Consider the following 115343-nt stretch of genomic DNA (forward strand, 5'->3'; position numbering starts at 1 on the left):
AAAAAAAACTTCAACTGTACAGAGGATACCTGGATCAACCAGATATGAACTCACTGCAAATATAATTAAACAATTAAAGTTGAAGGCTGATAAAGTCGTAATGACGAACGGAACAAAGTACGCAGACGTATTAGTAGGTGCTTCGCTTGCTGCGAAGAAAAACAGCCAAATTTTGTTTGTTAAACAAGATAGTGTTCCTGCAGCAGCTAAAAGCATAACAAAAGAAAAAGCCACATATGCATACGACTTTATTGGAAGCACCAGTTCAATTTCTGCAGAAGTCGAGAATTCACTTGCCGATGAATTTTATTTAGCCGGCGGAAGCAACTATACTCTGAAAATCAACAATGGGAAATTAAATCTCGAAAATATAAAAACATATGGTAACTCTCTGAGGATTAAACCTGAAAAGTACTCGACCTCTAACAGAATGAGTCTTAACGGAAATCAGTATCTTGGAACAGTTAATTTCTCTATTGAATCTACTAAATATATCAGACCGGTTAATGAAAATATTCCATTTGAGGATTATTTAAAAGGGGTTATACCAAATGAAATGCCTGCCAGCTGGTCACTTGAAGCTCTAAAAGCACAGACTGTGGCTGCGAGAACCTACTCCATAACAAAAACGGGAACTACTGTACCTGATACAACAGCTTTTCAAGTTTATGGAGGATATAGTTGGAATTCAAACACAAATAAAGCGGTTGAGCAGACAAAAGGAAAAGTTCTGAAATATAACGGATCTCTTATAACAGCAACTTATTCTTCAAGCAATGGCGGTTATACAGAAGCGAGCAACGAAGTCTGGTCATCAAGTGTACCTTACTTAATTGCGAAGAAAGATTCAAAGGATCCTCAAATAGGCTGGACGCTTACTCTCTCAAAACAACAGCTTGACACGAATTCGCTTGACTTAAATAAGCCGTCTTCTTGGTGGTCTTCAGCAACTGAAACTGATGCTGCGAGGTTATCTGGGGTTAAAAATTGGATCTTGAAAAATAAAGAAACAGGAGCAGCTTCTGTAAAAATTGCGAGTATAGAAGATTTGAGCTTTAGTGGTACAACACAGGGACAACGTGCAAAAACAGCATCTATGAAAGTTAAGTATTTTGTTAAAAGCAATACTGGCTCCTACAACTTAAGTAAAATTACAACCATTACTGTTCCGACAACTCAACTAAGAACGATGATTGGTGCAACTGTTTTTAAAAGTACTTATGTGACTGTAAAAAAAGACACTTCAAAGTACACAATTAGCGGCAAAGGTTACGGGCACGGCATCGGAATGAGTCAATATGGAGCTAAGGCAAGAGCAGAAGCAGGAGATTCATATAGTTCAATTTTGAAATTTTACTATCCTGGGACAACTCTGACAAATTATTAATTATTTTAAGGTGCTAAAGGCCATTTAAGGAGGAAAAGTAATTGCGTTCTTATATAAAAGTCCTAACAATGTGTTTTCTGGGACTCATTCTTTTTGTACCAACAGCATTGGCCGATAATTCGGTTAAAAGAGTCGGAGGAAGTAATAGGTACGGGACTGCAGTTCAAATATCAAAGCAGATGTACTCAACAGCGAGTACAGCGGTTATTGTTGGCGGAAGTTCATACGCAGATGCCATTTCAGCGGCACCTCTTGCTTATCAGAAGAATGCACCGTTGCTTTACACAAATGCTGATAAGCTCTCTTCTGAGACGAAAACAAGGCTAAAAGAAATGCGAACAAAAAATGTGATTATTGTAGGTGGTACACCAGCTGTTTCTTCTAATACTGCCAATCAGATCAAAAGCTTAGGCATTAGTATTAAACGAATTGCAGGAAGCAATCGCTATGATACAGCTGCACGGGTCGCAAGAGCAATGAACGCAACTTCAAAAGCCGTAATTTTAAATGGTTTTTTATATGCTGATGCTCCAGGGATCATCCCTTATGCAGCAAAAAATGGCTATCCTATTCTGTTTACAAACAAAACCTCTATAAATAGTGCGACAACAGCAGCAATTAAAGATAAGAGGATTACAAGTACTGTGGTTGCAGGAGGTACCGGAAGTATTAACAATACGGTATATAACAAGTTGCCTTCTCCTACAAGAATTAGCGGTTCAAACAGGTACGAACTTGCTGCTAATATTGTACAAAAACTAAACTTGTCAACGAGCACAGTATATGTAAGTAATGGTTTTAGTTATCCTGATTCAATCGCAGGAGCTACTCTGGCAGCAAAGAACAAACAATCTCTTATTTTGACTAATGGCGAAAATTTATCGGGCGGCGCACGAAAAATTATCGGCAGCAAAAACATGTCAAACTTTACGATTATCGGAAATACTCCAGCTATAAGCACTAAAGTAGCTAATCAGCTAAAGAATCCTGTTGTAGGTGAAACAATTTTTATTGATCCAGGCCATGGAGATCAAGACTCGGGAGCAGTAGGAAATGGACTGCTTGAGAAAGAGGTAAACCTTGATATAGCGAAAAGAGTCAATACGAAGCTAAATGCTTCTGGTGCTCTTCCAGTAATGTCGAGATCTAATGATACGTTTTATTCTTTACAGGAAAGAGTAAGTAAGGCAGCCTCTGTCCAAGCCGATTTGTTCATCAGTATTCATGCGAATGCCAATGATAGCTCATCTCCAAATGGTAGTGAGACCTATTACGATACAACATATCAAGCAACAAAAAGCAAACGATTAGCAGATCAAATTCAGCCGAAACTTGCAGCTAATCTGGGGACAAGAGACCGTGGAGTCAAGCAAGCCGGATTCTATGTTATCAAATATTCTAAAATGCCAAGTGTTTTAGTTGAGACTGCTTTCATCACCAATGCAGGCGACGCAAGTAAACTGAAACAAGCAGTTTATAAAGATAAAGCCGCCCAAGCTATTCATGATGGTACAGTTTCATATTATAGATAAGAATGAAGAGACAAATCTAAATAACAGGTTTGTCTCTTTTTTTATTGGTAAAATGATTAAAACAGAGGCATGTACATAAAATGATAAAGAACATTAATATAATTTATCAGAAAAAACACCTAATTCACACTTCTTAACAATCCATTTACAACCAATTAACATCCGTCTGCTAAACTGACTGGCATAGGTCATCATAACATCCCAAACAAATCGTGAGGTGTGTGTCAGTGGGTGCAGAAAAAAGCATGAATGTGAGTCGCGAATTATCAGTGCAGCAAGCATCATTTGCATTATCTGAAAAAACGGCTCGTTATTTGGCAGTAAAGCGCGTGATGGATATTTGGTTTGCGCTGATTGGATTGGTGGTTGCGCTGCCAATAATTGCGGTATTTTCAATATTGATTTGTTTGGAGACACCGGGGCCTGCCATCTATACGCAGGAGCGTGTAGGAAAAGGCGGGAAACCTTTTAAGCTTTATAAGCTTCGTTCCATGAAAATAGATGCCGAGAAGTCTGGGGCGGTTTGGGCGCAGAAGCAGGATCCGCGGGTGACACGAATTGGAGCATTTATCAGAAGAACGCGAATTGACGAACTCCCTCAGCTGTTTAATGTGCTGAAAGGCGATATGAGTATGATTGGCCCTCGCCCGGAACGTCCAGTGTTTACGGAAAAGTTCCAGAATGAGATTCCGGGGTTTACACAGCGTCTGGCTGTCAAACCGGGATTGAGCGGCTGGGCGCAGGTGAACGGCGGTTATGACATGACGCCGAAGGAAAAGCTTATATTTGATTTATATTACATTCGCAATCTGACTTTCATGTTGGAATTAAAGATTATGTTAAAAACATGTAAAGTAGTCTTGACAGGTGATGGTGCAAGATAAACGTCTGCATTCGCCATCAAACTGAGCTTAAAAAGAAGTAGGGAATATGATGCCAAGTATTACAAAACAAATCATGAGCGGCGCAAAGTGGACAAGTGTTTCAACAATCTGTATTACAATCATTCAAATCGTTCAGTTTGCCTTGCTTGGAAATATGATGACCTTAACGGAATTTGGACTCGTCGGCATGATCACAACGGTTACAATATTTGCCCAGATCGTGCTTGATATGGGGTTTGGCGCTGCGTTAATTCAAAGAGATGACGCTACGGAGCGCCAGCTGTCAACATTGTATTGGCTGAACATTATGACCGGCATTTTGCTGTTTGTGCTTTTATATGTGAGCAGTCCCGTCATTGCGGGATTTTATCAAAGAGAAGAGCTTGTGTTTCTCATCAGGATTTTGGGGATTATGTTTTTGGTTGCTCCGATTGGACAGCAGTACCAGTATATGCTGCAGAAGGAGCTGCAATTTAATACGTTAAGCAAAATAGAGATTTTTTCAAATGCATTGTCCTTTGGATATTTAGCGATAGCGGTTTTTATGATGGATGCGATTTTGGCATACGTGATCTCTCAGGTGCTGCTGCAGTCCAGCAAAGGGATTTTATTCTGGGCTGTATACCAAAAAAAATGGCGCCCATCCTTTGTTTTTGATCTATGGGGAATGAAGGAGTTCTTCTCCTTTGGAGCCTTTCAGCTTTCATCCCGTCTTGTGAACAGGCTGGGAGCAAACATCGATATGATCTTAATCGGCAGGTTTATCGGTGCTGAAGCGCTGGGCATTTATAATCTTGCCTATCAGATTGTCACCATTCCGGTTTTGAAGATTAATCCGATTGTGACGCGGGTCGCGTTTCCTATTTTCGCCAAAAACAAATACGAAAACAGCGTGATCAGAGAAGGCTTTCTGAATATGACAAAAATGCTTGCGCTTGTATCGTTCCCGCTGTTAATCGGGCTCGTTTCCGTGTCAGACGCCTTTATCGCAGCTGTTTTCGGAGAAAAATGGCTTGCGGCTGTCCCTGTTCTGAATGTTCTTGCCATCGTCGGGATACTCAGGGTGCTGATGAATCCGAATGGTTCTGTGCTCCTTGCCAAAGGAAGAGCAGATTTGGCTTTTTATTGGGACTCCGGCGTTATGCTGCTGTATGGTTTGTCGCTGTTTGCAGCTGTTCAGACGGGTAATCTTCTGACTGTCGCTTGGGTATATGCCGTCATCAGCGTTTTCAATTTTCTAATCGGTCGCTGGCTGCTGGCATATGTCATTAATCTCAATCTTTCAGCTTATTTTAAAGCTGTTATGAAGCCTTTTCTGATCACAGCGGGTATGGCCGTTATCGCGTTCGGCGCGAGTTTAGGAACAGAACGCTTCAGCATGCAGGCGGAGATGAGGCTGGCAATTTCAGTGGCGGCTGGGGCGCTCTGCTATCTCTTTCTTTTAGGAAAAGCGTACCCTCAGATGAAAAGCAAACTACTAAGAAAAGGACGTTTGTCATGAAGATTTTGTGGATCACAAGCGTATATCCAAGCAGTCTGAAACCCGGCGAGGGTGTGTTTCATGAAACACAGGTGCAAGAGCTGCTGAAGCTCGGGCTGGATATCACCGTGATATGCCCAAGACCTTTTCACCCTGCGCCTGTCCGTATGCTGAAAAAGGCATATCGTAAAAAGGATGCCAGACCAGAATATGAGATACGGAAAGGAATACCGGTTTACAGGCCTTTCTATCCCGCTGTTCCCGGCCAGCTGAAATGGGCCCAGCCACACCGGCGCATTGGGGCAGCTGTGGTAAAAACCATTAAACAGCATGACTTGAATCCTGATCTGATCCACGCGCACTTTGCTATGCCGTCGGGCGGGGCTGCGGCAGTCGTGGCAAAGACAATCGGGATACCGTATATTTTGACTTTGCATGGCAGTGATGTGAATGTCTATCCGCACTACAGCAAAGGTGCGTTTAAAGCCTTCAAAACTGCGGTTGGTTCCGCATCCGCAGTTCTTGCAGTCAGCGAAAAGCTTCAGGAAGAAACCAAAAAACTTTCCGGCTTTGACAGTACGGTTTTACCGATAGGTATACAGCTCAGCCGTTTTCAGGAAAATGAGCAGACAAAAGAAGACATCAGAAAAAACCTTGGACTCCCGCTTGACCAGCGCCTTGCTGTCTATGTGGGTAGGCTCGTTAAGGAAAAAGGCATTTTTGAATTATCAGAAGCCATTGAGATGATGGAGGAAGCGCCACGAGCCGTTTATGTCGGAGACGGCCCTGCAAAATCTTTACTGAGGCAAAAGGGGCATATTGTGACAGGCCAAGTGCCGAATCACAGGGTGAGAGATTATTTGCTCGCCTCAGATATGTTCGTGCTCCCTTCTTATAGCGAAGGAATGCCGACAGTTGTAATCGAGGCACTGGCACTGCGGGTTCCTGTCATCTGTACAGATGTCGGAGGAGTGGCATCATTATTCGGCAAACACCGCCATTTGCTGATTGAACCGAAATCAGCTCAAGCCTTAGCAAACACGATCTCTTTATACGCACAGGATCAAATATGGAAGCCGGAAGTGGCGGATGAATTATATCAAATCATTCACACTCAATATGACGCCGGAAAAAATGCCAGGGCGCTGCACGATCAGTATCAGATGGTTTTGAAAACACCTGTTTAATCGTACGTAACTGCGACCAATATAAATAGGAACATGAATTTACAGGAGAGGGATGAGGGCTGTGAAAAAAATTGCTGTCATTGGAACAGGATATGTAGGACTCGTATCTGGCACCTGCTTTGCGGAAATCGGAAATAAAGTGATTTGCTGTGATATCAACGAATCAAAAATCAGAAGTCTGAAAAACGGAGTAATCCCAATCTATGAACCAGGGCTTGCAGATTTAGTTGAAAAAAATGTGTTAGAACAGCGTCTGTCTTTTACTAACGATATTCCGTCTGCCATTCGGACTTCAGACATTATTTATATTGCAGTCGGAACCCCGATGTCTAAAACAGGCGAAGCTGATTTAACATACGTCAAAGCGGCTGCGAAAACGATCGGTGAACATCTCAACGGCTACAAAATCATTGTCAATAAAAGCACAGTCCCAGTCGGTACCGGAAAACTGGTTCAATCTATCGTACAAAAAGCTTCGAAGGGAAGATGCTCCTTTGATGTTGTATCCAACCCTGAATTTCTTCGGGAGGGTTCAGCGATTCATGACACGATGAATATGGAGCGTGCCGTCATCGGGTCAACCAGTCATAAAGCCGCTTCCATCATAGAGGAACTGCATCAGCCTTTTCATGCCCCTGTTATTAAAACGAATTTAGAAAGTGCAGAGATGATTAAATATGCTGCAAATGCATTTTTGGCAACAAAGATTTCGTTTATTAACGATATCGCGAACATTTGCGAGCGAGTCGGCGCGGACGTTTCAAAAGTTGCTGACGGCGTCGGGCTCGACAGCCGGATCGGCAGAAAGTTCTTGAAAGCGGGTATTGGGTTTGGCGGCTCCTGCTTTCCTAAGGATACAACCGCACTGCTTCAAATTGCCAAAACGGCCGGATATCCATTCAAGCTTATAGAAGCTGTCATTGAAACGAATGAAAAGCAGCGTGTTCACATTGTAGATAAGCTCTTAACTGTGATGGGAAGCATAAAAGGGAGAACCATTTCCGTGCTCGGATTGGCCTTCAAACCGAATACAAACGATGTGAGGTCCGCTCCAGCTCTCGATATCATTCCAATGCTGCAGCAGCTGGGCGCACAGGTGAAAGCATATGATCCGATTGCCATTCCGGAGGCATCAGCAGTCCTTGGCGATCAGACCGAGTATTGCACAGATGTGTATGCTGCGATGGAGGGAACCGACGCGTGCCTTATTTTGACCGATTGGCCGGAAGTAAAAGAAATGGAGCTTGTAAAAGCAAAAATGCTTTTAAAACAGCCAATCATCATCGATGGCAGAAATATATTTTCACTCGAAGAAATGCAGGCTGCGGGATACATTTATCACTCTATCGGCCGTCCTGCGGTTCGGGGAACAGAACCTTCCGACCGCTACTTTCCGGCTTTGCCAATGGAAGAATTGGCTAAGGATTTGGGAAGCGTCAATTTATAAAAAGAAAAAGGGTTACTTGTTTGAAGTGCCGGCTGCTTAGGCTCGGCCGCCGGCTCCTGAAACATCAGGAAAGGGGTTAAGCATGTGAGTATCAAACGTTCAGCGGTTCATACGCTTGCGTTACTGGCCGCTGTCATATTGGGGATCGTCCTATTGCTGGGAGCCATCCGCACAGATACAGGTCTTATGCAGATGGCTGCCGTTCTCGCTGTATTGGCAATCGGCCTGTTTGCACTGACGCTTGCAGCATCATTTACAACACAAGAACAGCTTTTTATGGCCGTCATCTATATTTTGATTGCCTGCACTTTTTTAAATAATGCTTTTTTCGCGATTCATCTTGGATTCTTTAGTTTGTTTCTGTATCGGCTTTTACTCATTACAGCAGGCTGCCTCCATCTTGTTGGGGTACTGCGGAGCCGAACACATATTGAAAGGTGGAATGGGCTGCAAGTAAAAGGAATTTTGCTCTTTTTCGCCTTTTGGTTTTTATATGGCCTTGTTTCCTTGCTATGGGCCAAATCAGTTACAGACGGTCTGAAATATTTAGCACTGCTGGCGATGGGGATATTTTTTATTTATCTCATTGTGATGTATGTGCAAAAAATGGAACGCCTGATGATTATTTATTCCATCTGGCTGGTGATGACGGTATTTCTGATGATCATCGGTTTTTACAATCATATCACGCATCATCATCTCCCGAGTTCGACTTTGTACAGTGGACCGGAATATAAGCAGCATTATCCGACCTCAGTCTTTTTTAATCAAAATGATTTTGCGACATTTTTGTCTATCAGTTTCTTTTTTTACATTTCCATGGTGAAAAACATAACGAACGGATACTTAAAGGGAATTGGCCTTTTGATCTCGTTCGGTGCATTGTATTTAATCTTTGCGACGGGTTCTAGGGCCAGTCTGCTGGGCGTTTTTGCGGGAATAGCCATCTACATTTTTATTGTCTTGCCGCCTGTTCTGAAAAAAATCGCCCTTTGGCTGTCGGCAGCTGGAATTGCGGTCTTTGCAGTTCTTTTTGCCAGCCGGATATTCGCAGTGTTTTGGAAGCTGTTTCTGGCTCCTCAGACGTCTCATTCATTCCAAGAAACACTTCCGTCCAACGTGGCCAGGGCCAATCTATTAAAAAACGCATGGCACTTCTTCCTTGACTCATACGGATTCGGAGTGGGCGCAGGAAATGTGTCTTATTATCTAGAGCATCATGCTTTATATGATACTGACAATGTGACAGAGGTGCACAATTGGCTGGTAGAGATTCTGGCAAACTTCGGCTTGCTTATCATGCTCGGCTATCTGGCCATTTATTTATACCTCATGTGGGTGCTTTACAAGTTTTATGAAAGAAAAATGGAAAATCAGTCAAAACTGATCACAGAAGGGCTCATCACGGCTATGGTCAGTTTCCTGGTATCCAGCATCAGCCCAAGCTCTGTCTCAAATTTATTTTTCCATTGGGTATTTCTGGCGCTCGTCATCGCCGCTGTAAACGTCTTAAGACGATCCAGACAGCAGCTTGAGCCCATATACCGGTAAATAGACTACAAAAAAGCAGGGAGACTTATATGAAGGATATAGTGATAAGATTAGCCCGGCGCATAAAGAAAAATATTATCTGGATTATATTAGTGCCGCTTATTTTAGGTGCGGCGGGGTATATACTGCCGTCTCAAATTGCGGATAAAAAGAGTTACACAGCTGAGGTTACTTTAGCTGTGGGGAGCTATGATCATCCGATTTATAACAGTACAGAAGAGATTCCGCTCCTGCTGAGGAGTGATGCTTTTTTGAAGGAGGCGCTTCCTGACGAAAAAGATGAAGATCTTGCGGAGATCAAAGAGAAGCTCACCGTGAAATCAGAGTCTAAGTCATTACTGTCTTTGAGCTATGCCGATCAGGATCAGGAAAGAACCGAATCAGTTTTGAACGCTATTTCCTCCACCTTTCTCAAAAACGACCAAAAGCTGTTTGAAGAAAGAGAAGCCGTCATTCGCCGCAGCATTGACGCGCTGGAAGGTGAAACGGTAAGCGAGGATTCCAAAGTGGATAAAGAAAGATTTTTATATGAGCTGAAAAACACACAGCTTAATCTGAAAGCGGCAAGTGCCGTTGATTCTGAAACCGTAAGTGAGGCATCAGGCGGAGGAATGTCCCCGAAAAAGAAAGCGGTTCTGGGTGTTCTGATCGGCATAACCATTGCCTTTATGTTCGTTGTCATTCCTGAATTTTTCAGAGAGTCCTTTTAAAATCATACGATGGAGATGTGATCATGACCAACTGGAAACCTCTCGTATCTGTCATTACACCTTCTTATAATGCGCGTGACTATATTGAAGACACGATTCAATCAGTGTTAGATCAGAGCCACCCTCATTGGGAAATGATTATCGTGGATGATTGCTCAACGGACGGCACACGCGACATTTTAATGCAGTATGAGAAGATAGATGAAAGAATTCATGTGATATATCTGGAAGAAAACAGCGGAGCCGCGATAGCAAGAAATAAAGCGCTGGAACATGCCCAAGGGCGCTACGTGGCATTTTTGGACAGTGATGACAAATGGAAAAAAGAAAAACTGAAAAAGCAGCTTGATTTTATGATGGAGCGGTCCTGTGCGTTTACCTTCACAGGCTACAGCTTAATGTCACAGGACGGGGTGCCGATGGATAAATTCATTCATGCACCCGAAAGCCTAACATATGATGACGCTCTTAAAAATACCATTATCGGCTGTCTAACGGTGATGATTGACAGGGAACAGACGGGACAGATTCAAATGCCGAATATTAGAACGAGGCAAGACTTGGCAACATGGCTGGCTCTTTTAAAAAAGGGTTTTACAGCTTATGGAATGAATGAGTGTTTAGCTGAATACCGGCTTGTCAATAATTCGATTTCAAGCAACAAATGGAAGGCTGCCAAAAAAACATGGTTTGTTTACAGGGAGATCGAACGGCTCCATTTAATGAAAGCGACATGGTGTTTTGTTCAATATGCAAAAAACGCGGTGAAAAAAAGGCTGTAATCGCAAACAGAGAGAAAAGGTGATGAAGGTGGAAACAAAAGCAATGATTCACGTCATCGTGGCTACTGCTGAATGGGGAAAAGATCAATTGAGGTACAGACGGCACCGATTGGCTGAATTTTTAGCTGCTCAGGAAGAAACAAAGGAAGTCATCTGGGTCTGTCCGGCTCCGCGCACCCAAAGGATCGAATTTCAGCAAGTGCAATCCGGCATCCGTCAATACGCCGTAAAGGACTTGCTGCAAAAGAAAATGTTTCGCTTCGGACGATATACCGATGTGTTTTATAAGCATAAGCTCTCACCTTTATTAGAAGAGCTGAAATCCGCTTCAGCCAGAGGTGAACGCTGCTGCTTATGGTACACGTTTCCCGGATTTCCGCTGCTGTCTTCACTATATCCCTGGGATCAGGTGATTTATGATTGCAGTGACTTGTGGGCGGCGCCGATCAGCGGACGTTCAAATATGCTGTCCGAGTTCAGGCGGAAAGTCATCAAAACCGCGGAGCTGCGAATTATTGAGCGTGCTGATTCCATTACTTGTTCATCGGAATTTCTGCGCAATGAAGTTGATAAAAAACTGACAGCGGGACAAGAAAAGGTTCATACCGTTGAAAACGGTGTTGAATATGACCTGTTTTCAGAACATAAAGCGGCACCTGACCGAAGCATCTTGCAGGGAAGAGAAGGGGCCGTACTGGGGTTTATCGGCGGTATTAAACCAAAGCTGGATTTTAAATTGATTGAAGAAGCGGCTCTGAGAAAACCTGACTGGACCTTTTTATGGGTCGGCCCGGACGCCACCAATGGTGATACAGCGTTTCTAGAGCTTCTGAAGCTTTCCAATGTGATATGGACGGGGCCGGCAGACCCGAAAGAAGTTCCGCATTTTATGGAATTGATTGATATCGGGATTATGCCGTATAAAAAGTCATCCTATAACCAGGCGGTTTTCCCTCTTAAGTTATTTGAATTTTTGGCAGCGGGAAAGCCGGTCGTCGGCTCTAACCTTCCGTCAACTTCTAAAATGCAAAAGCCGTATATTTACGAATATATGGAAGGCAATGACCATAATGATTTTATAGCTGCGTGCGAGAAAGTGCTTGTAAAAAGCGGAGATGAGGCATACAAAGAGATGCGGCGAAACATTGCCCGCACCCAAGATTGGAATGTTTTATTTAAACAAATCATGAAATATACAGGGATTCAAAAACATGCGTAGTCCTTTAATTGGGATGCGCGTTTTTTGATTATACGTGTTTCTTTTTGATGAAGCTTGTTATAATAACTAAGGAGAAGGTATAATGGAAGGAACGGTTCTCTAAAATAAAGACTTCATATAATTCCAAAGGAGACTTCTTTATGCTTGACGAACGCATGATTCGCATTGTTGTTGCGTTTATTGTCTCGCTGCTAACGGTTTTAATCATAACCCCAATCGTAAAAAGGATTGCGATTAAAATAGGTGCAGTTGATCAGCCCGGCAATCGAAAAGTACATGATAAAATCATGCCCCGAATGGGCGGGCTGGCCATATTTATCGGGGTGGTTACAGGCGTGCTTGTATCCGGTATATACACAGAAACAAGAATGACGGCTATCACAGTTGGGGCATTTATCATTATTGTGTTGGGAATCTTAGACGATAAATATCAATTAAGCGCAAAAGTTAAATTTATTATTCAATTAGCCGTGGCTATTATGATTGTTAGCACGGGTTTAAAAATGGACTTTTTCTCAGTACCTTTTTTAGCTGAACGGTTTGAATTAGGCTGGATGGCATATCCGCTGACTGTATTATGGATTGTCGGCATCACAAACGCGATGAACCTGATTGACGGATTAGACGGCCTTGCAGCAGGTCTTTCTGTTATTGGCCTGTCCACGATCGCAGTTATGGCGCTATCCGGCGGAAAAGTACTCATTCTGTCACTTTCATTGGTGGTTATCGCAAGTACACTCGGATTTTTGTTCTACAATTTTCATCCGGCAAAAATCTTTATGGGGGATACGGGATCATTGTTTCTAGGGTATGTGATTTCTATTCTCTCATTGTTAGGGCTGTATAAAAGCGTAACATTGTTCAGTATTGTCATTCCAATTATTATATTAGGCGTGCCGATTTTTGACACAACATTTGCAATCATAAGACGGATACTAAACAAACAGCCGATTTCGGCGCCCGATAAATCACATATCCACCACAGGCTGATGGCCTTTGGCCTTTCACATCGGATGTCGGTCATTGTCATTTACCTAATTGGATTTATTTTCAGCATCAGTGCAATTGTGCTGAAAAGCGCTACAATTTGGCTTTCCCTGTTTATTATCTTTATCTTAATTATATTTATGCAAATAATAGCAGAAGTTACGGGACTCGTGAATGAACGTTTTAAGCCATTTACAAAATTCTATAAACGTCTTGTGAAAAGAAATTAAAAACTCCGGTTCTATGAGCCGGAGTTTTTTCTGCGCAAAAAAGCCCGGTCCGTTAAAGGACGGGCTTTTTTAAATTTAATATGATGAATCAGTAGTTGAATTTGTTGTGCCATTTGAGCTTGTGCTGCTGTCATTTGTGTAGCCGCTTCCGCTCGTATTGCCGTCTGTTGCCGTGCTAGAACTGTCAGAGCTGTCTGATGTTGAGCTATCGGTACTGGAGCTGCCAATGCTTGAACTGCTCGTATCAGGATCATAATCTAAATGCTCTTGAAGGGTTTTTCTTACGTTTTCCAGATTCGCAGCATCCGGTTCAAAATAATATGTTTTATTAGGCCCTAAATACAAGTCGGAACCAGTAACTGACAGTGTGTCGATTTTCTTGCTGGTAAAGCCGCTGTAAATCTGCTGTAGGGCTAGACCTTCAGTAATGCGAATATTGGTTTCAACGTTTTCACTGGCTGTCTCTGCGATTTTATCAATTTTTGCAATATTGCTTGCGCTGGACATCCGATCGATTAACGCGTTTAAAATTTGTTTCTGTCTGTCGTTACGGCCGAAGTCGCCGCGTTTATCCTGTTTTCTCATGCGGGCATACGCCAAGGCTTCTTCACCATTTAAATGCATCTCGCCTTTTTTGAAATAAATCCGTTTGCTTTCGTCCACATCACTTTTCTCATCAAAGTCGAAAGGTACATCTACATCAATACCGCCAACCTCATTAATAACATCTTTAAATCCGTCAAAATCGACTGTTACATATTTATCGATTGGGATTTGCAAGAATTGTTCAACAGTTTCAACAGTCTCATCTTTTCCGCCTTTGCTGTAAGCGGAATTGATCTTTGTTTTGGTGCCGGTTGTGTCATTAGCTAATTGCACTCGTGTATCGCGCGGAATGCTAAGCATTTTCATGGTTTTATTTTTCGGGTCAAGGGTAACTACAATAAGAGAGTCCGATCTCCCTTTTTGCCCTTTTGTCGCGTAATCTTCAATTCCCATAAATAAAATAGAAAATGGTTTTTTCTTCATATCTACAACTTCATTACGTAGATTTGATTTATCTCCGCGGGAAAGTGCATCGTATGAATCATCCGCAGCGTTAATGGTTTTATATAGTTTATATCCTCCGAGCCCTACAACTACCAATAATGCAAGGACGAACAACAACATAATCCTTTTTAAAATTTTTCTGCGTTTGCTCTTTTTCTTTTTGCGCACACGCACTCTAACGCGTTCAGTCATTATTCAGTCTCCTTTATGTGATTGACGGCTTTTTCAAGGTACGTCAACTCTCCCTCTGTAATATCACTTTTTCCATTTGTTAACTCTGTCATCCACTCAGAAAACGATTGTGTTTCTTTTTCTTCTACATATGCTTCGAATTCTACGTTTTCTGCATAATGGATTTCTTTTAATAGAAAAGGCGATTCCCTTAATTCATTTTCAATCTTGCCAAGCCAAGTATAATCTGCGGAAGTATGCATAACCCTCATAAGCTTCCGTTCTACGACACCTATATGGTTTAATCCTTCAGACACTGACTTCCCATAAGCGCGGATTAAACCGCCTGCTCCCAGCTTTATGCCGCCGAAGTAACGCGTGACGACTGCACAAGTATCCTTAAGTCTGCGTTTTTTTAACACCTCGAGCATAGGGACTCCTGCTGTGCCACTCGGCTCTCCGTCATCATTGGCTTTTTGGATATGATCGTTTTCGCCAATAACGTAAGCTGAGCAATTATGAGTTGCATTCCAGTGCTGTTTCTTTATTTTCTGTATAAATTCCTGTGCTTCTTGTTCGGAAGAAACACGGCTTAAATGACAGATAAAACGCGATTTTTCTATAACAATCTCGTGTTCTCCTGCTTCTTTCACAGTGAAATAGCTGTGCAGCATGCTAGCTGACCCCCCGCTAAGCATAAAAGACTGCCTATACAAATTCGTACAGTCTTTAGAATTTTTGTGCGTATTTTGTTATCATAAAGAGTAAGAAGGTACATAAAATTGTTTTTTTCTAGAATATACGCATTCTTTCATTATAATTCGACACAATTTGCAGATCAATTACATTTATAATAAAAATATATGACAACACCGTGACGGAGGGAAATTATGAATAAAATAAAGATGGATTCCAAAGTTCTGGATTCTATTTTGATGAAGATGCTGAAAACCGTTGACGGGAGCAAGGATGAGGTTTTTCAAATCGGGGAGCAGTCGCGCCAGCAGTATGAACAGCTGGTCGAAGAACTGAAACAAATTAAACAGCAGGTTTATGAAGTCATCGAGCTTGGTGATAAACTTGAAGTGCAAACCCGCCATGCACGAAACCGTTTATCCGAGGTCAGCCGCAATTTTCATAGATTCAGTGAAGAAGAAATCCGCAATGCTTATGAAAAAGCCCATAAGCTGCAAGTAGAACTGACGATGATCCAGCAGCGTGAAAAGCAATTGCGCGAACGCCGGGATGATTTGGAACGCAGGCTGTTAGGCCTTCAGGAAATCATTGAACGCTCAGAATCACTAGTGAGCCAGATTACGGTTGTGCTGAACTATCTGAATCAGGATCTTCGCGAGGTTGGGCTGCTTCTTGCCGATGCGCAGGCAAAACAGGATTTTGGCCTGAGAATTATTGAAGCGCAGGAAGAAGAGAGAAAAAGAGTCTCGAGAGAAATTCATGACGGTCCTGCACAAATGTTGGCAAATGTTATGATGAGATCGGAATTAATTGAACGGATATTCCGAGACCGAGGCGCTGAGGACGGATTCCAGGAAATCAAAAATCTCCGCCAAAATGTGAGGAATGCCCTTTACGAAGTGAGACGGATTATATATGATTTAAGACCGATGGCCCTTGATGACCTAGGCCTGATTCCAACTTTGCGGAAATATCTATATACAACCGAAGAATATAACGGTAAGGTGAAAATACACTTTCAGTGCATCGGCGATACGGAGGAAAAACGACTCGCGCCTCAGTTTGAAGTTGCGCTCTTCAGACTCGCACAGGAAGCTGTGTCCAATGCGTTAAAGCATTCTGGATCTGAAGAAATTACAGTCAAAGTTGAGATTACAAAGGATTTTGTGATTTTAATGATAAAAGATAACGGCAAAGGATTTGACCTGAAGGAAGCGAAAGAGAAGAAAAACAAATCATTCGGCTTGCTTGGGATGAAAGAAAGAGTAGATTTATTGGAAGGAACCATAACGATAGATTCAAAAATAGGTCTTGGGACATTTATCATGATTAAGGTTCCGTTATCTCTTTGACTATGATTTGTAAAATAGAGCCAAAAGGCATATTGACCGAATACCAGAGTATATAGAACAATAATACAAGGAGGCGTGGCTTGTGACTAAAGTAAACATTGTTATTATCGACGACCATCAGTTATTTCGTGAAGGTGTGAAGCGGATATTGGATTTCGAACCTACCTTTGAAGTGGTAGCGGAAGGAGACGACGGAGATGAAGCGGCTCGTATCGTTGAGCACTATCATCCTGATGTCGTGATCATGGATATCAATATGCCGAACGTAAATGGCGTGGAAGCTACAAAGCAGCTTGTAGAGCTGTATCCTGAATCTAAAGTAATTATTCTATCGATTCACGATGACGAGAATTATGTAACACATGCCCTGAAAACAGGTGCAAGGGGTTATCTGCTGAAAGAGATGGATGCTGATACACTGATTGAAGCGGTTAAAGTAGTTGCCGAGGGCGGTTCTTACCTTCACCCGAAGGTTACTCACAACCTCGTAAACGAATTCCGCCGTCTTGCAACAAGCGGAGTTTCTGCTCATCCTCAGCATGAGGTCTATCCAGAGATTCGCAGACCATTACATATTTTAACAAGGCGGGAATGTGAAGTGCTGCAAATGCTTGCAGACGGAAAAAGCAACCGCGGAATCGGTGAATCATTGTTTATCAGTGAAAAAACTGTTAAAAACCATGTCAGCAATATCTTACAAAAAATGAATGTAAACGACCGGACGCAGGCCGTGGTGGTCGCCATTAAAAATGGTTGGGTAGAAATGAGATAGCATGAAACTGGACTTGCCTTTTTGAGGCAGGTCTTTTTTTAGGCTTCTGTTTCCCTTACAATAGAGTCATAAAGTGATAAGGCAGGTAACGAAGCTATGAATATTGCAGTAGTAACAGACAGCACGGCATATATTCCAAAAGAAATGCGTGAACAAAATCATATACACATGATTCCTCTCCAGGTTGTTTTTGGAGATGAAACGTATCATGAAGAAACAGAAATGGACTGGGAAAGCTTTTATCAAGAAGTGAAAAAACATACAGAGCTTCCGTCCACTTCTCAGCCTGCGATCGGCGAGCTGGTTGCTTTATATGAAGAGCTCGGCAAGTCATATGATGCGGTGATCAGTATTCATCTTTCTAGCGGAATTAGCGGAACGTTCAGCAGTGCAGCTACAGCGAATACAATGGTCGATAATATTGAAGTGTACCCGTTTGACTCAGAGATCAGCTGTCTGGCTCAAGGTTTTTATGCTCTGAAAGCAGCCGACTTGATCAGAAATGGAGCTTCATCTCCGGAAGATATTATAAAAGAACTGGAAGAAATGAAAAAAACCGTTCGTGCATATTTTATGGTGGATGATTTAACTCATCTTCAGCGAGGCGGACGATTAAGCAGTGCTCAAGCCTTTATTGGGAGTCTTCTAAAGGTAAAGCCTATTCTGCATTTTGACAATAATGTAATTGTGCCTTTTGAGAAGATCCGTACACGCAAAAAAGCAATTTCACGGATTTACGAGCTTTTAAATGAAGACGCGAGTAAGGGTATGCCGATGCAAGCTGCCGTTATTCACGCTAATCGAGAAGAAGAAGCATCGAAAATTATTGAAGAGCTCTCTGCAAAATATCCGCATGTTGAATTTTACAACAGCTACTTTGGTGCTGTTATAGGCACTCATCTTGGTGAAGGTGCAATAGGAATCTGCTGGTGTTTTAAATAAATGATGAAATCTCCGTTTTAGTAGCGGGGATTTTTTTAAATTCTTTTTTTAGCTGTTAGACAGCATATTTTCATTCGGGCATAGTGTCTTGCAAGGAGGCCGTACTATGCAGACTAAGACATCAGAATCGAACAGTCTATTCTCTAAAGAACTGCAGCAGCAGCTCCAGAGCCGTCATCTGCTTAGAACAGAAATCTCATTTTCTGACGAGATCATTGATTGGCATACCGAGCATGGTTATATATCTGCCGAGGAGTCATTATCAAAAAATAAACGGGGATATAGATGCAATAGATGCGGTCAAAATGATCAACAGTATTTTTCATCGTATCATTCATTTGGAAAAGATAAAGTTTACTGCCGCTCTTGTGTCATGATGGGCAGGGTGAGTGAGGATATTTCTTTATATTCTTGGAGTAAGGAGGCGGAGGCAAACTGGAAGCCTATAAAACTGACTTGGGATGGAAAGCTTTCAAGCGGACAGCAAAAGGCCGCTGACGTCTTAATTGAAGCAATTTCGAAGCAAGAAGAGCTCCTTATTTGGGCTGTTTGCGGCGCAGGTAAAACTGAATTATTATTCCCGGGTATAGAATTGGCATTAAATCTAAAACAGCGTGTTTGTATTGCGACCCCGCGCACCGATGTTGTATTAGAGCTTGCTCCGAGGCTGAAGGCTGCATTTCGAGGTGCTGATATTTCAGCTTTATACGGAGGAAGTGAGGACAAAGGGCGTTTATCTCCGCTTATGATTTCCACAACCCATCAGCTTTTGCGTTATAAAGACGCATTCGACGTCATGATCGTTGATGAAGTGGATGCTTTTCCATATTCCGCTGATCAAACCCTTCAATTCGCTGTCCAAAAAGCGAGAAAGAAAAACAGCACTCTTGTTTATCTAAGTGCCACACCTCCTAAAGAATTAAAAAGAAAAACGTATAAAGGTGAGTTGAAGTCCGTTCGCATACCGGCCAGATACCACCGGAAGCCGTTGCCTGAACCGCGCTTTCAATGGTGCGGAAACTGGAAAAAGAAATTAATCCGAAATAAAATCCCAAATTCGGTAAAAAGGTGGATAGAGCAGCATGTAAAAGAAGGAAGGCCTGTTTTTTTATTTGTTCCTTCCATTTCTATTCTGGAAAAGGCTGCTTCTTGTTTTAAAAATATGAGTTATCGAACAGCGTCTGTACATGCGGAAGACAAGCTCAGAAAAGAAAAAGTGCAGCAATTTCGAGACGGTCAGTTTGATCTGTTAATCACAACAACAATATTAGAAAGAGGTGTCACAGTTCCTATGGTCCAAACAGGCATCTTAGGGGCAGAATCGCCCATCTTTACGGAAAGCGCGCTTGTGCAAATCGCGGGAAGGACAGGCCGGCATAAAGAACATGCAGACGGTGATGTCATTTATTTTCACTTCGGAAAAACAAAGAGTATGATAGAGGCAAGAAAACATATCAAAATAATGAATGAATTGGCTTTGGAAAATAAGTTGATAGACTAGTTAATATTTAAAAACATGATACAGTATACTCATATAACTAATGAGGAGCTGTAAAAATGCTTGTCAATTCAAAAGAGATTATGATGCAAGAACTTTTTGACCGATATATGGACCAGCTTCATATGACCTGCACTTGCCAAGTATGCAAAAATGATGTACTGGCACTTTCTTTAAACCAAGTAAGACCAGCTTACGTCACTGATGTAAAAAAGATTGCATATACGAAAGCTGAGCTGGTAGATAAACAAAAAAACACGGCGATGCTTGTGATTTTGGCTGAATCAGCTGCTGTGGTATCGGAGAATCCGAGTGATCAATGCGAAATGAGACAGGAGGAGGCTATAAAAAACTGATCTGTCTATTGTGCGATTCACAATTTTCTCAAGCTGTTTCATGGTGCTCACTATTTTTATTAAAACCTGACGATAGGGTCTGCCAGTCCTGCAGAAATAAATTACAGATCATCAAAGGGGCCATCTGTCCGCTTTGCGGAAGACCTCAAACCGTTCATGAAGTGTGCGCGGATTGTGAGTCATGGAAATCAAGAATAGATGACGGCTTAAGGCTCAGCCAGAACCGTTCTGTTTACTTATATAATGACATGATGAAAGAAACACTTGCCCGTATGAAATTTAGGGGAGATGCAGAGATAATAAGCGCTTTTAAAAATGACTTTTCCTCTGAATTCTCTGCTGTCTATCCAGATAAACGCCTTGTGCTCGTTCCCATTCCGTTAAGTGAAGAACGGAAAGCAGAACGCGGCTTTAACCAGTCACAAATGCTTGCTGAATGCTTAAACCGGCCCATCCTCAATCCTCTCATCCGCCTGAATAATGAAAAGCAGTCTAAGAAAAAGAAAACGGAACGCCTGCTTTCAGAGCATGTTTTTGTAACAAAAAACAGCTCGGTTGAGGGTATGGATATCGTTTTAATCGACGATCTTTATACTACGGGCGCCACTTTGCACTATGCTGCCCGCTGTTTATTGGAGAAAGGCAAAGCTGGTTCTGTGTCATCTTTTACCTTAGTGAGAAGCTAAATGATTCAATTTTTGTGCCGATATAATGTCTAGAAATTACTGCAGGCATATTAATGAATAAGGAGTAAAAATGATGGGTGAACTGGCGAATTGTCCGAAATGCAATGCTTTATTTTTAAAAACAAAGCTGCAAACCGTGTGTCAGGCGTGTATTAAGGAAGAAGAAAAATCATTTGAGACTGTGTATAAATTTTTAAGAAAACAGGAAAACAGGCAATCAACACTGAGCCGCATAACTGAGGAAACAGGTGTGGAGGAAGAGCTGATTTTAAAATTCATCAGGCAAAAGCGAATCCAAATCACTCATCTGCCGAATTTGGCATACCCTTGTGAAAGGTGCGGGACATCGATTAGGGAAGGCAAGTTCTGCAAGGCTTGCCAGTCCGATATAAAGGATCAAATAGATCATCTGAACCAAGAATCCGCATTGAAAACAGAGCGAGAAAATAGTAAAAAAGACACATACTATGCCTATAATACCAAAAACAGCTGATTCCCTAAACTAACTGAAAACGCAGTCGATAAAAGGGTTAAGATTGTTTAAAGACTGCAACGGAAAGCGAGAGGAATCCTATGAAAATCAATCAATTTGGAACACAATCCGTTAATCCATACCAAAAAAATTACGAAAAGCAAGCAGTGCAAAAAAATGCTGCACAGCCTAAAGATAAAATTGAAATTTCATCGCAGGCTAAAGAGCTGCAAAATGCATCCGACGCAGTCACTGGTTCACGCCAGGAAAAAATCGCGCAGCTAAAAGCGCAAATTGAAAACGGGTCATACAAAATAGACGCAAATCATATAGCAAAAAACATGATTAATTTTTATAAAAAGCAGTAAAAAAGGAGAAAGCCATGTCAGCAAAGCCAATTATTGAACAATTGAAGCGACTTTGCGTTCTGCATGAGCATCTGCTCACGCTGTCTGAGGAAAAAACGGAAGCGCTCAAAGCCGGCAAAACAAAAGAGCTTTCTAACATTTTGACAAAAGAACAAAAATACATTCAAGCAATCGAACAGACAGAAGATGACCGGATTAAAGCGGCTTCCGCTTTTCTTGGATACAGCGAAAATAACACTATTTCTGCTTGTATCGCCAAAACGTCAGGCAGTGAAAAGGAAGAGCTTGAACTTTTGTTCGAATCTCTTACTAAAGTTCTCGGGCGTCTAAAAGAAGTGAATAAGCTGAATAGACAGCTGACAAGAGATGCGCTGCAATTCATCTCTATTTCGTACGATATGCTGGTTCCTAAGGATAATAACTTTAATTACAGCAAACAGATTAAAGCTGAGCTTCCGAAGAGCAGCCGGCTGAAACTGTTCGATTCAAAAGCTTAGCGGAAAGGAATTCAGAATATGACATCTACCTTTATGGGGCTTGAAACTGCAAGGAGGGCGTTAAGCGCTCAGCAGGCAGCGTTAAGCACTACTGCAAATAACGTGGCAAATGCAAACACCGATGGTTACACAAGACAGCGGGTGTCATTAGAGGCAACCGATTATTTCCCTGCTGTATCAAAAAATGCAGAAAAAACTGCGGGACAAATGGGAACAGGCGTTCAAGGGAAGTCAGTTGAGAGAATAAGAGATATTTTTCTTGACTACCAATACCGTCTCCAAAACAGCAGTTCCGGATATTATGACACGAAGGCTAAAGCCCTGTCCCAAATGGAAGGGATTATGAATGAGACTGGTGGCAGCGGATTAAACAGTGTGCTAAATTCATTTTGGAATTCTCTGCAAGAACTATCCAATAATGCAAATGAGGACAGTGCGCGTTCTGTTGTCTCTCAAAAAGGACAGGCTGTTGCTGATACGTTTAATCATATTTCTGAGTCCCTTACAAAAGTTCAATCAAATTTAAAAGCAGAACTAGATACTAGTGTACTAGATGTTAATTCACTGCTATCTCAATTAAACAGTCTCAATAAGCAAATTGCACAGGTAGAACCAGTCGGTCTGCTTCCGAATGGTTTATACGATCAACGTGATTTGCTGATTGATAAATTATCTTCAATTGTTGATGTCAAAGTGAGCTACAACAAATCAGGCGGGAATGCGCTTGCTTCTTCGGAAGGAACTGTATCGATCGAAATCCTGGATAAAAATAAACAGTCGCTGGGAACTGTTCTGGACGGAAAAAATTATGAGGTTTCAGAGCTGAAAGCTAACTATGATAATGAAACGGGCTTAGTGACAAGTATTTCAATTGGAGACACTGCGGTTCAAGCTGAGTCGTTCAGCAGCAATGGATCACTGTTAGGATTTATACAGTCTTATGGATATGTCACGGCAGACGGCAAAGAAAAGGGCATATATCCGGAGATGCTTTCAGATCTTGATCATATGGCGCTCGAATTTGCAAAAGCTTTCAATGAAGTACACCGAAATGGTCTGACAGAGAGCGGTGAACAAGGCGGGGACTTTTTTGATTTTACCGGGGGTGAAACTGAGCCGGCAAAAGGCGCAGCAGGTAAGATTAAAGTCACTGACAGCATAAAAGATTCAAAAGGCGCGAATATCGCTTTCTCACTTACTGGAGCAGCAAACGATAATTCAAACGCAACGAATTTAGCAAATGTGTTAACTGGGGACATCATCATTAACGGAAAAGAAACGAGTGTGCTAGATTATTATGCTGGTCTCATTGGCGAGCTGGGGATCAAAGCTCAAGAGGCGAATCGGCTGGCATCTAATACAGAAACACAGCTGAATGATGCAGACATAAACCGTCAGCAAATGAGCGCTGTTTCTTTAGATGAAGAAATGACCAATATGATTCAATTCCAACACGCATACAATGCTGCCGCAAGAATGGTAACGTTACAAGACGAAATACTCGACAAAGTGATCAATGGCATGGGTGTCGGAGGAAGGTAGGTAGATCAAATGAGAGTAACACAAGGGATGATTCAGCAAAACTCATTGAGATATATCGGTTCAAGCTACTCAAAGCTGGATAAACTTCAATCACAGATTTCTTCCGGAAAAAAAATCTCAAAAGCTTCCGATGATCCAGTAGTAGCTATGAAAAGTTTAAAGTACAATACGCAATTATCTCAAGTTCAGCAATACCAAAGTAATGCTTCTCAAGCCTTTACTTGGCTTGAAAACACAGAAACAAACATTACTGAAGGAATTGACATTATGTCAAAGGTCAGAGAGTTAGCTGTTCAAGCTCAGAATGACACAAATGGTGAAGCAGAATTGCAAGCAATTGGTGTAGAAGTAAAACAATTAAAAGAGCAGCTTTTAAATATTGCTAATACACAAGTGAACGGCAGATATATCTTCAATGGCACTAATTCAGATACACCCCCAGTTAAAGACAACGGCGACGGAACTTATACGATTTCTGATACCGCTGACGTTATTGTCAATATATCGGATAATATGTCATTAAAGGTGAACTCAGATCCGAAGGCAGCCTTTGGCGGTACTTCTGGAAGCGGACAAAATGTGTTTGAAATGCTTAATTCATTTGAGACAGCACTTAATTCAGGCTCTTTGGACGATGTGGACAGCGTTTTAGATGATATTGATCAATTTTCTGACGGTATGAGTGCAGAACGATCTGATATTGGAGCGAGATATAATCGTCTTGAACTGATTAATACAAGACTTTCAGCTCAAGAAGAAACAGCTACAAAAGTGTTGTCAGACAATGAAGATGTAGAACTGGAAGAAATAATAACTGAATTTATTGCGCAGCAAAGCGTGCACAGGGCTACTCTGGCTGTAAATGCGCAAATTGTTCAGCCTACATTGATCGACTTTTTAAAGTAAGCGGCTCTCAGGAGTTCGCTTTTTTTATAGTTTAGGAGGTAGAGTGATGCAAATTCCCAGATTGATTATGCATAGTGTTCAAGGGAAAATTGGTTTAACAACGACGCCTGCCAGCTTAAAAATGGAGCAGCCGCAAGCCGACTTGGAAATTGAACAGCCAAGCGCGGAAATGGAAATATCGGTGACCCCGGGAAAACTCACGATTGACCAGACGCAAGCATGGGAAGAATTAGACAGAAAGCATATATCCAAAAGAATCGAAGAAGCTGCCCAACAAGGGCATGAAGATGTAATGGAAGGTATAGCCCGTACCGCAGAAGAAGGAGACGAGCTTATGAGAATTGAAAATAAGGGGAACCCCATCGCTTCACAAGCAAAGAGGAACTCTGAGATGCACCAAATTCAATTAGGCGAACATTATGCCCCTTCTCTATCAAGGGTGAAAATACAATATACTCCGTCACAGCTTAATGTTCAGATTACACCGCGAAAACCTGTTATTCAGGCTGAACCGCATAAGCCGATTGTTGAATATACACCGGGAAACGTTAAGGTTGACATGCTCCAATACCCTGATTTAAATATAGAGGTAGAAAACCTAAAAGAATCACTCGAAAAGTAAAAAGAAAAGGATCGTGAACAATGATCATTCATACTAAATACCATGGCCAAATGAATGTAAAAGAAGAACAAATCATTCTTTTTGAAAACGGGATTCCGGGCTTTTTAGAAGAAAAACAGTTCGTCATTCTTCCGCTTTCAGAAGACTCTCCATTCGTGGCGCTGCAGTCCGTCACTTCAGAGAATCTTGCGTTCATTGTTGTAAGTCCGTTTATCTTTTTTAAGAATTATGAATTTGACCTTGATGAAGCAACTGCTGAACTATTGGATATCGATAATATTGAAGACGTAGAAGTCATGACATTATTGACTATGGCAGACCCGTTCGAAAAAACTACTGCTAATTTATTGGCTCCTATTATTGTGAATCGCAAGAACATGCTGGCTAAGCAAGTCGTTTTACACGACTCCCCATATACGACAAAGCATCCGATTGGAGGAGAATCATGCTAGTTTTATCGCGGAAAATAAACGAAGCGATTCAAATAGGTGCTGATATTGAAGTAAAAGTGATTGCGGTTGAGGGTGACCAAGTGAAAATTGGAATTGAAGCCCCAAAGCATATTGATATTCACAGGAAAGAAATTTACTTGACCATTCAGGAAGAAAATAACCGTGCGGCAGCGTTATCCAGCGATGTGATCTCCGCATTATCCTCACAAAAAAAGTGAGGATTTTTTTTATTTTTGTATTAACAAAATCATAGACAATCCGATATTAATGATGTAGCCGGGAGGAGACGCAAACACTCCGCCAGTTACAAAAAAACAAGGCACAAGGACGTGCCTTAACAACATATTCAGGGAGGAACAAAACAATGAGAATTAACCACAATATCGCAGCACTTAACACACTAAACCGTTTAGGCTCAAACAACGGTGCAGCACAAAAGAACATGGAGAAGCTTTCTTCAGGTCTTCGTATCAACCGTGCGGGAGATGACGCAGCAGGTCTTGCGATCTCTGAAAAAATGAGAGGACAAATCAGAGGTCTTGAAATGGCTTCTAAAAACTCTCAAGACGGAATCTCTCTTATCCAAACAGCTGAGGGTGCATTGACTGAAACTCACTCAATCCTTCAACGTGTTCGTGAACTAGTTGTTCAAGCAGGAAACACTGGTACACAAGACGATACGGATCTTGGTGCAATTCAAGAAGAGATCAGCAACTTAGTTGAAGAAATTGGAAATGGAACTGATAAAAACGGTATCTCTGATCGTACTGAATTCAATGGTAAAAAACTCCTTAATGGAGATTTCAATTCTACTGATGGAAAAAAACTCACTTTCCAAATTGGTGCAAACAAAGCACAAAAATTAGATGTACACATCGAAGCGATGTCATCTGACAAGCTTGGTGCAACTCAAGCTGATGGAACTCTTGTAGCTGGCCAATCGGTTGCTGACATTGATGTAAAACAATTTACTGCTGATACACCATCTCTTACATTTGATCAACAATTAGACATCGTTGATGGTGCTATTAAACAAGTTTCTAACCAACGTTCTAAACTTGGTGCGGTACAAAATCGTCTTGAGCACACAATCAACAACTTAAGCGCTTCTGGTGAAAACCTGACAGCTGCTGAGTCTCGTATCCGTGACGTTGACATGGCTAAAGAGATGAGCGAGTTCACAAAGAACAACATTCTTTCTCAAGCTTCTCAAGCTATGCTTGCTCAAGCGAACCAACAGCCTCAAAACGTACTTCAATTGTTACGTTAATTTTGAAAAAGACCTTGGCGTTTGCCTGGGTCTTTTTTTATATTCCTAACTCCAAATCTTCCCCCTTACTGTCTATAAGTCGTGATATAATAATCGGATTCTCCACTAACCTATAAAAGTATTTCCAAACAAGAATTCTAAAACAGATGAGTTTTTTTCCATAAATATGTGTAATCTTATCTCGACTTAGTCGATATAAACGATAGATTGGGACATAGGGGATGATCAATTGAACATTGAAAGGCTCACTACGTTACAACCCGTTTGGGATCGTTATGATACTCAAATACATAATCAGAAAGATCATGAGAGTGAGGTTCCTGTTCATCAAGTTTCATATACCAATCTTGCTGAAATGGTAGGGGAGATGAACAAGCTTTTGGAACCGTCGCAAGTTCACCTGAAGTTTGAGCTCCATGAGAAGTTAAATGAATACTATGTAAAAGTAATAGAGGACTCTACAAATGAAGTCATCCGCGAAATTCCGCCGAAACAGTGGCTTGATTTTCATGCGGCTATGACTGAATTTCTTGGGTTATTTGTAGATGAAAAAAAGTAGATTAGGAGTGGTTTGTAATGGTCACGAGAATAACAGGTCTGGCGTCAGGAATGGATATAGATGATATCGTATCAAAGCTGATGCAAACAGAAAGAGCGCCGCTTGATAAGCTGACTCAAAAAAAACAGACGCTTGAATGGCAGCGTGACAGCTATCGTGAAGTCAACTCAAAAATAAAAGAATTACAAGATTATATGTCTAAAAATACGTTGACATATCCGAGCACGTATCAGAGCAAAACTGTGACCAGCTCCAATGAGTCTGTGTTAACTGCTACAGGAAGCGCAAGTGCGCCAAACTCTTCTTCTACTGTTGAAGTAGCGAGTTTGGCAACTGCAGCAACGTATAAGGCAAATAATTATACGGGATACACACAAGGCGATTATAATTTGGCATTTAACGTTGTAGCACCTGGTGAGACAACGGCAAAAACAGTGAACATCAGTGTGACGAGCGCCGATACCATTGATAGTGTGATTTCTAAACTTAACAGCTCAGATCTAGGAGTATCAGCATTTAAAGATAAAATATGGAACGGTACAGAGTATGTAGAAACGATTGCGTTTTCTTCTAAAGCAACAGGTGCAGGAGGCAGCATACAGGCAGCAGACTCTGTTACATCCGACTTTATGTCCGGTCAGCTTGGTTTTTCTTTAGACGCTGATAATAAGCTCACTGCTTACAAAGAAGGAACAAATGCAAAGGTCACAATTAATGGCTTTGAAATGGAGAAGTTGACAAACAACTTTACGGTTAATGGCGTTACCTACTCGATCAAAAATACAACTGCAGCCACAGGCCCTGTTACCACATCTGTTTCTACTGATGTTGACGGAATTTATAACCAAATTAAAGAGTTTGTAGATAAATACAATGAATTGGTAGACAGCCTGAATGAAAAGCTGCAAGAAGAGAAGTACAGAGACTATACTCCGCTGACGAGTGAACAAAAAGAAGCAATGTCTGATAAAGAGGTAGAACTCTGGGAGAAGAAAGCAAAAAGCGGTTTGCTGAGAAATGATTCCAGCATCAGCACCGGCACGAACCAAATGCGGACTGATTTTTATTCTCAAGTAAATGCGGATGGAAAAACCTATCAATTGACTGAATTTGGCATCACAACCTCAAGCGCTTACCAATTGAGGGGACATTTAGAGATTAATGAAGATAAACTGAAAGCAAAAATAGAAGAAGATCCGAAAAGTGTTGCCGCCTTATTTACAAACGGAACGAACAGCAGTGCCTATAGTGATAAAGGGATTATGAAACGTATCGGCGACACACTGAAAAGCACAGTGAAAAGCATTGAAGCAAAAGCCGGCAATTCAACAATGGGAGCAAGCGACTATTCAATTGGGAAGAATTTGCGTTCCATCAGTACTGAAATCAGCGATATGCAGGACCGATTGAACACAGTAGAAAACCGTTATTATAAAAAATTCAGTGCAATGGATTCAGCAATTCAAAAAATGAATGAACAAGCGTCCTATTTATCACAGCTTCTTGTACAATAAATGTAATTTGGAGGATGACACATGGCGATCCAAAATCCTTATGCAGCTTATCAGCAAAGTTCAGTGAATACCGCTACGCCCGGTGAACTGACGCTTATGCTGTATAATGGCTGTCTGAAATTTATAAAACTTGCATGCCAGGCCATTGAGAATAATGATATAGAACGTAAAAATGAAAATCTGATTAAAGCGCAAAATATCATTCAGGAATTAAATGGCACGCTTAACCGTAACATAGAGCTTTCCGGTTCAATGGGTGCGATGTACGATTATATTTACCGAAGACTGGTAGAGGCAAATATAAAAAGTGACAAGAGCATACTGGAAGAAGTTGAGGGGTATGTGACAGATTTTCGAGATGCATGGAAGCAGGCCATTCAAATCGAACGAAAGGACCGGCATGGGTCAGGCGGAATTGCATGAAACAAATAGATCAATTATCAATTGAAACGAAAAGTATGCTGTCACATATACAGAACACACCAGAGAGCGATGAACTTTTAAAGCAAATTGAGGACTTTGTGGCAAAACGGAATAAACTCATCGAGGACATCTCTTTGCCGCTCTCGGAAGAAGAAAAGAAGCAAATGAAACTTGTGCTGACATGGGATCAGCTTATTGTGAAGGAAATGGAAAGACTGAAGCAGTCAATCGCAGCAGAACTTCAGCAGGTGAAAAGAAAACGCGCGATGCATACGACGTATTTAAATCCTTATAACAACATCACAATTGACGGCAGATATTATGACAAGCGTAAATAGGTGAGTGCCTTGAAGAGCATTGAAGATTATACGCTTTTATCAGCTTATTATCATCTTCTTTTTACAATTGAGGAAGGGCTGTGCTATTTGATAGAGGCGGAACAGAATTTATCAAAAACAGAAGGGGATCGGATCTACCAAGATCTGATCCAAGCCTTTTTTTATTTGGATTCCACCCATTCAACTCTTCTTTTCGTGATGAACACGCGGTGCGCAGAAGTATGCGTTAAGGCTTTTGACGAGATTTTTGCAGAATTTGATCAATTGGTTTCTTTCTCATTCCCCTCTCATGAATTTTGCGAGTATTTAAAAGGACATTTTCTGAATCATTATAGGAAATGGATGCTGTCCATTCATCGATGTATGGAGCCCTTTGTGATCAATTGACTTTGTGTAAGGCATTTTTTCTTATTATCAGCATATACATATACCTCCCGTCACCATAGGAGCATCAGTATAAATCGGCACAATTCGACAGAGTTCACTGAATTTTCACAAAAGGTTTACGTTTCAGCAGGAATTGTAAAGGGTAAAGGAGAAATAGATACATATCCTTAATAAAAGGGAGGCGTTCTTTGATGAACTATAACATCAGAGGAGAAAATATTGAGGTGACATCCGCGTTAAAGGATCATGTCGAGAAGAAGATCGGCAAGCTGGAGCGTTATTTTGAGCAAAGTGTAAATGCCGATGTGAACGTCAACTTGAAGTTTTACAATGACAAGGAGTCTAAGGTTGAGGTTACGATTCCAATGACAGATCTGGCGCTTCGGTCTGAAGTGCATAACGAGGATATGTACAATGCAATTGATCTCGCTACAAACAAGCTGGAACGTCAAATCCGTAAGCATAAAACAAAAGTAAACCGCAAATTCCGTGAGCAGGGTCTTCCGAAATCTGCATTGGCAAACGGCCTCGGCTCTGATACAGATATAGCGGTTCAGGACGAAACAGAAGAAGATGAAAGCTTAGAAATCGTCCGTCAGAAGCGCTTTAATTTAAAGCCGATGGATAATGAAGAAGCAATCCTACAAATGAATATGCTTGGCCATAATTTCTTTGTTTTCACAAATGCGGAAACAAACCTTACAAACGTCGTGTATCGCAGAAATGACGGGAAATATGGCCTGATTGAACCGACTGAATAATGAAGAGCAGCCTTCCGTGATTTTCGCGGAAGGTTTTTGTTTTTTCTTATTTGCAAATTCTTTGGAAATTAGAGAAGGTATGATATGATAATGAGAGGTATACATGGACTAGTAAATTATTTATACATGCTTGTCAAACAGGCATGTGATGATAGAGGAGCGTTATAAATGCTTGGAATTTTAAATAAAATGTTTGATCCAACAAAACGTACGCTGAATAGATACGAAAAAATAGCTAACGATATTGATGCGATTCGGGGAGACTATGAAAATCTCTCTGATGATGCGCTAAAAAATAAAACAATTGAATTTAAAGAGCGTCTTGAAAAAGGGGCGACAACTGATGATCTTCTTGTTGAAGCATTCGCAGTTGTTCGGGAAGCTTCTCGCCGCGTAACCGGCATGTTCCCGTTTAAAGTCCAGCTTATGGGGGGCGTTGCTCTTCATGACGGAAATATCGCGGAAATGAAAACAGGGGAAGGTAAAACATTAACGTCTACTCTGCCTGTTTATTTAAATGCCTTATCTGGAAAAGGCGTGCACGTCGTGACAGTCAATGAATATTTGGCGAGCCGTGACGCAGAGCAAATGGGGAAAATTTTCGAGTTTCTCGGCTTAACTGTCGGACTGAATTTGAACTCAATGTCAAAAGATGAAAAACGGGAAGCTTATGCGGCTGACATCACTTATTCTACAAACAACGAGCTTGGCTTCGACTATTTGCGTGACAACATGGTTCTTTATAAAGAGCAAATGGTGCAGCGTCCGCTTCATTTTGCGGTAATTGATGAAGTCGATTCTATTTTGATTGATGAAGCGAGAACACCGCTTATCATTTCAGGACAAGCTGCAAAATCGACAAAACTGTACGTACAGGCCAATGCTTTTGTACGCACGTTAAAAGCAGAGAAAGACTATACGTATGATGTGAAAACAAAAGGTGTACAGCTCACTGAAGAAGGAATGACAAAGGCTGAAAAAGCGTTCGGCATCGACAACCTGTTTGATGTGAAAAATGTGGCGCTCAACCACCATATCAACCAGTCCTTAAAAGCGCACGTTGCCATGCAGAAGGATGTTGATTACGTAGTAGAAGACGGTCAGGTTGTCATCGTTGACTCCTTTACGGGACGTTTAATGAAAGGCCGCCGCTACAGCGAAGGGCTTCACCAGGCGATCGAAGCGAAGGAAGGGCTTGAAATTCAAAATGAGAGCATGACCTTGGCGACGATTACGTTCCAAAACTACTTTCGGATGTATGAAAAGCTTGCCGGTATGACGGGGACGGCTAAAACAGAGGAAGAGGAATTCCGTAACATCTACAACATGCAGGTTGTGACGATTCCGACAAACCAGCCGGTTGTTCGTGATGACCGTCCTGATTTAATTTACCGTTCAATGGAAGGGAAGTTTAAAGCAGTCGCAGAAGATGTTGCCCAGCGTTATATGACAGGACAGCCTGTTCTTGTCGGTACAGTTGCGGTCGAAACGTCTGAATTAATTTCAAAGCTGCTCAAAAACAAAGGTATCCCGCATCAGGTATTAAACGCCAAAAACCATGAACGAGAAGCGCAAATCATTGAAGAGGCCGGCCAAAAAGGCGCTGTGACGATTGCGACAAACATGGCGGGCCGCGGAACAGACATTAAGCTTGGCGAAGGAGTAAAAGAGCTTGGCGGACTTGCCGTTGTCGGAACGGAACGCCATGAATCACGCCGGATTGATAATCAGTTGCGAGGACGTTCAGGACGTCAGGGAGACCCGGGGATCACGCAATTTTATCTTTCTATGGAAGATGAATTGATGCGCAGATTTGGTGCTGAGCGGACAATGGCAATGCTTGACCGCTTTGGTATGGATGACTCCACTCCGATTCAAAGCAAAATGGTATCCCGCGCGGTTGAATCATCCCAAAAACGCGTGGAAGGAAATAACTTCGATTCGCGTAAACAGCTTCTCCAATATGATGATGTTCTCCGCCAGCAGCGTGAGGTTATCTATAAGCAGCGTTTCGAAGTCATCGACTCTGAAAACCTGCGTGAAATCGTAGAAAATATGATCAAGTCTTCTCTCGAGCGGGCAATTGCGGCCTATACGCCTAGAGAAGAGCTTCCTGAGGAATGGAAGCTTGACGGTCTTGTTGAGCTTGTTAACACGGCTTACCTTGACGAAGGCGCGCTTGAAAAGAGCGACATCTTCGGCAAAGAGCCGGATGAAATGCTTGAGCTCATTATGGATCGCATCAAGACCAAATATAATGACAAAGAAGAGAAATTCGGCGAAGAACAAATGCGAGAATTCGAGAAAGTAATCGTGCTTCGCGCCGTCGATTCAAAATGGATGGATCATATTGACGCAATGGATCAGCTACGCCAAGGGATTCACCTTCGTGCTTACGCGCAAACAAATCCGCTGCGTGAGTATCAAATGGAAGGCTTTGCGATGTTTGAGCATATGATTGAATCCATCGAAGACGAGGTTGCCAAATTTGTGATGAAGGCTGAGATTGAAAATAATCTGGAGCGTGAAGAGGTTGTACAAGGCCAAACCACGGCTCATCAGCCGCAAGAAGGCGATGAAAACAAAAAAGCAAAGAAAGCGCCGGTTCGTAAAGTGGTTGATATCGGCCGAAATGCGCCATGCCACTGCGGAAGCGGAAAAAAATATAAAAATTGCTGCGGCCGGACTGAATAGTTCGTTCGGGCAAGCTTGCTGACCGCGGCGCCTTGAGCGCCCGCGGATCTTTTAATGAGGTGAATGGAATGGAATTATCAGAAATTAGAGTTGAGCTCGAAAATATGGCTTCTCGTTTAGCGGACTTTAGGGGGTCTCTTTGACCTCGAATCAAAGGAGACCCGCATTGCTGAACTAGATGAGCAAATGGCTGATCCGGAATTTTGGAATGATCAGCAAAAAGCCCAAACGGTCATCAATGAAGCAAATGGTTTAAAGGATTATGTCAATTCCTATAAAAAATTGAATGAATCCCATGAAGAACTGCAAATGACTCATGACCTTCTGAAAGAAGAGCCGGATCAAGATCTCCAGCTTGAGCTTGAGAAAGAGTTAAAAGCATTAACGAAGGAGTTCAATGAGTTTGAGCTTCAGCTTCTTCTCAGTGAGCCGTATGATAAAAACAACGCAATTTTGGAGCTGCATCCGGGTGCAGGCGGTACTGAGTCACAGGATTGGGGCTCTATGCTTCTCAGAATGTACACCAGATGGGCTGAGCGCCGCGGCTTTAAAGTGGAAACGCTCGATTACCTTCCTGGTGATGAAGCCGGTATTAAGTCAGTCACATTACTGATTAAAGGGCACAACGCTTATGGATATATCAAGGCGGAAAAAGGCGTCCATCGTCTCGTGCGGATTTCTCCGTTTGACTCATCAGGCCGCCGTCACACTTCATTTGTATCTTGTGAAGTTATGCCTGAATTCAACGATGAGATCGATATTGATATCCGTACGGAGGATATTAAAGTTGATACGTACCGTGCAAGCGGAGCAGGCGGACAGCACGTCAACACGACAGACTCAGCAGTTCGGATTACTCACTTGCCGACAAACGTGGTTGTGACATGCCAAACAGAACGTTCCCAAATTAAAAACCGTGAAAGAGCAATGAAAATGCTGAAGGCAAAGCTGTATCAGCGCAGGATTGAAGAACAGCAGGCAGAGCTGGATGAAATTCGCGGTGAGCAAAAAGAGATCGGCTGGGGCAGCCAAATCCGCTCTTACGTTTTCCATCCGTATTCCATGGTAAAAGACCATCGGACCAATACAGAAATGGGTAACGTTCAAGCCGTAATGGACGGAGATATTGACGTATTTATTGACGCATACCTGCGTTCTAAACTTTCATAAGCGGGAAACACACCTGGTGTCTGCAGGTGTGTTTTTTTATTGCCTGCATATCCTTGCTTTCGCTGCTGCTTTAGCATATTACCACTGTATTTGGGTGTTATTTACATCTGATCGGGGAAGGATTAAAATGCTATCGGAGAGCATAGGAAGAAACGGAGGAAGGTTGTAATGATGGATGTACGGAATAAAAGTCTTCGGATTATACGGGATTATGTATACATACTGATAGGGGCAGCAATTACAGCAGTGTCCTTTAATGTATTTCTGCTTCCAAACAAAATAGCCGCAGGCGGTGTCAGCGGGATTAGTACCATTTTACAGTCATATGGTTTTGAAGCGGCCTATGTGCAGTGGATCATTAATATTCCCTTATTTATTGCCGGTATCATTTTGCTTGGCGGTAAATTTGGACTCAAGACACTTGCGGGTTCTGTCTTCTTGCCGCTTGTCGTGTTTTTGACGAGAGATATTCAGCCGGCTACACATCATGAGCTTCTGGCGGCGATTTTTGGCGGCGTCGGCATCGGGATTGGAATCGGCATTGTGTACTTAGGCAAAGGATCGACGGGAGGAACGGCATTAGCCGCTCAAATCATTCATAAATACACGGGTCTCTCATTAGGGACGTGTCTCGCGATCATTGACGGTTTGATTGTTGTTACGGCGATGATCGTATTTAATATAGAGCAGGGACTGTATGCCATGCTTGGGGTGTATGTATCAAGTAAAACCATTGATGTCGTCCAAGTCGGCTTCAACCGCTCTAAAATGGCGCTTATCATTACAAAACAAGAACAGGCCGTAAAGGAAGCTGTTTTTAAAAAAATTGACAGAGGCGTTACAAAAATTTCTGCAGTCGGCGGATATACTGACGACGAACGACCAATTTTAATGTGCGTGGTTGGCCAAACTGAATTCACGAAATTGAAACAAATCGTCAAACAGATTGATGAGACTGCTTTTGTGATTGTAGCAGATGCAAGCGAGGTGCTGGGCGAGGGTTTCAAACGCGCTTAAACGAGGTTATAATATGGAAGAGATCGTAAAGGAGTTGTGCTTCTCAACATGAAATCAAAACTATCGATACTAATGCTTGTATTTGCCATTTCAGCCCTGCTGGCTGCCTGCGGTTCTAACGATGCAAAAGAAGAGAAGACAGACAACAGCAGCAAAACAGAAGCCTCTGCTTCTGAAGGGGAAGAATTATATCAGCAGAGCTGTGTAGGCTGCCACGGCAAGGATTTAGAAGGTGTGTCAGGACCTAATCTCCAGGAGGTTGGGGGCAAATACGACGAAGAAAAAATTGAAAGCATTATTAAAAACGGACGGGGCAATATGCCGAAGGGGCTTGTAGATGATAAGGAAGCCGCTTCTATTGCAAAATGGCTCTCAGAGAAAAAGTAATATCAGAAAATCTTTGCCGCGACTTGGGCAAGGATTTTTTTATGCTGAATTAAGATGAATGAAAAGAAACTGTAATAGTATTATGTCTAAATTTGACGTATAATGAAGTGTGTTGAAAATCAAACTTTCAGATTTTTCATCTTTTTACAAATGAATGGGTCATAAACTGTCGAATGCTTTCGAAGAGTATGACCGTGCGACATAAAATGATATAAAAGATTAGGTGATTTCATGATAGAAATGAAAGAAGTATACAAAGCCTATCCGAACGGTGTAAAGGCGCTAAACGGGATTTCAGTTACTATTCATCCCGGAGAGTTTGTTTATGTTGTCGGACCGAGCGGAGCGGGTAAATCTACTTTTATTAAAATGATATACAGAGAAGAAAAGCCGACAAAAGGGCAAATTTTACTCAATCATAAAGATCTCGCTTCGGTTAAAGAAAAAGAGATTCCTTTCGTGCGGCGTAAAATAGGTGTTGTCTTCCAGGACTTCAAGCTTCTCCCAAAACTGACTGTGTTTGAGAATGTGGCTTTTGCCCTTGAAGTGATTGGAGAACAGCCGTCTGTCATTAAAAAACGGGTGCTTGAAGTGCTTGATTTGGTGCAGCTGAAGCATAAAGCGAGACAATTCCCTGACCAGCTTTCAGGCGGGGAGCAGCAGCGTGTCTCTATAGCCAGATCAATTGTGAACAGCCCTGATGTTGTCATTGCTGATGAACCTACGGGAAACCTTGATCCTGATACGTCTTGGGAAGTCATGAAGACGCTGGAGGAGATTAATAACCGCGGAACAACAGTCGTAATGGCGACACATAATAAAGAAATCGTAAACACCATTAAGAAACGTGTCATTGCAATCGAAGATGGTATCATTGTGCGTGATGAGTCAAGAGGGGAGTATGGTTCTTATGATTAAAATTCTCGGGCGCCATTTGCGTGAGAGTTTTAAATCTCTCGGGAGAAACACATGGATGACGTTCGCATCCATTAGTGCAGTAACCGTTACGCTGATTTTAGTCGGCGTGTTTTTAGTAATTATGCTGAATTTAAATAACATGGCTACGAATGCTGAAAAAGAAGTCGAAATCAAGGTATTGGTTGATCTGACTGCAGATAAGAAGGCACAGGACAAGCTGCAGGATGAGATAAAAGGCTTGAACGGCATTCAAAGTGTCACTTTTTCATCTAAAGAAAAAGAGCTTGACCAGTTAGTAGACAGTTTTGGGGACAGCGGAAAATCCCTGACAATGCAGGATCAGGAAAACCCGCTGAATGACGCGTTTGTCGTGAAAACGACCGATCCGCATGATACGCCAAGTGTCGCGAAAAAGATTGAAAAAATGGATCATGTTTATAAAGTTACTTACGGAAAAGAAGAGGTCAGCCGTTTGTTTAAAGTAGTCGGCGTTTCCCGCAACATCGGAATCGCGTTAATTATCGGCCTATTGTTTACGGCGATGTTCTTAATTTCCAACACCATCAAAATTACGATTTTTGCAAGAAGAAAAGAAATTGAAATCATGAAACTTGTTGGTGCGACGAACTGGTTTATCCGCTGGCCGTTTTTCCTTGAAGGATTGCTGCTGGGTGTATTCGGTTCAGTCATTCCGATCGCGCTTGTATTGAGCACTTATCAATATGTTATCGGATGGGTCGTTCCGAAGGTTCAAGGCTCATTTGTCTCTCTTCTTCCATATAATCCGTTTGTATTCCAAGTCTCGCTTGTATTGATTGCAATCGGCGCAGTGATTGGAGTATGGGGAAGCCTGACTTCCATCCGCAAGTTTTTGCGAGTATAAACACAAAAAAGCCATCCCGGTTGCGGGACGGCTTTTTCTTTTGCCTTCTTTTTCTTCTATGATTACATGAAATCCCCATCCTTTACATATACTATCTCTAGGTTTTGCAAAGACAGTCTGGCATACAGGAGGAGTAAAGGATGAATCAAAAAATAATCGCTGTGATAGCGGCTGGGAGCATGCTGTTCGGAGGCGCCGGCGTTTATGCGGGAATGAACCTGCTTGAAGCCGAAAAGCCCGAAGCCGCAGCTGTTGCAGCAACGGCTCAAGCTGACTCTGATCGGGCTGCAGCTATGGATAAAATTGAAAAAGCATATGATTTGATTTCGAATGAATATGTCGAAAAGGTTGATAGAGAAAAGTTGCTTGAAGGAGCCATTCAAGGGATGCTATCTACATTAAACGATCCTTATTCCGTCTATATGGACAAGCAGACAGCAAAGCAATTTTCTGATTCTCTTGATTCCTCTTTCGAAGGCATCGGGGCTGAGGTTGGAGTGGAAGAAGGCAAAATCATTATTGTGTCGCCATTTAAACAATCTCCTGCGGAAAAAGCCGGGCTGAAGCCGAATGATGAAATCATCAGTATTGATGGAGAATCGATGGCGGGCAAGGATTTAAATGACGCTGTCTTAAAAATAAGAGGAAAGAAAGGTTCCAGCGTGTCAATAAAGATTCAGCGGCCAGGGACGAAGAAGCAATTGTCATTCCGCATTAAGAGAGCTGAAATTCCCCTTGAAACAGTGTTTGCTTCAGAGAAAAAAGTGCAGGGGCATTCTGTCGGGTATATCGCCATTTCTACTTTTTCTGAGCATACTGCGGAGGATTTTGCAAAAGCGTTGGGCAAGCTCGAGAAAAAAGGAATTGAAGGCCTCGTGCTGGATGTTCGAGGAAACCCGGGCGGATATCTTCAAAGTGTTGAAGAGATTCTTAAGCATTTCATTACAAAGGATCAGCCTTACATTCAGATTGCTGAACGCAATGGAGATAGAAAACGTTATTTTTCAACATTGACCCATAAAAAAACATACCCCGTCAATGTCATCACAGATAAGGGGAGCGCCTCTGCATCTGAAATTCTTGCAGGCGCATTAAAAGAAGCGGGGCATTATGATGTTGTAGGTGACACGTCTTTCGGAAAGGGAACTGTTCAACAAGCTGTACCGATGGGAGACGGCAGCAATATTAAGTTGACGCTTTACAAGTGGCTGACGCCGAATGGGAACTGGATTCATAAAAAGGGCGTTAAGCCGACCATTGCGATTAAGCAGCCTGATTATTTCTCCGCAGGTCCATTGCAGCTCAAGGAGCCTCTTAAAGCAGATATGAACAATGAAGATGTGAAACATGCACAGGTTTTACTGAAAGGACTCGGTTTTGATCCAAGTCGGGAAGACGGTTATTTCAGCAAAGAAATGAAAAAAGCTGTTTTGGCCTTTCAGGATCAAAATAAGCTCGCTAAAACAGGTGTGATTGACAATCGCACGGCGAAGAAAATAAATCATTTAATTGAAATGAAAAAATCAGATGAAGAAAATGATTTGCAGCTTCAAACAGCGCTTAAATCATTATTTGTTAATTAAAGGAGATGGTGTTCCATCTCCTGTTTCTTTATGCTTAATGAATAAATAATCTAAAAGTCACATAAAAATTGAGTTTTTGACAAGATATTAAAAAATTTTTCACAAATAAACATTTATAAAGGACCGGGATTACCCGATATCAATATATGAGAGAGACTTTCTAACGAGAAAATATGCATTTAAAATGAAACTTTTGCAAGTTGCCTAGTCTTTGTTTACTTCATACAATATAAGAAGGTTCTAAAAAGAACAGTAATCAGGTTTATGGCAGCTGAACTACAGGTATTAAAGAACGTTAGCGAGAATGCTTGTTAGCACTCCAGTACTGCTGCTTATACTGGCCCGTGCTTATCTGTACAAAGAAAATGGGGGTTCACAATTGAAGAGGGCAAGTATTGTGCGTGAAAAAAAATATTATGAATTAGTGGAACAATTAAAAGACAGAACACAAGACGTAACATTTTCAGCTACAAAAGCACTAAGTCTTCTTATGCTGTTTAGCAGGTATCTAGTGAATTACACAAATGTTGAATCGGTCAATGACATTAATGAAGAATGTGCCAAGCATTATTTTAATTACTTAATGAAAAATCATAAACGATTAGGAATTAATCTGACAGATATAAAGAGGTCGATGCACCTGATCAGCGGGTTATTGGACGTGGATGTAAACCATTATTTAAAGGATTTTTCACTATCGAATGTCACGCTGTGGATGACGCAAGAGAGATAAACCCTCCTGAGGATATCCAAGCCATGTAATATTTGATAGAATATGAGTAACATGTTTGGCTTGAGGCGGTGAAAGATAGTGTCTGTTCAATGGGGATTTGAACTGTTAAAAAGTGCGGGCCTGTTCTTTTTGCACCCGCTATTCTGGTTTTTTGTCATTGTAAGTCTGGCTTTCGGATATGTGAGGATCAAACGTGAACGAAAAACCTTTCATACCAGAATAGCAGATATTTATGATGAACTGAAATTTACATATACAAAAGGGTTAATCCCTGGTATCCTTTTGTCTATTGTTTTAGGGGTACTCGGAATTTCAATTCCTCTCGGTATACTTGCAATTATTGCCGTTATGACTGCAGCGGCAGCGCTCACTCTTCGCGCAAACTGGATGTCTGCTGCATATATCGTCAGTGTGAGTATGCTGATAGGTTTTGGACTGCAAGTGAATCAGACTGAACCTTTTCTGGATCGGTTTCCGCAAGGCTTTGCAGTCGTGTGGCCAGCTCTGGCGGTGTTTTTGGGCTTACTGGTTATCGCTGAAGGAGCGGTTGCATATCGTTCCGCCCATGTGAAAACATCACCGGGATTGGTCGTCAGCAGCCGAGGTTTGCCGATCGGTCAGCAGCTTGCAAACCGTATATGGCTTTTGCCGCTGTTTATTCTTGTACCTGGCAATGGATTAGAATCACACCTTAGCTGGTGGCCTGTGTTTTCCGTTCCCGGAGGGTCATTCCATTTTCTATGGATACCTTACTTTGCCGGATTCGGCCAAAGGGTGCAGGGCTCCCTTCCTGAAACCAGTATAAGAATTACAGCGAAGCGAGTCTGTATTCTCGGGCTTATCGTCTCCGCTCTCGGTGCTGCGAGTTTGCTGTGGACGCCGCTTGCGGGTGCAGCTGTCTGTGCGGCTGTATTAGGACGTATTTTTCTGTCCGTGAAGCAAAGGATAAACGACAATGCAGCCCCGTTTTATTTCTCCAAGCGTGATCAAGGCTTAATGGTGCTTGGTATTATACCAAATACACCAGCTGAAGACTTGGAATTAAAAATCGGAGAGATTATTACGAAAGTCAACGGTGTGCCCGTGAAGCACGTATCTGATTTTTATGAAGCGCTCCAGCGCAACCGTGCGTATGTGAAGCTTGAAATTATCGGACTGAACGGGGAGATTCGCTTTGATCAGCGTGCGTCTTACGAGGGAGAACATCATGAATTGGGCATTCTGTTCGTAAAGGATGACCGTGAAGGTGAGGCAGCCGCTTTGCCTGGATCATAAAAAACAGCCCGGCATCACATTTTGTGTGGCGCCGGGCTGTTTTGTTTTACGCTGAATTTTGCTCCATGCGTGCCGTTTCGTCAGATTTGATGCCTAACGAGACAAAAACACCAATGACGGATACCGCGAAAAGAATAATAAATAATGTGTGATACCCAGAAATCAGGCCAATTAAGGCTGACGAAATAATGCTTCCGAAGTAACGGAAGGTCGAGAAAATGCCGGAAGCCACTCCGGACATCGCGGGCTCCACTGTGGCAAGGGATGATACCTGCATGCTGGTCAGTCCGACTCCGGATGCAAGCCCTCCGAGAATAAGTGAGATCATCAGGAAGGAAACGGAATGGGAGCTGCTCAAGAGCAAAAATAACAAATTGGCTCCGGCCATCATCGCAAATGAGAGAAATATGATTTTTTTCGCACCCCATTTCTGATGGAGCTGAGCGCCTGCCCAATTGCTCGCCGACATAAATATCGAAAAGACGGAAAGCGCCATGCCGCTGTTAGACGTATTTAGCCCAAACTGGTTTGTCATGAATAAGGGCATAATCAATAAGACGGCATACATCATTAGGTTGCTTAACAAGACGGATAGATTGGCATTTGTAAAGGTTGAGCTTTTAAACAGCGCAAAATCAATGATTGGGTGATGTGTGCGTTTTTCCCGTCTGAAAAAAAGCGGGACAAAAAGCAGTATCAATATGCTGTATAATGCATAGCCCCATGAAGACTCATTTTTCGTCAGCAGGATAATCGAAACGATGCTGCCTGCCAGCAAGAGAGAACCGATGATATCCAGCGGCGCCTCTGATTTGTTTTCTTTATATTGAGGAAACATGGTCAATGCTGTAAATAAAGCAATAGCGAGAAACGGGATGTTGACCCAAAAAATCGAATGCCAGCTGAAGCTGTCAATCAAAAGAGAGCCGATAAACGGCCCGAGAGCGGCGCCGAGCCCTGCGCCGAGTCCGAAATAGCCAAACACTTTCGGAAGGCGTTTCTCTGATACAACGTGCCGGATAATGGCAATGCTGTTTGGCGTGAGCAGTGCCCCGCCAACAGCCTGCAAAGCCCGAAATACAATTAATAAAAACAGGCTCGGCGATAGAGCGCAGCCTAATGAGGCAATCAGAAATAGGCCGACGCCCCATAAATACATGGTTTTGTTGCCATACATGTCACCGAGTTTTCCAGCTATCGGCTGTGTGACGGCCATGACGATTAAATAAACAGTAACCACCCAAGTGATGCTTGCGATGGATTCGTTATACGTATGTGATATAGATGAAAGCGCAACTGCGATCATCGTTGAGTTAATGGGAACCAGGATGGCCCCCAATAAAAGTGAGACGATCAGCGCCCATTCTTTTTTTGAGCTCATTGGGATCCTCCTTTTGTTTTGCCAAGGAGCTAACGGGCAGTAATTCCTTTGACGAATATAGCTGTACTATGCTCCAGCATTTTTTCCTGGGGCGTTCTAATTACTCTGTCGCCTAAATGAAGACGGTGTACAAAGTAACCGAAAATCATCGAAATAAATACATCGGCATGTTCAGCTTCATCTCCTGTCTGGATAGCCCCTTTCTCACCCATGCTTGTGAGATAATCAACCAAAAGCTGTTTCATAGATTGGGGATATTCAGTCACATGGTTGATGACATCCTGAAACATGGCGGGTTCACGAAAGCTGATTTTAATTAAATCTTTTCTTTGTTCAAGCTCCTCCAGCAGACAGGTTCCGATATGCAGCAGGTCTTTGTATAAATCACCTTCTGTTTGCTCAAAGATGCGATTTCTATTTGCTGAATGCTGAGAAAGCAGAGCCTCGACAAGCCCCTGTTTGTTTTTAAAATTCCTGAAAATCGTCGCTTCACTTACGTTTGCTTTTTCTGCAATTTCTTTTGTCGTCGTTGCATGATATCCTTTTTTGACGAGCAGCTGCATGGCAGCATCAAGGATTCTGCGATTTGTCGGTCTCAATACGTTTCACCTCACGAATATACTGGCAGGACAAGTATACACCTGCCCCGCTTGTATAATAAAGAGGGAGGGCGCATCAGGATCGGCTGACAACTGTGATTTTGCCGCTGTTTCCGTCTACAGTGACAATGTCTCCATCTCGAAGCCTTTCTGTCGCTGCACGTGTGCCGAGAACAGCGGGAATGCCGTATTCCCGTGCGATAATCGCTGCGTGAGACAAGATTCCTCCTGTGTCTGTAATAATGGCTTTGGCATCTTGAAACAGGCTGGTCCATAGCGGTGTCGTCATTTTGCAAACCAGGATGTCTCCAGGCGTGAATTGAGAAAACTCACTGGCATCCCGAATCACTTTCACCGGCCCTGTTGCGATACCGCTTGATGCTGCAACTCCGAAAATATCATTCTCTGTGTTTTTTTCATCTTCTATGACTGCACCGACAATTTCTTCAGCCGCTTTCAGCTGCGCTTCTGTCGGTGTACCGAGATAAGCAGGCGCCTGTGCCAGCTCATACTCGTGAAGCATTTGTCTCCGTTTTTCAGCCTTCTCTTGAAGGGATACGGGATGAAGAAGCGCATTTTCTACCTCGTCATCATATAAGAACCAAAGGTCTTCTCGATCTTGAATCACACCGCTTTCTGCCAGCAATTCTCCTACCTTCAGCAAAAAGACTCTCGCCTTGGCATCCAGCATAGCGTCAATGTAAAAATGATGATCATCCTTAATATTGGACGAATTCAGCGTCCATTGATAATAACGTTCAAATTCTTTCTGCAAAGCGGGATCCTCAATGCTTTGGAAGAATTCATTGTACAACTTCTCACGTTTTTTAATGGTTTTCTTAAATTCGTTGTCAAAATGATAGCCATTGCGGACGTAGTTTTGAATATGAGTCAATGCGTAAAATGGATTCTCTGCCCATGTTTGTTCGATCAGGTCGTGGCTTTTTACAGATCTCCACCCGTATTCCTGTAAAAATTCATTGACTTTTTGCAGGAATTGTCTTCCCTCATCAGTTTGTTCCAATCTCTCCAGCAAATGTTCTGGCTGGGCATGCTCAAAAAGGGCTGTCAAATTCGGATTTTCTCGAACTTCAACGGAGAATTGCCATAGACGGCGGTCTGTTTCCAGAGATTTGTTCATGACTCCTATCAGCATCTCATAGAAATGTGAGTTTTCAGCTTCACCCTGAATGTCTTGATACATAGCTTGCAGTTTGTTCGTCAGAAGAATTTGCGGGAAAACGATATTGAAGTGCTCCTCATAGGCCGTGAGATAAAAGGACTTCAGTTTTTTAAAGGCATCCAGCGCACTTTCCGGAGTGTGTTCCGTTTGTGCGAGTTGGTCCAATGTCCGGTAAAACGGAAGGTACGTGTTATGAATGATATCGTACATGCGCTCGGACAATACCGGAAAAAGCTCTTCGGCACTGTCCTCAGCAGGCAATTGTTGTCCGCCTTGATTTTTTGAATAAATATGTCCACGATACACTTTTACTTCATCGACGATGACACCGATTGGGAACTGCCGCATACTTTTCTTTAAGCCGTATTCAAGTGCGGGCACAATAAAAGATGAAAATAACGGACTGACCGGGCCTTCGATGTTGGACTCCATATTGAGCCAAAAATCATTCATATCCTTGTCGGTGATCATGAAGTTCCGTTCTTCCTCAGCCGCTTTTTTATCCTGTTCAATGGTGGTAATTGGCCGCGCCTGCAGAAGGTATAGTTTATGATCGGCGATTCCGAATTCTAAATCGACAGGATATCCGTAAAGGGCTTCGGTTTTTTTGGTGAGTTCAGTCAGCTCAATCACCTGTTCATCTGTGAGGCAAAAACGGCTGCGCATGTCTTCGCTCGTTTCCTTTTCGGCAATGCCTTCTGCAGCGGACTCCATGTAGATCTCTTTTAAACCCATTTCTTTCTGAATCTCAAATGAACCTTTATGAACGATATACGTGTCAGGGGTGACGCTTCCAGATACAACAGCTTCCCCTAGGCCGTAGCTGGCGCTGATTAATAACTCTCTATCATCATGGGTAACGGGATTTTGGCTGAAAATCACACCCGATATGTCTGAATTGATCAGGCCCTGCACCACAACACCCATTAACGGCTCTGCGATTGGATTGTTCATTTTTTTCTTATAGCGGCTGACTCTGCCTGAGAAAAAGGAGGCCCAGCATTCTTTCACCTTATTCAGAAATTCTTCTTCTGTTTTTATATTTAAATAGGTTTCGTATTGGCCGGCGAATGAAGCGCCCTCTAAATCTTCTGAGGCTGATGAAGAGCGGACGGCCACGGAATGATATGATTCTCTCAGCTCGTAAAAGGAGCTCGTCAGCTCGTTCTTTATTTCATCTGAAAATGTTCCGGCAATAATGGCATTTTCGATATTTTCGCTTGAATCATGAAGCTGATTATCCTCCATAAAACGGGCGAGAGCGTTCGTTTGAATAATAAACCCATCCGGAACAGGAAGTCCGTGTTTGGTCAGTTTAATGAGATTCATGCCTTTTGCTCCAGCCAGCTGACTGGATTCTTCCGCTTGGCGAAATAACACAGAGTACATGTTTAAAACCCCTCTTTCCTTTTCATTATTTTTCTCTCTATTTTTCTTTTTGGGAGCCAATGTTCAAAATGATAGTGAACACTATCAATCAATTGTAGGTTTAAAGGAAAATGCTGTCAAACGCAAAAAGCCCTAAATAAAATGAATATTTAAGTTGGTTAGATGATCATAAAACCTAATATCGAAACGGGTCTGTATGCCTATTTTTTTATATTTAAAAATCGTTTCATTGAGCTTTCAGATCACTGTTGGTCAAGCTTCCTTCATTAAATGAGACTTAATACCTGCCCTTCTGTTGATTTGACAATCAGTACGGCTTCAGCTCTCATTCAGCAGCACTAAAATCAATTTCTCTTTATATTTGATACCGTCCCTTTTGCCTGAAGATGATTTGTTCATTTTTGAACCGAATACGTAAAATCATCATTCTTGTTTAAGAGAAGAGTTTTGCGGCAGAAACCATGATTGAATTGAGCTGAAAAAGGGTATGGTGTAGAAAGAGGGAACCATTGCACGATTGTCCGATTCTTCATTTTTTACTATAATCAAATCAGATGAAGAATCCCTGAGGAGGGTTTTTGTGATTACAAAAGCCGTTTTTGCATTATTTTTCCCTTTTATGCTTGTCGTTCTTTTTACGAGAGTGACCTTTAACCATTATGTGGCGATCGCTCTTACAGCTGCATTGCTGTTTGCCTCTTATTTGAAAGGCTATACAGAAACGTATCTTATTGTGGGATTAGATGTTGTCTCTCTTGTGGCCGGCGGACTTTATATGGCCAAAAAAGCTGCTGAGAAAAAAGAAGAATAAACCGGACATGATGAATAAGAAGATGAATTCCTGCTTTTACGTTTTAAAAGCAGGTTTTTTATACATGAAATTAGCTGGAAATAAATAACCATCGAACTTTAGTTCGTATTTTTGGTGATTTTGCTTTCCATTGTGTTACTATATTTATAGGAAGATTTCGTTAAAGAAACGGAGGCTTATTTGTGAAAGATCGCTTTGAGTTAGTCTCAAAATACCAGCCCCAGGGAGATCAGCCGAAAGCCATTGAAAAGCTTGTCAAAGGCATTCAGGAGGGCAAGAAGCATCAGACTCTGCTGGGTGCAACAGGAACGGGCAAAACATTTACGGTGTCCAATTTGATTAAAGAGGTCAATAAGCCGACACTCGTCATTGCCCATAACAAAACCCTTGCGGGACAGCTTTACAGCGAGTTTAAGGAATTTTTTCCGAACAACGCTGTCGAGTATTTTGTCAGCTACTATGATTATTATCAGCCGGAGGCGTATGTGCCTCAAACGGATACATTTATAGAGAAAGATGCAAGCATTAATGATGAAATTGATAAACTTAGACACTCCGCTACATCGTCTCTGTTTGAACGCAGAGATGTGATTATCATTGCGAGTGTGTCTTGTATTTACGGTCTCGGTTCGCCTGAAGAATACCGTGAAATGGTTGTGTCATTGCGTCCTGAAATGGAAATTGAGCGCAACGAGCTGCTTAGAAAGCTTGTTGACATTCAATATGCCCGCAACGACATTGATTTTCAGCGCGGTACATTTCGTGTGCGCGGAGATGTAGTGGAAATTTTCCCGGCATCCCGTGATGAACACTGTGTAAGAGTCGAGTTTTTCGGAGATGAAATTGAACGAATTAGGGAAGTGGACGCCCTGACCGGAGAAATTTTAGGCGACCGTGAACATATCGCGATTTTCCCGGCATCCCACTTCGTGACGCGGGCCGAAAAAATGGAAAAAGCGATTCAAAATATCGAGAAGGAGCTTGAGGAGCAGCTGAAGGTCATGCATGAAAACGGCAAGCTTCTGGAAGCGCAGCGCTTAGAGCAGCGGACGAGATATGATCTTGAAATGATGCGGGAGATGGGGTTCTGCTCTGGCATTGAGAACTATTCAAGACATTTGACGCTTCGCCCGCCGGGTTCAACGCCGTATACGCTTCTCGATTATTTTCCTGACGATTTTATGATTGTGGTGGATGAGTCGCACGTGACGATTCCTCAGGTGCGCGGCATGTTTAACGGAGACCAGGCGAGAAAGCAGGTGCTGGTGGATCACGGATTCCGTCTTCCGTCAGCGCTCGATAACCGCCCGCTCCGGTTTGAAGAATTTGAAAAGCATATGCACAATATCGTCTATGTGTCAGCCACACCAGGGCCGTATGAAATTGAACATACAGACGAAATGATAGAGCAGATCATCCGTCCGACAGGGCTTCTTGACCCGCTTATTGACGTGCGGCCGATTGAAGGCCAGATTGATGATTTAATCGGTGAAATTCACGCGAGAGTTGAACGGAATGAACGGGTGCTTGTGACGACTTTGACGAAGAAGATGTCAGAGGACCTAACCGATTATTTAAAAGAAATCGGCATCAAGGTTAATTATCTGCATTCAGAAATTAAGACGCTTGAACGGATCGAAATTATCCGTGATTTGCGTCTCGGCAAGCATGATGTGCTCATTGGCATCAACCTCCTGAGAGAGGGGCTTGATATTCCGGAAGTATCCTTGGTTGCGATTTTGGATGCGGATAAGGAAGGCTTCCTGCGTTCGGAGCGTTCGCTTATTCAGACGATTGGACGTGCGGCGAGAAACGCGGAAGGCCGTGTCATCATGTACGCCGATAAAATGACGAAGTCTATGGAAATTGCGATTAATGAAACGAAACGCCGGCGCGAGCAGCAGGAGCGGTTTAACGAAGAGCACGGCATTACGCCGCAAACGATTAATAAAGAAATTCGTGACGTGATTCGTGCGACAGTGGCTGCTGAGGACAAAGCGGAGTATAAAACAAAAGCTGCGCCGAAGCTGTCGAAAATGACGAAGAAAGAGCGTCAGAAAGTCGTCGAACAAATGGAGCATGAAATGAAGGAAGCCGCCAAGGCGCTTGATTTTGAAAGAGCCGCGGAGCTTCGCGATTTACTTTTAGAGTTAAAAGCGGAAGGATGATGAAAGAATGGCTATGGACCGGATTGAGGTGAAGGGAGCAAGGGCGCACAACCTGAAAAATATTGATGTGACTATCCCGAGAGATCAGCTTGTCGTCGTCACGGGACTGTCTGGGTCAGGGAAATCCTCCCTTGCCTTTGACACCATATATGCAGAAGGGCAGAGACGATATGTTGAGTCGTTATCCGCCTATGCCCGCCAGTTTCTAGGGCAAATGGATAAGCCTGATGTGGATGCGATTGAAGGGCTTTCTCCTGCCATCAGCATTGATCAAAAAACAACGAGTCGAAACCCGAGATCTACTGTCGGTACGGTAACAGAAATTTATGATTATCTGCGTCTTTTATATGCGAGAGTAGGAAAGCCCCATTGCCCGGAGCACGGGATCGAAATCACGTCACAGACCATTGAGCAGATGGTGGACAGGATTTTGGAATATCCGGAGCGGACGAAGCTTCAGGTGCTGGCGCCGATTGTGTCCGGCAGAAAAGGCGCCCATGTAAAAGTGCTTGAGCAGATCAGAAAACAAGGCTATGTCAGAGTCAGAATTGACGGCGAGATGGCCGAGCTTTCTGATGAGATCGAGTTAGAAAAGAATAAGAAGCATTCAATCGAGGTTGTCATTGACCGGATTGTAGTAAAAGATGGCGTAGCAGCCCGTCTGTCGGATTCATTGGAGACAGCGCTTCGATTAGGTGAAGGGCGTGTCATGATTGATGTGATCGGTGAGGAGGAGCTGATGTTCAGTGAGCATCATGCCTGTCCGCATTGCGGATTTTCAATCGGTGAACTTGAGCCGCGGCTTTTTTCATTCAACAGCCCGTTCGGAGCGTGTCCAACGTGTGACGGTCTCGGCATGAAGCTCGAAGTTGATGCAGATCTTGTTATTCCCAATCAAGATCTGTCATTGAAGGAGAATGCAATTGCCCCTTGGACGCCGATCAGCTCACAATATTATCCGCAGCTTCTTGAAGCGGTCTGCACCCATTACGGCATTGATATGGATGTGCCCGTAAAGGACCTTCCGAAGCATCAGCTGGATAAAGTGCTTTATGGAAGCGGAGATGACCTGATTTATTTCCGTTACGAAAATGATTTCGGCCAATTACGCGAAGGTGAGATCCAATTTGAAGGCGTATTGCGCAACATTGAAAGACGCTACAAGGAGACAGGCTCGGATTTCATCCGTGAGCAGATGGAGCAATATATGTCCCAAAAGGCTTGTCCGACTTGTAAAGGTTATCGGTTAAAGAAAGAGGCGCTTGCCGTACTGGTCGACGGACATCACATTGGAAAAATTACCGAGCTGTCTGTCGGAAATGCCCTTGATTTTTTCAAAGGCCTTACGCTATCTGAGAAGGATATGAAAATTGCCAATCTGATTTTCCGGGAAATTGTGGAGCGGTTAAGCTTCCTGGATAAAGTCGGCCTTGATTATCTGACACTGAGCCGGGCAGCGGGAACATTGTCCGGGGGAGAGGCGCAGCGCATCAGGCTGGCAACTCAAATCGGTTCGCGGTTATCCGGTGTGCTTTATATTCTAGATGAACCGTCAATTGGTCTGCACCAGCGTGATAACGACCGTTTAATCAGCGCGCTGAAAAATATGAGGGACCTGGGGAACACGCTGATCGTCGTAGAACATGATGAGGATACGATGATGGCAGCCGATTATTTAATTGATATCGGCCCGGGTGCCGGCATCCACGGTGGACAAGTTATTTCTGCGGGTACTCCGGAAGAGGTCATGGCAGATCAAAATTCGTTAACAGGCAGCTATTTATCAGGGAAAAAGTTTATCCCGCTGCCTCCCGAGAGAAGAAAACCGGACGGCCGCTATATTGAGATTAAAGGCGCTTCAGAAAACAATCTGAAAAAGGCAAATGCCAAGTTTCCGCTAGGAACGTTTACAGCGGTTACGGGTGTATCAGGATCAGGGAAAAGCACCCTCGTCAATGAAATTCTTCACAAGGCACTGGCGCAAAAGCTTCATAAAGCAAAAGCGAAGCCCGGCAGCCATAAAGAAATCAAAGGCCTCGAACATTTAGACAAAGTCATTGATATCGATCAGGCGCCGATTGGGAGAACGCCACGGTCAAATCCTGCGACATACACCGGTGTTTTTGATGATATTCGCGATGTATTCGCACAGACAAATGAAGCGAAAGTCCGCGGCTATAAGAAAGGCCGTTTCAGTTTTAATGTAAAGGGCGGACGATGCGAAGCCTGCCGCGGAGACGGGATTATAAAAATTGAAATGCACTTCCTTCCTGACGTATACGTGCCATGTGAAGTGTGCCACGGCAAACGCTACAACCGGGAAACACTTGAAGTGACATACAAAGGAAAAAGCATTTCTGATGTGCTTGATATGACGGTCGAAGATGCTCTTTCTTTCTTTGAAAATATCCCGAAAATTAAGCGCAAGCTCCAAACCCTTTACGATGTTGGTCTTGGCTATATTACGCTCGGCCAGCCGGCGACTACCTTGTCAGGCGGTGAAGCGCAGCGGGTGAAACTTGCATCTGAACTGCATAAACGCTCTACCGGCCGCACGCTGTACATTTTAGATGAACCGACAACAGGTTTGCATGTCGACGATATCGCCAGACTTCTTGTCGTGCTTCAGCGTTTGGTTGATAATGGGGATACAGTGCTTGTCATTGAGCATAATCTTGATATCATCAAGACGTCTGATTATATTGTTGATCTGGGGCCTGAAGGCGGAGCCGGAGGCGGCACCATTGTCGCGTCAGGAACACCGGAGGAAATCACTGAAGTGGAAGAATCGTATACAGGGCGTTATTTGAAGCCTGTTATGGAGCGAGACAAAAAACGTATGAAATCACTCTTGGAAGCGAAAGAAACAGCAACATCTTAAAACCCTCTTTTCAGAGGGTTTTCGCTGTTCTTTGCAGTATTTATTAAAACGTCTTCTTATGCAGCCTCCGGCTCACATTCATTAAATCTTGAACAATATGAGTGCTGCTGCTGTCCAGAAGTACTTTAATATATTGAATATCATGAGAGATGGGAAAAGGTCCGTGAATCTGTTCAAGCTCGGCTAACATTTCACGATTCATCCTTTTTTGTTCATGAATCAGTTTTAAAACGGATTCTTGTGTTACTGTATAGTCACTGGGATCTTTCTCCATTGCTTGTCCAGCCTCCTTAATTGCCGTAAGCTTTTTACATATTGTAATGGGTACGGCTGAAAGATTCTACTTCTAAAACTTTTCAAAATCCAATTCCGTAAATGGAAGCATGTCTAAAGGATGATTTTGAAACCTTTGGAGGTTCTATACGTATATCTATCTAAGTAAAACGTCCTGATTCATAGTCACGAATGTTAACGATAGGAGTTGGATAAATTGAACCGTAATCAAGCCATAATTGCATCACTTTGTTATTTCAGTGTATTTATTGCGCCGGTCATTGTGCCGATTGTCGCTTACTTTGTTGTTGATGAAAAAGAGACGAAACGTCACGCGGTGCGTTCTCTTATTTCCCACATTGTTCCTTTTGTCGGCTGGCTGATCTTATTTATCGCTTTTCTTGGCGGGGCTATTGCCATTGATGGGGAAAGCGTTTTGCCTGTCTTTGTGATGATTGGCGGAGTCATCGTCTATTTCTTAGTTGTACTCGGTATTATCATTTGGAACGTCATTCAGGGCATTAAGGTGCTGCGTGCAGCATAAGTAGATCATAGGGAGGAGATCGAATGAAGCAGGAAAAGGAAAGAATCCTCAAGCTTGTGGAGGAAGGGAAGCTGACGGCACAGGAAGCATTAACGCTGATTGAAAAGCTCGACAGCGACTATAAGGAAAAAGAAGAAAAAATCACGGCTCTGTCAGTTAACGTTCATGAAGAGGATGAGCCATTTACAGCGGCCAAAAAAGAGGGCAGCAAGCCGTCTTTAGGGGCGAAGCTGTTCGATTGGATTGATTCTGCTGTGAAAAAGGTCAAAGAAGTTGATCTTGATTTGAACTTCGGTCACTCGTTTGACGTACAGCATATTTTTCAATTTAAGGATAATGATTTTTCCAGTGTAGAGCTTCAGATCGCAAACGGCAGCGTAAATATTGTTCCGTGGGAAGACGAGGATATCAGAGCGGAATGCCAGGCAAAGGTATATCGCGTTGACACCCAGGAAGCAGCGAGAGACGCTTTTCTTCAGCATATTGAATGTGAAATTAAAGGAAATAAGTTTTTTATCCGTACGGAAAAGAAAACAATGAAAACCAATGTCACATTGTATATTCCTCAGAAGGAGTATGATAAGATTCGGGTGAAGCTGTTTAACGGACCGATCAGAGGGGAACATTTACATGTAAAAGAGTTCTCGGCGAAAACGACAAATGGCGTGCTGTCGTTCTCGAATTTGACGGCTGAAAAAGCTTCAGCAGAAACGGCAAACGGCCAAATTAAGCTAGCCAATCACAATTGTGGCACAATAGAAGCGGAAACCATTAACGGGCTGATTGACCTGCGCGGAAAAAGCGAATCCATTGATGTTCAAAGCTTTAATGGAAATATTGCGATTACTGTCACAGAATCAGACTGCCGCTCGATTTACACAAAAACGACGACTGGAAATGTGGAGCTGGCGATTCCGGATGATCTTGCGGTGAAGGCTGAGCTGAAAAGCAATCTTGGCTCGCTGTCCCACGAATTAATAGATGTTGACATGCTGAAAGAAAAAAATGATACCATTCAAAAAGAAATGATGTTCACTTCTAATCAAGCACATGATCAAAACATCGCCGTTTTCTCCGAATCATTAACTGGCGCCATCAAATTAAAGTATACACAGAGGTGATCGAATGAATAGATTATATCGTTCAGAAAATAACAGGAAAATGGCAGGCGTCATCGGCGGCCTGGCGGAGTATTTCAACTGGGATGCGTCACTCCTCAGAGTGATAACCGTCATTTTGGCCGTTATGACAAGCGTTATTCCTGTTCTGCTCATATATATCATTTGGATTTTTATTGTTCCATCAGAAAGGGATATGAAGTAACATGGTCAAATGGGCAGTCAGCATTTTAGTAAATGCATTATTATTAATCGTCATTGACGGTTACATTGATTCCATCCATATCAGCAGCATCGGGGCAGCGATTATTGCCAGCCTCATTTTATCAATTTTAAACGTGCTGATTAAACCGCTCTTGATTATCTTTACACTGCCTGTCACAGTTGTGACGCTGGGTCTCTTTTTGTTTGTGATTAACGCCATCACCTTGATGATGACAGCGTCTATTATGGGTGACAGTTTTCAAATTGACGGCTTCGGATCAGCCATCCTGGCATCTGTTGTGCTGTCGGTGTTCCATTTGCTGATTCAAAAAGGCATTTTAGAACCGCTTCGTAAGAAATAAAAGCTGCCATCCAAATGGCAGCTTTTTTACATAGGATGTTTTTCTTGTTTGATGTCATGTTTCGGCCGATGCATATACGGCAGAAGGCAAAAACTTAATATGACAAATGCGATACCCAAAAGGCCAAATGACATGGCAGACGGCATCCATGTTAACAGATAAGCTGATATCATCGGACCGGCCGCCATGCCTGTATATCTGATAAAGTTAAAGATTCCGATTGCACTTCCCCTGTTTTCTTCAAACTCATTGGTGATCATCGTGGAATACAGGGGAGGAATAACCCCCATCGACACACCGAACAGCGCCAATGAGAGAGCCAAGAGAATGATCGAGACGGAATGGGTAAAAGCAAATAAAATGATGCTGCCCGCTGCCATTGCATTGCTGTAGACAATCAATGTGCTGAGAGGAACTTTTGCCTGTATGTTTTTAAACAGAAAAGTACCAGCGATTGTGCTTAACGCCAGAGGCAAATATAACAGTCCCGCTATCCGCACATCCATATGATAATGTTCCGTCAGCAATATGGGGAGATAGACAATGACCGCGAAATAAATGAAAAAGAGAAAAAAGCTTAAGGTTAGAATGACATTTCCAGTTCTGTTTGTGAAAATGGATTTATAATGCGCAAGCAAACTGCCTGATTTTGCATCTCGCTTTGATTCACTATGATCCTTAGGGAAGAAAATGCTGTTTGTTGCTAATAAAAGAACAGAGATCACCGTCAGCATCCAAAAGATCCCTTCGTGTCCAAAAGCACCGCCGACCAATCCCCCGAGGACCGGAGCAATAGCCGGTGCGGCCGAAAGAAGCATTTGATACGTACCCATGGCATTTCCGCGATCACTGCCTGTAAATAGCTGGCCGATTGTGGTGGCTGCAATGAGAGGGAGTGCTGCGGAACCGGCTGCCTGTACGATTCTAAAAATAAGAAACAAGGTAAAATCAGTGGTGACGGCACATCCGATACTGGCTGCCGCTGTTGCCAGTATTCCGGTAAGCAAGACATAACGCGCGCCTTTAAAATCGATGATCGCGCCCAAAATAATTTGCATAATGGCTGTCACAATCATAAAAACTGAAACTGACAGGTTCACGAGGGTTACAGAGACATGGAATGATTCTTTAATAATCGGAATGATTGGTGAATAAATATTTTGGCTTAAAGAAGCAAAAAATGCGCTGAAACAAACAATATACAAGATCAGCATTGCTTTTGATTTCGTTTGAGCCATAAAGAACACACCGCCTTTTTTACTTTACAGGTTTCTCAAAAGTATCATCTGTTTGCTCAGCTTCAAGTCTAGAGGTAAGCTGTTCTAAAAATTTCAATACAGCATTCTGTTCATCTTGTGAGAATGAATCAAGGAATTGGTAAAATGCCAGCTCCTTTTTTTTGTGCAGTTTTTCATGCAAATCAAAAATCTGTCTGCCTTTACGGGTTAATTTAAAATAGACTTCTTTTTTGTTATCAGTCAGCTGATAGCTATTGATAAATCCTTCTTTAATCAGTTTTGTGCTGATTTTCGTTACGTTCGCTTTTGATAAGTTCATTTTTTTAACAATTCCCGTATTATTAATCGGTTCATGTTGGCCAATACAGTCAATGACATGGATGCTAGTCATGTTTTTGGGAACATCAATCACATCTTCTTCTGCGGCCTCCTTAAAGAACTGCTGAAGTGAAGTATTCGCTTTTTGTTCATTAAGATGCAGGAGCCGAACGTATATGTCGTATATCAGCTGTTTTGTCAAAACGGACATAGGCTACCTTCTTTCTATGAATTAATGGTTAACCAGGCAACAATAAAAATCGTTTACCGGTGAACAATTTAATTTTATCTGTTCTTGTTTTTATTGTCAATTGCTGGTGCTTAAGGAAGCTGAAAAGTGACCGGTGATAATAGTGTGTGAAAGCTGGGACATTTATTTTAATTTTTTAGGGCTGTTGAAATTTACACATAGTAGAATAAGGGATGGAATAATTAATATTTACTAGTGAACATTAACTATGATAATCGTCTATGAAATGAAAAAAGGTTATTGCTGAAAATGATACGTTGAAAAGCTTTAAGTGCTGCCTGCCATTCATCTTATTTAGTTGCATCAATAAACCATCTCATTTTAAGAGGAGAATGAGATGGAAGCCGCACCGTACTTATCTCTTTTTAATGCGAACTCTTGTATCGCTTGAAATCATTCTTTATGAATGCTGTTATCGATCAATCTGCCTCTCTGATTTTATCGTTAACTGGTTAACAAACTTCAGTTTTTTTGGATAATAATGGAACTTCAGAGAGACCGCTGTCTTTTTGTTCTTTTTACACAAAAATTAACTCATAAGCTTCCCTGTTCAGACGCAAAATACGTGAAAAGGGAGGTGTCGTGATGAGAAAATACACAGTCATTGCTTCTTTATTATTATCTTTTCTGTTTGTTCAGTCTGGCGGCCATCATGAAGCAAAGGCCTTGCCTGTCATAAAGCAGGAACCGTTCCAAACGCCTCATTACATACCCTTGCTTGAAAACCCTCCTCAAATTGAAGTGAAGGCTGAAATGAAGGGCAACCTGATCATTCAGGCGCATGTGCGTGACAGTGAGTATCAATCGTTTTCTGCCTTTTTGTTTTATAAACAAAGCAATGAACTGGGCTATAAAATGGTGCCGATGGACCCAACCCCCGGAGCTGTCCGCCAGTTTTTGGCGCAAATACCGAAGAGGTTAATCTGGAATAGCGAGCTCGAGTATTACATTGTGTTCTCGAATGGAAAGCAGCGGGTGGAGTCAGAAACGAAGACACTGAAGCTGGATGGATATCAGGCTGACCTCGCCCATATCCCGGAGCTGCTGATCACCGAGCTTGCGGTTGATACGAAAAATACCGGACGTACAGACGGTTATGAATTTATTGAGGTATATAATACAACCGACAGAACAATTGATTTTAAAGATTATCACATTCGCTATCGCTATCCGAAGGAAGGGCCGGACTCCGACCTGATTTGGAGACCTGATCAGCGGGTCGTCATTCCGTCTGGAGAAACCTGTGTATTTTGGCTCAAGCCTGCCGGACATCCTGAGTTGATAGCGGATGATTTTAACCGGCACTATCAGACACATTTGAGAGAAGGGGAAAATCTGTTGGTGCTGGATGGAACAGAGGGCATGGCGAATACCCGGCCTCGTGCGGTTGCGATATCGACGAATACAGGAAAGGATATTTCAGTTGCGCACTACCGGAAACATGCGCTGCGCCGCCTGTCGTCTGTGCTTTATAAATACCCTCTCGATGGAACAGCGGAACTGCTCAACATTTCAATAGCAGAAAAAAATCCGTCGCCAGGCTCAATTTTACAGGCGCAGGTGCCAGAGCAAAAACGTAAAGTGAAGCTTGATAAAGAAAAGCCGGTTATAGAGGATTTAACAGACCGCAAGCCTGTCCGACCGGCTGAAAGCATTGAACTGCGGGCTGACATACGTGACCGCAGTTTAGTGAGAACGGCCGCCTTTTATTATCGGACAGATGAAAACAAACCGTTCAAACGCATTTTCGCTGAAAAAGACCGCAACGATCATTTGTACCATTATATTGTCTACTCGCCTGAACTGATCGGGAAGGATCAGCTTGAGTATTACGTTGTAGCCGGTGACGGGATCAATGAAGCGAAGACGCCTGTCAAAATGATTGATATTAAGCAAACAAGCAAGTCGCACGGTTTGCGGATGAATATAGAAAACAGAGATACACTGTCAGGGACACAGTTTCTCAAAGCGACCACGGACGGGCGGACTGACAGCATTAAGCTCTGGATTGACGGAAAAAAACAACAGACAGAGCCCGCCATGGAAAAAGAAGTATATTTTGCGTTCGACACCCGAAAAACGAACCTTTACTTTAAAAATGCTGTAACGATGGACGGCAAGGTTTTAAAAGTCTTCGATGATACGACAAATAAATACCGCACCTACTCTGTCCCTCTGCCGGAGACGCTGCTTCAAAAAGGGAAGCAGCTGCAGCGTATCACGATACGATCGGGTTCAAAGGTATCTCCGTTTGATACGGCTGAAAACCGTGATGATTTTTTAGTCAAAAATGCCCGATTGGTATTATCGGATGGAACGGTGATCAGGGACGAGCGTATTTCTCCCGAGAAGGAGCTTTTTATTGGGGATAATCAGCGCTCGAATAAAAGCTGGCCGTTTCAATTTCATCTGCCTGATGGACTGTTTACATCGCAGCTGCTGAAGTGGGATACAGAGAAGCTGACTGAAGGCGCCCATCATATTGCAGTAAGCGACGGGAATGAAAACCTGAGCTTTGTTGTGCGGGTTGATAATTCAGGGCCGCACATCGAACCGAATGTGACGGACGGACAGACGTATAAAGGAAACCTGGTGCTGCAGGCAGATATGTTTGATAAATGGAGCAAAATAGAGGAAACAGAGGCATTTTTAGATGGTGATAGCATTACGCTCCCATATCATACGTCAACTTCTGAGCTGTCTCCGGGGAAACACACGCTGAAAGTCTCAGCAACAGATTTGGCTGGCAATAAAACGGTTATTGAGCGGACGTTTAAGACAGAGCGGGAGCATCCGGACCAGCCGGAAATTGTAAATAGCGATGCCGATACGCACAAAGCCAAGCTTTCGGTGCGGGTGAAGGATCCGACGAATGATGCGATGGATGTGTCCTTTTACAAAGGCTTTCAATATACGGCGCAAAACAGAAATAGTGTGAAAATTTTCAAGCATGCATCACTGACTGAACCTCCAAAAAGCTTTGTGCCGGAAAGCGAGACGCCGTTTACCAATGAAGAAATGAATCGGGTGTCAGGAGCTGACGGTAAAACAGTATCAACAGAAGAGAAGGAGCTTTTTCCTTATCACCGTTTTGAAGTGACGGTTGACCCGTCCATTGATGAGAATGATTTAGCTGAAGCCGTTTGGAGAGGAAGCTCTCTGCCGGGGAGAAAAGTGACAATGTATGCTTGGAATTACCGGACAAGCCAGTGGCAGCCGGTTGACAGCTACGTTGCCAAAGATGACAAACAGTTCACGCTGAAGGCATCTGTCATCGCTTCCGATTATGTACGGAAATCTAAGATGAATATCATTGTTCAGGACGAAATTCCTCCTGCGAAGGATATGTATTCCTTTGTCTGGATGTCAGACACGCAGTATTATGCAAAAAGCTATCCGCATATTTTTGATAAGCAGACTATATGGATCAAAAATAACCAAAGGAAGCTGAATATGAAATACGTGTTTCACACAGGGGATATTGTAGATGATTCCGCGGATATCAGACAGTGGAGAAACGCTGATCAATCAATGCGAGTCCTGGACAACAGCGGAATTCCTTACGGCGTGCTGGCCGGAAACCACGATGTCGGTCATAAGGACGGCTCCTACAGGGCGTTTGGCAAATACTTTGGCAGCCGCCGTTTCGATAAGAGACTGCACTATGGAGAATCCTACAAAAATAACCGCGGGCATTATGACCTCATATCAAGCAGCGGCAATGATTATATCATGCTGTACATGGGTTGGGGCATCACAGACGAAGACATCGCATGGATGAAACAAGTGCTGAAGAAGCACCCTGACAGGATAGCTGTTTTAGCTTTTCATGAATATTTACTCGTTAGCGGAAACAGAAGCCCGATCGGCGAGAAAATTTTCAAAAAAGTTGTCAAGCCGAACCCGAATGTCGTGATGGTGTTAAGCGGACATTATCACAGCGCGATGAGAAAAACAGATGAGCTGGATGATGACGGAGATGGAAAACCGGATCGTCTCGTCCATCAAATGCTTGCTGATTATCAGGGCGGGCCAGAGGGCGGCCAAGGATATTTGCGTTTGATGCAGTTTGACCAGGCAAACAATGTGGTGCATGTATCCACATACTCTCCGTATTTGGATGATAAAAACTTTTATGATACAGATAGTTACGGCAACAAGGATGAGTTTACGCTGGAGCTTGATCTGAAGCCAAGAATGAAAAGAGTAGAAACCGATTATTTTGAATGTAATGTCTATACAAACGAACAGCTCGGAAAACGCGAGAAAGTGAAAAGCGGGGAAACCGCCGAATTCCTTTGGGAGAATCTAGAGCCGAATTCTGTTTATTATTGGTACACCATTGTGGAAGACAGCTTTAACGGAAAAACGAAATCACCGATCTGGAAGTTCAAGACGAAAAAAGAAACCTATCGTCCAGCGCCAGACCAATTTGATTTTCGCCGTGTCTCCAATCCTTAAAAAGGGGTTGGAGACTTTTTTATGACAGCCGATCCATGTAATGGACAAAAGTATAACGGTCGCCCCTGTATACAGATTTTACATGCTCAAAAGCAGTACCGTTCTGTAAATACGTTGTTCGTTTAATCAACAGGACTGGCGCTCCCTCTTGGATGCCGAGCAAGTTTGCTTCATCCTGTGTTGCGGCACTCGGTTCAAGCTCTTGTTTGGCGCGGGAAATCGGCGTGCTGTTGTACCTTTCAATATGCTCGTAAATTGACGACTTGAAATGAGACGGATTTAATTCACCTGCCAGCTCAAATGGGATGTGTGAGGCTTCAATCGCCATAGGAATATCATTCGCCAGCCGAACCCGTGTGATTTTGTGGATGCGGGCACCCGTCCCGCATCCTAGTATGGCGGCCAGCTCCTCAGTCGAATCGATAAGCTGATAATTGATGAGCCTGCTGCTCGGCCTCATGCCGCGGCTTTTCATATCTTCTGTAAAGCTTGTAAGCCCTTGGAGCGCTTGTTCCATTTTTAGCTTGCTGACAAAGGTGCCCCGGCCTTTCTGACGATAGAGAAAACCTTCATTGACCAAATTAGAAAGCGCTTGACGCACCGTCATCCGGCTAATCCTGAATTGCTCGGCATATTCCCGCTCGGAAGGAAGCGGCATATCCGGCTGCAGCTCTCCGCTCTTTATTTGGGCTTTTAATTGCTCCATAATCTGATAATAAATGGGGATAGGAGATTGTTTATCGATATTCATAGCGAAAATCCTTTCAATGCCTGAATCCCGCGGCTTCTTGATCAATCAAAACCAAAACGTTAGGATGCAGGTGCAAAGCGGACGCAGGGAATTCCTCGCTGACTTGTCCGTCCAGCAGCCTTTTTGCAGCTTCGGCTTTGCTTGTGCCAGAGATAAGCAGAAGAATCCGCTTGCTTGAGAGAATTGTTTGAATTCCCATTGTAACGGCTTTTTTGGGCACCCTGTCAATGGAGGTGAAAAATCTGGCATTGGCCTGACGGGTTTGTTCATTTAATGCCACGACATGTGTGCGGGACTGGAATGATGTTCCCGGTTCATTAAAGCCGATATGTCCGTTTCGGCCGATGCCGAGAAGCTGAATGTCCGCTCCGCCAAGTGATTCAATCAATTGTTCGTAGCGTTTGCACTCGGCTTCCAAGTCACTTGCGTTTCCATCAGGGATAAAATGCCGGCTCGGTTGACTATCGATATGCTGGAAGAAACGCTCATTCATATAGCAGTGATAGCTGTTTGGGTCATCACCGGAAAGGCCGGCGTATTCATCTAAGTTAATCGTGGTGATGTTTTGAAAAGAAAGATTCTCTGTTTGGTGCAGGCGGATCAGCTCGCGGTACGTGCCTTCCGGTGTCCCGCCTGTCGCTAAACCGAGAACGGCATCAGGCTTTTCCCTGACTGTTTCAGCCACAATTCCGGCAGCTTTTTGGCTTAATGCCTCATACGATTGACATTCGATTACTTTCATATATGATCAGCCTCCTTGGATATAAATGCAATGTTTCCGCGGCAGATGGTGAGAAGCACCTCACATTCACTGCTGACAATTACAAGATCCGCATCTTTTCCCTCTGTTATACTGCCTTTTCGGTCAAAGATGCCAAGCTGTTTGGCCGCGTTTGCTGAAGTTATATTAGCTATATCCGTCCAAGAGCAATTCGTAAACGCGCGCATATGCTGTGCGCCTTCATTCATTTTTAAAATCGAACCGGCAAGCGTCCCATCCGGAAGAAGAGCTGTTTTTTCCTTTACTGTCACACTTTGTCCGCCGAACTCGTAGACTCCGTCTTTCAGTCCTTTCGCCCGCATTGAATCGGTGATCAATATAAGCTTGCTGCTGCCTTTTGCTAAAAAAGCAAGCTTTGCCGCTAACGGATGGGAGTGGATACCGTCGGCAATAAGCTCTGTGACATAACCCTCATGGGCGAGGGCTGTGCCGATCACTCCGGGTTCACGATGATGAAACGGGCTCATCGCATTGTATAAATGAGTCATATGGCTGGCGCCTGCTTCAAAGGCTTCCAAAAGTAATGCGGAGTCTGCATCCGTGTGTCCCATTGACGCGATAATCGACTCATCTTTTAAATAACGGATCAGCTCAAAATGTTGATCCTCCTCCGGTGCAAGCGTGACGATTTTGATCAGCCCCCTTGCCTCCTGCTGCCATTTCTTGAAAAGTGTAAGATCTGAGGGCCTAATCCATTCCTTTGGCTGCGCTCCGGCCCTTTTAGGTGAAACAAAGGGACCCTCTAAATGAATTCCGATCAATTCCGCACCTAATGAAGAGGAATCCTCCGCAGATTTCCAGTCCCTCGCGTTTACCAGTGCTTGAGAAATTTGGCCGTGTTCCTGTGTGATGGTTGTCGCTAAAAAACTCGTTGTGCCTTCCTCGGGCAGCCTTGAGGACATGGTATCGAGCGCGGAAAAGCTCGCATCCATTGTATCCGCGCCATAGCCGCCGTGGATATGAATATCAATCATCCCCGGAAGCAATACGGCATCCCTTGGGCCTTGAATTTCCTTTGCGTATTGCTCTATTGGCCGTTCTGCTGAGACAGCGCTTATCTTTCCATCCTTGACCCCAACATAGCCGTTTTTAATCACTTCATTTTCTGTCACGATACTGATGCCGCTGAGAAGAAGACTATCTGCCATAATTGATCCGCCTTTCTGGAATATATGAATACGTTTATTTTACCCCTTTTCAGACTAGTGATCTAGACCAGCTGACACGTTTGCCAGTCTTTTATAAAATCTGTTTTAGGTTCAAGCCCGAAAGTGATAAAATGAAATTATTGTTGAGCAAGCTCGGGTTATCCCGGAACAGGAGGAACATATCGTGGCAAAGGTTCGGACAAAAGATGTAATGGAACAGTTTCATTTGGAATTGATCAGCGGAGAAGAAGGAATTAACCGCCCGATTACGATGAGTGATTTATCAAGACCAGGCATTGAAATTGCCGGATATTTTACATATTACCCTAGGGAGCGCGTACAGCTTCTGGGGAAAACAGAGCTTTCTTTCTTTGAACAGCTGCCGGAAGAGGATAAAAAGCAGCGCATGGACTCTCTATGCACGGATGTAACACCAGCTATTATTCTTTCTAGAGATATGCCTATCCCGCAGGAGCTCATTGACGCTTCCGAGAAAAACGGCGTGCCTGTCCTCAGATCGCCTTTAAAAACGACAAGACTGTCAAGCCGATTGACCAACTTCCTAGAAAGCAGACTTGCGCCAACCACAGCCATTCACGGTGTGCTTGTCGATATATATGGCGTCGGGGTGCTGATCACAGGGAAAAGCGGCGTCGGAAAAAGTGAAACCGCGTTGGAGCTTGTGAAAAGAGGCCATCGCCTTGTTGCTGATGATTGTGTTGAAATTCGGCAGGAGGATCAGGATACCCTTGTCGGAAACGCCCCTGAGCTCATTGAACATCTGCTTGAAATTAGAGGGCTCGGCATTATTAACGTCATGACGCTGTTTGGTGCCGGTGCGGTCAGAAGCAACAAACGAATTACAATTGTGATGAATCTTGAACTCTGGGAGCAGGGCAAGCAATACGACCGTCTCGGACTCGAAGAAGAAACAATGAAAATCATTGATACAGAAATTACAAAACTCACGATCCCTGTCCGTCCGGGACGAAATCTCGCGGTCATTATTGAAGTGGCTGCTATGAACTTCAGATTGAAGCGGATGGGCTTAAACGCCGCTGAGCAATTTACCAACAAGCTGGCGGATGTCATTGAAGACGGTGAACAAGACGAATAGGAGTTGGCAATAAATGAATGAAGCGATAGAACCACTCAATCCGATAGCGTTTCAGCTAGGGCCGTTAGCCGTCCATTGGTACGGAATCATTATCGGTCTCGGTGCTTTGCTGGGGCTTTGGATTGCCATGAGAGAAAGTGAAAAACGAGGGCTGCAGAAAGATATTTTTATCGATCTCGTCCTTTTTGCGATCCCAATTGCGATTATTTGCGCGCGGATTTATTACGTTGCATTTGAATGGGATTATTATGCCGAACATCCGGGAGAAATCATAAAAATCTGGAAGGGCGGCATCGCGATTCACGGCGGCTTAATCGGTGCCATTTTGACAGGCTATGTCTTTTCAAGAGTGAAAAACATTTCTTTCTGGAAGCTTGCGGATATCGCGGCGCCGAGCATTTTGCTTGGTCAGGCGATCGGCCGCTGGGGAAACTTTGTCAATCAAGAGGCACACGGGGAGGCGGTCAGCAGAGCCTTTTTAGAAAACCTGCACCTGCCTGAGTTTATCATTAATCAAATGTACATCAACGGACAATATTATCATCCTACTTTTTTATATGAATCACTATGGAGCTTTGTCGGCGTTATTATACTGCTTCTTTTGCGCAGAGCGAATTTGCGGAGAGGCGAGATGTTTTTAACCTATATCATTTGGTATTCAATCGGAAGGCTTTTTATTGAAGGAATGCGGACTGACAGCTTAATGCTGACGAGTTCGCTTCGCATCGCTCAGGTGATCTCAATTGTATTAATTGTGTTGGCTGTGGCGGCCATCATCTTCAGACGCGTCAAGGGGTACTCGGCGAAGCGGTACGCAGAGTAGACGGTAGCAAAGGGGGATGAGGGATGAAGAAGATTTTTCTGGCCGGTCTTGCGGCAGGTCTTCAGACAACATGGACACTCGGTAAAGTCATTTTTCCGGTGACACTGGTAGTCACTTTGCTTCAGCATACGCCTGTCATGGATTGGCTGGTAAGGCTAATTACACCGGTGATGGGCCTGTTCGGTCTCTCAGGCGAAGCGGCGATTCCGCTTGTGCTTGGGAATATGCTGAATCTGTACGCGGGGATTGCCGGGATATTGACACTGGATTTATCCGTGAAGGAAGTTTTTATCTTAGCGGTCATGCTTTCATTCTGTCATAACTTAATTATCGAATCGACGGTCGCAGCAAAGGTCGGAATCAGGATTGGCGTCATATTGGCAGTGCGCATTGGTTTGGCAGCTGTTTCTGCAATCGTCATTAATCTCATCTGGCATGGCGGGCAGGAAATGGCGCAGTACGGTTTTATTGCTTCAAAGGGTGATGCGCCTGACGGCTGGCCGGCGATGCTGGCCGAGGCTTTAATGAAAGCCGGTCTTGGTGTATTGCAGCTGGCGGCGATTGTAATCCCGCTGATGATCATCATTCAATTTATGCGAGACTTAGGCTGGCTGCACACGTTTTCTAAATGGCTGTCTCCGTTTACACAGATGCTGGGCATGAATAAAAATACCTCCATGACAATGGTAGCCGGCTTGACAATCGGCCTTGCCTACGGAGCGGGTGTCATGATTAAAGCAGTCGAAGATGACGGCGTTGGCAGGCGCGACATGACACTGGCCTTTATATTTCTCGTTGCCTGCCATGCTGTCGTTGAAGATACACTTGTCTTTATTCCGCTTGGCATTCCGGTTTGGCCGCTTCTGCTGATTCGAGTCACCACGGCCGTGCTGCTGACGATGGCGATATCGTATACGTGGAAAAAATGGAAACCCTCAGCGGTTGGAAAGGAAGCAGTATGACTGATCATCAAGTAACGACGATTCTGTTTGATTTAGACGGAACCCTTATTAATACAAATGAATTAATTATCGCGTCATTTTTGCATACGCTGGAGCATTATTATCCGAGCCGCTATAAACGTGAGGATGTGCTTGCGTTTATCGGCCCGTCTCTTTTTGAAACGTTTTCTTCCATGGATGCTGAGAAAACTGAAGATATGATCAGCATGTACAGAACATACAATCACCAGATGCATGACACACTTGTCACCGAATATGAAACGGTTTATGAAACGCTGGATGAACTAAAAAAAGCGGGCTTTACATTAGGAATTGTGACAACAAAGTTAAGGGATACTGTCAATATGGGCCTTAAGCTAACAGGAATCGGCGGTTTTTTCGAAACTGTTGTTACACTTGATGATGTCACGATGGCAAAGCCTGATCCCGAGCCTGTCCTGCTGGCGCTGAAGCAGCTGGGAAGCGAGCCTGCTGAAGCCATCATGGTCGGTGACAACTATCACGATATTCTGGCGGGGAAAAACGCCGGTACAAAAACAGCCGGTGTCGCATGGACGATTAAAGGGCCGGAAGCGCTGGCGAAGCATGAGCCAGACTATATGCTAGAGAAAATGAGTGATCTATTACAAATCGTTGGAGTGAAGTAATCTGTGAGAAAAACAGACCGGCATCCGGTATCAGGAGCTAACTCACTGTGGCATGTCTATCAAACGGTGCCTTTTTTGAAGGTAGTGAAGAATTTCATTGTCATTCAAATTGCGAGATATACACCGTTTATAGGAATGAAAAACTGGCTGTATCGTACGTTTTTGCGGATGAAGGTCGGAAAGCAGACATCCTTTGCCCTCATGGTGATGCCCGATATTATGTTTCCGGAAAAGATCTCAGTCGGAACGAATTCAATCATCGGATACAATACGACCATTTTGGCTCATGAGTATTTAATTCAGGAGTATCGAATCGGTAAAGTCCTGATCGGAGACGAAGTGATGATCGGCGCCAACACGACCATTCTGCCAGGCGTGGAAATAGGGAATGGCGCGATCGTGTCCGCTGGAACGCTTGTCCATAAGGATGTGCCAGCCGGGGCATTTGTCGGCGGAAATCCGATGAAAATCATATACACGAAGGAAGAAATGCAGGATAGAATAAAAAGCCCGCGGATCAAATAACCGCGGGCTTTTTCTGTATATTAAAATTGGGTATTGTTTTTTTCCGTTACATGCTGGACGCCGATCCATTTCTTGCCGACGTTGGAGTATCTTGTGTTCGTCATGGTGACAGTGCTCGTTTTACTGTCCGTACGGAAAATCGCTTCCTTCATGTTTGTGATGGTGCATCTGTCGATAATAACATCGGTATGGAAAGTCGACCCGCCCAGCTGTCTTATAAACTTTCCGCCGTTATCCGCAGTGAAGTTTTTCACTGTAAACGTGCTGGCTTTATTGATTTGAAAGATTTTATCAGAAGCTTTTTGAGCAGAACCGCCGTCAATGGTTACTTTTCCTTCCTTCTTCACAGTTAACGCGTCCTCTCCAACATCTTCCCACGTCACATTCTGAATGTTAACGTTTCCATAAGTGTGCACGCCATCAGCAGCAGGAGCGCCGAGCACTACATTTTTCAGAGTTGCTCCGTCTTCCACACGAAAAACAGGCTTTTGGTTTTCAGACTGGCTTCCGTCACCCAATTCTTTTCCTGCTACAAACCGCTGTCCCTTCCCGTCATATGTTGTATTTTTTGGCACGATAATTGTTTCATGAACCACTTTGTCAGCTGCATAAGCAGTTAATGTCTGAAACTGGCTGAAGCCCATAACCAAACTGAACATAAATAGGATAGACACGATTTTTTTCAATGATAAAATCCTCCCCGGCTATTTTTAGTTTTGTAAGAGAAGCGTCAGCATCTTGCACCGGCTTCTCTCACATAGATCGGGGCAAGGCTGAATCTGTATTAATCATAAAAATAGCCCGCCTGAAAGTAAAGATAAATTTGGATGATAAATGGAAAATGCGTCATTGTTACCTGATGTAAACATCAAGCATGAATATTGTCGTATTTGCTCAGGAGAGAGCATAAGGAAAGCTTGTGAAAACGGGCAGCTTTACTTTTGAACGACTACCGCTTGGCTGCCCATTTGCACCCATGCTTTTTCAAAGCTGGTCCGGTCTGTTTTTCTGTTTTTATAGCCATAAGGGTCATTCACATAAACGTAATTTTCATCATAACCCGTGACGGCGACACTGTGTTCGCTGTACGTGATATCGATCGTTCCGTTTGGCGTTTTCCATGTCTGCATGTTGTCAACAGGTGTAAAGTTGGCTGTCGTGATAACCCAAACCGGGTTGCCTTTCTCAAGCTGCTCATAAACAGCAGAGATGCTTTTTCCTGTCAGATCAGAAACATTGTCCCCCGCATAGGTTTTAGCGAGCTGATAGATCGGGCCGTGATAGACACCTAGCCCCGGGCCGTTCGCCATATCACCGACAAATCCGTCATTCGGATCACCTTTTAATCCGCTGCTGTATGTCAAAGGCACTGTTGCAATCTGGTTTGCCAGTGTATTCTTTGTCACGTTGTATCCCGCATAGTTCAGCACCATAGCAAGGCTCGTCACCTCACAGCCATTATAGAGTCTTGGTGTATCCATCTGATTGTAAAGCGTGACGTCCAGCGGCTCGGCGATTCCTCTGAGTTTCTTCTCTTTGTTTGCAGCTGTTTCATATTCATTCTTCGTTGCACCGATATCAATTTTGAAAAACGAAATATCTATATCTTTTGCATATATTTTGATGCCGAAGAAAATGACAGCAGAAAGTATGATCAGTACACATAACGTTCGCAGTGTTTTCATTTTTAACTCCTTGTTCTCTATTTGATTTGTATTATAGCATGCCAAACATAAAGAATTTGAGATATGACTGACCTTTCATTCTTTATTCATGATTTTTTCATATTTAGGAGGAGGATTTCTGAATGATACATATTTGTGAAAAAGTTAAGGATTGATTTCCATTCTTTCATCTGCTAACATATTATCATATTAGCGAACTAAAGGATTCGGAATTTTCCTTCAAACAATGACGGAGGTGCTCGGGTTGATGTTTATGTTTGAAAAACCGCACGGCATGAGAGATACACTGCCCGGTTTATATGAAACGAAAAATAAGGTGAGGCAATCGTTAACCGATATGATAGATAAATGGGGCTATCAATTTATGGAAACACCTACGCTGGAGTTTTACGATACGGTTGGTGTGCAGTCAGCAATTGAAGAGCAGCAGCTGTTTAAGCTTCTGGATCAGGATGGCAAGACACTGGTGCTTCGCCCGGATATGACAGGGCCGATCGCAAGGGTGGCGGCTTCAAAGCTGCTGAAACATGATCAACCGCTCAGAGTCGGCTATGCGGCAAATGTGTTCAGAGCCCAGGAACGCGAGGGCGGACGTCCTGCCGAGTTTGAGCAGGTTGGAGTGGAATTGATTGGTGATGGCACGACAAGTGCGGATGCAGAGGTTATTGCCTTAGTAGTCGGTGCGTTAAAAAATGCCGGCCTGACTTCATTTAAAATTGCAATCGGCCACGCAGGCATTGCAGATGCCCTGTTTGTTGAGGTGCTCGGGAATGTTGAACGCGCAGACGTGCTCCGGAGGTTTTTATATGAAAAGAATTATGTCGGCTACAGAGAGCACGTCAAATCTCTTCCGCTTTCCTCCATTGATAAAAACAGGTTACTGGAGCTTCTCGAATTGCGGGGCAGTATAGAAGTATGCGAGCGTGCAGAAGAAATCGTCGATTCAGTGCAAGGAAAAAGTGTTGTTGATGAACTGAAGGCACTGTGGGAGATTCTTGAAGACTACGGATGTACGGAAAATGTCCGTCTTGATCTGAATATGGTCAGCCATATGAGCTACTACACTGGGATTTTATTTGAAGTGTACGCGGAAAGTGTCGGCTTTGTGATTGGCAGCGGCGGGCGTTATAACAAGCTTCTGGGACATTTTAATTCACCAGCGCCGGCGACGGGTTTTGGGCTCCGGATTGACCGAATGATTGAAGCGCTTCATATGAAAGACGAACCCAGTGAAATCGATGCTGTCATTTTCAGCAAAGAGCAGAGGGTGCAGGCCATCGCTTTTGCGAATGAAGAGCGTTTGAAAGGAAAAAAAGTTGTTCTTCAGGATTTACTGGGGATTGAAAATATTGATCAGATGACAAAATCATTTGCAAATGTCACTTATTTTATCGGTGCCAGAAAGGAAGAGCAAAATGGGTAAGTTACTCACAATGGCCATGCCGAAGGGGCGAATATTTGAAGAAGCAGCAGGGCTGCTGCGGCAGGCGGGATACAAGCTGCCGGAAGAGTTCGAGGATTCCAGAAAACTGATCATCGATGTGCCGGAGGAAAATCTCCGCTTTATTTTGGCAAAGCCGATGGATGTGACCACATATGTGGAGCACGGCGTGGCAGATGTCGGAATTGCGGGGAAGGATGTCATGCTGGAGGAGGAGCGCGATGTATATGAGGTGCTGGATTTGAAAATCAGCAAATGCCATCTCGCTGTTGCCGGACTTCCTGATACCAACTGGAGCGGCGTCGCGCCGAGAATTGCGACAAAGTATCCGAATGTAGCTTCCGGTTATTTTAGAGAGCAGGGAGAGCAAGTCGAGATTATTAAGCTGAACGGCTCAATCGAGCTTGCTCCTCTTATCGGGCTTGCGGACAGAATAGTCGACATCGTATCTACGGGACAGACGCTTAAAGAAAACGGACTCGTTGAAACAGAGCATATTTGTGATATTACCTCCCGCTTTATCGTCAACCCTGTAAGCTATCGCATGAAGGACGATGTCATCGACGAAATGGCGTCCCGTTTATCTCTTGTTGTGGAAGGAGAACCGGCAAAATGAAAATCAAAACCATTAGCGGCGCGGATCGGCTTTCTCTCAAGCGGTCAATTGATGCCGGAACGGAAGAACAAAGAAACGCGGTCCGATCCATTATTGAACATGTAAAAGCAAATGGTGATCAGGCCGTTCGTGACTACACGGCCAAGTTTGACGGCATCAAGCTCGACAGCGCATTGATCACAACAGAAGAAATTGAAGAAGCATACAGCTTGCTGGATCCCCAGCTGCTGCAGGTGATCAGGCGAGCGATCAAAAACATTACTGAATATCACGAAAGACAGCTTCAATCTTCCTGGTTTTATCACAGAAAGGATGGCACAATGCTGGGACAGAAAGTGACGGCACTTGATTCTGCCGGCGTTTATGTGCCGGGCGGAACTGCCGCATATCCGTCATCTGTTTTGATGAATGTCATTCCGGCGCTTACAGCGGGCGTGGAAAGAATCGTTCTTGTCACACCACCGGGAAAAGACGGACGGCTGTCTCCGGGAGTCTTAGCCGCCGCTGCTGAGCTGGGCATCAAAGATATTTACAAAATGGGAGGGGCTCAAGCAATTGCGGCGCTGGCATATGGGACAGAAACCATTGAGCCGGTCGATAAAATTACAGGCCCGGGAAATATTTATGTCGCGCTTGCCAAACGAGAGGTGTTCGGTGATGTCGATATTGATATGATTGCCGGACCGAGTGAAATCGTTGTGCTGGCTGATGAAACTGCTATCCCTCGTGAAATAGCCGCCGACCTGCTGTCACAAGCGGAACACGACATGCTTAGCTCATGTGTGCTTGTCACAGATTCCATGCCGCTGGCTGAGGCCGTTTCAGCCGAGGTGAACGAGCAGCTTAAAACCTTGCCGCGCATAGATATTGCGGAAGCTTCAGTGAGAGATTATGGATGTATTTATGTGGCTGAGACGATAGATGAAGCGGTCAATACAGTCAATACGCTCGCCCCGGAGCATTTAGAAATCATCACACAGTCTCCCGAAGCTTTGCTTGGCAATATTAAGCACGCGGGTGCAATTTTCTTAGGCCGATACAGCCCTGAACCAGTCGGAGATTATTTTGCCGGACCGAACCATGTGCTTCCGACGAATGGGACGGCCAGATTTTCAAGCCCATTAAACGTCACGGATTTTCAAAAGAAATCGAGCATTATTTCATACAGCCAATCAGCCTTTGAAGAACATGCGGAAAGCATTGCAGCTTTTGCCAGACTGGAAGGATTAGAAGCGCATGCCAGGTCAATCGAAGCGAGAGAACGGAGGAATTCGAAATGAGAAAAGCGGAACGCGCCAGAACAACAAATGAAACGGATATAGAACTGTCATTCGCAATAGACGGTGAAGGACAAGCAGAAATCAAAACAGATGTGCCGTTTATGACGCATATGCTGGACCTGTTCACAAAACACGGGCAATTTGATCTTTCCATTCATGCAAAAGGTGATGTCGATATTGATGATCACCACACAACTGAAGATATCGGCATTTGCTTAGGGCAGGCTTTGCTTGAAGCACTAGGCGATAAAAAAGGCATCAAACGCTACGGCTCGGCGTTTGTGCCGATGGATGAGGCGCTTGCTCAGGTAGTGGTTGATTTAAGCAATCGGCCGCACTTGGAAATGCGTGCTGACTTTCCTGCAGCGAAAGTCGGAACTTTCGATACTGAGCTTGTACATGAATTTTTATGGAAGCTGGCGCTTGAAGCACGGATGAACTTGCACGTGATCGTTCATTACGGCACAAATACACACCATATGATAGAAGCTGTTTTTAAAGCCTTAGGACGCGCGCTTGATGAAGCGACAATGATAGACCCGCGTGTCAAAGGGATTCCGTCAACGAAAGGGATGCTGTAAATGATTGGTGTGATAGATTACGGAATGGGCAATTTATACAGCGTCTCAAAGGCGCTGGAGCGTGTCGGCGTACCGTACTTTGTTTCTGGCATTCCGGAGGAGCTGAGTAGAGCCGATGCTTTCATTTTGCCGGGAGTCGGGTCGTTTGGGGACGCGATGGACAATTTGCGCAACGCCAATCTCGATCAATTCATTCATAAGATGGTGTCAGAGGAAAGATTGCTTCTTGGGATCTGCCTCGGCATGCAGCTTTTGTTTCATGAGAGCGAAGAGCATGGAACCGCTGCAGGTCTCGGTTTGTTAAAGGGAAAAGCAGTCAGGCTGAAGCCGGAAGATCAGCAGGGAAACAAGCTGAAGGTTCCGCACATGGGATGGAACCGCCTCTCCTTTCAGAACGAATCTCCGCTGCTGGCCGGAGTGGAAGAAGGCTACGCTTATTTTGTCCATTCCTATTATATTGACGGAATGGATGACGACGCGCTACTGGCAAGTGCCGAGTACGGTGTGCAGGTGCCTGCGGTTGTCGGAAAAGAGAACATCTTCGGCGCTCAGTTTCACCCGGAAAAAAGCAGTGCGGTCGGAATGTCTATCTTAATCCAATTCACAAAAATGGCAGCAGAACAGAAGGTGAAAAAATGAGTGCTTTTACATTATATCCGGCCATTGATATGAGAAACGGCAAATGCGTGCGTCTCGTTCAAGGTGATTACAGCAAGGAAACCGTATACGGCGATTCGCCGTTCGACATGGCCTCGTTATTTGCAAGTGAGGGGGCTGAATGGATTCATCTAGTTGATCTTGACGGCGCGAAGGAAGGAAAAAAAGTAAATGACCGTCATGTCATCGAAATTGTACAAAAGCTCAATCTGAAAGTCGAAATCGGCGGCGGCATTCGTGCGGAAAGCGACGTCTACGATTACTTATCGGCAGGAGTCGATCGCGTGATCCTGGGAAGCTCTGCTGTTTCTGATCCGCCGTTTGTAAAAAAAATGCTGAAAGAGTATGGCGAAAGGATAGCCATCGGGCTGGACGCAAGAAACGGCTTTGTTTCAACAGAGGGGTGGCTGGAAACCTCAAGTCTTAAGGCGACTGAACTCGGCAAAGAGCTCGCCAACGAAGGCGCAGAAGTTTTTATTTTTACTGATATTGCGACAGACGGGATGCTGTCAGGCCCCAATATCGAAAGCACAGTGGAACTCGCGAAAGAAACCGGAAAATCTGTCATCGCCTCTGGCGGAGTCAGCTCTGTTGCGGATCTTGAAGCTCTTGCCCGTTATCATGCGAATGGGGTTTCTGGAGCCATTATCGGAAAAGCGCTGTATACCAACCAGTTTACACTTGGCGAGGCGATTGAAAGGATGAAGGGGAAATGATAACAAAACGGATTATCCCTTGTCTTGATGTGAAAGAAGGGCGCGTTGTCAAAGGGATTCAATTTCTTGAACTGAAGGATGCCGGTGATCCTGTCGAGCTGGCGGAAGTATACGACCAGGAAGGCGCGGATGAACTGGTGTTTCTTGATATTTCCGCTTCGCATGAAGGCCGTAAAACGATGGTTGACGTCGTAGAGCAGGTTGCTGCAAAGCTTGCGATTCCGTTTACAGTCGGAGGCGGCATCAATCAGCTTAGCGATATGAAAACGATTCTGCGTGCCGGCGCGGACAAAGTTTCTGTAAACACGGCAGCTGTTCTCCGTCCCGAGCTGATTACCGAAGGCGCGGCGTTTTTCGGATCTCAATGTATCGTACTCGCCATAGACGCCAAGTACGACGAAACATCTGATTCATACAAGGTCTACACGCACGGCGGCAGAAAGAAAACGGATTGGGAAGTTACAGCATGGGCGAAGGAAGCCGTCAAACGCGGAGCCGGAGAAATCCTGCTGACCAGCATGGACTCAGATGGGGAGAAAAAAGGCTTTGACCACAGGCTGACAAAGCTCGTGTCAGAAGCTGTTCCGGTTCCTGTCATCGCCTCCGGGGGAGCAGGAAACGCGCAGCATATGCTCGAGGCTTTTACAATTGGAGAAGCGGACGCCGCGCTGGCTGCCTCCATTTTCCACTATAAAGAAACATCAATTAAAGAAGTGAAATCATATTTGAAAGAGTACGGGGTGAATGTGAGATGAAACAGGCAGATGAACTGCGTTTTAACGAAGACGGATTAATCCCCGCCATCGTGCAGGACGCGGCAAGCAAAGAAGTGCTGACACTTGCATATATGAACAGGGAATCATACGAAAAAACAATGGAAACAAAAGAAACATGGTTTTACAGCCGCTCGCGGCAGGAGCTATGGCACAAGGGAGAAACATCGGGGAATACGCAAGCCGTCAAAGGCATCCGATATGACTGCGACCAAGATGCACTGGTCGTGCTTGTAGAGCCGTCCGGTCCGGCATGCCACACCGGCAGCTACAGCTGTTTCACAAAGGAACAGACAGAAGAACAAACCTCCGGCCGATTTGACATCATAAGTGAGCTGGAGCGCGTCATTGCAGAACGCCAAGCTGAAATGCCTGAAGGAGCTTACACCACTTACCTCTTCCAAGAAGGCGTAGATAAGATTTTGAAAAAAGTCGGCGAAGAAGCATCAGAAGTCATCATCGCCGCCAAAAACCGTGACCACGAGGAACTGAAATGGGAAGCGGCAGACCTGCTGTATCATCTCCTTGTCCTGCTCAGAGAACAAGCATTGCCGCTGGATGATGTGCTTGAAGTGCTGAGAAAACGCCATTCTGAATAGTAAATGGAAAGAGCCGTATGATAACGGCTCTTTTGTTTTGTGAAAAAGTAATAGGCATTTAGAAAAGTATGCAGTGTTTTACATTTCGAGACAAAGCTAGATTTCCTAGTTTATTTGAATTCCGCCATGGTATAACATGGAAAAGGGCTAAATATACCCCTTATCGGAGTCATTAGACTATTATTCTCAGAAAAAAACGTGGAGGTTCGTCATGAAAAAGATCATCTTTATCTGCTTTAGCTTACTAGCCCTGACAGCAGGGTGCAGTATGAGCGACAATGAAAAATCCAGCATAAATGACGATAAAACAGAAGCCGTAAAACCAAAAGACATGGATCCAAAAGACCTGCCGCAAGTTCCCGCGTTTCAGGACGAGAAAACGAGAGAATACATCGTGTCAACTAAGGAAGCGGAGCCTGGGTACTATTTGCTTGAATCTAAGTTGAAAGAGTTTAGGATGTTGTTTCCGGAGAATGCGAAATATCTAGCAAGAAGATCATCGTTAACCGGGAAAAATAAAGAAAGTATTGGATTTAATAGTTATGATAAAGACACCAATGTAATGTTTGATGGGCATGTAACATATTACAAAGAAGAGAGTTTTGTGAATGAATCTGAAACAATGCTAGATATTGTAAGCGGGAAGAATGATTATAAATGTGAAAACAAAAAAAGCAGTAAAAAGAACAAGGATATATACTTTGCTAAGAAAAAAGACATCTTTGACGATATTGATAGAAAATATAATGATTCATACAGTTACTTCGGATATGTGAAATCTACAGAAGAAGATAACTTAGGAGTAGAATACGCCTTTACTTTCGGATGCAAAAATGAAATTCAACCATGCTCTTTAGATGAAGAAAAGGCTAAAAATAAAGTTGAGAAATTAATTAATTCTATCAATTTTTTATTAAATAAAAAGAACAAATAAGAATGGAAATCAAAAATTCTTCAGTTATGCAAGTGAAGTTAAGGAAATCAAAGCAAATGAGGATAAAAAAACACTTTGCAATAAGGTTTTTGGTAGGTAGCATAAAACCCTTGGAGGTTCGTCATGAAAAAGATCATCTTTATCTGCATCAGCTTATTACTTGTCCTAACAGGAGGATGCAGTATGAACGACAATGGTAAAAACACCACAACAGAAGCCGTAAAACCAAAAGACCTGCCAAAAGTACCTGCATTTCAGGACGAGAAAACGAGAGAGTACATAGTGTCAACGAAAGAAGAAGAGCCAGGGTATTATTTGCTTGAGTCTAGGCTGAAAGGGTTTAGGATGTTGTTTCCGGAGGATACGGAGTATTCCGACTCTGAAACTTCAAATACAAACGAGTCACTATATTTTGATAGTGTTAATAAAAAAACGAATATAGTAATGAATGCGTCAGTAAAGTTCTATCAAAATGAATCGTTTATAAACGAACCGGAGACTATGTTGGATATTGTTAGCAGTAAAAATGAATACAAAGGTAATTTTGAGAAATTAGAAACGAAGGATAAGGATATTTACTTTGCTACAAAACAAGAAAACTTTAACAAAGAAGAGAAATCATCTTATATTTATCTTGGTTATATAAAATCAAAAAAACAAGATTCTTTAGGGATGGAGTATTCTTTTATGTTTAGCTGTTCAGCAAATGCACAGACATGTAAGCAAAATCCAAAAGACTACGAAAAAAAAGTTGAAAAAATACTAAACTCTGTTGCCTTTAATTTAGAGAGCGGGAAGAGGGGAAGTGAATAACATAATATAGAATAAAGAACATTTGTTGATGTGCACAAAAAATACAAACATTGATGTCAACGGAATAGTCATTATAGAAAGGTTCCCGATGAGGACGTTCCCCTATCCCTAAATTTTTTCATAGTGTTCGGATGACTATAAAATATAGGCCAAACAGTTTGCTATCGCATCAACCGATATAGATGCAGAGCTTGTCAACAGTATTTTTAGCGCTAATGGATATGATTTTTCAGTTGTTTGCCTTTGAGCTTCTGATGAAACCGAATTCATTATACCGCAAGGAATGATTCAACGATTCGATTTCAATGATTTTGTTTGGAAGAGCTGTTTTATTCATCTTGTTAGGATCAAAGTTAGCTTATCTCAAGGATGTCCTATTCAAAAAAAGACAGTAATATCTGTACGAGACTGCCGGGGGAACTCGGTGGTCTTTTTGGTGTGTGGGTTTATTATCCTATTAATTAAGTTCTTCCTTCTGTTATATTAGGTGAAACCAATCCGAATTTCCTATTTATCTAATTTATTCCATGTTGTAACATGAATAAGGATAAAATAATTACTTTGTAACAGGGTCATTAGTATGATTTTGAAAAAAACAGTAAAACCCTTGGAGGTTCGTAATGAAAAAGATTATCTTTATTTGCTTCAGCTTATTACTTGCCCTGACAGGAGGATGCAGTATGAACGACAATGATAAAAACACCACAAATGACAATAAAACAGAAGCCGTAAAACCAAAAGACATGGACCCAAAAGACCTGCCGCAAGTTCCCGCGTTTCAGGACGAGAAAACGAGAGAGTACATGGTGTCAACGAAGGAAGAAGAGCCTGGGTACTATTTGCTGGAGTCTAAGTTGAAAGGATTTAGGATGTTGTTTCCGGCGGATGGGGAATACGTACCTGATATGTCCAGTACAGGAGACAATGAAGAAACAATAGTATTTGATAGTTTTAATAAAAAAACTAACATTCAATATGATGGTCAACTGGATTATCATCAAGACAAAAGTTTTGCAAATGACAAGGATACAATGCTTGACATCGTAAGCGGAAGAAACGGTTATAAAGGAAAATACGGAGAAAGAGAGCTATCTGATAAAATTGTATATTCTGCTCAAAAGAAAAGTGTTTTTGATGACGTAGACGGAAAGAACAATTATTCTTATAGATTTTTTGGCTATGTTAAATCTACCAAAAAGGATTATCTAGGAATAGAATATTCCTTTAGATTTGCTTGTTATAAAGATGAAGAACCTTGTTCATTAAAAGAAGAAGAAGCCAGACAAAAAGTTCAAAAAATAATAGACTCCATTACCTTTTTAAAAGTTAAAAAGGAGAAATAGAATGGAAAACAAAAATATATTTGAAAATGAAAATGTGAAACTCCGTTTAATTAACTTAGAATACGATTATAAAGAAAAATTTGCTTCTGATAATGAGCATGAAACAAAGAAAGCTAAAGCCGATTTTGAAGCTGAGGTCCGAAGAATTTGCAAAGAAGAAACACACCAAGAGCTTCCAAAAAACGTGGAAATATATACATCAAATGAACTTTTTAAGAAAAATTCAAACGTGGATACATCAATAAGAGAATCCGGATATGATGGTACAGCAATTTATATTAAGGATGACAAACAACACATTAATCAACTTCATATTATTTCAGAGGGTAGTGCAGATAACGAGGATTGGTCATACAATTTCTTCGGTCTCTTTTTAGGGATAGATGACAGCCAGTATCAAGCGACAAAAGAGTTTACAAGAAAAGCAAAAAAAGAAACAATGGATTCTAATGATTTAAAGACCTTTGCTATGGGTCACTCACTGGCTAATAATAATCAGGTGATGGTTCAATTAATTGATGGGGAATTTGATGAAGTTTATGGAGTTAACGGAGCTCAAATAAGTGTTGATCACCTATTAGCAACTGATTTGAATTTGAGAGATAAGATAATGCATAAATTTCATATTAGACGCTTAAAAGATATTAATGATATCCCATCAGAAAAGCTAAAAATAGAAATCCAAAAATATTATGAAGACAAAGGCGTCACAGCAAACATCACCCAACGCATCTCAAAAGATGACCCGCTGTACGGAGTCAGCGGCAAGGCGGATTTCATTACATTTGGCGATGTGAAGATGGCGGATACGAACACAAGTGTGAAAGGCATCCGAAACATTATGGATGGGATTCCTGATGAAGACGTAAGGTCGATGCAGGAATACCTTCAAAAATATAAGGGTGACTATGAAAAAGACGGCTTAAACGGTTTTGTAAAAGCAGCCAGCGGGATAGACATAGAATTGATAGAAAAAGTAAAGCATACAGACGGCGTTTTAGCGAAAGCAAGTGTTATTTATGAAGATTTTGATGATGTTAAGCAAATGTATGGCCGAATTAAAGAGCAGCTGCCAGCCTTTTTAGGTTTTCTTCACACCCTGTTGGGGAACAGCGGGCCTATTGTAGATCAGCTTGCTGAAAATGGTTATATTGATGATACACAGAAAAAAGTCATAAAAAAAGAATTATCTAATCTTAATGCGAGTATGAAAGGTATAGAATTACGATACGATGATTTCATTGATCATCTAAAGCACGGCCAATTCACGCAAGCTCTAAATGATGTTGGTGAAATTGTGGAGTATGTAAAATCAATGATTTCTTCTTTTGAAACGCTAGACGCAGAAACAAAAGACGCATTAAAACTCATCGTCGACGGCCACAGCATCGTCCAAATGCTGAACGCATTATCAAAGGAAAAAGGCTTCAGCTATAAAGGCTCCGATATTTACTTTACAGGGAAGAGCGGCTCGGGAGAAACGATTAAAGTCAATATCTCGTCCGCTGTCAGAATCTATCAAAACGGCATGAAGATCGTTGAAGATATGGAAGATGCGATTTCTGCGTACCAAAAGGTATTCCGGCAGGAAATCGATGAAGCGTTTATAGACAAAAAACAGGCAATCATCACGGCGATTCAACATATGGAAGAAAACCCTTCGCAATATGCCTTCGATCTTCAATTCCGGCTTGCGGCCGGTTTCAGTCACACATTCGATAAATTAGAGAAAATATCAGTTCATGAATCGTTCCATACAGGTGCACTCCCTGCTAATGACGGAATTGTTGCAGAACTCAAAAAACAGACAACGGAAAAAAAGAATTTTATCAAAAATATCCGCGAGAGCATCGAAAAGCTATTTGAAAAAGAAGAAATGATCTCACAGTTATTCGATTTTCAGCCTTAGGAGGAATAGACAGAGTGACTTCCTTATTTTCAGAAAGTGAAACAGAAGTTGTATCAACCACCTATATGTTTCTAACCCATGACGAAATGAAGGGGAAAGCAGGCAGTCTCAATAAACCCATCAACGACATTCTCAGCCTGACTAAAAAATTCGAATCTGCATTAAAAGAAGAAATCAAAGGGCAAAAAGGAATGATTGTCAAAAAAATAAAAGAAGAGCTTGAATCGAAAAGCGAAAAGCAGAAGACTGCACTTCAAACGATAAAAGAGGAGCATGCTGCAAAGGTTGACCGGTTCAAAATGATCATTGAGGACCTGAGACAGCAAGATGTTACCTTAACGTACCGAAAAAAGAAGCCTGAAAAGGATCTATAATATGAAACGTCTCCTATTCGAGTCATGAATAGGGGATTTTTATTTTCATTGTACAAGAAAAATATACTGAAAAAGTCTCTCTCCATTGATATGATTTAGAAAGAGTAAAAATAATCCTATTATATTCCGTTCAACCTTGCTGACCGCGTAAAGGGATTGAAACAGGAGGAAAAATACTATGCCAACACAGCAACCTAAAAGAAAATTCAAAGCTTTTTTTGCATTAGTGAAACAGACAAACCCATCCTATGGAAAGCTCGCCTTTGCGCTGATTCTCAGTATTGTCACAACACTGGTCAGCCTGCTGATTCCTCTATTAACGAAACAGCTTGTCGACGGTTTTTCCATGTCAGCGCTGTCCGGCACGCAAATCGGGCTGATTGCGCTCGTTTTTCTTATCCAAGCCGCTTTAAGCGCCTACGCTACATACGCACTAAACTATAGCGGGCAAAAAATCATTTCTGGGCTAAGGGATTTATTATGGAAGAAATTAATTAAGCTTCCTGTATCTTATTTCGATACTAACGCTTCCGGTGAAACTGTCAGCCGGGTCACGAATGATACGATGGTGGTAAAAGAGCTGATTACCAGCCATATCAGCGGATTTATAACAGGCATCATTTCGGTCATTGGATCACTCACCATCTTATTCATTATGAACTGGAAACTGACGCTGCTTGTTTTAGTTGTTGTTCCATTAGCAGCTCTGATCCTAGTGCCGATCGGGCAGAAGATGTTTTCTATTTCTCGGGAAACCCAAGATGAAACCGCACGTTTTACGGGGCTGCTGAATCAAATCCTTCCGGAAATCAGGCTTGTGAAGGCTTCAAATGCAGAGGAAGTCGAATATAAACGCGGGAAACTGGGGATTTCTTCATTATTCCAGCTTGGGGTTCGTGAGGCGAAGGTGCAATCTCTTGTCGGACCGCTTATTTCTCTCGTATTAATGGCCGCGCTCGTGGCTGTTATTGGGTACGGCGGTATGCAGGTGTCATCAGGCGAATTGACTGCCGGGGCACTCGTGGCTTTTATTTTATATTTGTTTCAAATCATTATGCCGATGGGCCAGATTACAACGTTCTTCACACAGCTGCAAAAATCAATCGGTGCAACAGAACGGATGATTGAGATTTTGGCAGAGGAAGAGGAAGATACCGTCACAGGAAACCAAATTGACAACGCGCATCTCCCTATCCGGCTCGATCATGTGTCCTTTGGCTATAATGCTGAGCAGCTGATCTTGAAGGATATCAGCGCCGTTATTGAAGCGGGAAAAGTAACAGCAATTGTTGGACCGAGCGGCGGCGGAAAAACCACGCTGTTTAAGCTTCTTGAGCGTTTCTATTCTCCGACTGAAGGAACCATTCAGCTGGGAGATGAGCCGGTGGATACGTATTCGCTCGAATCGTGGCGTCAGCATATCGGCTATGTGTCACAGGAAAGTCCGTTAATGTCGGGAACGATCAGAGACAATATTTGTTATGGGCTAGAACGCGAGGTAACGGATGCCGAAATCGAAAAAGCAGCGGAGATGGCATACGCTCTTAATTTTATTAAGGAGCTGCCGAATCAGCTTGATACTGAAGTGGGTGAACGCGGCATCATGCTGTCGGGCGGACAGAGACAAAGAATTGCGATTGCCAGGGCGCTTCTACGGGACCCGAGCATTCTGATGCTTGATGAAGCGACTTCCAGCCTCGACAGTCAATCTGAAAAATCAGTGCAGCAGGCACTTGAGGTGCTGATGGAAGGCCGGACAACAATTGTCATCGCTCACCGCTTATCGACTGTTGTAGATGCAGATCAGCTATTATTTGTTGAAAAAGGGGAAATTACGGGACGGGGCACGCACCATGAATTAATGGCTTCCCATGACCTTTACAGAGATTTTGCTGAACAGCAGCTGAAAATGAATGCGGATTTAGAAAACAAAGCCGGGTAAATTCTGGTTGATTCAGCCAGTAAAAAAAAGAGGAGGGATTTTCCCAATCCTTCCTTTTGAACTATTGAGGAGCTTACGATTTATGGTATACTACTGACGGTAATATTGTATAAAACGGAGGGTAGTTGTGGGAAAACACACTTCTGAACATAAAAATCACGCACAAATTGTCCAGCTGCTTCAAGATGGACATTATTTTTTTCATAAAGGTTTGAAGGCGTATAAAGAACGCAATTTGAAGCGGGCAAGCAAACTGATCCAGCGCGCGGTTCATTTGGAGCCGAAGGATTCAGAGATGCTTTCGCAGCTTGCGGTCATTTATTCAGAGATGGGGCAATACCAGGAATCAAACGATCTGCTTGATTATATTTTGGCGAATCTGGAGACGGAAATGCCGGAATGTCATTATTTTAAAGCAAATAACTTTGCCCATCTGGGACTCTTTCAGGAAGCTTATAAAGAAGCTGCAGCTTATTCAGACGCTGATCCGGACGGTGAATTTTCCGAAGAGAATGATAGTCTGCTTGATCTGCTTGATTTAGGAGACGGCGGGCCTGAGGATTCTCTATATGATCAGGATGAATTGCTTATCAAACAAGACCGGGCGAAGTCATTGCTTGAAAGCGGTCAGCTTGCTGAAGCTGTTGCGGCTCTTGAGGAAATCACAAATGAATATCCTGAGCTTTGGTCCGCTTATAATAATCTCGCCCTTGCCCACTTTTATTCCGGCAATGTTGTGAAAGCGAAACAAACGGCTTATAAAGTGCTAAATAATAATGAAGGAAATCTTCACGCTTTATGTAATCTTCTCGTTTTCTACTATTATGAAAGAGAAGATGAAAAGGTGGCAGAGCTGAGTGATCAGCTTTCAAATGTATATCCGATGTTATTTGAACAGCGCTATAAATTGGGTGCCACCCTGTCGCTTGTCGGTCGCTATGATATCGGGTACAAATGGCTCAGATCACTATATAAAAGCGGTTTTGAAGGAGACGATACATTCTATTACTGGCTCTCGTGCTCTGCTTACTTTACGGGCCATACAGAATTTGCCGAAACGGTATGGAGAAAAGTCGAATCGCAATATCCCGGAGCGGACCGTCCGGCTCCATGGGTTGAGCGGCGGGAAGTACTTCCTTCGTCAGTAGAACAGCGATTGGCTGCCTATTATATCAGCAGCACCAAGGGTGAAACGGAGCATCTTGAAGCAGTGATACGCTCGAAGCGCATCACCGCTCCTTTTGAAAACCATTTCGTTAAGCTGCTCTTGCACGGAGATTCCGCAGCAGCAGATGTGTCAGAGGATGCGCTTTTTGCTTATCAAACGGTTAAATTGCTGGAAGAAGCAGAACAGGATGAGATGAAAACAGAAGTCATGAGCTGCTGGGTATTCCATGTGATACAGCAAATCCGCGCAGCGGGGCCGCTGAAAAATGTGAGCGGATGGGCTGCTGCTATCTACTATATTTGGAAAGAAGCCCACGGCAAACATGACACCAAAAAAGAAACGGCAGCCCAATTTGGCATCTCTCCGGCCACTTTGACGAAATATATGAAATATATTGATGATATTTTAGAATAGTATATTTATGGAGAGTTGATTCGCAGAATCAACTCTTTTTTTATTCTATAAATTATATTTTAAAAATAATATCGACAGGTTTTTTATCAATTTAAGAAAGATGACAAATGATGTGCAACCTGACATCTGTTTGAAACACAAATGTAATAAAATTTATCGCTAATTTGTCGAAACTTGATGGTATAATGATTCTCGTACATAAGGAATTAGTGTTTTTTACATATGATGTGAAATAAACGCTATACACCCAGAATAAGAGATGCACAGAATAATTAACCATAAACAATCATCATTCCTCGTAGAATATGAGGAACGAAACTTGATGTTCAAAATACAATTCCAAATGAGATCAGGTTCACAGTAAAAGGGAGGATATAAAAAGTGAGAAAGAGTTTATTGACACTTGGTTTGGCTTCCGTCATCGGGACAAGCAGTTTTTTGATCCCATTTACAAGTAAAACTGCATCGGCGGAAACATTAGATGAAAAGAAACAAAAAATCGAAAGCAAGCAATCTGAGGTTGCTTCCAGCATTGAAGCGAAGGAAAAAGAATTAACTGAGCTTCAGGAAAACCAATCAAAGATTGAAAAAGAACTGAAAGACATTAACGCTAAGGCGCTCGATACAAGCAACAAAATCGAAGATAAAAAAGAAGAAAACGATAAAACGAAAAAAGAAATCAAAGAACTGAAAAAAGAGATTAAAGCAACAGAAGCACGCATCGAAAAACGTAACGAAATCCTGAAAAAACGCGTTCGTTCTTTACAGGAAAGCGGCGGATCTCAAGGATACATAGATGTACTTTTAGGATCAACAAGCTTTGGTGATTTTATCTCACGCGCTACTGCGGTTTCATCTATTGTTGATGCAGACAAAGATTTAATCAAGCAGCAAGAGCAGGATAAAGCGAAGCTTGAAGACTCTGAAGCAGATCTGAATGATAAGCTGAAAGAAGTACAAGCTGCATTGGCTAAGTTAGAAACAATGCAAAAGGACCTTGATAAACAGCTAGATGAAAAAGACAAGCTTTTCGACGAAGCAAAAGACAGCCAGAAGAAAACGGCTGCGGCAATTTCTGAATTAAAATCAGAAGCGTCTGCACTTGCAAATCAAAAAGCAGATACTGAAGCAGAACAAGCACGCATCAAAAAACAACAAGAAGCTGCGGCTGCCCTGATCAAAAAGCAGGAAGAAGCACAAAAAGCATCTGATGAAACACAAACAGATGACAGCCAATCGGCTACAACTGAAACAGCAAAAGCAAGCTCATCTGATGATGATTCTTCAGACAATTCTTCTAACGGTGCATCTAACAGTTCGTCTAACGGCTCATCTTCTAAGAAGAGCAGCAGCTCAAGCAATAACTCAGGCGGCACTGTCATCAGCAACTCAGGCGGAATTGAAGGCGCAATCAGCGTTGGTTCAAGCATTGTCGGACAATCTCCGTACAAGTTTGGCGGCGGACGCACTCAGTCTGATATCAACAACCGTATTTTTGACTGCTCATCATTCGTTCGCTGGGCTTACGCTTCTGCAGGTGTCAACCTTGGACCTGTTAGTGGAACCACTACTGACACATTGATCAATAAAGGAAGAGCTGTAAGCGCGTCAGAAATGAAACGCGGAGACCTAGTCTTCTTTGATACTTACAAGAAGAATGGACACGTTGGTATTTATTTAGGAAACGGTACTTTCCTAAATGACAATACATCTCATGGTGTGTCAATTGATTCTATGAGTAACCCTTACTGGAAAAAATACTTCAATGGCAACGTAAGACGTGTTGTTCAATAATAAATAAGACAAGGGCCTTCTATGGACAGAAGGCTCTTTCTTTTATTAAATACATACCCTTTTGTAATACATCTAATCGCGTTTCGAAAAAAATGAGCAAAAAAATGGCGTATCACCATGAGATTTTATAGGATATGGGTAAGGAATACGTTTGATGGGGATTCTTATCTTATAAGGAAGAGCCCAACTCGAAAAGACGTTTTAAGGAGTGAGTGAGTGTGTCAGAAGAAAAAATATATGACGTGATTATTATCGGCGCAGGTCCTGCTGGGATGACGGCCGCTGTATACACATCTAGAGCAAACTTATCGACATTAATGATTGAAAGAGGAATTCCGGGCGGCCAAATGGCAAACACGGAAGATGTGGAGAACTATCCTGGTTTTGAAAGCATTCTCGGGCCTGAGCTTTCCAACAAAATGTTTGAACATGCAAAGAAATTCGGCGCTGAATACGCTTATGGCGATATTAAAGAAATTGTGGACGGCAAAGAGTACAAAGTTGTGAAAGCCGGTTCAAAAGAATATAAAGCACGTGCTGTTATCATTGCCGCAGGTGCAGAGTATAAAAAAATCGGCGTGCCTGGCGAAAAAGAATTGGGCGGCCGCGGTGTTTCGTATTGTGCAGTATGTGACGGCGCTTTCTTTAAAGGCAAAGAGCTGGTTGTTGTCGGCGGAGGGGACTCAGCGGTTGAAGAAGGCGTGTATTTAACACGTTTCGCTTCAAAAGTAACGATCGTTCACAGACGTGACAAACTCCGTGCGCAAAGCATTCTCCAAGCGAGAGCGTTTGATAATGAAAAAGTAGATTTCTTATGGAATAAAACCGTGAAGGAAATTCATGAGGAAAACGGCAAAGTCGGCAAAGTGACGCTTGTGGATACGGTGACCGGTGAAGAAAGTGAATTCACAACAGACGGCGTATTCATTTATATCGGTATGCTTCCTCTGTCTAAACCGTTTGACAACCTTGGCATCACGAATGAAGAAGGCTACATCGAAACCAACGACCGAATGGAAACAAAGGTTGAAGGGATTTTCGCAGCCGGAGACATTCGTGAAAAATCATTGCGCCAAATCGTAACGGCTACAGGAGATGGAAGTATTGCGGCACAAAGCGTACAGCATTATGTCGAAGAGCTCCAGGAAACGCTGAAAACCTTAAAATAAAAAAGGGCTGTCATACGAGTTTCACATAACGTTACTGGGTTTTAATTACGCTGTAACAGTTGTGTAAAACTTATCGGTTATGATTAATAAAGTAATTGACCCCCTTTTTATAATGAATACACTTTTGGCACGGATTCTCCAGTTATCCGTGTCCTTTTTTTGTCCAAAAATAAAAGACAATTTCCTTTCACAATAAAATCATCTGAACGCTGGGAAGAATATGCTGTAAAATAGAAGGAAAGATTGTCAATGTCTCTTCATTGTGAGAGGCATCTTGAAACGGTATAATAAAGAGACGATGACAGGACGAGAAGGTTAGGTGACGTACTTGCAAAGAGTGACAAATTGTGTTCTCAAGGCGGATGACAAAGTTCTTCTTCTCCAAAAGCCAAGACGTGGCTGGTGGGTCGCGCCGGGAGGCAAGATGGAGAGCGGAGAATCAGTCAGGGATTCCGTCATCAGAGAATTTAGAGAAGAGACAGGTATCTATATTATAAATCCTCAGCTAAAAGGCGTTTTTACCTTTATCATTAAAGACGGTGACCATATTGTGTCCGAGTGGATGATGTTTACGTTTGTCGCTGATTCCTATACGGGAGAGAACGTGTCTGAATCAGAGGAAGGCATTTTGCAGTGGCACAATGTGAAGGATATTCAAAACCTGCCTATGGCTCCGGGAGACGGCCATATCCTGGACTTTATGATGAAGGGACAAGGGCTGCTGCACGGCACATTTACGTATACACCGGAGTTTGAGCTGCTCAGTTATCGTTTAGATCCGCAGCATATCAAATAGAAAGACAAGTCAGGGGGGAGAAAGATGAGTGTTAGTGAATCACATGATATTCAGCTTGTCATTATAACCGGCATGTCGGGCGCGGGGAAAACCGTTGCGATTCAAAGCTTTGAGGATCTCGGGTATTTCTGCGTCGATAATCTGCCGCCTTCATTGCTTCCGAAATTTTTAGAACTGATGAAGGAATCAAATTCGAAAATGAGCAAGGTCGCGCTTGTTATGGATTTGCGCGGCCGTGAATTTTTTGACCGGCTGATTGAGGCGCTGGATGAAATGGCGGAAAATCCGTGGATTACACCGCGAATTTTATTCCTGGACGCGAAGGATTCGATTCTCGTGACAAGATATAAAGAAACGAGACGTTCGCATCCAATGGCAGCGACTGGTCTTCCGCTCGAAGGCATCGCGCTGGAACGTGAGCTGCTTGAGGAATTAAAAGGCCGCTCTCAAATGATTTATGATACATCAGACATGAAGCCGCGCGATCTGCGCGAGAAAATCGTAAAGCATTTTGCGACAAACCAAGGCGAGACATTTACGGTAAATGTCATGTCATTTGGTTTTAAATACGGTATTCCCATTGATGCCGATCTCGTGTTTGATGTCAGATTTCTGCCGAACCCATATTATATCGAAAGCATGAGGCCGCTGACTGGAAAAGATGAAGAGGTATCGTCTTACGTCATGAAGTGGAACGAAACACAAAAGTTCAATGAAAAATTAATCGATTTACTCAGCTTTATGCTGCCGTCCTACAAAAGAGAAGGAAAGAGCCAGCTCGTCATTGCGATCGGCTGCACAGGGGGCCAGCACCGCTCTGTGACGCTTGCCGAGTATTTAGCTGACTATTTCAAAAAGGATTACTATACTCATGTTACTCACCGGGACATCGAAAAGAGAAGCCGGAAATAAGATGGAACAAAAATCGAAAATTGCCATTTTTGGCGGCGGCACGGGCCTTTCTGTATTGCTTCGGGGCTTAAAGCATAAACCCGTTGATATTACGGCGATTGTCACTGTTGCTGATGACGGAGGAAGCTCGGGGCGGCTGCGGAACGAACTGAAAATCCCGCCACCCGGAGACATCAGAAATGTGCTTGCCGCTTTATCCGATGTGGAGCCGCTAGTTGAGGATCTCTTTCAGCACCGCTTTAATAAGGGGAACGATTTAACGGGCCATTCACTCGGAAATTTAATTTTGGCAGCGATGACGAATATAACCGGTGATTTTTTTCACGCTGTCACAGAAATGAGCAAGGTGCTGAATGTAAGAGGAAAGGTGTTGCCGGCAGCCAATGCCAGTGTTGTTCTGCATGCCGAAATGGAAGACGGCCGCGTGGTCACAGGCGAGTCCACTATTCCGGAGTACGGCCAGCGTATTAAGCGCGTTTTTCTGACGCCTGAAAACATTGATCCGCTGCCGGAAACAATAGATGTGATCAGGGAAGCGGATCTGATTATTATCGGACCGGGAAGCCTATATACCAGTATTCTTCCGAATTTGCTCGTTCCAAAAATTGGAGAAGAAGTGATCAAGGCGCCGGCGAAAAAAGTATATATCTGCAACGTGATGACACAGCCCGGAGAAACGCTGCATTATACCGCTGCTGATCATGTGAAAGCGCTCAATCAGCATATGGGCTGCGGTTTTATCGATACCATACTGGTTAACAGTGAAGACATTCCTGACGAAATAAAACGTAAGTACGCAGTAGAATCGGCGCGTCCTGTTGATTTTGATATCGAAGAGCTGAAAGCAATGGGGCTTGAAGTTATCAGAGATCAAATCGTAACACATAAAAATGGCGTAATTCGTCACGATACACATAAAGTGGCCTCTCTTCTTGTCGATTTATTGAAAGAATGAAGCCTTGAAATGAGGTGGCTATATGTCATTTGCATCGGAAACAAAAAAAGAATTAACGAACCTGGAAGTGAAGGATTGCTGCATTAAAGCAGAGCTGTCAGCACTTATCCGAATGAATGGATCTTTATCATTTGCTAACCGCCATCTCGTACTTGATGTTCAAACTGAAAATGCAGCGATTGCCCGCCGCATCTATACATTGCTGAAAAGACAATATGATGTGTCGGTTGATCTGCTGGTCAGAAAGAAAATGCGGCTGAAAAAGAATAACGTCTACATTGTGCGTTTTTCAGAGAATGCAAAGTTCATCTTAGAAGATTTAAAAATACTCGGCGAGAATTTTGTGTTTGAACGAAATATTTCAAAAGAGCTTGTCAAAAAGAGATGCTGCAAGCGTTCTTATATGAGAGGGGCATTTTTGGCGGGAGGTTCAGTCAATAACCCGGAAACCTCCTCGTATCATTTAGAAATTTTTTCTCTCTATAAAGAGCATAACGATTCATTATGCGAACTGTTAAATGAGTTCCAATTAAACAGCAAAACGCTCGAGCGGAAAAAAGGCTATATCACTTACTTAAAAGAGGCTGAAAAGATTACTGAATTTCTGAACGTGATCGGCGCACATAATTCATTGCTGCGTTTTGAGGATGTCAGAATCGTCAGAGACATGAGAAATTCGGTTAATCGCCTTGTCAATTGTGAAACAGCCAACTTAAACAAAACCATCGGGGCTTCGCTCAGACAGGTGGAAAATATTAAATACATCGATGAAAGAATCGGCTTGGAGGCGCTTCCTGAAAAACTTCGGGAAATCGCGCAGCTGCGGATTGATTACCAGGAAGTGACGCTGAAAGAGCTGGGGGAAATGGTAGCGAGCGGGAAAATCAGCAAATCAGGGATCAATCACAGGCTGAGAAAACTTGACGAAATCGCAGAACAGCTGCGGACAGGGCAAACCGTCACTTTAAAATAACCGTAAAGAAAAGGGGAGATCTTATGGTTCAGCAGAAAGTGGAAGTTCGATTAAAGACAGGACTGCAGGCGCGTCCTGCTGCTTTGTTTGTACAAGAAGCAAACCGGTTTACGTCAGATGTGTTTCTTGAGAAGGATGGGAAGAAAGTAAATGCGAAAAGCATCATGGGGCTGATGAGCCTTGCGGTAAGTACAGGCACAGAAGTCACATTGATTGCCGAGGGAGAAGATGAACAAGAGGCGTTGGAAAAGCTTTCGGCGTATGTTCAAGAGGAAGTTTAGGTGATACAAAATGAGTGATTTTCTGAAAGACTGTTTTAAGAAAATCGGCTGGGAGAAGGATCATGTCAGCTTCGAGGATCTTCCCCTTTTTCTAAAAGCAATGGCGTACCGATACCCTTTTGAAAACCGGGCAGTTCTTGCAAAAGAGAATTATAAGCTAACCAAAGAAGAGCTTTGGCGCCGTCTGATCAAAGAACAGCATGGGGGGCTATGCTACGACCTGAATGGTTTTCTTTACTATGTCTTACGTGATGCCGGTTTTCATGTGAAGCTCATTCGCGGAACAGTTTATGCAGGAAAGCAAGAAGAGTGGGCATTAGAAGGAACCCATGCTGCTGTATGGCTGTCGGCAGAAAAGGGAGATTACATTGTTGATATTGGTTTTGGCATCAACCTGGCGCTGGAGCCGATACCGCTTTCCGGAGAAAGGGTACAATCTCCTGTGGGAGCCTTCCGAATCAAGGAAAAAGCGACGGAAATGGGCACCCATCTTCTGTTGATGGACAAAGGAGAAGGCTGGCAAATCGGTTATGCCTTTACCCTTGAAGAGAGGGATCCCGGTGATTTAGATGACATGAAGGACCTGATTCATTCTCATGAAAAATCTCCTTTTAACAAATCACTGCTCGCCTCAAAGTTGACACCGAACGGGCGGATGGTCATGTCAGACCGCCATTTTACGATTCATGAAAACGGCGGAGAAGGCCAAAAAAGTGACATCGCCCCTTCAGAGTTTGAAGAGAAATTAAACACTTATTTTTTGTAATGTGAAAAGCTTGCAGACATACTGCAAGCTTTTTCTTATGAACAAGTATTGATTACTACATCAAATGCATCTTCCGGGATATACAGTTTCCCTTTTTCATATTGATAAGGAATGTGATTCTCTTTAAAGCACTCTTTTTCGTATTCAGTCAGTGAATCTCCAATTTCTATGTATTCCCCGGTATAGTTCGGCTGGCATGCTGAAAGAGTTGACGTAATGGTTACAAGTAGCATGATTATCTTCATAATAACACCTACTTATTAAGAAATTTTTCCCTTTTTTCATTCTACCATAACGAATAGAAAAAGCCCGATTTACTATCCCCCACATGCTATAATAATTTTGGAATCTTCTAGAAAAATCACCGTGTTAGATATATAAGGGGGATAAACGTGTATCGGATCTTACTCGTGGAAGATGATGAACGGATTGCGTCATTGCTGGGCGGCCATCTTCAGAAATACGGATATCATATAAAAATAGCTGAAAAGCTGAATGACATAAAGGAAGAATTTTCGGAAATGAAACCGGATCTTGTGCTGCTTGATATCAACCTGCCTTTTTTTGACGGGTTTTATTGGTGCAGGCAAATCCGAACGATTTCAAATGCCCCGATTATTTTTATCTCGGCGCGGACTGATGAACTGAATCAGGTGATGGCGATTGAGAACGGGGGCGATGATTATATCACGAAGCCGTTCCATTTAGAGGTAGTGATGGCCAAAATCAAAAGCGTGTTGCGCAGGACCTATGGTGAGTATTCTCCTTCTTTGTCTCAGGAATCAAGATTGGTGGAGCTTGGCGGTCTAACGATATATCCAGATCAATATGAAGCGGAGTGGAAGAACAGCCGCATCTCGTTTTCGCAAAAAGAATTTCAGCTGCTTTCGATTTTCATAAGAGAGCACAAAAAAATTGTCTCGCGTGATGAATTGCTGGAGGCATTATGGGACGACGTTGATTTTGTTGATGATAATACATTAACGGTCAATGTCAATCGGCTGCGGAGAAAGCTGGAGAATGCCGGATTGAAAGATGCCATTGCAACGATCAGGGGACAGGGCTATGTATTTGAAGTCAATCGGAAGGATGAGCGGGAGTGTTAAAGACTTATATCATCGACCGATTAGCTATTATTCTTTTTTCCTTATTAAGCATAGGTGCCGCCATGTTTATCGCATATTTAAGCATTATAGAGAGCGGTGCCGAGCCTGCTTCAGAAAATATGATATACATATGGGTACTGCCTGGTGTCCTTTTGGCCGCTGGTTTTACTGCCGACTACATGCGGCAAGTTTCCTTTCTGGCATTTTTGAAAAAACTGGCCGATCAGGCACCCGCTTCGGATGACATAGGGCGGTCACTTGAAGCCCGCAAGCCAAGAACTAGAGAACAAGCCCTCTGGACAAAAATGATTAACGCGCTTGGTGATCAATACGCGGGAAAGCTCTCACAATATATTAATAAACAAAAACAGCATTATACTTTTACGAATCAATGGATTCACCATATGAAAACACCCGTATCCGTCATCTCCTTAATGATTCAAGAAGGAAAGAACGGGACCGCTTCTTCCTTTCAGACATTTTTAGAGGAACTGGAGGATGAAAATGAACGGTTTCGCCACGGGCTGGATATGATGCTGCAAACAGCCCGGCTGGAGGAGTTCGCTTTTGATGTAAAACCTGAAACCTTTGATTTGACAGAGCTTGTCCGCTCATTGATCAATCAGGAAAAACGGCAGTTTATTAAACGGCGGCTTTTCCCGAAATTACATGTGCCGCCGAACGCTGTCCAGGTTTCCAGTGATCAAAAGTGGCTTTCCTTTGTTGTGGAGCAAATCCTTTTCAATGCCCTGAAATATTCAAAGCAAGGCGTTGGGGATCATATTACAATTCGGATTGAAACGCAAGGACATGAGACGCGTTTATCAGTTGCAGATGACGGTATCGGCATCCCGGCGCAGGATCTTCCCCGGATTTTTGATCCGTTTTTTACTGGTGAAAACGGGAGAAGCATGACACAGGCGACAGGAATGGGCCTCTATTTGGCGAAAGAGGTGTGCAGCCAGCTGGGCCATAAACTGGACGCGCAATCAAAAGAGGGAGCGGGCACCGTGATGACAATTGTCTTTTCAAGTGACACTCTGGCAAATGTGACAGCATTGTAAGGTTCGAAAGCGAGATTGAAAGAAAGTTCGATGGGAGGCTGCTGACTTCCTTTTTATAATAAAGAAAAAAGGAGGATCAGAGGCATGAACGTACTGCAAACAACGAAGCTGTCAAAAACATATTATTCAAATAAAGGAACGATGTCATATCAGGCGCTTAGCGATTTTGATCTCAGTGTAAATAAAGGAGAATTTGTCGGCATCATGGGGCCGTCAGGAAGCGGAAAAACGACGCTCCTGAATTTGCTGGCCACCATTGATAAGCCGACCCAGGGCGAGATGATGATCAACGGCATCCAGCCGAAAACGTTAAAGGATCAAGACCTGGCTCTGTTTCGCAGAAGAGAGCTGGGATTTGTCTTTCAGGACTTTAATCTGCTAGATACGCTGACGATTCGGGAAAACATCCTGCTTCCGCTCGCGTTGGACAAGGTAAAGCTGAGTGAAATGGAAAACCGCTTAGATGAACTGGCAGATACATTGCAAATCAAACATATTCTCGACCACCGTACGTACGAAGTGTCGGGAGGCCAGCAGCAGCGTGCGGCCTGTGCAAGAGCCATTATTCATAATCCGGCTCTGATACTGGCGGATGAACCGACAGGCAACCTTGATTCAAAATCTGCAAAACAGGTGATGAACACGCTGGCTCAGCTGAATGAAGAAAAGGAAGCAACGATACTATTGGTTACGCATGATGCCACAGCGGCAAGCTTCTGTAAACGAATCGTCTTTATTAAAGACGGAAAATTTTTTTCAGAGATCCGCAGGGGGACGAATCAGCAGGTGTTTTATCAAAGTATCCTAGATACCCTGAGTGTGTTGGGAGGCGATTTTCATGAATTTGAGAACCATCGCCCGTAAGAACATTATTGGGAATCTGCAAAGATATGTTGCTTACTTTTTAAGCTGTGTGTTTGCCGTCTCGGTCTTTTTCGTCTTCACCTCTTTTATTTTTCACCCGGATGTGACGGAAGACAATGTGTATGGCGGAAGCCTTGTGAAAACGTGTTTGAGCGCGGCTCTTATCGTCATTATCGTGTTTTGTATATTCTTTATTTCCTATTCAAATTCAGCATTTCTGCAGGCGAGAAAGAAAGAGTTTGGCTTGTTTACGCTGTTCGGGACATCAAAGCAGCAGCTCCGAAAGATGATTTATTATGAGCAGTCGCTGATTTCTCTTGCGGCGATTGCGGCCGGTATCGGCACGGGGCTGTTATTTTCAAAACTGTTTTTTATGGTCATGACATGGATGCTCAGTGTGAAGGTGCCGATCTCGTTTGAGATTGTACCGAAAGCATTTGTGCTGACGGCGGTCGGTTTTCTCATATTGTTTCAAGTCCTGCTTATTTTATCGCTGGGGCAGATTCGCAAGCTCGAAATCATAGATTTGATTAAATCCGCTCAAAAACCTAAAAATCTACCGGCCTATTCAAAGTGGCTCACTGTGCTGTCTTTGCTTTGTCTGGCTGGCGGTTATTATCTGTCTGCCACAGCCAATGCGATCGACATGATGTTTCGTGTCTTTCCGATTTTGATTTTAGTGTTAATCGGCACGTATTTCTTTTTTACACAAAGCAGTGTTGCGTTTTTCCGCATGCTGTACAGAAAGAAACACAGCTTTTACAAAGGGACCAATATCATTGTGCGTTCCAACATGATATTCAGGCTGAAAGATCACGCACGCATGCTGTTTTTAACCTCTGTGATTACGGCAGTCATTTTAACCGCTACAGGTGTGATCTATATGTTTTATGCTGATTTAGAAAGGCAGGAGGAGCAAAGCATTCCTCAATCTGTTGCCTGGGTGGAAAAAGACGCTTCCCGCTTTCAGGTTATGAAGCCTGAGACGGCTGAGAATACATTGAAAAAAGCAAATACTGAGATTAAATATAAGGTGAATGCCACAGGTATTCCTGTTACATTTCAATCAGACTTGCCGTATGGGAACAGGAAAGCGGAAGCAGAGGCCTTGCTGATTTCAGAGAAAATTTATAATCAAGTCGCAAAGGAAAAAGGTTTTCCTGTTATTCATGTACAAGAAAATGAAGCGTTTATCAATGTTCCGTTTCAAATGATGGTGAAAGATACGTTCGGGGAAGGGGAAAAAGCAGCGTTTCATATGAAGTCAGGAAAATCACTTTCCTATGTCATGAAAAAGCAGCAAAACAAAGGGATATTGATGTCAGTCGGAGGAGTCAGCCGTTTATTGGTTGTCAGCGAAAAAAGCTTTGACAGCCTGACACAGGAGGTGCCGCTGAAGGATCAGACGAGAGTGGTAGGCTATGAGCTTGAGCATTGGCAGGAGACGGTGGAGGTCTCTGAGAAGCTTGAAAACATGGTGCCGAAAGAACATACATCTGATTTTCAAACGCGTGCTCCGAGTTTTCAAGTTGTGAAGCAGGGAGTCGCACTCATGCTGTTTATCGGTCTGTTTGTCAGCGTACTGTTTTTTATTGTTCAAGGCAGCATGCTGTATTTGCGGATGTTTACTGAAATAGAAGATACGAGAGTGCAAGTGTTAGCATTAAAGAGAATGGGAGTTACGGACAAAGAGATACACTCCATCCTAGGAAGACAAATTGGGTTTTTGTTCTTCATCCCGTTTATCGCGGGTACGATTCACGCCGGCTTTGCGTATGTGGCGTTAAGCAACATGCTGCATGCTAACTTATTTCTTGAGGCCGTGATTGTCATCTCCATTTATTTTGTGTTCCAGGCTGTTTATTATGTCGTCACACGTCATATTTATAAGCGTGCTGTACTCCAGCATATGTAATATGAAATCCGGTCTTCATCAGACCGGATTTTTTAATTTACCGAAATTCTCTTGTCAGATTTTTCGGTGTTTCCCCTTTGATAGCTGCGATCATGTTTTCAGCGGCCTGTTTACACATATTGAAGCGCACTTTCGCTGTTGCTGAGCCAATATGCGGCAGTAGGGTAACATTGTCAAGCTGCAAGAGCGGATTGTCTTTTGCGACAGGTTCTTCTTCGTACACGTCTAAACCGGCACCACGAATCCACCCTTCTTGAAGAGCGCGGATGAGGGCTTTTTCATCAACTGTCTTTCCCCGGGAAATATTGACGAAAATTGCGGAATCCTTCATCAGTTTAAATTCGCGTTCCCCGATCATGTGATACGTTTCGTCAGTCAGCGGAGTAATCAGCAGAACAAAATCTGATTGCTCCAGGAGTGTGTCAAGCTCAGCGTATTTGACGCCGATGCTTTCTTCAGTTTCTTGTTTGCGGTGGCGGTTATGATAAAGCACGTCCATATCGAAACCGAATTTGGCGCGTCTGGCCGCTTGCTCGCCGATTCTGCCCATACCGATAATGCCTAATGTTTGATGATGGACGTCAATGCCGAAAAGGTCTTCTTCTTCAATCGTACCCCATTTACCGGCCCGGACGAAACGGTCAAGCTCAGCAACACGTCTGGCCGATGAAAGAATTAAAGAAAAGGCCAGATCGGCCACTGTATCATCCAGTGTATAAGGTGTATGAGTGCCGACCACGTTTCTTTCTTTCATCGCTTCTATATCAAAATTATCGTATCCGACGGATTGATTGCTGACGACCTTCAGCTTAGGAGCATGTTCAAGCAGCTCGCTGTTGATGGACGGCCCTGATGTTCCAGTCGTTAAAAGCCCTTCAGCATCTTTCATTTTCTCGAATAGCACCTCTTGTGGAAGTGAATCCTCCTGCCATATCTCATAACGGCAATGCTCACTGATCATGTGTTCAATCTCTTTAGAAATGGGTTTGGTGATAAATACAAATGGTTTCAACAAGGATCCCCCTTTATGGCTGTTGTCTATTTTATTATATCGGAAAGAGATAGAAGTTAGAAATATTGCTGCGTTTGTTAAATTTCTGGTTCTTTTGAACTTAAAATGATTGCGATGATTGAAAAAATAGCAGCCTCTGCTTAAATAAGTTTTTTAATTATCTGAATTCGCCTATATTTTTTGTCAGACAAATCACCAAAATATCAGCAAAACCTGGATTATAGGATTCAATAAATGTAAATTTTATTATCTTTGAAAGATATAAATGTTTATGTTTTTATTTTACAGTCCAATTAGATCGTCTTTTTATGAAAGCCTTTTCGCGGCCTGTTCCTATGCTATAATTCCTTACTGTAAGCTAGGCAAGAAGGCTTGCAAAATCATATGGATGGGAGATGAATTTAGAATGGTTTCTTTAACATCAATTTTGGAACACAATCAGCAGTTTGTCAGAGAGAAGAAGTACGAACCCTACAAAACGACAAAATTCCCTTCAAAAAAGCTCGTTATTGTTACCTGTATGGATACAAGACTCACAGAACTTCTTCCGCAAGCAATGGGGCTTAAAAACGGCGATGCTAAGATTGTAAAAAACGCGGGAGCCATCGTTTCTCACCCATTTGGAAGTGTCATGCGCAGCATATTGGTCGCCGTTTATGAATTGCAGGCGGAAGAGGTTTGCATCATCGGCCACCATGAATGCGGGATGTCAGGCCTGAATGCTACCTCAATTCTAGAAAAAGCAAAGGAACGCGGGGTAGAAGCAAGCTGCCTGAGTTTACTTGATAGCGCCGGATTAGATTTGAAAACCTGGCTGACCGGCTTTCACAGTGTGGAAGAAAGCGTTTCCCACAGTGTCAATCTGATCAAGAATCATCCGCTTCTGCCAAAAAAGCTGCCGGTTCACGGGCTTGTGATACACCCGGAGACAGGCAAACTTGACGTCGTGATTAACGGTTATGAAACTGAGTTCATAAAGACTAATTCATAAGGGAGGTTTTAACAAAATATGCGATTCTCTGGGAGATTCAAGGGATACAATTTACAGAAATTTCAGAAAGACCTGATTGCAGGTATCGTAGTAGGAGTCGTGGCAATTCCTTTAGGTATGGCGTTTGCCATTGCCTCGGGAGTCGAGCCTGAATATGGGCTGTATACTGTTGTTGTGGCGGGAATCTGTATTTCTTTGTTCGGGGGATCTAAATATCAAATAGGCGGTCCGACAGGCGCGTTTGTCCCGATTTTATTCGGTATCGTGATGCAGTATGGGCTGGAAAATCTGCTGATAGCGGGGTTTATGGCAGGCGTCATGCTGGTGCTGTTCGGATTGTTTAAGCTCGGCAAAATTATGAAGTACGTGCCGAAGCCAGTTATCGTCGGGTTTACGGCTGGAATCGCCGTGTTAATCTTCACTGAGCAAATCGCTAATTTTCTCGGTTTGAAAAACGTAGAAAAACATGAGAACTTTCATCACAACATGTTTGAAATTGCACAGAAGCTCGGCACCTTTAACGGATATGCCATTTTGACTGCGGTCATCGGACTTGTCATTTTGCTTGTATCCGCCAAAGTGATGCCAAAGATACCCGGAGCTTTATTGGCTCTTCTCATTTCCACGCTTGTTGCGGTTGTGTTTTTCCCTGACCGCATGGCAACGATTGGCTCAACCTATGGAGAAATTCCTCGCCATTTGCCGGAATTTCAGTTTCCGGAGCTGACAATAGATAAAATGGTCATGCTGTTTCCGGCAGCGCTTGTCATCGCGCTTCTTGGCGGCCTCGAGTCCATATTATCCGCGATGGTTGCCGATAATATGAAAGGGTCAAAGCACGACAGCAACAAAGAGCTTGTCGGCCAGGGGATTGCGAATATGGCCGCGCCGCTGTTTGGCGGAATCCCGGCTACCGGAGCGATTGCGCGGACGGCAACCAATATTAAAAATGGAGCGGTTTCACCTGTCTCAGGTGTCGTTCACGGCGTCGTGGTTCTTCTTGTACTGCTTGTATTCGCGCCTTATGCTTCCCACGTTCCGCTTGCAAGTATGGCGCCGATTTTGATGGTTGTCGCATGGAATATGAGTGAGCGGAAGGAAGTCGCAAACATGCTGAGACTGAAAAACGCCGATTCCTTCATTCTAGCCGCTACCTTTGTCCTGACGGTTCTGTTCGATTTAATCGTCGGTGTGGCGACCGGATTGCTGCTCGCATTTGTGTTCTTCATCAGAAGAATGAGCGAAGCGACCCGTATTCACAATCAGGAGTCTCATCCAGCTCTTGCGAAAGCGGCTAAGAGGGAGCAGGGGACAGATCCTTCAGTCAGCATGTACTCCATAGAAGGACCGCTGTTTTTCGGATCGATTGATTCACTTGAATCGTCACTGTTAGAGCATGTACAGAAAAAGCCGAAGACCCTCATTTTGCTCATGAATAAAGTGCATTACATGGATACGTCCGCAGAAGCAGTGCTTGGGAACGTTATGAACCGAATTAAACGCCACAACGGAAAGCTGATGATTGTAGGACTGCAGTCTCAGCCTAGGGAGCTGCTGCATAAAACAGGCCTATTTCACAAAATAGGGAAGCAGCATTTCTTTGATCATCATGATGAAATCACAGGGTGAAAAAAAAAACGGCCGACTGCGGCCGTTTTTTTTATGCATGCTCAAATCGTTTTGTCAGTTTTTCTTGGTGGGCTTTCATCACGTCACCTAATGAAACGCCGTACATATCAGCAAGGATGGCGATATTCCCGATGACGTCTCCCATTTCTTCAATCAATTCTTGTTTTTGCTCAGCTCGTGTCGATTCTTTCTCATCCGGCCGGTCTCTGCCGATTTCATACGCCCGGACAGCCCGTGCCAGCTCTCCGGCTTCCTCCATTAAAAACCCGACTCGAATAAACGGTCCGTATTCCGTCCAGCCCCTTTTTTCGTAAAACTCTTTCATCTATTTTTCAGCATCAGCCAGCTGCAACATCATCACTCCTGCATTCTTTATGTATTTCATATTGATATTATCACATGAAGGTGGGACAATATATAGTGTGTTTTTTTGAATGTTAACACGATATATAGATGTGGAGATGACAAGATGAAAACAATTTGTGTATTTGCGGGCTCAAACCCGGGGGGGAATGAAGCGTATAAAAGAAAAGCGACGGAGCTTGGCGTGTATATGGCAGAGCAGGGAATCGGCCTGGTATACGGGGGCTCTCGTGTAGGTTTGATGGGCGCGATTGCCGATGCGTTAATGGAAAACGGCGGCACTGCAATTGGAGTGATGCCGAGCGGCCTGTTCAGCGGAGAGGTTGTCCATCAAAATCTGACAGAGCTGATTGAAGTCAACGGCATGCATGAACGAAAGGCAAAAATGAGCGAACTGGCTGACGGCTATATCGCCATGCCTGGCGGTTTCGGTACATATGAAGAATTATTTGAAGTGCTTTGCTGGGCGCAGATCGGCATTCATCAAAAGCCGATCGGACTGTATAATGTCAACGGATATTTTGAACCGATGATGAAAATGATCAAATACAGCATTCAAGAAGGATTTTCTAACGACTCTCATCTTAAACTGATCCATAGCTCTTCACGGCCCGATGAGTTAATTGAGCAAATGAAGAACTACTCATATCCGATTTTAGAGAAAAAGTGGACAGAAATTTAGTGAGCAATCAAAGCTGATTTCGACAATGTGAGGTTTCCTGTAGGAAATCTCTTTTTTAGTTTCTTTATGGTTACATAGTATAATTTACTATAATAAAGGACTTTTTCACTAGTTTGGATAGGCGTAATAAGCACAGGTGAGGAGGGGATGAAAATGGCAACATTGTCAGATGTGGCGAAAAAAGCAAATGTTTCGAAAATGACGGTATCACGAGTGATCAATCATCCTGAGACGGTGACAGACGAATTAAAAAAGCTTGTTCATTCCGCGATGAAAGAGCTGAATTACATCCCTAATTATGCGGCAAGAGCGCTCGTGCAAAACAGAACACAGGTTGTCAAACTGTTGATTCTCGAGGAAATGGATACGACAGAGCCGTATTACATGAACTTGCTGACCGGAATCAGCCGGGAGCTGGATCGCCGCCATTATGCTTTACAGCTTGTGACAAGAAATTCTCTTAATATTGGTCAATGCGACGGTATTATTGCCACTGGCTTGAGAAAGTCCGATTTTGAAGGTGTGATCAAAGCTTTTGAAAAACCGCTAGTCGTATTTGGGCAAAATGAAATGGGCTTTGACTTTATCGATTTGAATAACGAAAAAGGCACTTTTATGGCAACACGCCATGTCATGGGACTGGGCGAGCGGGAAGTTGTCTTTTTTGGCATTGATTTAGATGAGCCTTTCGAACGCTCAAGAGAACAGGGGTATATTCGTGCGATGAATGAAAGCTTTAACAAAACGAATATGTTTCGGATCGATAACAGTTCTAAGAAAAGTGAATGCCTTGCAAGAGAAGTACTGAAATCCATGGACAAACAGACAGCGTTTGTCTGCGCATCCGATCGAATCGCGCTCGGCGTCATTCGTGCGGCGCAATCGCTTGGAAAACGAATTCCGGAAGACGTTGCGGTTACCGGGAATGACGGTGTTTTTCTTGATCGCATCTCCTCGCCCCGGTTGACTACAGTCAGACAGCCAGTAGTTGAAATGGGTGAGGCCTGTGCGAGAATGCTGCTGAAAAAAATGAATGAAGGCGGTGCTCCCCAAGGACATCTATTTTTTGAGCCGGAGTTAATCGTGCGTGAATCGACTCTGTAAGAGCCTTATTCTGTTATCGATAACAAGGCAAAAAGGATTGTTCCTGCGATTTCATCATGATACTTTCAAAATTGAACCGGATTAAAACGGAAATCAAAGGGGGAGACATGATGGAATATGCAGCGATTCATCATCAGCCATTCAGTTCTGATGCTTATTCTTATGATGGGCGGACAGTGCATATCAAGATTCGGACGAAAAAAGGTGATGCCGATCACATTCGATTAATTTGGGGCGATCCTTATGAGTACAACGATGGCAGGTGGGCGGCAAACGAGCATCCGATGAGGAAAATCGCCGCAACGGACATGCATGATTATTGGTTTGCTGAAGTGGTGCCGCCATTCAGGCGTTTGCAATATGCGTTTGTTGTAACAGACCATCATGAAGACATCTTTTTCGGAAGCTCAGGTGTATGCCCTTATAACGAAAAAACGCTGGAGACGATCCATTATTATTTTAAACTTCCATTTGTTCATGAGGCCGATACATTCCAAGCGCCTGAGTGGGCCAAATCAACGGTTTGGTATCAAATTTTTCCGGAGCGTTTTGCTAATGGAAGAGAAGACTTATCGCCGGAGAATGTATTGCCGTGGGGGAGCAAAGATCCGGACGTCAATGATTTTTTTGGAGGAGATTTGCAAGGAATTGTTGACAAGCTTGATTATGTAGAGGATTTAGGGGTGAACGGAATTTATTTAACTCCTATTTTTTCCGCGCCTTCTAATCATAAATACGACACGCTGGATTACTATTCCATTGATCCGCATTTTGGAGATCCGGAGCTTTTTCGCACATTGGTCAGCCAGATTCATCAGCGGGGGATGAAAATTATGCTTGATGCTGTTTTTAATCATATAGGCAGTGCTTCTCCACAGTGGCAGGATGTCGTGAAAAACGGAGCTCAATCCCGCTATAAAGACTGGTTCCATATTCACTCTTTTCCTGTCACAGAAGGCAATTATGATACATTTGCGTTTACTCCCGATATGCCGAAGTTACATACGGCTAATCCCGAGGTACAGAGATATTTGCTTGATATTGCTTTGTATTGGATTCGCGAATTTGACATTGACGGCTGGCGTTTGGACGTGGCAAATGAAGTGGATCACGCTTTTTGGAAGACATTCAAGCAAGCGGTATCAGCAGAAAAGCCTGATATTTATATTCTGGGAGAAATCTGGCATTCATCCGAACCTTGGCTAAGAGGAGATGAATTTCATGCGGTGATGAACTATCCTTTTACAGAGCCTATGATTGAATATTTTGCTGACCGGGCGATTCCAGCCTCGCGTATGGCCCACCGGTTAAATGCACATTTGATGAATGGGATGAAGCAGGTCAATGGGGTGATGTTTAATTTACTGGACAGCCATGACACAAGACGCCTTTTGACCAGATGCCGAAATGACGAGAAAAAAGCACGCGCTTTGCTGGCCTTTATGTTTGCCCAGACAGGTTCACCATGCATCTATTACGGAACGGAAATCGGGCTGGACGGCGAAAATGATCCGTTATGCCGGAAATGTATGGTTTGGGACAAAGAGAAGCAAAATCAAGAGATGCACACATTTATGAAACGGTTAATTGCTTTACGCAAACAAGAAAACACTGTATTAACTGAAGGAACTCTTGAGTGGAATCTGCTGGATGACCAAAACAATTTTATTCGTTTTTCACGGACTCTTGATGAAAAAAAACTGATTTATTTCTTTAATCAAGGGGACGCGGCTCGACATGTCAGTTTGCAAGATTTGAATATTGAAAGAAATAAGAAAATCTACGATGCATGGACAGAGCAGCCGCTTCATCATAGCGATGTGATTGGTATTCAGCCGGGAGAATTTTTTATTTTGGGTGCTGCCGCCCCTGGTTAAATTCTGTTATCGGTAACAAATCGAAAGATGTTGTAACCGCTTTCTGCAGAGCTATACAATTGTTATAGATTCATAAATAGAAGGGGGAAAAGAGATGGTAGTTTTTAAAAAGGCCTTCGCCTTATTGGCAGCATCAGTCCTGACATTCGGCCTTGCCGCCTGCTCAAGTTCAAAAGATCCGGCAAGCTCTGACGGCAAAAAGGTACTGACTGTGTCTGTTGAAGAAACCTATAAAAAATACATTGAAAGCATCAAAGCAAAGTTTGAAAAAGAGAATGATGTCACAATAAAAATTGTTGAAAAGCAAATGTTCGATCAATTGGAAGCGCTTCCTCTCGATGGTCCGGCGGGGAATGCACCTGATGTGATGCTTGCAGCATACGACCGGATCGGCGGTTTGGGCCAGCAGGGACATTTGCTAGACATTAAGCCATCTCATACAAAAAGTTTCGGCGATAAAGAAATGCAGCAGGTGACGGTTGACGGTAAGGTGTATGGAATGCCGCTGGTCATTGAAACCCTTGTTTTATACTACAACAAGGGTCTTTTAAAAACAGCACCAAAAACATTTAAAGACCTTGAAAAATTAGCAAAGGATTCCCGCTTTGCGTTTGCTTCAGAAAAAGGAAAATCAACCGGATTTTTAGCGAAATGGACTGACTTTTATATGTCATACGGTTTATTGGCGGGTTACGGCGGATACGTGTTTGGGAAAAACGGCACAGATTCCGGGGATATCGGCCTGAACAATAAAGGGGCAGTAGAAGCTGTGAAATATGCGGAGACATGGTTTAAAACCTATTGGCCAAAAGGCATGCAAGACAATTCAAGCGCAGATGATTTTATTCAGCAGATGTTTTTAGATGGCAAAGCGGCTGCTATCATCGGCGGACCTTGGTCAGCTGCCAACTATAAAGAGGCTCAATTGAACTACGGAGCGGCTCCTATTCCGACATTGCCAAACGGAGAAGAATATGCCCCTTTTGCCGGCGGCAAGGGCTGGGTTGCTTCAAAATATACAAAAGAACCCGAACTGGCTGAAAAGTGGCTTGAGTATGCTACAAATGATGCCAATGCCTACGTTTTTTATGACGATACAAACGAAGTTCCGGCCAACACAGCTGCAAGGAAGAAAGCGGATGAGCAAAAAAATGAGCTGACGTCAGCTGTGATTACACAATATGAAACAGCGACACCAACTCCGAATATTCCGGAAATGGCTGAGGTATGGACAGGAGCGGAAAGTTTGATTTTTGATGCAGCTACAGGAAAAAAAGCAGCACAACAATCAGCGGATGATGCTGTAAACGTCATGAAGGAAAATATAAAAGAGAAGTATGTGAAATAAAACGGCGGGGTAGCGTCCGGAAGAATAGAGGGCGAAAAAAATGAATCAACACCACACACATGCAAAGCAAAAACGAAAGGCAGGGCTTTTATCGATCATTCCAGGGCTTGGGCAATTTGCGAATCATCAGTTTTCAAAGGGGATCTTGTTTCTGGTCATCACAGGTTTGTTTGTTCTTGAATTATGCGTTTTCGGTATTCAGGCGCTAACCGGATTGATTACATTGGGGAGTGTTCCCGGTAAAGACCACTCACTGTTTATGCTGATTGAAGGCACACTGCAATTGATCGTGACGCTGATGTTCCTCATGTTCTATATCTTTAATATTTATGATTCGCGTAAGACCGCCGCTATGAAAGCGGCGGGTTTGAAGGTCAATACAACAGCCAGGGACATGATCTGTCATGCAGGAGATAAAGGGTTTCCATATTTATTTACACTGCCGGCATATATCATGATGGTGTTTGTGATTATTTTTCCGGTTTTGGTGACTCTGTTTGTTGCATTAACAAACTATGATTTTTATCATATTCCGCCTAATAGTCTGATTGACTGGGTCGGTTTTAAGAACTTCTTGAATATTTTTCTCCTTGGCTCCTATCGTGAAACATTTGTGAATGTACTGGGCTGGACAATCATCTGGACAATCTGTGCGACAACGCTGCAAATCATTTTGGGTATTGTGACGGCTCTTTTCGTCAATCAGGATTTTATAAAAGGCAAGCGGATATATCGAATGATCTTCTTATTTCCGTGGGCTGTTCCGGCTTTTATTACAATCATGAGTTTTTCCAACATGTTTAACGACAGCGTAGGGGCGATGAATGCACAGGTGATTCCATTATTAAATCACTTGCCGTTTGTAGAGCTGCCGTCGATCGCGTGGAAGACCGATCCTTTCTGGACGAAGACGGCTCTCATTATGATTCAGACCTGGCTCGGTTTTCCTTATATTTATGTCATGGTAACGGGCGTGCTTCAGGCGATTCCAGGTGAACTGTATGAAGCGGCAAAGATTGACGGGGCCACTTTTTTTCAGCGTTTTCAACATATTACATTCCCGATGATTTTATTTGCGACAGCGCCTGTGATGATTACCCAGTATACATTTAATTTTAATAATTTCTCGATCATCTACTTATTTAATGAGGGAGGACCGGGCAGCGCGGGAGCCGGCGCCGGGTCGACCGATATTTTAATCTCTTGGATTTATAAACTGACAACAGGCACATCACCGCAATATTCTGTTGCGGCGGCTGTTACATTGTTAATTTCTTTCATTGTCATAGGAATTTCTCTGATTGCTTTTAAAAAATCGAATGCCTTTGGCAATGAGGAGGTTATGTAGGTGAACGCGAGAACTGCCAGAATGCTTAATAGAATCTGTACTTATTTATTTTTGACGCTGTTAAGTATCGTCATTCTATATCCGCTGCTGATTACGGCAACATCCGCTTTCCGTGTGGGGAATGTGGCGGCTTTTCAGCTTGATTTTTCGGGTTCTTGGACTTTGGACCATTTTAAGCGGCTATTTGACGAGACGCTTTATCTTCATTGGTACAGCAATACAATTGTCATTGCGCTATCGGTCATGGTATTGCAGGTTACGATTGTGACACTCGCCGGGTATACGTACAGCCGCTATCGGTTCTCAGGCAGAAAAAAGAGCCTGGTATTCTTTTTAATCATTCAAATGGTGCCGACGATGGCAGCGCTGACTGCTTTTTACGTCCTGGCCATGCTGATAGGCGCCCTCGATCAATACTGGTTTTTGACAGCAATCTATATCGGCGGCGGAATTCCGATGAACACGTGGCTGATGAAAGGTTATTTTGATACTGTGCCGAGAGAAATTGATGAAGCAGCGCGAATTGATGGTGCGGGACATCTGAGGATTTTCGCATCAATTGTTTTGCCGCTTGTTAAGCCGATGCTTGCGGTACAAGCGCTTTGGGCTTTTATGGCCCCGTTTGGCGACTATTTACTGGCGAAGTTTTTGCTTCGCGCACCGGAAAGGCTGACCATCGCTGTGGGGCTGCAATCATTCATTGCAAACCCGCAACAGCAAAAAGTCGCCCTGTTTGCGGCCGGAGCGATACTTGCCGCACTGCCGATATGCATCTTGTTCTTTTTTCTCCAAAAGAACTTTGTGTCCGGGCTGACAGCCGGCGGAACAAAGGGGTAGTTCGATGAAGAATCTGCAAAATGAAAACTTTATGATTCGCTGCCTGAAAGCGGCCGCATCTCCGTCAGGTGTTTGCCGTTATAGGAATACATTCAGCTGGCTGCAGCTCTCTTTTCTCTTTATGTTTTTAACTGCGTGTTTGATGGCGCCGTTGACGGTTTCGTTTATGAAAATGGATCGCTTTAACGTTCAATCCTTCATGCCGTCAGCTATTCAAAAGGTCAATGATCGATTTGCTGATCAATTACAAGGCTTTCAAATCAAAAACGGAAAATTGACAGGCGGGAAAAGCTCTGATCGGATTGAAGATGGACAAAATTTGCTGGCGGTTGATATGAAGCATGAGTTTAAGACGAGCGGTGAAAATGGACGTTTGAAAGTGGCTGGATATGATAACGCAATTATATTTCAGTCTGATCATCTGATCATCACCGATCAAAATGGAGCGGGGTTTTCTGTTCGCTATGCGAAAATGGACGCTAAGCTTAAGAATCCAAACACCCATGATGTAGAGCGTTTTATCAATAAATGGTGGCTGTCACAGTATAAGCCGATGATCATGATGCTGGCATATGCGGTGATTTTTATGATCCAGTTTTTTTTGACGGCTGTTCTTGCGGGAGGCATGTGGATCACAAAATTATCAAACATGATCTCAATTGCGTTAGTTAAGGAAGCGGCATCTATAGCGATTTGCGCATCAGCACTGCCAGCCTTTGTGGCAGCTGCTGTCGGCATGGTTCATTTTGACTTGATCACTGTATTGATGATCCATTCTTGTGGCGTCACTTTGATGATCTCTTTTGCATTTAGATATTTAACCAAAACCCGCCGTTATAATGGAAACTTACATTCAGGAGGAAATTATGATAAATCAGCGGTTATTCGAGATTGATGAATGGCAAATCAAAACAAATCATTTTCAAAAGGAACATATGCGGCTGCAGGAAAGCCTGACTTCTCTTGCCAACGGCTATATGGGTGTCAGAGGGAATTTTGAAGAAGGCTATTCAGGTGACAGCCATCAAGGCACATATATCGCAGGCGTGTGGTTCCCTGACAAAACGCGGGTAGGCTGGTGGAAAAACGGGTATCCGGAGTATTTCGGCAAAGTGATCAATGCGATGAATTTTATTGGCATAGACTTATATATTGATGGTGAAAAAGTCGATCTCTATCAAAACCAAATCGAATCATTTGAGTTAGAACTTAATATGAAAGAGGGGATTCTGCGGCGTAGCGCTGTTGTCCGCATTCAGGATAAAACCGTCAGAATCAGATCTGAGCGATTTCTTAGCCTTGCCGTTAAAGAGCTTTGTGCGATTCATTACGAAGCGGAGTGCCTGACGGGAGAAGCTGTCATTACGCTTGTTCCTTACCTAGATGGAAATGTGGCAAATGAAGATTCTAACTACCAGGAACAATTTTGGCAGGAAGAAGCGAAAGGGGCTGATTCTCACCGCGGCCATGTCATCACAAAAACGATTGAAAATCCATTTGGAACACCGCGTTTTACTGTTTCGGCAGCAATGGCAAACGTGACAGAAGGCTTTGTCAGTGAAAGCTTTCAAACAGCTGGCATGTATGCTGAGAATCGCTACAGCTACCAAACGAAGGCTTCTTTGAAAAAGTTTATTATTGTCACGACTTCCCGTGATGTTCGGGAGGAAGAGCTTTTATCGAAAGGCAAGGAGCTTTTGGCGGATGTTCTAGAGAACGGATATGATGAAGCAAGACAAAGGCACACTGATCAATGGAAGGATAGATGGGCAAAAGCAGACATAGAGATTAAAGGAGATGAGGAACTTCAGCAAGGAATCCGCTACAATATCTTTCAGTTATTCTCGACATACTACGGGGGCGATGCCCGTTTGAATATCGGGCCGAAAGGATTTACAGGCGAAAAATACGGAGGCGCCGCATATTGGGATACTGAGGCATATGCCGTGCCGATGTATTTGGCTGCTGCCGATCCGGAAGTGACGAAACACCTGCTTTTATACCGTTATCACCATCTGGAGGCTGCCAAACGAAATGCCGCTAAATTGGGATTGAAGGGGGCACTTTACCCGATGGTGACGTTCACAGGTGATGAATGCCACAACGAATGGGAGATTACCTTTGAAGAAATTCACCGCAATGGCGCGATTTGCTATGCGATCTATAATTATATCCAATATACAGGCGACAACGACTATATGAAAGAATACGGGATAGACGTTCTTGTTGGTGTCAGCAGGTTTTGGGCGGACCGCGTTCACTTCTCAAAACGAAAAAACAAATATATGATCCACGGCGTCACAGGACCGAATGAATACGAAAACAATGTCAACAACAATTGGTATACAAATGTCATTGCGGCTTGGACGTTGGAGTACACATTAGAAAATCTCGAAAGGATTTCAGCGGAAAAACACCGCCTGCTTGATGTGCAGGAAGAAGAACTGAAGGTCTGGCGAAATATCATTCAGCACATGTACTATCCGTATAGTGAAGAACTGCAAATTTTCATTCAGCATGACACATTCTTGGATAAAGACCTGCAATCAGCGGATAAATTAGATCCAGCTGAGCGGCCCCTTTATCAGAATTGGTCTTGGGACAAGATTCTCCGCTCGAATTTTATTAAGCAGGCAGATGTGCTTCAAGGCATTTATCTTTTTCATGACCGTTTTACAATGGAAGAAAAACGGCGAAACTTTGAATTTTATGAACCAATGACTGTTCATGAATCAAGCCTGTCGCCCTCTGTCCATGCGGTTCTCGCAGCCGAACTTAAGATGGAAAAGAAAGCGCTTGAATTATGTAAGCGTACAGCAAGGCTTGATCTTGACAATTACAATCATGACACGGAAGAAGGCCTGCATATTACATCAATGACGGGGAGCTGGCTCGCGATCGTTCAGGGCTTTGCCGGCATGCGCGTCACGAATGAGACGCTGTCATTTGCTCCGTTTTTGCCGAAAGATTGGGATGGATATTCGTTCAAAATCAATTATCGACACCGCTTAATCAATGTTACGGTTGACGAAAAAAGCGCCATCTTTGAAATTTTAAAAGGCGAGCCGCTGCACATGAAAGTTTATGAGGAGCCGGTTGTGCTAAATGAGCGATATGAAAGGAGAACGCCTGATGAGTGAATGGTGGAAAGAAGCTGTTGTTTATCAAATTTACCCACGCAGTTTTTATGATTCCAATGGAGATGGATTCGGGGATTTGCAAGGCGTAATTCAAAAGCTGGATTACATCAAACATCTCGGGGCGGATGTGATCTGGCTCTCCCCGGTGTTTGATTCCCCGCAGGATGATAACGGCTATGACATCAGCGACTACAGAAACATGTACGAAAAATTTGGGACAAATGATGATATGTTTCAGTTAATTGATGAAGTGCATCAGCGCGGTATGAAAATCATCATGGATTTGGTCGTGAACCACACGTCAGATGAGCATGCCTGGTTTGCTGAAAGCCGCAAGTCAAAGGACAATCCTTACCGGGATTATTATTATTGGAAAAATCCAAAAACGGACGGCTCAGAGCCGAACAATTGGGGGTCGATCTTCTCGGGCCCGGCGTGGACATTTGATGAAGGAACAGGGCAGTATTATTTGCACTACTTTTCGAAAAAGCAGCCTGATTTAAACTGGGAAAATGAAGCGGTACGCCGGGAAGTTTATGATTTGATGAGGTTCTGGATGGATAAAGGCGTTGACGGCTGGCGCATGGATGTGATCGGCTCCATTTCGAAATACATCGATTTTCCGGACTACGAAACAGATGACAGCCGCCGCTATATCGTCGGCCGCTATCATTCAAATGGTCCCCGCCTGCATGAGTTTATTCAAGAGATGAACCGGGAAGTGCTGTCTCATTACGATTGCATGACGGTGGGAGAGGCAAACGGTTCCGATACAGAAGAGGCGAAAAAGTATACGGATGAAAGCAGATATGAGCTGAATATGATCTTTACGTTTGAACATATGGATATTGATACGGAACCACATTCGCCAAATGGGAAATGGCAGATCAAGCCGTTTGATCTGATCGCTTTAAAAAAGACAATGACAAGGTGGCAGAACGCGTTAATGAATGTCGGCTGGAATACCCTGTATTTTGAAAACCATGATCAGCCAAGGATCATATCCCGTTGGGGCAATGACGGCGAGCTGCGAAAGCTGTGTGCAAAAGCATTTGCAACGGTGCTTCACGGTATGAAAGGAACCCCGTTTATTTACCAAGGAGAAGAAATCGGGATGGTCAACAGTGAAATGCCGCTGGAAATGTATGACGATCTTGAAATAAAAAATGCATATCGTGAATTAGTCGTTGAAAACAAAACGATGTCAGAAAAAGATTTTCTAAAAGCTGTAACGAAAAAAGGAAGGGATCACGCGAGAACACCGATGCAATGGGATGCCGGAAAACATGCGGGATTCACAGTTGGAGATCCTTGGATAGCGGTAAATTCCCGCTATCATGAAATCAATGTGAAGGAGTCCTTGGACGATCTAGATTCGATTTTCTACTATTACCAGAAGCTCATTCAATTGCGGAAGCAATATAAGATCTTGATAGATGGAGATTATCAGCTGCTGCTGGAGGATGACCCGCAAATCTTCTCTTACATCCGTGAATATCAAGGGGAAAAGCTTCTCGTCGTTGTGAATTTGTCGGAAGACAAGGCGCTGTTCGAATTACCTCAGGAACTGATTCATGAGCGTTGGAAAGTGCTCATTTCCAACTATTCGGAGGAGCGGGCTGACTTGAAGAGCATTTGCCTCGCACCTTATGAAGCTGTGATGGGCATCAGCATATGAAAGCAGTCATTTTTGATTTAGACGGAGTGATAACAGATACTGCTGAATATCATTTTCTCGCTTGGAGGCACATCGCAGAACAAATCGGTATTCCCTTTGACCGAAGTGTGAATGAAAGCCTCAAAGGAATCAGCAGAGAAAAGTCGCTTGAAAACATACTGATCAGGAGCGGTGCGGAAGCAAAATATACAAAGGCGGAGAAGCAAGATCTCCTGCATCAAAAAAACAAATATTATCAAACGTTGATCAACAAATTGACGCCGGAAGATCTTTTGCCTGGAATCGGCAGGCTTCTTTGTGAATTAAAAGGCGAAAAGATAAAAATTGGGTTAGCATCTTCAAGCCGCAACGCCCCCGAGGTTTTAAAACGTTTAGAGATTATTAACGATTTTCATGCGATTGTTGATCCAACGGCTCTTGCGAACGGGAAACCTGATCCCGAGATATTTTTAACCGCCGCAGCGCTGCTTGGCGTCTCTCCGGCTGATTGTGCGGCAATAGAAGACGCTGAAGCGGGTATCGCCGCCATTAAATCTGCCGGGATGTTTGCGGTTGGAGTCGGTCATGAACAATCAATGCATGATGCTGATTTGATTGTCAGGCAAACTTGCGATTTGTCGTTTGATGTGCTCACTGAAGAGTGGAAGTCGTATAGAATAAACATTGTTCAAAAGTGAAAGGAGGAGAAAGGGGCTGCATTTCCGATATTTTGTATGTATGTTCACTTGTCAGTAAGTAACTGCTTTAGCATGAAAAAACCTGCAAGAGACATGTCTCTTGCAGGTCGCAGTATTACTTTTGCTCTTCTGTGTTGCGTGTCAAAACCTTATCAATCAAGCCGTATTCCATTGCTTCTTCGGCTGATTTGAAGTTATCGCGGTCAGTATCGCGCTCAATGACTTCAAGCGGCTGGCCTGTGCGTTCAGCAAGCACTTTGTTTAATTTGTCGCGAAGCAAGAGAATGCGTTTCGCAGCAATTTCAATTTCTGTTGCCTGACCTTGCGCTCCGCCAAGTGGCTGGTGAATCATAACTTCACTGTTAGGAAGCGCATAGCGTTTGCCTTTTTCTCCGGCAGCAAGCAGGAACGCACCCATTGATGCAGCCATACCGATACAAATTGTAGATACCTTTGGCTTAATAAACTGCATGGTATCATAAATCGCCATACCGGCTGTGATAGAGCCGCCCGGGCTGTTGATGTAAATAGAAATATCTTTTTCAGGGTCTTCTGCTTCTAAGAATAAAAGCTGTGACACGATGGAGTTCGCAACGTTGTCATCAATCGCAGATCCAAGCATGATGATACGATCCTTTAATAAACGAGAATAAATGTCATACGCTCTTTCCCCGCGGTTCGTTTGTTCAATGACTGTAGGTATTAAATTCATAATGCTCCTCCTTCACCTTTTAGGTAAGTATGTAGTTACATGATACATTTTTGGTCAATAAAGGTCAAACAAAAAGCTGGCTTGACATGCAAACTCTTCTCTTTTTCCCATTTTCCCCAAAAATACAACGGTTCAAACCATCGTATGTGAGGTTCTGAAAGAAGATGATGTGTCTTCTTAAAAAAACAGCCCTTTCAAATAGAGGGTTGTTTTTTTGGCTGAAATGCCCTATAATAAGCTATGCTGACGTTATCATTACGCAGTGAAAAATATGTCAATATGCGCTCGTAGCTCAGTTGGATAGAGCGGTGGTTTCCGGTACCACGTCTGTCGGGGGTTCGAATCCCTCCGAGCGCGTCCAATAGAACAACAGGAAAGACAAGGGTTTGGCGATTGCCGCTCTTGTCTTTTTTGTGTTGTACAAGAAAACATTCTCGCAAATACATAATTTTCCCCCTGCAGGGCATCGTAGGTAAATGAA

At 43.3% G+C, this 115343-nt stretch carries 110 protein-coding genes and 1 tRNA gene (1 of these 111 only partly in view); 94 read left to right on the forward strand and 17 right to left on the reverse strand.

Annotated features, from left to right (window positions below; genetic code table 11):
• The 11 genes from NST16_RS00250 to NST16_RS00300 all read left to right on the forward strand — a co-directional run.
• Positions 1-1387: the 3' portion of a SpoIID/LytB domain-containing protein gene (locus NST16_RS00250; RefSeq protein WP_340883400.1), read on the forward strand. Its footprint begins 731 nt before the window's first position; the window shows 1387 of its 2118 coding nt (coding positions 732-2118); its start codon lies off the left edge, out of view; its stop codon occupies positions 1385-1387.
• 41 nt (positions 1388-1428) lie between these two features.
• Complete coding sequence (gene lytC, locus NST16_RS00255) at positions 1429-2919, forward strand: N-acetylmuramoyl-L-alanine amidase LytC (protein ID WP_268504528.1); 1491 nt, start codon at positions 1429-1431, stop codon at positions 2917-2919.
• Between the two features lie 227 nt (positions 2920-3146).
• Complete coding sequence (locus tag NST16_RS00260) at positions 3147-3803, forward strand: sugar transferase (protein WP_268447036.1); 657 nt, start codon at positions 3147-3149, stop codon at positions 3801-3803.
• Between the two features lie 49 nt (positions 3804-3852).
• Positions 3853-5304, forward strand: a complete 1452-nt coding sequence (gene tuaB / locus NST16_RS00265; RefSeq protein ID WP_340888236.1) for a teichuronic acid biosynthesis protein TuaB — start codon at positions 3853-3855, stop codon at positions 5302-5304.
• Positions 5301-6470, forward strand: a complete 1170-nt coding sequence (gene tuaC, locus NST16_RS00270; protein WP_168748873.1) for a teichuronic acid biosynthesis protein TuaC — start codon at positions 5301-5303, stop codon at positions 6468-6470. The genes tuaB and tuaC overlap by 4 nt, the downstream gene beginning before the upstream one ends.
• 61 nt (positions 6471-6531) lie before the next feature.
• Complete coding sequence (tuaD, locus tag NST16_RS00275; protein ID WP_010332080.1) at positions 6532-7917, forward strand: UDP-glucose 6-dehydrogenase TuaD; 1386 nt, start codon at positions 6532-6534, stop codon at positions 7915-7917.
• Between the two features lie 84 nt (positions 7918-8001).
• Positions 8002-9468, forward strand: coding sequence for a teichuronic acid biosynthesis protein TuaE (gene tuaE / locus NST16_RS00280; protein WP_340883407.1), 1467 nt, complete (start codon positions 8002-8004; stop codon positions 9466-9468).
• Between the two features lie 29 nt (positions 9469-9497).
• Positions 9498-10178, forward strand: a complete 681-nt coding sequence (gene tuaF, locus NST16_RS00285; RefSeq protein WP_010332078.1) for a teichuronic acid biosynthesis protein TuaF — start codon at positions 9498-9500, stop codon at positions 10176-10178.
• Positions 10179-10201: 23 nt separating this feature from the next.
• Positions 10202-10960, forward strand: a complete 759-nt coding sequence (gene tuaG, locus NST16_RS00290; protein WP_340883409.1) for a teichuronic acid biosynthesis protein TuaG — start codon at positions 10202-10204, stop codon at positions 10958-10960.
• Between the two features lie 28 nt (positions 10961-10988).
• A complete protein-coding gene (gene tuaH, locus NST16_RS00295; RefSeq protein ID WP_340888239.1) occupies positions 10989-12179 on the forward strand; it encodes a teichuronic acid biosynthesis protein TuaH in 1191 nt (396 codons plus the stop codon).
• Positions 12180-12319: 140 nt separating this feature from the next.
• Positions 12320-13396, forward strand: coding sequence for a glycosyltransferase family 4 protein (locus NST16_RS00300; RefSeq protein ID WP_010332075.1), 1077 nt, complete (start codon positions 12320-12322; stop codon positions 13394-13396).
• A gap of 75 nt (positions 13397-13471) precedes the next feature.
• On the opposite strand, the gene NST16_RS00305 is transcribed toward NST16_RS00300, so the two are convergent.
• Together NST16_RS00305 and NST16_RS00310 are read right to left on the reverse strand one after the other, a co-directional pair.
• The gene (locus tag NST16_RS00305) at positions 13472-14638 is read right to left on the reverse strand and encodes an LCP family protein (RefSeq protein ID WP_268449769.1); all 1167 of its coding nucleotides are present in this window, start codon (positions 14636-14638) and stop codon (positions 13472-13474) included.
• On the reverse strand, positions 14638-15291 hold the full coding sequence (locus NST16_RS00310; protein ID WP_010332073.1) for a YigZ family protein: 654 nt from the start codon (positions 15289-15291) through the stop codon (positions 14638-14640). Before NST16_RS00310 ends, NST16_RS00305 begins: the two co-directional genes overlap by 1 nt.
• Positions 15292-15507: 216 nt before the next feature.
• Between NST16_RS00310 and degS the strand changes: the two genes are divergently transcribed.
• From degS to NST16_RS00460, 30 genes are all read left to right on the forward strand, one after another.
• Positions 15508-16665, forward strand: a complete 1158-nt coding sequence (gene degS, locus NST16_RS00315; RefSeq protein ID WP_010332072.1) for a two-component sensor histidine kinase DegS — start codon at positions 15508-15510, stop codon at positions 16663-16665.
• An 82-nt stretch (positions 16666-16747) separates the two neighbouring features.
• Positions 16748-17437 carry a two-component system response regulator DegU gene (gene degU, locus NST16_RS00320; protein WP_003219701.1) on the forward strand — a complete coding sequence of 230 codons (690 nt, stop codon included), beginning with the start codon at positions 16748-16750 and terminating at the stop codon, positions 17435-17437.
• 96 nt (positions 17438-17533) lie between these two features.
• Positions 17534-18379 (forward strand): DegV family protein, encoded by an 846-nt coding sequence (locus NST16_RS00325; protein WP_268449772.1) that lies wholly within the window; start codon positions 17534-17536, stop codon positions 18377-18379.
• A 106-nt stretch (positions 18380-18485) separates the two neighbouring features.
• Positions 18486-19880, forward strand: a complete 1395-nt coding sequence (gene comFA, locus NST16_RS00330) for an ATP-dependent helicase ComFA (protein WP_340883414.1) — start codon at positions 18486-18488, stop codon at positions 19878-19880.
• Positions 19881-19936: 56 nt separating this feature from the next.
• Positions 19937-20233 carry a late competence development ComFB family protein gene (locus tag NST16_RS00335; protein WP_010332068.1) on the forward strand — a complete coding sequence of 99 codons (297 nt, stop codon included), beginning with the start codon at positions 19937-19939 and terminating at the stop codon, positions 20231-20233.
• Complete coding sequence (locus NST16_RS00340) at positions 20197-20919, forward strand: phosphoribosyltransferase family protein (protein ID WP_268449777.1); 723 nt, start codon at positions 20197-20199, stop codon at positions 20917-20919. The genes NST16_RS00335 and NST16_RS00340 overlap by 37 nt, the downstream gene beginning before the upstream one ends.
• A gap of 73 nt (positions 20920-20992) precedes the next feature.
• On the forward strand, positions 20993-21412 hold the full coding sequence (locus NST16_RS00345; protein WP_024123026.1) for a TIGR03826 family flagellar region protein: 420 nt from the start codon (positions 20993-20995) through the stop codon (positions 21410-21412).
• An 80-nt stretch (positions 21413-21492) separates the two neighbouring features.
• On the forward strand, positions 21493-21759 hold the full coding sequence (flgM, locus tag NST16_RS00350; protein ID WP_010332065.1) for a flagellar biosynthesis anti-sigma factor FlgM: 267 nt from the start codon (positions 21493-21495) through the stop codon (positions 21757-21759).
• Positions 21760-21773: 14 nt separating this feature from the next.
• Complete coding sequence (flgN, locus tag NST16_RS00355; RefSeq protein ID WP_010332064.1) at positions 21774-22256, forward strand: flagellar protein FlgN; 483 nt, start codon at positions 21774-21776, stop codon at positions 22254-22256.
• Positions 22257-22274: 18 nt separating this feature from the next.
• Positions 22275-23798, forward strand: a complete 1524-nt coding sequence (gene flgK / locus NST16_RS00360) for a flagellar hook-associated protein FlgK (protein ID WP_340883421.1) — start codon at positions 22275-22277, stop codon at positions 23796-23798.
• A gap of 9 nt (positions 23799-23807) precedes the next feature.
• Entirely contained in the window at positions 23808-24704 is an 897-nt protein-coding gene (flgL, locus tag NST16_RS00365; protein WP_010332062.1) for a flagellar hook-associated protein FlgL, read from the forward strand.
• Between the two features lie 46 nt (positions 24705-24750).
• Entirely contained in the window at positions 24751-25326 is a 576-nt protein-coding gene (locus NST16_RS00370) for a DUF6470 family protein (protein WP_010332061.1), read from the forward strand.
• A 20-nt stretch (positions 25327-25346) separates the two neighbouring features.
• The gene (gene fliW, locus NST16_RS00375; protein ID WP_010332060.1) at positions 25347-25778 is read left to right on the forward strand and encodes a flagellar assembly protein FliW; all 432 of its coding nucleotides are present in this window, start codon (positions 25347-25349) and stop codon (positions 25776-25778) included.
• Positions 25772-25996 carry a carbon storage regulator CsrA gene (gene csrA / locus NST16_RS00380; RefSeq protein WP_010332059.1) on the forward strand — a complete coding sequence of 75 codons (225 nt, stop codon included), beginning with the start codon at positions 25772-25774 and terminating at the stop codon, positions 25994-25996. Before fliW ends, csrA begins: the two co-directional genes overlap by 7 nt.
• 146 nt (positions 25997-26142) lie before the next feature.
• Positions 26143-27048, forward strand: coding sequence for a flagellin Hag (gene hag, locus NST16_RS00385; protein WP_193659775.1), 906 nt, complete (start codon positions 26143-26145; stop codon positions 27046-27048).
• A gap of 229 nt (positions 27049-27277) precedes the next feature.
• Positions 27278-27607 carry a flagellar protein FlaG gene (gene flaG / locus NST16_RS00390; protein WP_340883428.1) on the forward strand — a complete coding sequence of 110 codons (330 nt, stop codon included), beginning with the start codon at positions 27278-27280 and terminating at the stop codon, positions 27605-27607.
• Between the two features lie 17 nt (positions 27608-27624).
• Positions 27625-29121, forward strand: a complete 1497-nt coding sequence (locus NST16_RS00395) for a flagellar hook-associated protein 2 (protein WP_268449785.1) — start codon at positions 27625-27627, stop codon at positions 29119-29121.
• 21 nt (positions 29122-29142) lie between these two features.
• On the forward strand, positions 29143-29544 hold the full coding sequence (fliS, locus tag NST16_RS00400; protein ID WP_010332055.1) for a flagellar export chaperone FliS: 402 nt from the start codon (positions 29143-29145) through the stop codon (positions 29542-29544).
• The gene (locus tag NST16_RS00405; RefSeq protein WP_010332054.1) at positions 29541-29882 is read left to right on the forward strand and encodes a flagellar protein FliT; all 342 of its coding nucleotides are present in this window, start codon (positions 29541-29543) and stop codon (positions 29880-29882) included. Before fliS ends, NST16_RS00405 begins: the two co-directional genes overlap by 4 nt.
• Before the next feature lie 9 nt (positions 29883-29891).
• Positions 29892-30269: a hypothetical protein gene (locus tag NST16_RS00410; RefSeq protein WP_010332053.1), complete on the forward strand. Its 378-nt coding sequence runs from the start codon at positions 29892-29894 to the stop codon at positions 30267-30269.
• 191 nt (positions 30270-30460) lie between these two features.
• Positions 30461-31030: a ribosome hibernation-promoting factor, HPF/YfiA family gene (gene hpf / locus NST16_RS00415; protein ID WP_326331475.1), complete on the forward strand. Its 570-nt coding sequence runs from the start codon at positions 30461-30463 to the stop codon at positions 31028-31030.
• A 168-nt stretch (positions 31031-31198) separates the two neighbouring features.
• Positions 31199-33724, forward strand: a complete 2526-nt coding sequence (gene secA / locus NST16_RS00420) for a preprotein translocase subunit SecA (RefSeq protein ID WP_010332051.1) — start codon at positions 31199-31201, stop codon at positions 33722-33724.
• Positions 33725-33792: 68 nt separating this feature from the next.
• Positions 33793-34894 (forward strand): peptide chain release factor 2 gene (gene prfB, locus NST16_RS00425; RefSeq protein ID WP_099043490.1). Its coding sequence is split into 2 segments (ribosomal slippage): positions 33793-33864 and positions 33866-34894, totalling 1101 coding nucleotides; the frame shifts between segments, so codons are not numbered across the junction.
• A 171-nt stretch (positions 34895-35065) separates the two neighbouring features.
• Positions 35066-35911, forward strand: coding sequence for a YitT family protein (locus NST16_RS00430; RefSeq protein WP_010332049.1), 846 nt, complete (start codon positions 35066-35068; stop codon positions 35909-35911).
• A 48-nt stretch (positions 35912-35959) separates the two neighbouring features.
• Positions 35960-36298, forward strand: coding sequence for a cytochrome c551 (gene cccB, locus NST16_RS00435; RefSeq protein WP_268449787.1), 339 nt, complete (start codon positions 35960-35962; stop codon positions 36296-36298).
• 231 nt (positions 36299-36529) lie between these two features.
• Positions 36530-37216 (forward strand): cell division ATP-binding protein FtsE, encoded by a 687-nt coding sequence (gene ftsE, locus NST16_RS00440; RefSeq protein ID WP_010332047.1) that lies wholly within the window; start codon positions 36530-36532, stop codon positions 37214-37216.
• The gene (gene ftsX, locus NST16_RS00445) at positions 37209-38099 is read left to right on the forward strand and encodes a permease-like cell division protein FtsX (protein ID WP_168748860.1); all 891 of its coding nucleotides are present in this window, start codon (positions 37209-37211) and stop codon (positions 38097-38099) included. The genes ftsE and ftsX overlap by 8 nt, the downstream gene beginning before the upstream one ends.
• Positions 38100-38239: 140 nt before the next feature.
• Entirely contained in the window at positions 38240-39682 is a 1443-nt protein-coding gene (gene ctpB / locus NST16_RS00450) for a carboxy-terminal processing protease CtpB (protein ID WP_010332045.1), read from the forward strand.
• A 379-nt stretch (positions 39683-40061) separates the two neighbouring features.
• A complete protein-coding gene (swrA, locus tag NST16_RS00455; RefSeq protein ID WP_015251121.1) occupies positions 40062-40415 on the forward strand; it encodes a swarming motility protein SwrAA in 354 nt (117 codons plus the stop codon).
• Positions 40416-40493: 78 nt separating this feature from the next.
• Positions 40494-41690: a S1C family serine protease gene (locus NST16_RS00460; protein WP_268449790.1), complete on the forward strand. Its 1197-nt coding sequence runs from the start codon at positions 40494-40496 to the stop codon at positions 41688-41690.
• A gap of 46 nt (positions 41691-41736) precedes the next feature.
• Here NST16_RS00460 and NST16_RS00465 read toward each other — a convergent pair whose 3' ends face one another.
• The 3 genes from NST16_RS00465 to NST16_RS00475 all read right to left on the reverse strand — a co-directional run bounded on the left by NST16_RS00465 (position 41737) and on the right by NST16_RS00475 (position 46242).
• Positions 41737-43071: an MFS transporter gene (locus tag NST16_RS00465; RefSeq protein ID WP_229149451.1), complete on the reverse strand. Its 1335-nt coding sequence runs from the start codon at positions 43069-43071 to the stop codon at positions 41737-41739.
• Positions 43072-43100: 29 nt separating this feature from the next.
• Positions 43101-43670 (reverse strand): TetR/AcrR family transcriptional regulator, encoded by a 570-nt coding sequence (locus tag NST16_RS00470; RefSeq protein WP_010332042.1) that lies wholly within the window; start codon positions 43668-43670, stop codon positions 43101-43103.
• 76 nt (positions 43671-43746) lie between these two features.
• The gene (locus NST16_RS00475) at positions 43747-46242 is read right to left on the reverse strand and encodes a PEP/pyruvate-binding domain-containing protein (protein ID WP_340883443.1); all 2496 of its coding nucleotides are present in this window, start codon (positions 46240-46242) and stop codon (positions 43747-43749) included.
• A 580-nt stretch (positions 46243-46822) separates the two neighbouring features.
• Between NST16_RS00475 and NST16_RS00480 the strand changes: the two genes are divergently transcribed.
• The 3 genes from NST16_RS00480 to uvrA all read left to right on the forward strand — a co-directional run bounded on the left by NST16_RS00480 (position 46823) and on the right by uvrA (position 52102).
• Positions 46823-47053 carry a DUF2198 family protein gene (locus tag NST16_RS00480; RefSeq protein WP_010332040.1) on the forward strand — a complete coding sequence of 77 codons (231 nt, stop codon included), beginning with the start codon at positions 46823-46825 and terminating at the stop codon, positions 47051-47053.
• A gap of 182 nt (positions 47054-47235) precedes the next feature.
• A complete protein-coding gene (gene uvrB, locus NST16_RS00485; RefSeq protein WP_010332039.1) occupies positions 47236-49221 on the forward strand; it encodes an excinuclease ABC subunit UvrB in 1986 nt (661 codons plus the stop codon).
• A gap of 7 nt (positions 49222-49228) precedes the next feature.
• Positions 49229-52102, forward strand: a complete 2874-nt coding sequence (uvrA, locus tag NST16_RS00490) for an excinuclease ABC subunit UvrA (RefSeq protein ID WP_268449798.1) — start codon at positions 49229-49231, stop codon at positions 52100-52102.
• 43 nt (positions 52103-52145) lie between these two features.
• Here the strand turns inward: uvrA and NST16_RS00495 are convergent, their stop codons facing one another.
• On the reverse strand, positions 52146-52376 hold the full coding sequence (locus tag NST16_RS00495; protein ID WP_010332037.1) for a hypothetical protein: 231 nt from the start codon (positions 52374-52376) through the stop codon (positions 52146-52148).
• Between the two features lie 216 nt (positions 52377-52592).
• Between NST16_RS00495 and NST16_RS00500 the strand changes: the two genes are divergently transcribed.
• Genes NST16_RS00500 through NST16_RS00515 form a run of 4 tightly spaced genes read left to right on the forward strand, consistent with a single transcriptional unit; the run spans position 52593 to position 54603 of the window.
• Positions 52593-52919: a hypothetical protein gene (locus tag NST16_RS00500; protein WP_095712926.1), complete on the forward strand. Its 327-nt coding sequence runs from the start codon at positions 52593-52595 to the stop codon at positions 52917-52919.
• Positions 52920-52942: 23 nt separating this feature from the next.
• Entirely contained in the window at positions 52943-54040 is a 1098-nt protein-coding gene (locus NST16_RS00505) for a DUF4097 family beta strand repeat-containing protein (protein ID WP_168748853.1), read from the forward strand.
• A 4-nt stretch (positions 54041-54044) separates the two neighbouring features.
• Positions 54045-54242, forward strand: a complete 198-nt coding sequence (locus tag NST16_RS00510) for a PspC domain-containing protein (protein ID WP_010332034.1) — start codon at positions 54045-54047, stop codon at positions 54240-54242.
• A gap of 1 nt (position 54243) precedes the next feature.
• On the forward strand, positions 54244-54603 hold the full coding sequence (locus tag NST16_RS00515; RefSeq protein ID WP_010332033.1) for a phage holin family protein: 360 nt from the start codon (positions 54244-54246) through the stop codon (positions 54601-54603).
• 26 nt (positions 54604-54629) lie between these two features.
• On the opposite strand, the gene NST16_RS00520 is transcribed toward NST16_RS00515, so the two are convergent.
• Positions 54630-55841 (reverse strand): MFS transporter, encoded by a 1212-nt coding sequence (locus NST16_RS00520; RefSeq protein WP_268449804.1) that lies wholly within the window; start codon positions 55839-55841, stop codon positions 54630-54632.
• 19 nt (positions 55842-55860) lie between these two features.
• Positions 55861-56370 (reverse strand): MarR family transcriptional regulator, encoded by a 510-nt coding sequence (locus tag NST16_RS00525; RefSeq protein ID WP_010332031.1) that lies wholly within the window; start codon positions 56368-56370, stop codon positions 55861-55863.
• 624 nt (positions 56371-56994) lie between these two features.
• Here NST16_RS00525 and NST16_RS00535 point away from each other — a divergent pair.
• Entirely contained in the window at positions 56995-60870 is a 3876-nt protein-coding gene (locus tag NST16_RS00535) for a metallophosphoesterase (protein ID WP_340883450.1), read from the forward strand.
• 19 nt (positions 60871-60889) lie between these two features.
• Here NST16_RS00535 and NST16_RS00540 read toward each other — a convergent pair whose 3' ends face one another.
• The 3 genes from NST16_RS00540 to nagA are packed head-to-tail and all read right to left on the reverse strand — an operon-like array spanning position 60890 to position 63550.
• Positions 60890-61621 (reverse strand): GntR family transcriptional regulator, encoded by a 732-nt coding sequence (locus NST16_RS00540; protein ID WP_340883451.1) that lies wholly within the window; start codon positions 61619-61621, stop codon positions 60890-60892.
• Positions 61622-61634: 13 nt separating this feature from the next.
• On the reverse strand, positions 61635-62363 hold the full coding sequence (gene nagB / locus NST16_RS00545) for a glucosamine-6-phosphate deaminase (protein WP_340883452.1): 729 nt from the start codon (positions 62361-62363) through the stop codon (positions 61635-61637).
• A complete protein-coding gene (nagA, locus tag NST16_RS00550; protein ID WP_340883453.1) occupies positions 62360-63550 on the reverse strand; it encodes an N-acetylglucosamine-6-phosphate deacetylase in 1191 nt (396 codons plus the stop codon). Before nagA ends, nagB begins: the two co-directional genes overlap by 4 nt.
• A gap of 184 nt (positions 63551-63734) precedes the next feature.
• Here nagA and hprK point away from each other — a divergent pair, with 184 nt between their 5' ends.
• From hprK to hprF, 5 genes are read left to right on the forward strand one after another with little or no spacing between them, the layout of a single operon-like run.
• Entirely contained in the window at positions 63735-64667 is a 933-nt protein-coding gene (gene hprK, locus NST16_RS00555; RefSeq protein WP_010332023.1) for an HPr(Ser) kinase/phosphatase, read from the forward strand.
• Positions 64668-64680: 13 nt separating this feature from the next.
• Positions 64681-65490: a prolipoprotein diacylglyceryl transferase gene (lgt, locus tag NST16_RS00560; RefSeq protein ID WP_229149424.1), complete on the forward strand. Its 810-nt coding sequence runs from the start codon at positions 64681-64683 to the stop codon at positions 65488-65490.
• A gap of 23 nt (positions 65491-65513) precedes the next feature.
• Positions 65514-66452, forward strand: a complete 939-nt coding sequence (locus tag NST16_RS00565) for a nucleoside recognition domain-containing protein (protein ID WP_326191806.1) — start codon at positions 65514-65516, stop codon at positions 66450-66452.
• A complete protein-coding gene (gene ppaX, locus NST16_RS00570; RefSeq protein ID WP_340883462.1) occupies positions 66449-67099 on the forward strand; it encodes a pyrophosphatase PpaX in 651 nt (216 codons plus the stop codon). The genes NST16_RS00565 and ppaX overlap by 4 nt, the downstream gene beginning before the upstream one ends.
• A 3-nt stretch (positions 67100-67102) precedes the next feature.
• Positions 67103-67624: a heptaprenylglyceryl phosphate O-acetyltransferase gene (gene hprF / locus NST16_RS00575; RefSeq protein ID WP_010332019.1), complete on the forward strand. Its 522-nt coding sequence runs from the start codon at positions 67103-67105 to the stop codon at positions 67622-67624.
• 20 nt (positions 67625-67644) lie between these two features.
• Here hprF and NST16_RS00580 read toward each other — a convergent pair whose 3' ends face one another.
• Together NST16_RS00580 and NST16_RS00585 are read right to left on the reverse strand one after the other, a co-directional pair.
• The gene (locus NST16_RS00580) at positions 67645-68310 is read right to left on the reverse strand and encodes a pectate lyase (RefSeq protein WP_286057904.1); all 666 of its coding nucleotides are present in this window, start codon (positions 68308-68310) and stop codon (positions 67645-67647) included.
• Between the two features lie 249 nt (positions 68311-68559).
• Positions 68560-69309, reverse strand: a complete 750-nt coding sequence (locus tag NST16_RS00585; RefSeq protein ID WP_340883467.1) for a C39 family peptidase — start codon at positions 69307-69309, stop codon at positions 68560-68562.
• 247 nt (positions 69310-69556) lie between these two features.
• Between NST16_RS00585 and NST16_RS00590 the strand changes: the two genes are divergently transcribed.
• From NST16_RS00590 to NST16_RS00700, 23 genes are all read left to right on the forward strand, one after another.
• Complete coding sequence (locus NST16_RS00590) at positions 69557-70732, forward strand: ATP phosphoribosyltransferase regulatory subunit (protein WP_268449826.1); 1176 nt, start codon at positions 69557-69559, stop codon at positions 70730-70732.
• Positions 70725-71366: an ATP phosphoribosyltransferase gene (gene hisG, locus NST16_RS00595; RefSeq protein ID WP_010332015.1), complete on the forward strand. Its 642-nt coding sequence runs from the start codon at positions 70725-70727 to the stop codon at positions 71364-71366. The genes NST16_RS00590 and hisG overlap by 8 nt, the downstream gene beginning before the upstream one ends.
• Complete coding sequence (hisD, locus tag NST16_RS00600; RefSeq protein WP_340883469.1) at positions 71363-72646, forward strand: histidinol dehydrogenase; 1284 nt, start codon at positions 71363-71365, stop codon at positions 72644-72646. The genes hisG and hisD overlap by 4 nt, the downstream gene beginning before the upstream one ends.
• Positions 72643-73227 (forward strand): imidazoleglycerol-phosphate dehydratase HisB, encoded by a 585-nt coding sequence (gene hisB / locus NST16_RS00605; RefSeq protein ID WP_168748839.1) that lies wholly within the window; start codon positions 72643-72645, stop codon positions 73225-73227. The genes hisD and hisB overlap by 4 nt, the downstream gene beginning before the upstream one ends.
• Positions 73228-73866, forward strand: coding sequence for an imidazole glycerol phosphate synthase subunit HisH (gene hisH, locus NST16_RS00610; RefSeq protein WP_340883473.1), 639 nt, complete (start codon positions 73228-73230; stop codon positions 73864-73866). It abuts the gene before it with no gap.
• A complete protein-coding gene (gene hisA, locus NST16_RS00615) occupies positions 73863-74600 on the forward strand; it encodes a 1-(5-phosphoribosyl)-5-[(5-phosphoribosylamino)methylideneamino]imidazole-4-carboxamide isomerase (RefSeq protein ID WP_340883475.1) in 738 nt (245 codons plus the stop codon). Before hisH ends, hisA begins: the two co-directional genes overlap by 4 nt.
• Positions 74597-75355 carry an imidazole glycerol phosphate synthase subunit HisF gene (gene hisF, locus NST16_RS00620; RefSeq protein WP_340883476.1) on the forward strand — a complete coding sequence of 253 codons (759 nt, stop codon included), beginning with the start codon at positions 74597-74599 and terminating at the stop codon, positions 75353-75355. The genes hisA and hisF overlap by 4 nt, the downstream gene beginning before the upstream one ends.
• Positions 75352-75972 (forward strand): bifunctional phosphoribosyl-AMP cyclohydrolase/phosphoribosyl-ATP diphosphatase HisIE, encoded by a 621-nt coding sequence (hisIE, locus tag NST16_RS00625; RefSeq protein ID WP_229149400.1) that lies wholly within the window; start codon positions 75352-75354, stop codon positions 75970-75972. Before hisF ends, hisIE begins: the two co-directional genes overlap by 4 nt.
• 211 nt (positions 75973-76183) lie before the next feature.
• Positions 76184-76906 carry a lipoprotein YvcA gene (locus NST16_RS00630; RefSeq protein ID WP_340883479.1) on the forward strand — a complete coding sequence of 241 codons (723 nt, stop codon included), beginning with the start codon at positions 76184-76186 and terminating at the stop codon, positions 76904-76906.
• 123 nt (positions 76907-77029) lie between these two features.
• A complete protein-coding gene (locus NST16_RS00635) occupies positions 77030-77719 on the forward strand; it encodes a lipoprotein YvcA (protein WP_340883481.1) in 690 nt (229 codons plus the stop codon).
• Between the two features lie 620 nt (positions 77720-78339).
• Entirely contained in the window at positions 78340-79062 is a 723-nt protein-coding gene (locus NST16_RS00640) for a lipoprotein YvcA (RefSeq protein ID WP_340883483.1), read from the forward strand.
• Position 79063: 1 nt separating this feature from the next.
• Complete coding sequence (locus NST16_RS00645) at positions 79064-80971, forward strand: DUF6792 domain-containing protein (RefSeq protein WP_340883486.1); 1908 nt, start codon at positions 79064-79066, stop codon at positions 80969-80971.
• 14 nt (positions 80972-80985) lie between these two features.
• Positions 80986-81345, forward strand: coding sequence for a hypothetical protein (locus NST16_RS00650; RefSeq protein ID WP_286057914.1), 360 nt, complete (start codon positions 80986-80988; stop codon positions 81343-81345).
• 178 nt (positions 81346-81523) lie between these two features.
• Positions 81524-83287, forward strand: coding sequence for an ABC transporter ATP-binding protein (locus NST16_RS00655; RefSeq protein ID WP_168748833.1), 1764 nt, complete (start codon positions 81524-81526; stop codon positions 83285-83287).
• 127 nt (positions 83288-83414) lie between these two features.
• Positions 83415-84869, forward strand: coding sequence for a tetratricopeptide repeat protein (locus NST16_RS00660; RefSeq protein ID WP_326334263.1), 1455 nt, complete (start codon positions 83415-83417; stop codon positions 84867-84869).
• Positions 84870-85250: 381 nt separating this feature from the next.
• Positions 85251-86663, forward strand: a complete 1413-nt coding sequence (locus NST16_RS00665; protein ID WP_340883489.1) for a C40 family peptidase — start codon at positions 85251-85253, stop codon at positions 86661-86663.
• A gap of 218 nt (positions 86664-86881) precedes the next feature.
• On the forward strand, positions 86882-87832 hold the full coding sequence (gene trxB / locus NST16_RS00670) for a thioredoxin-disulfide reductase (RefSeq protein ID WP_168748830.1): 951 nt from the start codon (positions 86882-86884) through the stop codon (positions 87830-87832).
• 319 nt (positions 87833-88151) lie between these two features.
• A complete protein-coding gene (locus NST16_RS00675) occupies positions 88152-88628 on the forward strand; it encodes an 8-oxo-dGTP diphosphatase (protein WP_081638370.1) in 477 nt (158 codons plus the stop codon).
• A 24-nt stretch (positions 88629-88652) separates the two neighbouring features.
• Complete coding sequence (gene rapZ, locus NST16_RS00680) at positions 88653-89540, forward strand: RNase adapter RapZ (protein WP_010332000.1); 888 nt, start codon at positions 88653-88655, stop codon at positions 89538-89540.
• 1 nt (position 89541) lies between these two features.
• Entirely contained in the window at positions 89542-90495 is a 954-nt protein-coding gene (mgfK, locus tag NST16_RS00685; protein ID WP_168748828.1) for a gluconeogenesis morphogenetic factor, read from the forward strand.
• Between the two features lie 22 nt (positions 90496-90517).
• Positions 90518-91468, forward strand: a complete 951-nt coding sequence (gene whiA / locus NST16_RS00690; protein WP_010331998.1) for a DNA-binding protein WhiA — start codon at positions 90518-90520, stop codon at positions 91466-91468.
• 23 nt (positions 91469-91491) lie between these two features.
• A complete protein-coding gene (locus NST16_RS00695; RefSeq protein WP_024122965.1) occupies positions 91492-91749 on the forward strand; it encodes an HPr family phosphocarrier protein in 258 nt (85 codons plus the stop codon).
• A gap of 10 nt (positions 91750-91759) precedes the next feature.
• Positions 91760-92515 carry an arylamine N-acetyltransferase family protein gene (locus NST16_RS00700; protein ID WP_340883496.1) on the forward strand — a complete coding sequence of 252 codons (756 nt, stop codon included), beginning with the start codon at positions 91760-91762 and terminating at the stop codon, positions 92513-92515.
• A 35-nt stretch (positions 92516-92550) separates the two neighbouring features.
• Here NST16_RS00700 and NST16_RS00705 read toward each other — a convergent pair whose 3' ends face one another.
• Complete coding sequence (locus NST16_RS00705) at positions 92551-92760, reverse strand: hypothetical protein (protein ID WP_010331995.1); 210 nt, start codon at positions 92758-92760, stop codon at positions 92551-92553.
• Positions 92761-92907: 147 nt separating this feature from the next.
• On the opposite strand from NST16_RS00705, the gene NST16_RS00710 reads away from it, so the two are divergent.
• From NST16_RS00710 to NST16_RS00725, 4 genes are all read left to right on the forward strand, one after another.
• A complete protein-coding gene (locus tag NST16_RS00710; RefSeq protein ID WP_010331994.1) occupies positions 92908-93621 on the forward strand; it encodes a response regulator transcription factor in 714 nt (237 codons plus the stop codon).
• Positions 93615-94685: a HAMP domain-containing histidine kinase gene (locus tag NST16_RS00715; RefSeq protein WP_340883500.1), complete on the forward strand. Its 1071-nt coding sequence runs from the start codon at positions 93615-93617 to the stop codon at positions 94683-94685. The genes NST16_RS00710 and NST16_RS00715 overlap by 7 nt, the downstream gene beginning before the upstream one ends.
• An 84-nt stretch (positions 94686-94769) precedes the next feature.
• Positions 94770-95549 (forward strand): lantibiotic ABC transporter ATP-binding protein PsdA, encoded by a 780-nt coding sequence (gene psdA, locus NST16_RS00720; protein WP_168748824.1) that lies wholly within the window; start codon positions 94770-94772, stop codon positions 95547-95549.
• The gene (locus NST16_RS00725) at positions 95524-97464 is read left to right on the forward strand and encodes an ABC transporter permease (RefSeq protein WP_340883503.1); all 1941 of its coding nucleotides are present in this window, start codon (positions 95524-95526) and stop codon (positions 97462-97464) included. Before psdA ends, NST16_RS00725 begins: the two co-directional genes overlap by 26 nt.
• 37 nt (positions 97465-97501) lie before the next feature.
• Here NST16_RS00725 and NST16_RS00730 read toward each other — a convergent pair whose 3' ends face one another.
• Entirely contained in the window at positions 97502-98479 is a 978-nt protein-coding gene (locus tag NST16_RS00730; RefSeq protein WP_340883507.1) for a 2-hydroxyacid dehydrogenase, read from the reverse strand.
• A gap of 403 nt (positions 98480-98882) precedes the next feature.
• On the opposite strand from NST16_RS00730, the gene NST16_RS00735 reads away from it, so the two are divergent.
• Together NST16_RS00735 and NST16_RS00740 are read left to right on the forward strand one after the other, a co-directional pair.
• On the forward strand, positions 98883-99467 hold the full coding sequence (locus NST16_RS00735; protein ID WP_010331989.1) for a beta-class carbonic anhydrase: 585 nt from the start codon (positions 98883-98885) through the stop codon (positions 99465-99467).
• An 18-nt stretch (positions 99468-99485) separates the two neighbouring features.
• On the forward strand, positions 99486-101096 hold the full coding sequence (locus NST16_RS00740; protein ID WP_168748821.1) for a SulP family inorganic anion transporter: 1611 nt from the start codon (positions 99486-99488) through the stop codon (positions 101094-101096).
• A 31-nt stretch (positions 101097-101127) separates the two neighbouring features.
• Here the strand turns inward: NST16_RS00740 and NST16_RS00745 are convergent, their stop codons facing one another.
• Positions 101128-101421 carry a MazG-like family protein gene (locus tag NST16_RS00745; protein WP_340883509.1) on the reverse strand — a complete coding sequence of 98 codons (294 nt, stop codon included), beginning with the start codon at positions 101419-101421 and terminating at the stop codon, positions 101128-101130.
• A gap of 144 nt (positions 101422-101565) precedes the next feature.
• On the opposite strand from NST16_RS00745, the gene NST16_RS00750 reads away from it, so the two are divergent.
• From NST16_RS00750 to pgmB, 10 genes are all read left to right on the forward strand, one after another.
• Positions 101566-102141 carry an LOG family protein gene (locus NST16_RS00750; RefSeq protein ID WP_010331986.1) on the forward strand — a complete coding sequence of 192 codons (576 nt, stop codon included), beginning with the start codon at positions 101566-101568 and terminating at the stop codon, positions 102139-102141.
• 153 nt (positions 102142-102294) lie between these two features.
• Entirely contained in the window at positions 102295-103245 is a 951-nt protein-coding gene (locus NST16_RS00755) for a LacI family DNA-binding transcriptional regulator (protein ID WP_340883512.1), read from the forward strand.
• Positions 103246-103352: 107 nt separating this feature from the next.
• Positions 103353-105122 (forward strand): glycoside hydrolase family 13 protein, encoded by a 1770-nt coding sequence (locus NST16_RS00760; protein WP_340883514.1) that lies wholly within the window; start codon positions 103353-103355, stop codon positions 105120-105122.
• 94 nt (positions 105123-105216) lie between these two features.
• Positions 105217-106470, forward strand: a complete 1254-nt coding sequence (locus NST16_RS00765) for a maltodextrin ABC transporter substrate-binding protein (protein ID WP_340883516.1) — start codon at positions 105217-105219, stop codon at positions 106468-106470.
• A gap of 40 nt (positions 106471-106510) precedes the next feature.
• Positions 106511-107818 carry a carbohydrate ABC transporter permease gene (locus tag NST16_RS00770; protein WP_340883518.1) on the forward strand — a complete coding sequence of 436 codons (1308 nt, stop codon included), beginning with the start codon at positions 106511-106513 and terminating at the stop codon, positions 107816-107818.
• Positions 107819-108655 carry a maltodextrin ABC transporter permease MdxG gene (gene mdxG / locus NST16_RS00775; protein WP_340883520.1) on the forward strand — a complete coding sequence of 279 codons (837 nt, stop codon included), beginning with the start codon at positions 107819-107821 and terminating at the stop codon, positions 108653-108655. It begins immediately after the preceding gene.
• A 4-nt stretch (positions 108656-108659) separates the two neighbouring features.
• Positions 108660-109550: a DUF1189 domain-containing protein gene (locus tag NST16_RS00780; protein ID WP_340883522.1), complete on the forward strand. Its 891-nt coding sequence runs from the start codon at positions 108660-108662 to the stop codon at positions 109548-109550.
• A complete protein-coding gene (locus NST16_RS00785) occupies positions 109522-111795 on the forward strand; it encodes a glycoside hydrolase family 65 protein (RefSeq protein ID WP_340883526.1) in 2274 nt (757 codons plus the stop codon). The genes NST16_RS00780 and NST16_RS00785 overlap by 29 nt, the downstream gene beginning before the upstream one ends.
• Positions 111788-113473: a glycoside hydrolase family 13 protein gene (locus tag NST16_RS00790; RefSeq protein WP_340883528.1), complete on the forward strand. Its 1686-nt coding sequence runs from the start codon at positions 111788-111790 to the stop codon at positions 113471-113473. Before NST16_RS00785 ends, NST16_RS00790 begins: the two co-directional genes overlap by 8 nt.
• Complete coding sequence (gene pgmB, locus NST16_RS00795; protein WP_340883530.1) at positions 113470-114150, forward strand: beta-phosphoglucomutase; 681 nt, start codon at positions 113470-113472, stop codon at positions 114148-114150. The genes NST16_RS00790 and pgmB overlap by 4 nt, the downstream gene beginning before the upstream one ends.
• Positions 114151-114265: 115 nt before the next feature.
• On the opposite strand, the gene clpP is transcribed toward pgmB, so the two are convergent.
• Positions 114266-114862 carry an ATP-dependent Clp endopeptidase proteolytic subunit ClpP gene (clpP, locus tag NST16_RS00800; RefSeq protein ID WP_003326811.1) on the reverse strand — a complete coding sequence of 199 codons (597 nt, stop codon included), beginning with the start codon at positions 114860-114862 and terminating at the stop codon, positions 114266-114268.
• Between the two features lie 281 nt (positions 114863-115143).
• Here clpP and NST16_RS00805 point away from each other — a divergent pair.
• A tRNA-Arg gene (locus tag NST16_RS00805) sits at positions 115144-115219 on the forward strand.
• The last annotated feature ends 124 nt before the right edge of the window (positions 115220-115343 follow it).

Source organism: Bacillus sp. FSL K6-1005 (genome assembly GCF_038000225.1).
In the GTDB taxonomy this organism is placed as follows: Bacteria; Bacillota; Bacilli; order Bacillales; family Bacillaceae; genus Bacillus; species Bacillus mojavensis.

Bases quoted from the DNA above. Each gene is read 5' to 3' on its own strand.
- NST16_RS00590 (WP_268449826.1), top strand. From the start codon at position 69,557: ATGTTTATGTTTGAAAAACCGCACGGCATGAGAGATACACTGCCCGGT.
- NST16_RS00790 (WP_340883528.1), top strand. From the start codon at position 111,788: ATGAGTGAATGGTGGAAAGAAGCTGTTGTTTATCAAATTTACCCACGC.
- NST16_RS00700 (WP_340883496.1), top strand. From the start codon at position 91,760: ATGAGTGATTTTCTGAAAGACTGTTTTAAGAAAATCGGCTGGGAGAAG.
- NST16_RS00765 (WP_340883516.1), top strand. From the start codon at position 105,217: ATGGTAGTTTTTAAAAAGGCCTTCGCCTTATTGGCAGCATCAGTCCTG.
- NST16_RS00630 (WP_340883479.1), top strand. From the start codon at position 76,184: ATGAAAAAGATCATCTTTATCTGCTTTAGCTTACTAGCCCTGACAGCA.
- NST16_RS00325 (WP_268449772.1), top strand. From the start codon at position 17,534: ATGAATATTGCAGTAGTAACAGACAGCACGGCATATATTCCAAAAGAA.
- NST16_RS00395 (WP_268449785.1), top strand. From the start codon at position 27,625: ATGGTCACGAGAATAACAGGTCTGGCGTCAGGAATGGATATAGATGAT.
- hisF (WP_340883476.1), top strand. From the start codon at position 74,597: ATGATAACAAAACGGATTATCCCTTGTCTTGATGTGAAAGAAGGGCGC.
- NST16_RS00535 (WP_340883450.1), top strand. From the start codon at position 56,995: ATGAGAAAATACACAGTCATTGCTTCTTTATTATTATCTTTTCTGTTT.
- flgM (WP_010332065.1), top strand. From the start codon at position 21,493: ATGAAAATCAATCAATTTGGAACACAATCCGTTAATCCATACCAAAAA.
- whiA (WP_010331998.1), top strand. From the start codon at position 90,518: ATGTCATTTGCATCGGAAACAAAAAAAGAATTAACGAACCTGGAAGTG.
- uvrA (WP_268449798.1), top strand. From the start codon at position 49,229: ATGGCTATGGACCGGATTGAGGTGAAGGGAGCAAGGGCGCACAACCTG.
- NST16_RS00465 (WP_229149451.1), bottom strand. From the start codon at position 43,071: ATGAGCTCAAAAAAAGAATGGGCGCTGATCGTCTCACTTTTATTGGGG.
- NST16_RS00735 (WP_010331989.1), top strand. From the start codon at position 98,883: ATGGTTTCTTTAACATCAATTTTGGAACACAATCAGCAGTTTGTCAGA.
- fliS (WP_010332055.1), top strand. From the start codon at position 29,143: ATGGCGATCCAAAATCCTTATGCAGCTTATCAGCAAAGTTCAGTGAAT.
- NST16_RS00495 (WP_010332037.1), bottom strand. From the start codon at position 52,376: ATGGAGAAAGATCCCAGTGACTATACAGTAACACAAGAATCCGTTTTA.
- nagA (WP_340883453.1), bottom strand. From the start codon at position 63,550: ATGGCAGATAGTCTTCTTCTCAGCGGCATCAGTATCGTGACAGAAAAT.
- flgN (WP_010332064.1), top strand. From the start codon at position 21,774: ATGTCAGCAAAGCCAATTATTGAACAATTGAAGCGACTTTGCGTTCTG.
- NST16_RS00510 (WP_010332034.1), top strand. From the start codon at position 54,045: ATGAATAGATTATATCGTTCAGAAAATAACAGGAAAATGGCAGGCGTC.
- lgt (WP_229149424.1), top strand. From the start codon at position 64,681: ATGAATGAAGCGATAGAACCACTCAATCCGATAGCGTTTCAGCTAGGG.
- NST16_RS00770 (WP_340883518.1), top strand. From the start codon at position 106,511: ATGAATCAACACCACACACATGCAAAGCAAAAACGAAAGGCAGGGCTT.
- tuaG (WP_340883409.1), top strand. From the start codon at position 10,202: ATGACCAACTGGAAACCTCTCGTATCTGTCATTACACCTTCTTATAAT.
- degS (WP_010332072.1), top strand. From the start codon at position 15,508: ATGAATAAAATAAAGATGGATTCCAAAGTTCTGGATTCTATTTTGATG.
- NST16_RS00310 (WP_010332073.1), bottom strand. From the start codon at position 15,291: ATGCTGCACAGCTATTTCACTGTGAAAGAAGCAGGAGAACACGAGATT.
- hisB (WP_168748839.1), top strand. From the start codon at position 72,643: ATGAGAAAAGCGGAACGCGCCAGAACAACAAATGAAACGGATATAGAA.
- NST16_RS00335 (WP_010332068.1), top strand. From the start codon at position 19,937: ATGCTTGTCAATTCAAAAGAGATTATGATGCAAGAACTTTTTGACCGA.
- NST16_RS00300 (WP_010332075.1), top strand. From the start codon at position 12,320: ATGCTTGACGAACGCATGATTCGCATTGTTGTTGCGTTTATTGTCTCG.
- clpP (WP_003326811.1), bottom strand. From the start codon at position 114,862: ATGAATTTAATACCTACAGTCATTGAACAAACGAACCGCGGGGAAAGA.
- NST16_RS00540 (WP_340883451.1), bottom strand. From the start codon at position 61,621: ATGAATATCGATAAACAATCTCCTATCCCCATTTATTATCAGATTATG.
- NST16_RS00635 (WP_340883481.1), top strand. From the start codon at position 77,030: ATGAAAAAGATCATCTTTATCTGCATCAGCTTATTACTTGTCCTAACA.
- rapZ (WP_010332000.1), top strand. From the start codon at position 88,653: ATGAGTGTTAGTGAATCACATGATATTCAGCTTGTCATTATAACCGGC.
- psdA (WP_168748824.1), top strand. From the start codon at position 94,770: ATGAACGTACTGCAAACAACGAAGCTGTCAAAAACATATTATTCAAAT.
- NST16_RS00695 (WP_024122965.1), top strand. From the start codon at position 91,492: ATGGTTCAGCAGAAAGTGGAAGTTCGATTAAAGACAGGACTGCAGGCG.
- secA (WP_010332051.1), top strand. From the start codon at position 31,199: ATGCTTGGAATTTTAAATAAAATGTTTGATCCAACAAAACGTACGCTG.
- NST16_RS00515 (WP_010332033.1), top strand. From the start codon at position 54,244: ATGGTCAAATGGGCAGTCAGCATTTTAGTAAATGCATTATTATTAATC.
- NST16_RS00525 (WP_010332031.1), bottom strand. From the start codon at position 56,370: ATGTCCGTTTTGACAAAACAGCTGATATACGACATATACGTTCGGCTC.
- flgK (WP_340883421.1), top strand. From the start codon at position 22,275: ATGACATCTACCTTTATGGGGCTTGAAACTGCAAGGAGGGCGTTAAGC.
- NST16_RS00705 (WP_010331995.1), bottom strand. From the start codon at position 92,760: ATGAAGATAATCATGCTACTTGTAACCATTACGTCAACTCTTTCAGCA.
- hisG (WP_010332015.1), top strand. From the start codon at position 70,725: ATGGGTAAGTTACTCACAATGGCCATGCCGAAGGGGCGAATATTTGAA.
- pgmB (WP_340883530.1), top strand. From the start codon at position 113,470: ATGAAAGCAGTCATTTTTGATTTAGACGGAGTGATAACAGATACTGCT.
- NST16_RS00760 (WP_340883514.1), top strand. From the start codon at position 103,353: ATGATGGAATATGCAGCGATTCATCATCAGCCATTCAGTTCTGATGCT.
- NST16_RS00565 (WP_326191806.1), top strand. From the start codon at position 65,514: ATGAAGAAGATTTTTCTGGCCGGTCTTGCGGCAGGTCTTCAGACAACA.
- NST16_RS00305 (WP_268449769.1), bottom strand. From the start codon at position 14,638: ATGACTGAACGCGTTAGAGTGCGTGTGCGCAAAAAGAAAAAGAGCAAA.
- NST16_RS00745 (WP_340883509.1), bottom strand. From the start codon at position 101,421: ATGAAAGAGTTTTACGAAAAAAGGGGCTGGACGGAATACGGACCGTTT.
- NST16_RS00370 (WP_010332061.1), top strand. From the start codon at position 24,751: ATGCAAATTCCCAGATTGATTATGCATAGTGTTCAAGGGAAAATTGGT.
- fliW (WP_010332060.1), top strand. From the start codon at position 25,347: ATGATCATTCATACTAAATACCATGGCCAAATGAATGTAAAAGAAGAA.
- tuaF (WP_010332078.1), top strand. From the start codon at position 9,498: ATGAAGGATATAGTGATAAGATTAGCCCGGCGCATAAAGAAAAATATT.
- mgfK (WP_168748828.1), top strand. From the start codon at position 89,542: ATGGAACAAAAATCGAAAATTGCCATTTTTGGCGGCGGCACGGGCCTT.
- hag (WP_193659775.1), top strand. From the start codon at position 26,143: ATGAGAATTAACCACAATATCGCAGCACTTAACACACTAAACCGTTTA.
- NST16_RS00475 (WP_340883443.1), bottom strand. From the start codon at position 46,242: ATGTACTCTGTGTTATTTCGCCAAGCGGAAGAATCCAGTCAGCTGGCT.
- NST16_RS00640 (WP_340883483.1), top strand. From the start codon at position 78,340: ATGAAAAAGATTATCTTTATTTGCTTCAGCTTATTACTTGCCCTGACA.
- ppaX (WP_340883462.1), top strand. From the start codon at position 66,449: ATGACTGATCATCAAGTAACGACGATTCTGTTTGATTTAGACGGAACC.
- flgL (WP_010332062.1), top strand. From the start codon at position 23,808: ATGAGAGTAACACAAGGGATGATTCAGCAAAACTCATTGAGATATATC.
- hpf (WP_326331475.1), top strand. From the start codon at position 30,461: ATGAACTATAACATCAGAGGAGAAAATATTGAGGTGACATCCGCGTTA.
- hisIE (WP_229149400.1), top strand. From the start codon at position 75,352: ATGAAACAGGCAGATGAACTGCGTTTTAACGAAGACGGATTAATCCCC.
- NST16_RS00785 (WP_340883526.1), top strand. From the start codon at position 109,522: ATGATAAATCAGCGGTTATTCGAGATTGATGAATGGCAAATCAAAACA.
- ftsX (WP_168748860.1), top strand. From the start codon at position 37,209: ATGATTAAAATTCTCGGGCGCCATTTGCGTGAGAGTTTTAAATCTCTC.
- ctpB (WP_010332045.1), top strand. From the start codon at position 38,240: ATGAATCAAAAAATAATCGCTGTGATAGCGGCTGGGAGCATGCTGTTC.
- NST16_RS00780 (WP_340883522.1), top strand. From the start codon at position 108,660: ATGAAGAATCTGCAAAATGAAAACTTTATGATTCGCTGCCTGAAAGCG.
- nagB (WP_340883452.1), bottom strand. From the start codon at position 62,363: ATGAAAGTAATCGAATGTCAATCGTATGAGGCATTAAGCCAAAAAGCT.
- hisH (WP_340883473.1), top strand. From the start codon at position 73,228: ATGATTGGTGTGATAGATTACGGAATGGGCAATTTATACAGCGTCTCA.
- NST16_RS00430 (WP_010332049.1), top strand. From the start codon at position 35,066: ATGGATGTACGGAATAAAAGTCTTCGGATTATACGGGATTATGTATAC.
- NST16_RS00340 (WP_268449777.1), top strand. From the start codon at position 20,197: ATGCGAAATGAGACAGGAGGAGGCTATAAAAAACTGATCTGTCTATTG.
- csrA (WP_010332059.1), top strand. From the start codon at position 25,772: ATGCTAGTTTTATCGCGGAAAATAAACGAAGCGATTCAAATAGGTGCT.
- cccB (WP_268449787.1), top strand. From the start codon at position 35,960: ATGAAATCAAAACTATCGATACTAATGCTTGTATTTGCCATTTCAGCC.
- NST16_RS00345 (WP_024123026.1), top strand. From the start codon at position 20,993: ATGGGTGAACTGGCGAATTGTCCGAAATGCAATGCTTTATTTTTAAAA.
- hisD (WP_340883469.1), top strand. From the start codon at position 71,363: ATGAAAATCAAAACCATTAGCGGCGCGGATCGGCTTTCTCTCAAGCGG.
- NST16_RS00755 (WP_340883512.1), top strand. From the start codon at position 102,295: ATGGCAACATTGTCAGATGTGGCGAAAAAAGCAAATGTTTCGAAAATG.
- NST16_RS00405 (WP_010332054.1), top strand. From the start codon at position 29,541: ATGAAACAAATAGATCAATTATCAATTGAAACGAAAAGTATGCTGTCA.
- NST16_RS00655 (WP_168748833.1), top strand. From the start codon at position 81,524: ATGCCAACACAGCAACCTAAAAGAAAATTCAAAGCTTTTTTTGCATTA.
- ftsE (WP_010332047.1), top strand. From the start codon at position 36,530: ATGATAGAAATGAAAGAAGTATACAAAGCCTATCCGAACGGTGTAAAG.
- hisA (WP_340883475.1), top strand. From the start codon at position 73,863: ATGAGTGCTTTTACATTATATCCGGCCATTGATATGAGAAACGGCAAA.
- NST16_RS00740 (WP_168748821.1), top strand. From the start codon at position 99,486: ATGCGATTCTCTGGGAGATTCAAGGGATACAATTTACAGAAATTTCAG.
- NST16_RS00750 (WP_010331986.1), top strand. From the start codon at position 101,566: ATGAAAACAATTTGTGTATTTGCGGGCTCAAACCCGGGGGGGAATGAA.
- NST16_RS00585 (WP_340883467.1), bottom strand. From the start codon at position 69,309: ATGAAAACACTGCGAACGTTATGTGTACTGATCATACTTTCTGCTGTC.
- comFA (WP_340883414.1), top strand. From the start codon at position 18,486: ATGCAGACTAAGACATCAGAATCGAACAGTCTATTCTCTAAAGAACTG.
- NST16_RS00520 (WP_268449804.1), bottom strand. From the start codon at position 55,841: ATGGCTCAAACGAAATCAAAAGCAATGCTGATCTTGTATATTGTTTGT.
- tuaC (WP_168748873.1), top strand. From the start codon at position 5,301: ATGAAGATTTTGTGGATCACAAGCGTATATCCAAGCAGTCTGAAACCC.
- tuaB (WP_340888236.1), top strand. From the start codon at position 3,853: ATGCCAAGTATTACAAAACAAATCATGAGCGGCGCAAAGTGGACAAGT.
- NST16_RS00645 (WP_340883486.1), top strand. From the start codon at position 79,064: ATGGAAAACAAAAATATATTTGAAAATGAAAATGTGAAACTCCGTTTA.
- NST16_RS00505 (WP_168748853.1), top strand. From the start codon at position 52,943: ATGAAGCAGGAAAAGGAAAGAATCCTCAAGCTTGTGGAGGAAGGGAAG.
- NST16_RS00725 (WP_340883503.1), top strand. From the start codon at position 95,524: ATGAATTTGAGAACCATCGCCCGTAAGAACATTATTGGGAATCTGCAA.